Raw genomic sequence first — 113,722 nt, 5'->3', positions numbered from 1 at the left:
GGCACGTTCCAGCGCCAGCCACGACCAGACAGGCCGGGCGAACCCGGCGTAGGACATGGTGCCGTGCCAGCCTCCGCCGCGCAGCGCGGCGGAGGCGTCGAACTGGTGCTCGGCCAGCAGCAGCCTGCCTTCTCCCAGCGCCGCCCTGGTGTCCGCGGCCACCCGGTCGTTGAGTTCGACGCCGCCGTGGCGGCCCGCCGACTGGGCGACGTCGACGCGCCATCCGTCGAGCCCGAACTCGTCGGGGTAGCGGGCGATCACCCTGTCCAGGCGCCGGCGCAGCTCGGCCGACCGGTGGTCGAACTTGGGCAGCGTCTTCACCCCGGCGAACGTGGCGTAGTCGTCGCCGTCGACATAGTAGAAGTCGCGCTCGGGGCTGCCCGGGTCACCCATGGCGCTGACGAACCAGTCGTGCGCGTCGCCCGAATGGTTGAGCGTGATGTCGCCGATCACCCGCATGCCGCGGGCGTGCGCCCGCGCGGTGAGCGCCTTGAGCGCCTCGTCCCCGCCGAGCAGCGGATCCACCCGGTCGAAGGTGGTGGCGTCGTAGCGGTGGTTGGACCTGGCGGGGAAGAAGGGCGTCAGGTAGATCAGGTCGGCGCCGAGCTCGGCGATGTGGTCCAGGCGGTCGGCCACCCCCCACAGGTCGCCGCCGTAGATCTGCCGCAGCGCCTCAGGCTTGCCGTAGGGGATCGGCTCGTCCCAGTCCGCGGGCCTGGCCCACCCGGGCAGCGGGCCGTACGGCCGGCCGGAGCGGGCGAACCGGTCGGGGAAGATCTGGTAGATCACCGCGTCCGCCGCCCAGGCGGGCGGCGGCGGGTAGGCGGTGAGCGTGAAGTCGGCCGCGTCGGTGACCTCGGTACGGCGCAGCCCCGACGCGTTCAGCCAGAGCGGCCCGCGGGCCGTGCGCAGCAGGAAGCGGTAGCCGCACTCCGGGTTGACGATCTCGACCGGCACCCGCCACCACGTCTCGTCCTCGCAGGCGCGGTCGATCTTCGCCTCGGTGAACCTGGGCTCGCCGTCAGGGGCGGTGCGCACGTACACCTGCTCGGCACCCAGCGCCGCGGCGGTGCGCACGAACACCTCCACCCGCTCGCCCAGCCCCGGAGAAGGGTCGGACACGTAGAGCGGCGAACCGTCGTGGTGCGCGCTCGTGTTGCAAAGTGTTTCGGGTTGCCACATGCTGTCAGTGCTCCGCAATTCGCTCATCACCTGCGTTTCTGGCCGGGAGCCTAGGTCGCTCCCGAATACCGCCGCAACAGCTGGCAACATGTTTCAATGCTTTCTGGAGGGTCGATGTCAAGGCTGTCGGTCCGGACGATCGCCAAGCGTGTCGGGGTCAGCGCGGCCACGGTCAGCCGCGTGCTCAACGACCGCCCGGGTGTGGCCGAGGAGACCCGCGACCGCGTGCTGCGCGCCATGCGCGAGCAAGGCATGGTCGCGCCGGCGCCCGTCTCCGACCCCTTCGTGGGCATCATCGTCCCCGAGCTGGACAACCCCGTCTTCCCGCTGCTGGCCGGCGCGATCGAGACGAAGCTCGGCGCTCTCGGCGTGACGGCGATGATCGGCAGCTCCACCAAGAAGGGGCCGACGGAGCTGGACTACATCGCCTCCCTGGTACGGCAGCGCATCCAGGGTCTGGTCCTGATCTCAGGACGGCACGCCAACCCTTCGGCCGACCACGGCTTCTACTGGCAGCTGCACCAGCGGCACCTGCCGATGGTTCTGGTCGGCGGGCACGTCCCCGACCTGCCGGTCTCCACCGTGACCACCGACGAGGCGGCCGGCGCCGCGATGGCCGTCGCCCACCTGCGGTCCCTCGGCCACACCCGCATCGGCCTGGCCGGCGGCCAGGGCTACCTGCGGCCCTCGCAGAACCGGCTGAACGGCTACCGCAGGGAGATGCGCAAGTGGTTCGGCTCCGTCGACGACGCGCTCTACGCCGAGACCGACTACTCGCTGACAGGCGGGCACGCCGCCGCCCAACGGCTGCTGGCGGCCGGCGCGACCGCGATCGTCGCAGGCAGCGACCTCATGGCGCTCGGCGCGCTCGCCGCGGCCCGCCAGGCGGGTCTGTCCGTGCCGGGCGACCTCTCGGTGATCGGGTACGACGACTCCTACCTCGCCTCGCACAGCAACCCGCCCCTGTCGACCGTCCATCAGCCCATCGAGCAGATGGCCGGCGCCGCGGCCAACGCGCTGTGGGAGCGCCTGCAGGGCTACCACACGCCCCACGTCGACCACGTCTTCCCGCCCACCCTCATCGCCCGGGGCTCGACCGGCCGCGTCAGGAGTTGACCCACCCCGGCGGCGTCCGGGCTTCCGAGCCGGCCACCGCTCAGGCCTGCCGGCCGGTGTCGGTCACGCCCCGCGGAGCTCGGCGACGACGGCGACCGCCTGGTCGAGCAGCTCGGCGGGGCAGCCCCAGTAGTCGTAGATTCCGCCGCGCTCCCGGTTGCTCCCGCACACCACGAACACCCCCGTCCCCAGGCTCGCCTTGAGACGGGTGGCCAGCCAGCCGACGAAGCCGCTGTTGTCCAGCCCGGCGGGGAAGTGGAAGGAGAAGATCCCGAACCGCTCGACGTCCTCCCGGTCGCGGGTGAGCGGTATCAGGCGGCTCCAGCTGTCCTCGTCGCGGACCACGGCCAGCGTGTCGCCGGTGAGCGCGGGCGGACGGTCGGCGGGTGACTCCTCGAAGAACCAGACGCCCTCGTGCACGACGAGTTCGGCGCCGGCGATCACCCGGCGCAGGCGTTCCTCGGTCTGCTCGGGGGTCTCCGTGCTGACACTGACCATCGGCGGCCTCTTCTCCGTTGGGGTCGTCGATGAGCGGCAACACCGGGGTGCGCGCCGGTTGTTCCGGCGCGCCGCGACCTCACGGCGTGCGGCGGGCGATCCCGGCCAGCAGCTCCAGCTGCTCCAGCTGGTCGTGGAGCGTGGTGGCCGCGAAACGGCACACCAGGTGCTCGGCGCCGGCCGCCACGTAGCCGGCCAGCGTGGCGGCCACGTGCTCGGCCGGGCCCGCGACCATGGCCTGGATCGTCCGCGCCGTCTCGTACGGCACGCCGTAGGTGGCCCTGCAGAAGGCGTCGAGCTCACGCTCGCCGGCGGCCTCGCCGATCAGCACCGTGACGAACAACGCCGGGGTGACCGCCTCGACGGGCCGCCCCGCCGCGCCCGCCGCGTGCCGTACACCCTCGAGGCCCGCCCGGTAGGCGGCGGGGTCGGGCGGGTAGGGCAGCCACCCGTCGTAGAGCCGCCCGGCGCGTTCCAGCGCCGACGGTGTCGCGCCGGCCAGCCAGATCGGCGGCCCGCTCGGCCGGAACGACGGCGTCGGCTCGGGCAGCTCGTCGAAGCGCAGCACCTTGCCGTGGAAGGCGCGCTCGCCCGCCCACAGCGCCCGCCACAGGGCGACCGTCTCGTCCAGCCGCTCGAAGCGCCGCGGCCACGGCACCTCCGAGACCGCGTACTCGATCTCCGACCGGCCGGGGAAGCCGGCGCCCACGGTGACGACCAGCCGCCCGGCCGACAGGTGGTCGACGGCGGCCAGCTCCTGGGCGGCCGTGACCGGGCGGCGGAAGGCCGGCAGCAGCGCCGCGGTGCCGAGGGTGACCCGCTCGGTCGCCGGGGCCAGCGCGGCCAGCATGGCCAGCGGCTCGATGCGGGCGCCGAGCAGGGTGTCGTTGGCCCAGAGGGAGTCGAAGCCGAGCCGCTCGGCGCGGACGCCGAAGTCCACCAGCTCCCGGGCGTCGGTCCACTGGTTCTTGTTGGTGGGGAGCAGGACTCCCAGTCGCGTGTTCACGCAGGGAATCGTGCCGCCGCGAGGGAATGGCGACAATTCCCTTGAAGGAATGGGCGGCGTCCGCACAATGGGAGCGTGGACTTCTCCCAGACCCTGCGCACGACCCGCCGCCGCCACGGCCTCAGCCAGCTCGACCTCGCCCTGCGGACGGGCACGACCCAGCGCCACCTCAGCTTCATGGAGAGCGGCCGGTCCCGGCCCGGCAGGAGCATGGTCGTCCGGCTCGGCGAGTCGATGGAGCTGCCGCTCAGGGAGCGCAACGACCTCCTGCTCGCGGCCGGGTACGCGCCCGTCTACCCGCAGACCCCGCTCGACGACCCGGGCCTGGCCCACGTGCGGACCGCGCTCGGCCACATCCTGACCGGACACCTGCCCTACCCCGCGATCGTCGTCGACGCCCGTCACGAGCTGGTACTGGCCAACGACGCCTTCGGCCTGCTCACCGAGGGCGTCGCCGGCCACCTGCTGCGCCCCCCGGTCAACGTGCTGCGCCTGTCCCTGCATCCGGAGGGCCTGGCGCCGCGGATCGCCAACCTGGCCCAGTGGGCCCAGCACATCCTCGACCGCATCCCGCGCGACGAGCTGTACGACGAGCTGTCCGGCTACGTGCCGCACGAGCCGCCGGGGCCCGACCACGTCGGCTTCGCCGTGCCCGTACGGCTGCGCTCGCCGCGCGGGGAACTGCGGCTCACCACCACGATCACGACATTCGCGACCGCGCTCGACGTGACCGTGGCGGAGCTGAAGCTGGAGGCGTTCCTGCCCGCCGACGCCGAAACGGCGGCGCTGCTGGCGGCTGACCCCGGCGATCAGGACGGGAACATGTAGTCGGTGACGATGCGGCCGTCCTCGTCCAGCATGAGGACCTCGAGGCCGCCGCCCGTCACCGCGCCTCCGCCGCCGACGTTCACCGATTCCCAGTGGAAGGTGACGACGTCGCGCAGCCGTACGGCGTCGCCCTTGGCCCTGAAGACGAACTGCCCGCCGGCGACGAACCGCTCGTAGCTGCGGGTCACCCGGGTCTCGATCGCCTCGTGGCCGCGCGCTTCGAGCGTCGTGGCGTCGAAGCCCAGGTCGTAGCCGATCTGCCGGATCTCCTGCGGCGGCTGGAGCACGTGCTCGCCGTCTTCGGCCCACAGTTCCTGGACGGCCTTGCGGCGCTGCTCGGCGTCCGGCTCGAGCCAGAGCGCGATGTAGCGGTCGGCCAGCTCCTGGGCACGGATATCGGTCACTGCTTCTCCTCGTGTCGGTGTTCCCCTCGATCCTGCGGATCGCGGGGAACACCGACAATTCCTCACAGGGAATCGCGGACGTTCAGCCGCCCGGTGTGCAGGTAGCCGGCCCGCCCGCCGTCGCCGTCGCCGACGAACGCGACGGCCGCGTGCACCCCGCCCCTGGCCTCCGCGAACACGAACGTGTCGCCGCGCAGCCTGGCCAGCTCGAAGGTCTGCGGCGCGCCGTGCTCGGCCATCACGCCGAGCGGCGTGACGGTCACCCACAGCCGGCCCTCGGCGTCGCCGGTGACCTCCCACGCCGTCACGTCCGAGACGTAGCGCCCGGCGTAGCGGTCGACGTCGAAGGGGAGCGGCGGCACGGGCGGCTTCACCGGCGGCGGCGCGCTCACCCCGGCCAGGCGGCCGAGCACGGGTGTCAGTAGCTCGGCCACCAGCGGGTCGGGGTCGCCGCCGTTGGTCAGCAGCACCGCGGCCACCCCCGCCTCCGGCACGAGCTTCAGCGTGGCGGCCTGGCCGGGGGTGGAGCCGTCGTGCCCGACGACCGTGCCGCCCGCCCATTCCTGCAGTTCCCAGCCGAGCCCCCAGCTGGAGGGCCGGCCGAGGTCGGGAAGGGCGACCTGCGGCTCCCGCATCATCCTGGACAGCTTCGCGGGCAGCACCTGCGCGCCGTCGGCCAGATGCGCGCGGGCGAAGGTCAGCAGATCTCCCGCGGTCATCGCCAGGCTCGCCCCCGCCGGGTCGTTCGAGCGCATCAGCGACCAGGTCGAGACCGGCTCGCCGGCGGCGTGCCCGACCGCCGTGCCGTACAGGATGGCCTCGTCGGCGCTGGTGGCGGTGTGCGTCAGGCCCAGCGGGCCGATCAGGTGCGCGCGCAGCGCCGCGTTGAACGGCAGGCCGCGCAGGACCTCGACGACACGTCCGAGGACGACGTACCCGGCGTTGTTGTAGGACCAGATCGCGCCGGGCGGCGACAGCTGCGGCACCTCGCCGAGCAGCGCGACCAGCTTCTCGATCGCGTCGTCACCCCTGCCGGTGTCGACGAAGACGTCCCCCTCGAACCCGCCGGTGTGCGCCAGCAGCTGCCGGATCGTCACCGGCTCGGGCAACGCGAGCCCGGGCAGCACCGACTGCGCGGTCTGGTCGAGGTCGAGCCGCCCCTCGCCGACGAGCTGGAGCACCAGGGTCGCCGTCCACGCCTTGGTGACCGAGCCGATCTGGAACAGCGAGCCGGTCGTGACGGGCTGGCCCGTGCGGGTGTTGAGGACTCCCGTCGCGGCCGCGGCCACCTCCTGGCCGTCGGTGAAGGCGAGGACCGCGCCGGTGACGCCGTGCTCGCCGGCCAGCGCGTCGAGGTCGGCCTGCAGGTCGGGGAGCAGGTCAGGAAGGGCGGTGCTCATGCGGCGGCTCCGAAGGTCGGGTCGATGCGGTATCCGGCGGGCGGCTCCGCGCCGATCAGGTGGCGGGTGAGGAAGTCCCAGGTACGGCGCAGCACGTGCGCCTCGGCGTGCAGGTAGCCGTGGGCGGCGTTGGGCACCATGAGCATCTCGAAGTCGGCATCGGCCTCGACCAGCGCGTTGACCAGCCGCAGCGACAGGCCGGGGTGGCAGTTGTCGTCCATCTCGCCGAAGACGATCAGCAGCTTGCCGGCGAGCGCGCCGGCGTGCGGCAGCATCGAGCCCGCGGCGTAGTCCTGGGGCGGCGGCCCCTGGTAGGTCTCGCCCCAGATGGCGTAGTAGCCGTCGTGCTCGTAGTCGCCCGCCGAGGCGACGCCCACGCGGAAGAAACCGGGATGGGTCAGCATCGCCCTGGCCGTGGCCGCGCCGCCGCCCGAGTGCCCGGTGATCCCCACCCGCTCCAGATCGAGGTAGGGCCGCTCGGCGGCGAGCTGGGTGATCGCCGCCACGTGGTCCTCCAGCCCGGCCGTCACCGCCGGGTCGCCGTGGGAGACGTCCTGGAAGGCCTTGCCCCGGTACGGCGTGCCGCGCCCGTCGAGCACCACGACCGCCATGCCGAGCGCGGCCAGCGACGGCGCGCCGCCCGCCGGGTCGAGCAGCCACGGGTCGAGCGTGTAGCCCCGCAGGGTGGTGCGCAGCTGCCGGGTGATCTGCGGCCCGTTGTAGATCGAGTCCAGGATGGGGTACCGCTTGCCCGGGTCGAAGTCGCCCGGCAGGAACAGCAGCCCGTGGACGTCGGTGACGCCGTCGGCGGCCTTGGCGGTGAACCGTTCGGGCGCCCGCCAGCCGGCCTTCTCCAGCAGGCTCAGGTCGGCCTGCTCCAGCTCCATGACGAGCGCTCCGGCGGCGTCGCGCAGCACGGTGACGCTCGGCGTGCCGGGCGTGGCGTAGGTGTCGACCAGCCAGCGGCCGTCGGGGGAGACGTGGACCTGGTGGTCGGCGTCCTCGGGGGTGAGCACGGTGACCCCGCCCCCGTCCAGGTCCGCCCGGCACAGGCGGCGGTCGTAGGGGTTCGACCCGTGCCCGCCCGACAGGAACAGCACCTGCCTGGCCGTCCAGTCGACCTCGAGCAGCTCGCGGACGAGCCATTCGCCGGTGGTGACGGCGCTGGCGAGCTCGCCGCCCCGGTACAGGTAGAGGTGGCCCCAGCCCGACCGGTCGGAGTACCACAGCACCTCGTCGCCGCGGGTGCGCACGAGGGTCGGCACGACGATCGTCGGGGCGGTGGCCATCACCGTCTCGGCGTGCTCCTCGAGGACGACCTGCGCCCGGCCGGTCCTGGCGTCGATGCGGTGAAGCACGGCGCCCCGGTTGCCGCGGGTGCAGTGCAGCAGCCACAGCGTGTCGTCGTCCTCCCACCAGATCCGGTCGAGGTTGAGCGGGGCGTCGTGAGTGAAGGGCAGCGGCTCGAGCGCGACGTCGACCCGCTCGCCCGTCTCCGCGTCGAAGATCGCGTGCGTGACCGTCGGCAGCGGGTCGCCGGGCATCTCGTAGTGCATCGTGTGCGCCAGCGGGCGGCCGCCGCCCGGGGGGCACGACTGCGTGATCGTCAGCGTGGGCACGTGCCGCTGGTCGACGCGGTGGGTGACGAACCGGCGGCCGTCGGGCGCCCAGACCAGCAGCGGGGGAGTGGTCATGCCCTGCTGGGTGGCGACGATCGGCATCCGGTTCTGGTCGCTCGGCAGGCCGTAGGCATGGCCAGGCTCGCCGTCACCGGTGACGCGCGTACCGTTCACCAGCAGGTCGCCGGCCTCGCAGGTCACCGTGAAGCGGCCGTCGGGCGAGGTCTGGGCACCGGTGAGCTCGGGCGGGAGCACCGGCTCGCCGGCCGGGGCCGGCGCCGGGCCCTCCACCCGCTCCTTCCGCTCGGGGAAGACCCTGACCTGGCGGGGGCCTTCGGGGGTGGTCACCAGGTACCAGAAGGAGTCCTCCTCCCAGACGGGCGTCACGGCCGAGCGGTGCACGAGCTTCGCCTCCCGCGAGACGTGCAGCGCCTCGGCGCGGCGATAGGCGTCGATCATGTGGTTTCTCCGATCGCATGGTCGATGAGGGCGTCGAGATCGCCCATGAGGGTCTTGCGGATGGTCGCGATGAACCACGACCCGAGGACCGCGGGGACGAGCAGCAACAGCAGCGCGCCGCGCAGGTCGAGGAAGGCGGTCGCCAGGGCCAGCAGCCCCGCGCCCACCAGGCCGCCGGCCGCGATGATCAGGCCGAGCGCGGCCATGGCGTGCGGGCGGTCGGCGGGCCGTACGACCGAGAGGGCGCCGATGAACAGGCACGGCCCGATCACCGCGAGGAAGGCCTGGCCCAGCGCCAGCAGGGCCAGCATCACCCACAGCACGGGCACGACCGCGGACAGGGCGAACGCCGTGGCCGCCGCGGCCAGCGCCGCGCCCGACAGCGCCATGAACCGCGCAGGACCCGCCCGGTAGGCCGCCTCCGCCCTGGCCCCGAAGGCGGCCAGCGCCGCGATCGACACCGCCGCGGCGGCGCCGGTGAACAGCCCGCGCTGGCCGGGCGTGAGCGCGTACTCCTGCTCCAGCAGGGTCGAGACCACCACCCCGTACGGCGCGGCCAGCGCCCCTACCGCGGTGAAGCCGACGCACATCCGGCGGACGGTCGGGATGCGCAGAGTCCGCACGAACGCCGCCCCGAAGCCGCCGAACTCCGGCGTCGCCGCGTCCGCGGCCGGTACGGCGTTGCCCGACCTGGCCTGAAGCTCGGCCACGTCCCAGCGGCCCAGCACCGGCTCGCGCAGCCGCAGCGCGTACAGGCAGGCCGCCAGCGACAGCCCGCCGAGCGTCGCGAACACCGCCCGCCAGTCCATGCCGAGCCACGACACCAGCCCCGCCACGACCAGCGGCGCCAGGACGCCGGCCAGCGGCGACGAGGCCGAGTACAGCGACATGATCCGCATGCGGGCGGGCGGCGGGTAGGCGTCCACGAGCAGCGGCGGATGCAGCACCGCCACCGTGCCGGTGGTGGCCCCGTTGACCAGCATGAGCGCGGCCAGCGAGACAGGCCCGGCCACCGACCCGGTGAACAGCGTGGTCAGGCTCCAGGCGAACCCGGTGCCCACCGCCAGCCGTACCCGATGGGGGTAGCGACGCAGCAGCGCCGCCACCGCGAACGGGGCGAGCCCCGTCGCCACGCCCTGGGCGGCCACGATTCCCGACAGCGAGCCCGCGTCCATCCCGAGCGAGGCGGCGATCTCGGGCGCGAGCACGCCGAACACCTGGGTCTGGAAGTTGTCCACCACGGCCAGCACGGTCAGCGCGACCAGGAACGACAGGCCGACGCCGTGCTCCCTGAGCGTGCGCAGCAGGGGAGCGGTGTCGCCCTCCCTGCCGGTGACGCCCAGGATCGCGCGTGCGTCCTGCCTGGTCAGGGAGGCGTGTTCGCCTGGAAGATCGTTCACGTATCGAGGATCACGCGACACGGCAGGCCCGCACGAGCGCCGAAGGGGGGCTGCCCCGTGGGGATCGTAGGGGCCGGCATCCTACTTTCGTCGGATCCGGCCGGCCTGCGCGGATCGGTAGCGTGGCGGTATGAACGCGCGGGTCAGAAGGCTGTCGGGGGACGTCGCGCTCGCCACGGCCGTGGGCGTGGTGGGCGTAGGCAGCGATCTGGCCATCAGCGGCGCGGTACCGATGGCGCTGGTGCCCGACGTGCCCTGGCAGGGGCTGTGGGTGCAGGCCGTGGCCGCGGCGGCGCTGCTGGGCCGTCGGCACTTCCCCCTCGCCGTCGCGCTGGCGATGATCCCGCTCGGCTTCATCGAGGTGCCGGTGGCGATGCCGTTCGCGCTGTACTCGCTCGGCGCCCACCGCGGCGACCGGCGGCTGCTCGTGGCCGTGGCCGGGCTGGCACTGCTCGTCCTGACCCACCTGTGGGAGGCGCCCGACCTCGCCACGGCCCTGAACCTCGTCGCGATCTGCGGCCTGGTGGTGATCCCCGCGACGCTGCTCGGCCTCTACGCCGACACCCAGCGGCGGCTCAACACCGCGCTGGCCGAACGGGCCGAACGCGCCGAACGCGAGCAGCGGCTGCTGGTCGAGCAGGCCAGGCTGGAGGAACGCACGCGGCTGGCCCGCGAGATGCACGACGTGGTCACCCACCACGTCAGCCTCATGGTGCTGCAGGCCGGCTCCCTGCGGATGGCCGCGCCCTCGCCCGAGGTGCGCGCGGCCGCCGAGGAACTGCGCGCCACCGGCCGGCGCGCGCTCGGCGAATTGCGCGAGGTCGTCGGGGTGCTGCACGACCGGCAGCCGGCCGACCTCGCCCCGCCGCCGACCCTGCTCGACGTGTCCCGCCTGGTCGCCGAGTCGGGGCTGCCGGTGTCGCTAACCCAGGACGAGCAGATCGAGCTGTCGGCACCGCTCGGCCGTACCGCCTACCGGGTGGTGCAGGAGGCGCTGACGAACGCGCGCAAGCACGCGCCGGGCGCGCCGGTCTCCGTCCGGCTGAGCCCCCGGGACGGCGGGGTCCGCGTCGAGGTGCGCAACCACCCGGCCGACCCGGCGCGCGCCGAGCCGATGCGCCTCGGCCTGCCGTCGTCCGGCACCGGGCTGCTCGGCCTGCGGCAGCGGGTGGAACTGGTCGGCGGCGCGTTCGCCGCGGGGCCGACCGAGACAGGCGGATTCGAGGTGCTGGCGACACTGCCGGCCAAGCTGCCGGGAAATCTCCCGGGAAACCTGCCGGCAGAACTGCCGGGAAAGGGGAGGGGAAGCGCCCGATGATCAGGGTCCTGCTCGTGGACGACGAGCGGATGGTGTGCGCCCACCTGCGGGCGATCCTGTCCCGCGCCGCCGACCTCGAGGTGGTCGGCGAGGCGCACGACGGCGCCGAGGCCGTCGAGGCGATCGTCCGGCTGGCACCGGACGTCGTGCTGATGGACATCAGGATGCCCGGCGTCGACGGCCTGACCGCGACCGAGCGCGCCTGCCGGCTCCCGCGACCGCCGAAGATCATCATGCTGACCACGTTCGACCTGGACGAGTACGCGGTCCGGGCGCTGCGCGCGGGCGCGGTCGGCTTCCTGCTCAAGGACACCGACCCCGAGGACCTGACCGGCATCGTCAGGGTCGCCGCCGACGGGCACGCCGTCGTCTCGCCCGACCTGACCAGGCGGTTGGTGGCGGCCTTCGCCCCCGGCGAGCCCGCCAGACGGGCCGCCAGGCGACTGGTGGACGGCCTGACCGAGCGCGAGACCGAGGTGCTGGTCTGCCTGGCCGAAGGGCTGTCCAACTCCCAGACGGGCAGCCGGCTCTACCTCAGCGAGACGACGGTCAAGGGTTACGTGTCACGGCTGCTCGGCAAGCTCGGCTGCGCCAACCGCACCCAGGCCGCGCTGCTGGCCCACGACGCCGGGCTGGTCAGCCGAGCCTGAGCTCACCCGATCCGGCGGGCTGGCCAGCCGGGCCTGAGCTCACGCGATCGGGCGGGCTGGTCAGCCGAGGCTGAGCTCACGCGATCCGGCGGGCGGCGAAACCGCCGCTGACCAGGCGCGCCGCCCGGCCGTCCCGGACCACGAACGCCAGATCCCAGCCCCGCCCGCCGGACAGATCCTGCTCGGGCAGGAACCGGTGCTCGTCCAGCGGCAGCAGCGCCACCGGCGGGCTGACGGCGCCCGAGGCCACGTCCTCCAGCGTGACCGTCAGCACCCCCTCCACCGAGGTCACCTCGTAGCGCAGGTCGCAGGCGGCGTACCGGCCCTCGTACGGGCCCGCGTCGGCGGTGAGCCGCGTCACCGGCTCCACGTCGGCGGGACCGGCTCCCAGCAGTTCGGCGGTCACGGCGGCCGCCAGTGGGTAACCCGCATGCGGGCTGTTGCACACCACCGCGACGACCACGCCGGTGGACGGCACCCACAGCAGCGTCGAGGAACCGCCCAGATTGGTCCCGCTGTGGCCGAGCACGGTCGCCCCGCCGAAATCGCGCTGGTAGGGCCCCAGACACCAGCGGTCGGCGAACCGCCTGGTCGGCAGCGACACCTGCGGCACCTGCATGGCGGCGCACGCCTCCGCCGACAGCACGCCGGCCCCCGCCCGCACGAACAGCTCGCCGAACCTGGCCAGATCGGCGGCCGTCGAGCACAGCGTGCTCCCCGCGGGCCCCGAGGCGCGCGAGAACGTCCACGGCCGCACCACCGAACCGTCGGGCGCGTGCCCGACCGCGACCCGGTGATACGGCAGCTCCTCCCACAACGTCAGGCACTCGCGCAGCCCCAGCGGCTCGAACACCCTGCGCCGCAACGCCTCGTCCCAGCTCGACCCGGTCAGCCGGGCGACCAGCGCGCCCGAGACGACGGTGGAGGCGTTGCTGTAGGAGTAGCCGTCGCCCGGGGCGAACAGCATCCGCATCCCGGACAGCGTCGCCAGGTAGTCGGCCGGGTCGTCGTAGAACCCGTTGTCGATCCCGCTGGTCATGGACAGCAGGTGACGCGCCGTCACCGACGCGGTGGCGGCGGCGTCGGACAGCCGCAGTTCCGGCAGATGGCGCACCACCGGCGTGTCCAGGTCCAGCACGCCCTCGTCGACCAGCGTCATCACCAGCACCGCGGTGTGCAGCTTGGTCGTCGAACCGATCTGGATCAGCGTGCGGGCGTCCATCGGCGTGCCCAGCTCGGCGTTGGCGACCCCGGTGGCGGCCTCACGCAACTCGCCGTCGGCGAGCACGGCGACCTGCGCGCCGGTGACACCCAGCCGGCGGGCGGCCTCGGTCAGCATCTCTTCCATGGCGACCGAGTCTCAGCCGCCGTCCCGTGCCTGATCAAGGCGATGACGGGCGAAGCCGACCTTCGGCACGGCAGGACCGTACTTTGGTGGGGCCTTCGAGCGGCGGCCTGCTGCCGAAGGCCTGTCTCCGGAGTTCCGCCCGGGGTTCGCCCGCATGCGCGGCTGCCCCTCCCTTCAGCAGCCGGGCCGGTTTCAGAAAGCACGCCAGGTTGAAAGCCGAGCCAGTTCGAGAAGCCGAGCCTGTTCCAGCGGCCGGGCCGGTTTGAGAAAGCACGCCAGGTTGAAAAGCCGCGCCTGTTTCAGCGGCCGGGCCGGTTTCAGAGATCGCCCGGTTTTGGAGACCGAGCTGGTTTCAGAAGCCGAACTGGGCGAAAGGCCGGCCGTCGCCGATCGCCGCCAGCGCGGCCGCCGGGTAGGCCACCATGCCGTCGGGCAGCCGGTCGAGCGGATGCCACTCCAGCGCGCCGCACTTGCCCGGCTCGGCGTTGTACGGCTCGCCGTGCCACCGCTCGGCGCGGAAGAACAGCCCCACCCGATCGGGCGCACGATGCATGGCGTGGACGAAGGTCAGATCGCCGGGATCGACGATGACACCGACCTCCTCCCGCGCCTCCCTGGCCGCCGCCTCGACCGCCGACTCGCCGGCCTCGAGGTGGCCCGAGGGCAGATGCCAGCGGCCGTCGGCGTAGCCGGTGTTGGCCCTGCGCCCCAGCAGCACCTTCCCGTCACGGACGAACAGCACGTGCACGTCCACGATCGCTTTGAACCTGGCCCGCTTCACCTGGTGGGGAAGCGTCGCACCGCGGCCGCCGAGCGCCTGGGCCCACTTGACCGCCACCGCCGCGACCTGGATCAGCTCCGCGCGCAGCCGGTCGGGGTCGCTCTCGGCGAAGGCCTCCAGCACCTCCTCGTGCAGGATGTGCCGCCAGGTCACCGCACCGGCCCGCTTGGCCGTCTCCAGGTCGGCCTTCGCCCGGTCGGCGGCGGCCGTGCGTTCGGGACCCGTGCCGTCGGCGGGGTCCTGGACGCCGAACATGACGTCCTGCGCGACCCGCTCGGCGGCCACGTCGGCCAGCACCTCGGCGAGCGAGCCCGGCCGCCCGTAGTCGCCGTCCACCGCCTCGCCCCGCACCTCGGCGAGGGGACTCGGTCGGTGGTCATCGCCGTCCGCGTGCTCGCCCTGCGCCTCGGTGCGGGAAGTCCGCCGGTCGTCATGGCCCTCCGCGTGCTCGTTCCGCACCTCCACATGCACGCTCCGCACCTCGGCGGGCGAGCGCGGCGGGTCGTCATCGCCGCCGGCCGCGCCGCCCAGCGGGAACGACGCCTCCTGCCGCCACGCCGTACCGTCGTAGGCCAGGAGCACGACCTCGCTCACGCGGGAGACGAACGGCAGCCGCGCGACCAGGTCCGCCTCGATCTCAGCGCAGGCGTCGGGTGGCGGGCCGTCGGCGACCGTCAGGTGCGGGACGACGTCCGGATAGCGCCCGCCGTACGGCGGCACCTCGGGCCAGCGCCGCCACACGGCCAGGGTGAGCGCGCGCAACGGCTCGTCCGGCTCAGGGGCGAGATAGAGCACTCCCGGAAACCGGCCGGTGGCGTGAAAGGTGATCTCGAACGGGGCGAAAGCGGCGAACAGCCGCCCGAGCTCGGCCTCCACCCGCGCGTCCACGAGGTCGCGGGGCAGGAACGGGGTGAGCACGGTCACGTGCGCCGGCACGCCGTAGGCCGCGGAGGGGTCGTGGCGCTCCCGCCAGCGCCCGACGACGGGTTCGGCCGCCGGAACCGTGACCACCAATGCCGTCTCGCCTATCCGAAAGCGCTCCACACGACGATCTTCGCATGTCAGGCGACCGTGTGGCCGCCCTTGACCGCGATCCGCTCGCCGGTGACGAAGCGGGCGGCGGGGGAGTGAAGGAACGCGTCGGGGCCCCGGCGAGGAGGCCCGCGACCGCCGACTCGTCGGTGACGTCCGCCGGAAACGCCGCGGCACGCCACCCCCGCCCGGATCTCGCCGACCATGGCTCAGCCCGCTCGGCCCCCAACAGTGTTTGTCGGTGACCGCCCGGCTGTCGGTGACCGTCGAGCCGTTGCTGACCGCCCGGCCGTCGGCGACCGTCGAGCCGTTGCCGATCGCCGAGTCGCTGGCGGCCAGTTGCCGCGCGATGGCGGCGCCCAAGCCGCGGGAAGCGCCGGTGACGAGCGGGACAGGCCGAGCGGGACAGAGAGAGGGCGCGGGACGATCACCGGCGAATCATGTGCCGACGTCTCGGCTACCCTGGGGGCGCGATGAACGAGCTTCACCTGACCCGCTACCCGGACAACCCGCGCGACCAGCTGCGCGCCTGGGACGCCGCCGACGAGTACCTGCTGCGGCACCTCGGCGGCGACGTCCACGGCAGCCTGGTCGTGGTCGGCGACAGGTGGGGCGCGCTCACCACGGCGCTGGCCGCCCACCGGCCCACCCAGATCACCGACTCCTACCTCACCCAGGAAGCCACCAGGGCCAACCTGGGGCGCAACGGCGTCGACCCCGACCAGGTACGCCTGCTGTCCACCAGGGACACCCCGCCCAGCCGGATCGACGTGCTGCTGGTCCGCGTGCCCAAGAGTCTCGCGCTCCTGGAGGACCAGTTGCACCGCCTGGCCCCCTCCGTCCACGCGGACACCGTCGTCGTCGGCGCCGGCATGGTCACCGAGATCCACACCTCCACGCTGAAGACCTTCGAGCGCCTCCTCGGCCCCACCAGGACCTCGCTGGCCGAGCGGAAGGCCAGACTCATCTTCTGCACGCCAGACCCCGCGCTGCCCAGGCCCCCGAGCCCGTGGCCGCTGAGCTACGCCCTCCCCGACGACGTCGGCGATCTCTCGCGGCGCACGGTCACCAACCACGCGGGCATCTTCTGCGCCGACCGCCTCGACATCGGCACCAGGTTCTTCCTGCGCAACCTGCCGGAGAGCCGGGGGCCGGAACGGATCGTCGACCTCGGCTGCGGCAACGGCGTGGTCGGCCTGGCCATGGCGCTGCGCAACCCGGCGGCCGAGGTGCTGTTCGTCGACGAGTCGTACCAGGCGGTCGCCTCCGCGGAGGCGACCTTCGCCGCCAACGCCTCCTCGCCCGCCCGCTTCGTTGTCTCCGACGCCCTCACGGGGGCCGAGGCAGGCTCGGCCGACCTCGTGCTCACCAATCCGCCCTTCCACAGCCACCGTGCGACCACCGACGGCACCGCCTGGCGGATGTTCACCGGATCCCGTACGGCGCTGCGCCGCGGCGGCGAGCTGTGGGTGATCGGCAACCGGCACCTCGGCTACCACGTGAAGCTGCGCCGGCTGTTCGGCAACTGTGAGGTCGTGGCCAGCGATCCCAAGTTCGTCGTCCTGCGGTCGGTCAAGCGCTGAGGCGACGCCCGCCCGCGTGATCGGCCTGCCCTGCCGCTCGCCCGGCAGGCCCCCCGACCTGCGGGTCACCTGGCATGCCCTGCCGACCTGCGGGTCACCCGGCAGGCCTCGCCGATCTGCCGCTCACCCGGCAGGCCGCTGACCTGGCTGTTCGTCTGGTTGGCCCGCTGTTCTGGGCGCTCGTCCGGTCCGGCGTCTGCGGGCCCTTTGCTCGCCCCGGTGGGTCACCCGGTGAGCGAGGCGGCCAGCGTCGCGAGCTGCTCGCGCCAGAAGGCCTTCATCCGAGCCGCCGTCTCGGCGTCGGGCAGCTTCTCGTGCACCACGCCGACCATGGACTTGCCCTCTCCTTTGCCGGTGAAGCCGACCACCAGCCTGGTGGATCCGTCCTCCCAGTCGGCGCGCAGCGACTTCGGCGCGTTAGCCGTACGGATCACGAAATTTCCGGACAGCCAGCCCTGGCCGACGAACGCCTCGTACAGGCGCTCGACCGGTACCGCCACCGTCTTGCTCCTCTGCCCGGGCGTCCAGCCGGGCGAGCCGATGGCCGCCTTGACAAAAAAATTTGTCGGTGAGAGGCTGACAGCACACCGGAACAAGGGAGCAAGACATGCGCAAGATCGTCGCTTCGTTCTTCATCTCGCTCGACGGCGTCGTCGAGTCCCCCGACAAGTGGCACTTCCCCTACTTCAACGACGAGATGGGCGCCGCCATCGGCGCGCAGATGTCCGAGTCCGACGCGCTGCTCGTGGGCCGCGTCAACTACCAGGAATGGGCCGCCTACTGGCCGACCAAGGCCGGCGAGGGCGAGCCGTTCGCCGACTTCATCAACGGCGTGCGGAAGTACGTGGTCTCCACCACCCTCGACTCGGCCGACTGGAACAACTCCACGCTCATCCCCGGCGACTCCTTCGTCGAGCGGCTGACCGAGCTGAAGCGGGAGCCGGGCGGCACCATCGCGATGAGCGGCAGCCCCACCCTCGTCCGCTCCCTGCTGGAGCACGGCCTGCTCGACGAGCTCAACCTGATGGTGCACCCGATCGTCGTCGGCTCGGGCCAGCGGCTGTTCGACGGCTCCGGCCAGATCCCGCTCGCCCTGACCTCCTCCACCACCTTCACGACCGGCGTCCTGTCCCTCACCTACTCCACGGAGACGAAGTGACCACCACCAAGACCACCGCCGCGAAGCTGCTCCTCAAGCCGGGCACCTCCCTGTGGGTCTCGGACCCCGACCGTCTCGCCCTGGTCGGCCCGCTGCCCGACGGCGTGACGAGCACCCCGAGCCCGGCGGACGCGGGGGTGGCGCTGGTGTTCGGCGACGACGCGGCCACCGTCCACGACGTGCTCGGCAAGCACGCCGAGGACATCACCAAGCCGGCCACCGTCTGGATCGCCTACCCGAAGGCCAACAAGTCCGACATCAACCGCGACACCCTGTGGCCGATCGCCGGCGAGTACGGCCTGCGCCCCAACGGCCAGGTCGCCATCGACGAGACCTGGTCGGCCCTGCGCTTCCGCGCGCTGAAGCCGGGCGAGGCGCCGTTCACCGGCGGCCGCTGAGCCTCGGGTGGGCCACCACGGGTCGAGCAACGGTCACTCCGGCAGCCGGTCGCCCTCACGTGAGGCGGTCACCTCTCCGGCTGCCTGGTCAGGCTTCCGATAGACCGCCACCGCGAAAGGCCGGTGGGTCTCCGTGTCGACCCGCCTGGCGATCAGCCAGACGGCCGGGTCCTCGTCCGCGAACCTGTGCAGGCTCCTCGCCTCGGGCCACGGATGCACCAGGACCAGCACCCCGCCGTCCGCGAGCAACCCCGTCAACCGCCGCGACGCTCTGCGCAGCCGGTCGGCCCTGCCGATGTAGTAGAGCGTCTCCGCGCAGAACACCAGGTCGAACTCCTCCTCGAGACCATGGCTGAGGAGGTCGGCGTGCACGAAGCGGGCCCGCGCCGCGCGCTGCCTGGCCCTGTGCAGCGCCCGCGCCGAGATGTCGATCCCCGTCACCCGCGCCTCGGGGAAGCGCCGCACCAGCGTGTCGGTGAACACCCCTTCGGCGCACCCCACCTCCAGAATCCTCCGGTACGGCAGGCGCGGCACCTCGCCGAGCGTCGTGTCGTACTTGCGCCGCTCGTAGGCGTCGGTGCCGAGCTTCCAGGGGTCGGGCGTTCGATGCCACCAGTCGAAGTAGCGGCGCAGGAACACGCCCTGCCCTCGGGGCGAGAGCAGGGACATCGCCCGGAAGAACGCCCGGTGCAGGTGCTCAGGCAGTTCCGCCATACGGTCCCCCTTGATCGTAAGCGCTCAAGGGGAACCTAAAACGTGGCGGGCGAGGCGGCTAGTACTGGCGGCGTGTCCCGCGCGTGGCGGCCCGATGGGCGCCCGTTCCGGTCAACGACCGGACCGACAGCTCGTCGAACCGGTCGGGATCGGCCTTCTCCTTGCTGAGCAGCGCCCCGGCGACAGCGCACAGGAAGCCGAAGGGGATCGACACCAGGCCGGGGTTCTCCATGGGGAAGACGGCGAAGTCGATGCCCTTGGGCAGCAGCGACAGGCCGGCCCCCGTGACCGGGTCGATCTTGCCCGACACGACGGGGGAGAAGACCACCAGCAGCACCGACCCCGACAGCCCGCCGTACACCCCGGCCACCACGCCCGTGGAATTGAACCGCTTCCAGAACAGCGACAGCACGATCGCCGGCAGGTTGGCGGAGGCGGCCATCGCGAACGCCAGGGCCACCAGGAACGCGACGTTCTGCTGGCGGGCGATCACCGCGAGCCCGATCGCCAGCAGCCCGATCACCAGGGCCGAGAAGCGGGCCACCCCGACCTCCTGCGACTCGCGCGGCCGTCCGAACATCAGCACGTGGCCGAAGTAGTCGTGGGCCAGCGAGGTGGAGGAGGCCATCACCAGCCCGGACACCACCGCCAGGATCGTCGCGAAAGCCACGGCGCCGATGAAGGCCAGCAGCAGGTCACCACCCATGGGGCCGCCGACGAACTCGCCGAGCACCTGCGCCAGCTGCAGCGCGGCGGTGTTGCCCGACGGGTCCTGCGCCAGGATCGCCTCCTGGCCCACCAGCGCCGTCGCCCCGAAGCCCAGCGCGAGCGTCATCAGGTAGAAGACGCCGACCAGGCCGATCGCCCAGTTGACCGAGGCGCGGGCGGTGCGGGCGTCCGGCACGGTGAAGAACCGCGTGACGATGTGCGGCAGGCCCGCCGTACCGAGCACCAGTGCCAGGGCCAGGCTGATGAAGTCGAGCTTGTTCAGCAGCGTCCTGACCGGGTCGCCCTCCACCTCCTGGGCGAACTTCGCGCCCGGCCGCAGGAAGTCGGGCTCGCCGCTGGCCTTCGCGGCGGCGCCGAGCATCTCGCTGAGGTTGAACCCGAACCGGCCCAGCACCAGCACCGTCAGCACGATCGTGCCCGCCATCAGCAGCACGGCCTTGATGATCTGCACCCATGTGGTGCCCCTCATCCCGCCGAACATCACGTAGAAGATCATCATCGTGCCGACGGTCACGATCGTCGCCACCTTGGCGGCGTCGGTCGACACCCCCAGCAGCAGCGACACCAGCGCGCCCGCGCCGACCATCTGCGCCAGCAGGTAGAACACCGACACGGTGACGGTGGAGACCACCGCGGCGGTGCGCACCTTGGGCTGCCGCCGTACCCGGTAGGACAGCACGTCGGCCATCGTGAACCGGCCGGCGTTGCGCATGAGCTCCACCAGCAGCAGCGTCAGCAGCCACGCGACCAGGAAGCCGATGGAGTAGAGGAAGCCGTCATACCCCGACAGCGCGATGATGCCCGCGATGCCCAGGAACGACGCCGCCGACATGTAGTCGCCCGCCAGGGCCAGCCCGTTCTGCGCGCCGGAGAAGGCCCTGCCGCCGGCGTAGAAGTCCTCGGCCGACCTGGTGTTGCTCCTGGCCCAGAAGGTGACCACCAGGGTGACGGCGATGAACAGGACGAACAGGCCGAACGTCAACGCGGTCCCGGTCATCGGTGCCGCCTTCCGTGCCGGGGCGAGGGGGTCCAGTTCTCGATGCGCCGGCGCTCGGCGAGCAGCTGCGCGGCCCGCTCCTGCTCGGCCTGCCGCAGCTCGGCCTCGTGGCGCAGCTGCGCCGACAGCGGGTCGAGCATCTTGCGGGCGTAGCGGGTGTAGCGCCAGGCCAGGACGAAGGTCGAGACGAACTGGAGCACGCCCAGGACCAGGGCGACGTTGACGTTGCCGATGGCCGGCGAGGCCATGAAGTCGCGGGCGAACACCGACAGCGAGATGTAGAGGAAATACCAGCCGAGGAACGAGGCGACGATGCCGATGGCCAGCCGGCGAAACCGTGTCCTGAGAAGACGGAACCTCCTGTCCTGCGCCAACTCCGCATATGGCCCTGGCGGGCCGTGACGTCCTGAGGCCCCCACCATGCGGCCCTCCCCTGGCTCGCGCGATGACACTCTGTGGTGATGCGACTGCACAGCGGGATGAAACGATACGGTCGCCTCCGCACTTTTTCCGGGGAATGCGGGAACTCCTGTTTCCGGCAGCTGGAGCGCCTGTTGCCGCGGCCGCCGTCGTCGGCTGAACCGGCGGCTTGCCGCTGGTCGTGGCCCAGGCCGAAGCGGGAACGATCGGCCACCCGCTGCCCCCGGCTCCCCGGCCCGATCCGGGCGGTCGCGTCGGGGGAGACGCTGCTCGGGCCGCCATGCCCGAGACCGCGCCCGACTTGTCATCGCCGCCTACGAAGCCCGCCTGGTGACGCCGCGTCAGCGCAGGCGCTGGACGGGGCTCCACGGCGTGATGTTTACGATGGCCAGCGCGGCGCGCGGACCATCGTGGCGGAGAGATCTGGCCGTCAGAACCAGAGATCGCAGTGGTGGGCGATCCTTGCGTTGACCGGTCGGACCGCCTCCGGAGCGAGGTTGAGCGCGCCGTCGGCGGCACCGAGACGAGGCCACGTCGGGCTGCCCGCCCCGTTGGGGTCGCCGGTCCGGACGAACCGGGCCCAGTAGCCGACGAGCCGGTCCGCCAGGCGCCGTTGATCCGCGGTGAGCTTCGGGGCGTCGGGGAAGTCGAACAGGTAGGAGGTCTCGGCTCCGTGCGCGGTGGCGGGCCGGACGTGGGCGGGCAGGGGCGCTCCGCTGGGAGTGGGTGCCGACGGGTCAGCGAAGACGTAGACGTAGGTGGACGCCTTCCTCGCGTGCTCGCGACCCGACTTCCAGGAGGGGCAGATCCAGCCGCTGTCACTGAACACGCGGCTGGCCGCCGCGGCGGGAGAGGGGAAGCGTCGCGCCGGGTAGCGTCGTTCGACACGTGGCGGCCGGTCCGAACGCGGTCTCGAGCATGGCCGGGTGCTGGCGGGCGGTGATGCCTCGCGGGTAGCCGGCCAGGGTGAACTCGACGTGCTCGTCGCGGGTGTTGCCCTGCAACAGCGGTATGGCCGCCTGCTCGCCTGCGGCGAAGACCTTCGCCGGCTCCCGCGGGACGATGCCGGTGCCGTAGGCGAGCAGCGGGAACCAGGCGGTGTACGGCAGCAGCTCGCCGGCTCTCTTGTGGCGCAGGCAGGCCACGTCCGCGCAGGACAGCTGCTGGCCAGGGCCTGGCCGGTGGCCTGGATCGTGCTGATCGGGTGCCAGGAGGAGATCGCGCTGACGCCCTTGCCCATGGCTCCTGCCGGATGGCTGGTACGGCACGATCCGCTTTGCACGATCGCCCGGTGGAACAGGCCCCTGGCGGCCGGTGAGGTCATCAGGGTGCAGGCGCTCATGGCGCCGGCGGAGGATCCGGCCAGCGTGACCTTGCCGCGGTCGCCGCCGAACGCGGCGATGTTGGCGCGCACCCAGCGCAGCGCCGCCACCTGGTCCTGCAGGCCGCAGTTACTGCTGTCACCGAGCTCGGGATGGGCGAAGAAGCCGAACACGCCGAGCCGGTAGTTGACCGTCACGACCACGACGTCTCCGGCCCTGACCAGCCGTGCCGGGTCGTAGATCGAACCGGCGCCGGTGATGAAGCCGCCGCCGGGAACCCAAACCATGACCGGCCGTCCCTTGCCGGGCCGGGCGGGCGTGGTCACCTCCAGTGTCAGACAGTCCTCGCTCCGCGGGGTGCCCTTCGGCATGTCAGGTGCCTCCGGCTGTATGCACGCCGGTCCTGCCGTCGTCGCGTCGCGGGTGCCGGCCCAGGAGTCGGCCGGCTGGGGTGGCTGCCAGCGCCGCTCCCCGGTGGGCGGAGCGGCGTACGGGATGCCGCGAAAGCGGCGGACTCCGTTCTGGTCCGTGCCCTGGAGCTTGCCCGACGCCGTCACGACGACCGGGCCTGAGGTATCGCCGGCATGGGCGGGGGTGCCGCCCGCCACGAGCATCGACAGGCTCGCCAGCAGGGCGAGGACCACGGCCGTCGCCGGTGTACGGCCGGTCATGCGCCGCGCCCGCTCTGCTTGGCCTGCCTGCTGCCCCAGCCGGCCAGGAGTGCCCCGGCGACGGCGGCCATCGTGTAACACGCCAGCCATACCGCGAACCCGCCGGGCAGCCATGCGAGCAGGCCCGCGTTGTCGTGATCGGCCAGCAATCGGATGGCACCCTGTGCTCCCAGGACCAGCAGCAACATGCCGATGATCAGCACGGTGACGTGCTTCATGTGCGCTTTGTCTCCCATCGCCCCGAAGGGCCGTGACAGCGGGCGCGGCCACGCCCGGTTTTATGGTGCGATCGAACCATAACACTGTCTTGGTACGATCGCACCACAACGAGTCGCCAGGGACGGATGACATGCCTAGACAGGTGGACCACGACCAGCGCCGCCGCCAGATCGCAGAAGCCGTCTGGCGTCTGGCCACCCGCGGTGGCCTCGAGGACGTCACCTTGCGGCAGGTCGCCACGGAGGCCGGGGTCTCCGCCCGGCTGCTGCAGTACTACTTCGGCACCCGCGACCAGCTGCTGCTCGGCGCGCTGGAGATCCTCAACGACGACGCCGAGCAACGGGCCCGCGAGCGCCTCGCGATGCTCGGCGAAGCGCCCGGCACGCGCACGATCGTGCGGGGAGTACTGCTCGAACTGCTCCCGTTGGATGAGGAACGGCGCAACCGGCACCTGGTGTACGCCGCCTACTTCGTCCGCTTCCTGACCGACCCTGCTCTGGCCAAGGTCGCCCGCGACGCGCCGCGCGCGGTGGAGAACCTGGTGAGCGGACTGATCGGTCAAGGGCAGGAGGCCGGCCAGGTCCCCCGGGAGATCGACGCCGCGGCCGAGGCGGCGTTCCTGGTGGCGGGCGCCTATGGGATTCAGCCGAGCGTTCTGCTGGGACAGCAGTCTGCCGCGGACGCCGTCGCCGTGATCGACCACCAGCTCGCCCGCATCTTCACCACGACGTGATCCACATCGTCTGTGTCGCCCGCGTGCCGCCGCGGTCGCGTCAGGAGCGACCGGGCCCGGCCTCGGGGCGGCGCGGGTTGTTCGACGTCATCGCTGGTGGCGGAGAGCGGTGGTGAACCAGCTGTAAAGGGGGGGCGAGTGTCGGCGACGCGGGCCATCCGTTGATCGTCGCCAGCAGTTTTCCAGTAGCGCTCGGCGTGCGGGTGGGCGGTTGTCCGCAGGCGGGCCAGGAGCCAGCGGCGCAGATCGCCGTCGTCGGCACGCTCCAACGCGTCGGCGTAGAGGCTGCCCAGTGAGACCGTTGGGGGTGCGGTTCTGGCGGCGGCCTGGAGGATACCGGCGGAGACGGCTTCGTCGATTCGTTCACGCATCACCTGGTCGAGGCCGTCGTGCAGGCCGCTGATGTCGTGTCGGGGAGGCTCTTCGGCCTGGTCCTCGGCCGTGCGGCGCAGCGCGGTACGGAAGTCCGCGTTCTGGCAGAGTTCGGCGAGTTCCATCCAGGCCTCGACCTGATCCGGCGTCGGGTCGTCGGGGAGTTCGGGCATGGCGGATCGCATCAGGGTCACGAACTCGGGGTTGGCGTGGAGACCGCTGAAGGCGTCGTCGAGGAAATCGGCTACCAGCCGGCGTCGCTCGGACTGGGGAAGGGTGGCGAGTCGGTGCATGAGGTCCATCTCCATGGTGGTGGGGCCGCGTCTGGCGACTGCTCGAAGTACTGCACGGCGCAAGCGGAGGGTCTGGATCTTGCGGTCGGTCGGCCGGACGATGCCCTTGTCGGGGAGTAGAACCGGACGGTCTTCACCGTCAGGCCGGTCCTGCGGGATAGTTCTCCGATGGAACAGAGCGTGTCGCTGTCCATGCCCTCAGCTTGCTGTCTCCCCCCACTGGAGACTCAAACCGGGGCCGGGGCGGTCACTCTCCGGATCTTCCCGGCACGCGGATCAGCGTCTGACGGCCGGGCGCGCAGTCAGCCGACCAGCTGGTCCGCCGGCAGATCCGGATCACGGGTGGTCCGGCGGTGGTGTTCACTGCTAGCCCTTCCCGGTGCGGAATTGTCGGGGACGTGCGGTTGAATGCAAAGATGGATCGACAGTTGACAGTGATGGCCGTTCACGCGCACCCCGACGACGAGGTGATCGGCACCGGCGGCATCCTCTCCCGTTACGCCGCCGAGGGCATCAGGACCGTCCTGGTCACGTGCACCAACGGTGAGCAGGGTGACGGTCCGGGCGGGGTCAAGCCCGGCGACCCGGGTCACGACGACGCCGAGGTCGCCGAGCGCAGGCTGGCCGAGCTGAAGGAGTCCGTCGCCCACCTCGGCATCGAGCACGTCGAGCTGCTCGGATACCGCGACTCGGGCATGGACGGCTGGGCGGGCAACGCCCATCCCGACTCCTTCTGCAACGTGCCGGTGGACGAGGCGGCCGCCCGGCTGGCCGGGTTGATGGAGCGCTACCGGCCGCAGGTCGTGGTCACCTATGACGAGAAGGGCGGGTACGGTCACCCCGACCACATCCAGGCGCACAGGATCGCGGTGGCGGCGACGGAGTCGACGGGCATTCCCGACAAGCTTTACTACACGGCCGTCTCGCGGGCCCGGGTGCAGGAGATGTTCGACTGGATGCGCGCCTCCGGGATCGAGATGGAGGAGGTCGAACTGCCGGAGGACTTCGGCACGCCGGACGAGCTGATCACGACCGTGGTCGACGTCTCGCCGTACGTGGAGAACAAGGTCAAGGCGCTGCGGGCGCACGCCAGCCAAAGTGACAGCATCTTCCTGTTGCAGATGCCGGAGGAGGCCCAGCATCGGGCGTTCGCGACCGAGTCGTTCGTCAGGAAGGTCGCCAAGGTGGCCGCGCCTGACCAGGAGGACGACCTGTTCGCGGGCCTGCGCGGCTGAGGGAGGCGCGGCTCGGGGCCCCGGTGGCGGCGACAGGAAAAGCTACCAACCGATAGGTTTGTTATCCTCGATCGCATGGCCACCAGGAAGCCCTACGCCGTCGGTATCGCCCGCAGGCAGCAGATCCTCGACGCCGCCAGGGAGTTGTTCAGTGTCCGCGGCTACCGGGGCGCGTCGATGCGCGACGTCGCCTCCCAGGTCGGACTCACCCTGGCGGGCGTCCTGCACTACTTCCCGTCCAAGGAGGACCTGCTGGCCGCCGTGCTGCAGCAGCGGGACGACATCGACATCCCGTGGTTCGAGGAGAAGTGGGCGGAGGTCGGCAGCTTCCGCGTGGCGATGCGCGAGCTCATGATCCGCAACATGACCGCCCAGGGCGTCATGCGGCTGTTCGTGACGCTGTCGGCCGAAGCCACCGACCCCGAGCATCCCGCGCACGACTTCTTCCAGAAGCGCTACCGCACCAGCCGCGAGCTCTTCTCCGCCACGATCGCGCAGGCGCAGGAGCGCGGCGAGGTCGTGCCCGAGGCGAGCGGGCCGCTGCTGATCGCCGTCCTGGACGGCCTGCAGATCCAGTGGCTGCTGGAGCCGGAGTTCGACCTGCTCGCCGCGCTGGAGTCCTACCTCGACGGCATCGCGGTGAAGTGACCTCGACGCGTCGGTGACGAAGTTAGGAACCTTTCCTAACTTTATTGACACCCTCCCGAACCGCTTGCCAAGATGCGGCTGAGCGGCTTGGCGCGGCGTCGGCGACGACGTGACGCGCTCAGTTACCTTTCTGCCCCGGCCGCGCGTCGTGAGTCGTAGCCCCATGCCTTGGAGCTGTCAATGTCGCGTGCCCTGCTGTTATCCCTCACCCTGGTGGCCGGGTTGCTCGCCGTACCGGCCTCGGCCACGGCGGCCGAAACCCTGCTCTCTCAGGGCAAGCCGGCCACCGCCTCCTCGATCGAGGACGCCTCGTTAGGGGCCGCCGCCGCCTTCGACGGCGACCTCACCGCCACCCGATGGGCCTCCGCCGAGGGCCACGACCCGGAATGGATCCAGGTCGACCTCGGTGCGGTCACCCCGATCTCCCGCGTCACGCTGACGTGGGAGGCGGCCTACGCCAAGGCGTACCAGATCCAGACCTCCGCCGACGGCGTCGCCTGGACGACCGTCCACTCCACCACAAGTGGCGACGGCGGCACCGACACCCTCACCGTGACCGGCTCGGGCCGCTTCGTGCGCCTGTACGGCACCGCCAGAGGCACCTCCTACGGCTACTCGCTCTACGAGATGCAGGTCTACGGCGACGGCGGGGGCGGCAACCCGGGCGGCCCCGACTACCAGGCGGAGGACGCCACGCTCTCGCAGGCCTCCGTGGCCAGCAACCACGCCGGCTACACCGGTTCCGGCTTCGTCGACTACGTCAACGCCCCGGGCGGCTACGTCGAGTGGACGGTCCAGGCCGCGACGGCCGGCCCGGCCAACCTGACCTTCCGCTACGCCAACGGGACCACGGCCGCCCGCCCGCTGGCCATCGCGGTCAACGGCGCCACCACCACGCGTGACTTCCCCGGCACCGGCGCCTGGTCCACCTGGGCCGACGTCACGCTGCCCACCACGCTCAAGGCGGGCGCCAACACCGTCCGCGCCACCGCCACCGGCTCGACCGGCGGCCCGAACCTGGACAAGCTCACCGTCGGCAGTTCCTCCGGCGGCGAGACCTTCGTGGTGGCCGCCGCGGGTGACATCGCCGAGCAGTGCACGGCCTCTTCCAGCTCCTGCGTGCACCCGAAGACGGCCAACCTGGTCAAGCAGATGAACCCCGAGTTCGTCATCACGATGGGCGACAACCAGTACGACGACGCCCGGCTGCAGGACTTCACCGCCTACTACGACAAGACGTGGGGCGCGTTCAAGAGCAAGACCCGCCCGTCGCCCGGCAACCACGAGAGCTACGACCCCGCGGGCTTCGAGGCCGGCTACAAGTCCTACTTCGGCTCGATCGCCTTCCCCAACGGCAAGAGCTACTACAGCTTCGACCGCGGCAACTGGCACTTCGTGGCCCTCGACTCCAACCTCTTCGACCAGAGCGCCCAGATCACCTGGTTGAAGGCCGACCTGGCCGCCACGAACAAGCGGTGCGTCGCCGCCTACTGGCACCACCCGCTGTACAGCTCCGGCGAGCACGGCAACGACCCGGTCAGCAGGCCGGTGTGGCAGATCCTCTACGAGCGCGGAGCCGACCTCGTCCTCAACGGTCACGACCACCACTACGAGCGGTTCGGCCCGCAGAACCCGAACGCGCAGGCCGACCCGAACGGCATCGTCGAGATCCTCGGCGGCATGGGCGGCGCCTCGCCGTACAACATCGAGAACGTGCAGCCCAACAGCCAGAAGCGGCTGTCGGGGACGTTCGGCGTGGTGAAGCTGACGATGGGCGACAGCACCTTCTCGTCGCAGCTGATCGGCGTCGACGGCCAGGTCAAGGACACCAGCCCCACCTACACCTGCCACTGAGGCATGTACATCTCCGGATTCCGCTACCGCGGGCTGACCACGGCGGTGCCGGCCAACGTGCTGGCGCTGGGCGTGGTCAGCCTGGTCACCGACATCTCCGCCGAGATGGTGACCGCGGTCCTGCCGTACTACGCGGTGCTCGTGCTGGGGCTCAGCCCGCTGGCCTACGGCCTGCTGGACGGCCTCTACTTCGGCGTGACCGCGCTGGTACGGCTGGCCGCCGGGCACGCCGCCGACCGGTGGCAGCGGCGCAAGCTGGTGGCGGGCATCGGCTACGGGCTCTCGGCGGCGTGCAAGCTCGGCCTGCTCGCCGCCGGGAACTCGGTGGGCCTGCTCGGCGCGGTCGTCGCGGCCGACCGGACGGGCAAGGGCCTGCGGACGGCGCCCCGTGACGCGCTGATCTCGCTGAGCGCCACCCCCGAGACGCAGGGGCAGGCCTTCGGCGTGCACCGGGCGATGGACACGGTCGGCGCGTTCCTCGGACCGCTGGCCGCCTTCGCGGTGCTCGGCGCGACCGGCGCCTACGACGCGGTGTTCGTGGTCAGCTTCGCGATCGCCGTGCTCGGGGTGGTGCTGCTGGCCCTGTACGTCAGGGAGACGCCGGCCCTGCCCACGCGGCAGGGGGTGCGCCTGGGCCCCGCGCTCGCGCTGCTGCGGCTGCCGCCGTTCCGCCGGATCTGCCTGACGGCCGCCGCGCTCGGCCTGGTCACCATCAGCGATCCGTTCGTCTACCTTCTGCTGCAGAAGGGCACCGGCATCGCGCCCGAGCATTTCCCACTGCTTCCGCTCGGCACGGCCGCCGTCTATCTGCTGCTGGCCGTGCCGCTGGGCAGGCTGGCCGACAGGTGGGGCCGGGTCCCCGTCTTCCTGCTCGGCCACCTCGCGCTGGTCGGCGTCTACGCGCTGCTGGCGACCGGCGCGCCGTACTGGCTGGTGCTTGCGCTGTTCGGGCTCTTCTACGCGGCCACCGACGGCGTGCTGATGGCCGCGGCCGGCCCGCTGCTGCCCGCCCACCTGCGCACCAGCGGGCTGGCGGTGCTGCAGACCGGGCAGGCCGTCGCCCGCATGCTCTCCTCGATCCTGTTCGGCGCGGCGTGGACGCTCGCCGGACCCGTGCCAGGACTGGTCGCGATGGGCGCCGGCGTCGTGGCATGCCTGGCGCTCTGGAAGGTGGTCCGATGAGGAAGGCGCTCATCCTCGCCGCGGCGCTGCTCGTGCTCGGCGGCGGCGCGCTGTTCTACACCGTGCGTGCCGCGAGGGTGGCCGCGGAAGGCGGCCCGGCCGCCTTCGACCTCGCGCGGCCGGGCCAGATCGTGGTCAGGGACGGGCGCACCGGCCTGGTGCGCGGCAGCCGTACCCGGTGCGAGCGGTTCGCCACCGCCTCGGGGACGGGCATCTGCCTGGTCACCGACGTGGCCAAGACCTACGCCGTCGTCGTCGACCGGACGATGAGGGAGACCAGGCGGCTGCACATCGCCGGCATCCCGAGCCGTGCCAGGGTCTCCTCCAGCGGGCGGATGATCTCCTGGACGGTGTTCGTGACCGGCGACTCCTACAACACCTCGGGCTTCTCCACCTGGACCGGCATCCTCGACAACCGGACCGGCTACGCGGTCACCAACATGGAGCAGATCCCGCTGATCAAGGACGGGCGTCGCTACCACTCCGCCGACGTCAACTACTGGGGGGTCACCTTCGCGCCCGACGACAACCGCTTCTACGCCACCGTCTCCACCCGCGGGAAGACGTACCTGGTGCAGGGCGACTACGGCAAGTGGGAGGCGCGCGTGCTGCGCGCCAACGCCGAATGCCCCTCCCTGTCGCCGGACGGCGGGCGGCTGGTGTTCAAGAAGCGCATGCCAGGGGGAGCGTGGCGGCTGCACGCGCTCGACCTGGCGACGATGGCCGAGACCCCGCTCGCCGAGCAGGCCGACGTCGACGACCAGGCGGCGTGGCTGGACGGCGCCACCGTGATGTACGCCAAGGGCGGGGACGTGTGGGCGGTACCCGCCGACGGCACGGGCGCGCCCCGGCTGCTGGTCGCCGACGCCTCCTCCCCGTCGGCCGTTCGCTGACCTGGGCCGTTCGCTGACCTCGGCCGTTCGCTGATCTCGGCCGTCCGCTGATCTCGGCCGGGCGCTCCCGCGCCGGGCGGCGACGGCCGCGAGGGCTCAGGCGCGGCGGATCACGACGTCGCCGTGGTAGGTGCGGGCGCGCACCTCGAGGGTCTCGTCGGACTCCTCGGGCCCGGCCGCCGCCGTCATCAGGTTGCGCACCGTGCCGTACGGCGCGCTCACCTCGAGCCAGGCGGCCGTGCCCTGCTTGACGCCGACCTCCAGCTGGCCGTGGGCGGTCTCGAGGTCGAGCGAGCCGCGCACCGCCTCCTCGACGTGGATGCTGCCGTGGGCGGTCCTGGCGTGGACACCCGCCAGCGCGCGGTCGATGGTGATGTCTCCGTAGGCGGTCTTGAGCCGCAGATCGCCGCGCACCTCACCGAGGCTGATGTCGCCGTTGGCGGTCCTGATCAGCGCGGTGCCGTCGACGCGCCGCACGTCGATCGTGCCGTTGTCGGTGGTGACGTCGGCGTGGCCGGTGGAACCGGCCACGCTGACGTCACCGTCGCCCGAGCTCAGCCGGAGCCGTCCCGTCTCGTCGAGCGTGATGCCGCCCATGGCGGTGGTGAACGAGGACTCGCCGAGCCGCCCCCTGCCGCGGATCTCGGCCTGCGTGGACGCCTCGACGCGCGAGCCGGCCGGCAGCTCGATCAGCACGTCGACCGAACCGGGGCAGCTGAACAGCGACAGCCCCCGCTTCCTGGGCGCCTTCACCAGCAGTCGCCCGCCCACGAACTCGACGGTGGTCTGCCGGGCGGCTTGCACGTCGGCGTCGTCGAACTCGTCGCGCGGGCGGACCGTGACGACGGTGTCGGCGCGGTCGCTCGCCTCGATCCGCAGGCTGCCGGTGCCGGTGGAGATCGTCGCGGTGATCGGGTCTGGGGTCTCGAAGGTCTCTGGCACGGCACCACTATGACGCCATGATGACACCATGACAAGAGGGATATGGCCTCACGCTGGCGTCAGTGTCGCCTCTCAGGCCTTCCTGAGTGCCGCCCGGTAGCGCGCGATCCGGTCGGACTCGCTGTCCAGGCAGCAGCTCGCGCACAGCTCCTTCTCGGCCGAGGTGTAGTACAGGCAGCAGGTGTCGCGCAGGTAGAACAGCCCCTCCCGGCCGGCCTCCGCGAGTCGTACCAGCCGGCCCAGCCGGTCGAGCCTGCCGCCCGCGGCCGACAGGAAGCGGTGGTAGGCCGCCTCCAGCGCGTCCACGTCGGCGCCGCGCAGCGCCGCGGCGCCGAAGGCCGTCGCGCAGCCGTATGCGATCCCGCCCTCGAGCTGCCGCAGCCCCGCCCTGGTCCGCACGCGCAGCGCGGCGGCCAGCGGCAGCAGATGCTCCTCCAGCACCCAGGAGACCAGCCTCTCCACCGGGCCCTCGACGACGGACGGCTCCCGCAGCCCGACCGCCTCGAACCCGTGATGCTCCGACAGGCGGATGGCCACGTTCGAGGGGCGCATGTCGATCAGGACTCCCTCCAGCGCCCATGCCAGCAGCGCGGCGGGGGTGACGCGGCTCGCGTAGACGGCGATCACCGTCAGTGCCGTGGCGTGGTCGCTCACCTGGCCGCTGGCGTGCCGTTCGGCATCGAGGACGCGGGTCAGCTCCGGCGAGCCGGGATCGAGCAGCCGCGAGCAGTCGATCCAGTCCTCGCCGGGAGAAAGGCCGTGGTCGAGCCGGTACCGCTCGCCGAAAGCGTCGAGCCTGGCGAACACGTCGTGCATGCGCATCCTTCGTCGAGATCGAGCTACGACGAAGGATCGTAGTTCACAGCAGGGGAAGCGAGTGGCAGTGGTGGGCGACGAACGCGGCCAGCCCAGGAACCGCGGCCACCGCCGCGGGACCCGCCAGCAGCGACGCGACGGCGGCCAGCCCCGCCACCCGCTGGCGGCGGCCCAGCGGCGCGGCCGGCCGCAGCATGCGGCGCACCCTGGCCAGCGCGCTCTCCCCGCCCGCGCCCATCACGAACGCCGGCACCCGCCCCGTGGCCAGGCCCACCAGCGCGGCGGCGACCTGCACCCGGGGGTGGCGGCTGGCGGCCACGTCATCCGCGCGCAGCTCGACCAGGCGGGCCACCTCCGCGCGGGCCGCGGAGAACAGCGGCACGAACGGGAAGGCCCGCGCGAACGCCTCCCCGGCGGCCAGCACGAGGTGATGCCTGCCGCGCACGTGCGCCCGCTCGTGGGCGAGCACGGCGGCGACCTGCTCGCCGTTCAGCGACCTGAGGGCGGCCGTGGTGATCACGGTGGTGGCGGCCCTGCCGGGCAGGCAGTAGACCAGCGGCTCGGCGTAGTCGACGACGACGGCGCCGAGCTCGCGGTCGGGACGGCCGAGCAGGGCCAGGCTCTCCGCGTGGCGACGGCGTTCGCTCCTGGCCCTCGCCAGCACCCCGCCCAGGCATGCCCCCAGCCGGCCCGCCACCAGCGCGCCGGCGCCGAGCCCCGCCCACGCGGCCGCTCCCGGGCCCTCGGCCAGGATCATCGTGCACAGCTCGAACAGGTCGGCCAGGCCGTGCCCGATCGTGTCGGCCGGCACCGTGGCGGCCAGCAGCGCCAGCGGCGCCGAACCGGCGACCGACGCGCAGGCCGCCAGCCACATCGCGATCGCCAGCCTGGGCGCCCGCTCGGCCCACCGCGCCCTGCTCAGCCGGGCCGGCAGCAGGACAGCGACCGCGACCGCGTAGCCGGCCAGGATGACGGCGTCCGTCACGGCTGGCGGCCCTTCGGCGGGTACACCCGCAGCGCCGACTCCAGCGCGGCCGACTCCTCGGGGGTCAGCCGCTCCAGGAAGTGGACGAGCGTGGCGGCCTGGTTGCCGCTGCTGGCCAGCGTCTCCCGCATGAGGCCGGCCGTGTAGGCCTCCTTGCTGGTCACCGTCTCGTACACGTAGGCCTTGCCCACAGGCTCCCGGCGCAGCAGGCCCTTCTTGTGGAGCTTGTCCATGACCGTCATGACGGTGGTGTAGGCGATCTCGCGCTCCCGGCGCAGATCTTCGAGCACGTCTCGCACCGAGGCGGGGCGGTGGTAGGACCACATCTTGTCCATGATCGTGGCTTCGAGATCGCCCAGAGCGCGCACCATGCGCCTCATGCTACCCGCGATCGTAGGACAGGATGGGGGTGTGCTGACACTCGCGACCACACCTGTCCTCGACTGGGCCCATCCGCAGGTGGCACGGCTGGCGGCGGAGGTCCAGGAGAGCGACCCCCGGACGGCCCTGATCGCGGCACACCGGCTCATCGCCGCCCGCCTGCGCCCGGTCTACGCGCTCGACGAGTTCCAGCCGGTGTCGGTCACGCTGGCCCTGAGCAAGGGCTCCTGCAGCCAGCGGCTCGCCGTCCTGGAGGCGGTGGCCAGGGCCCGCGGGATCGCCACCAGGGTGCGCGGGCTCCAGGTGGACGGCAGGTTCTGGGCTGCGCGCTTCCCGCGGCTGCGGGCCCTGCTGCCACCTCGGCCATTTCGACACCAGGGACGAGTTGTTCGGCCGATTCTGCGGGCCTCACCCGCGCGGCGTCCTGACCTGCGCGGTTCCCCGGCGGGCGCGCGTGTGGTGGGCGGGACGGTGCCCGGCCGTCCGGCAGCCCGCCCCCTAAGCAGCCCGAACAGCCTTCGCGGCGCCCGCCGTACCACATCGAGAGCGGGAGGGGGCGGCGGCGCTGATCCCGGCGCCGCCGCCGTGCGGGACCTAGCGGTCGGAGGTGACGGGGAGTTGGTTGCTCGTGGTCAACGTCCTTCCGGTTCGGGGTGGCGACCCAGGTAGCGAAGGAGGGTGGCGGTGTCGTCGTCGCCCGGCCGGGGCGGGAGCGCGGCGGCGTAGGCGCCGAAGGCTCGCAGGGGCTCGACGATCTGGCGGGCCACAGGGAGGAGTTCGCGGGCGAGCTCCCGCGTGAGTGGGGACGGGGCGCCGCTCGCCATGGCGATGTCCCAGGCGTGCACGGCGGCGTCGAGGGCGCAGGCGCCCACGCCGAGCTTGGCGGGCATCTTGTTCGGCGGAAGGGGGACCGGGACCTCCTCGGCGTCGGGCGAGATGCCGGCCCAGGCGTCCGCGGAAAGTGTGAGCGCCTCTTCCAGCACGCTCTGGGGCGAGGCGTCGAGCCTTCCCGACGGGGCGAACGGGTTCTCCGACGGTCCCGGTCCTCCCGTGAGGAACGCGGCGAAGGCGATCTGGTCGCCCGCGGCGTGCTGCAGTACCTGGGTGGCGTTCCAGTCCGAGCAAGGAGTCGGGGCGGTCCAGTCGGAGACCCCTTGGACGGCGGTGCGGAGCGCGTCGTGCGCCTGCTCCAGGATCGGCCGGCTCATGCCTTGTCTCCCATCGTGGAAAAGGTGGAAAAGAACGCGCGGATGTCGTCGGCCAGCAGGTCGGGCGCGTCGTGGGCGGCCCAGTGGCTTCCCCGGTCGTACTCGTTCCACGACGTGATGTTCTTGTGGTCCCTCTCGGCGAAGGCGCGGACCGGCCGGAAGTCGTAGGCGAAACCGGCCAGCCCGAGAGGGAACGTGGTGGGCTCGGTGGGCTGCGGCGTGTGCGCGTTCTCGTAGTAGAAACGGGCCGAGGAGGCCGCGGTGTTGGTGAACCAGTAGATCGAGGCGATGGTGAGCACGTCGTCGGGGTCGAGGGCGTCGCCGAGCAGCTGCCCGATCCAGGCGAGCAGGCCGGCGGGCGAGTCGGCCAGCGCGTGCGCCAGGGTCTGCGGCTGCGCGCTCTGCGCCTTGTCGTGGATCGCGTGTTCGACGAACGACTGCAGGAACCCCAGATAGTCCAGGTCCGCCTGGGTGAGGCCGGCGAACTCGGCCGGATCACCGGAGGGGAAGGAGAAGATCTGGTTCACGTGCACGCCGATCACCCGGTCCTGGTCGATCCGGCCGAGCACGGGCGCGATGATCGCGCCGGCGTCGTTGCCGTGGACGCCGTAGCGTGCGTAGCCGAGTCGCCGCATCAGCTCGGCCCAGGTCGCGGCCACCCGTGTGGCGTCCCAGCCGCGCCGCCTGGTGTGCCCGGAGAAGCCGAATCCGGGGATCGAGGGGATGACCAGGTGGAACTCCCGTGACAGCGGCTCGACCAGGCCGAGGTACTCCACGAACGTGTTCGGCCAGCCGTGGGTGAGGATCAGCGGCGTGGCCTGCGGGTTGTCCGAGCGCACATGGACGAAATGGACGGTCTGCCCGTCGATCTCCGTGCTGAACTGCGGGTGTCGGTTGAGCCTGGCCTCCTGCTCGCGCCAGTCGAAGGAGTCGCGCCACCGCGTCACCAGGTCGCGCACGTAGGACAGCGGCACGCCGTACTGCCAGCCCGGCCGTACCGGTCCGGCCGCCGGAACGCCGTCGAGCTCTTCGGCGGGCAGCTCCTCGGTCCACCGGGTACGGCGCAGCCGGTCCTTCAGATCGTCGAGATCGGCTTGCGGGATCTCGATCGTGAATGGCTTGATTTCCGTCATGCCATGATTTTTGCGCCGGCCGATAGCTGTCGGTAGTGTCGTGTGCACCTGACGTCATGCGGATCGCATCGGGAAAAGTGCAAAATGCACGCCCGTCACGTGGGTGCCACACACTGCCTGGTCAGGCGGTGAAGCCGTACTCCCGGGCCAGCTCCGCCACCGGGATCGTGCGCCCCGCGTGCCGCCGCACGTCCGGATCGTCCAGGAGGGCCCGCACGGCCCGGCCGGGGAACTCCACCGGGTCGCCGCCCTGGAAGTCGTCGCCGAGCGCCGCGACGATCGCCTCGGTCCTGGTGAACCCCGGTGAGACCGCCAGCGCGGTCACCCCGTGCGGGCGCAGGTCGTGGGCGAGGGAACGGGCCAGGCGGCTGACGCTCGTCATGGCCAGGTCGTAGAACAGATGGCCGGCGATCACCTCGGCGTCGGGATCGGCGTACCCGGTCAGGACGGCCAGGCCCCGCCGTTCGATCAGCAGCGGGGCGGCGTGCCAGGCCGAGACGAGATGGCTGCGGACCCCGACGTCGATCATGTTGCGCCAGTGGTCGAGCGGCAGGGTCCAGAACGGCCCGCCGGCGAACGGCAGCGCGTTGCCGTCGCAGGCGTTGGCCACCAGCAGGTCCAGCCCGCCGTGATCGGCGGCCACCTTGGCGAACAACGCCTCGACGGCCTGGTCGTCGCGGTGGTCGACGCGCACGGGGATGCCGTGGCCGCCGCGCGCGGTCAGTTGCTCGGCGGTGTCCTCGACCGTGCCGGGCAGGTCGGAGTGGCGTTGGTCGCGGCTTTCGCGGTCGGTGACGTAGACGGTGGCGCCGGCTTCACCCAGCACGAGGGCGATGCCCCGGCCGATGCCGCGCGCGGCCCCTGTCACGACGGCGACGATGTCTTCCACGCCCGCCACTTTCACGGCGCCCGCCCGTGATGTCAACGACCGGCGCCCACGTGGCGGCGGTCCCGAGCGCGCCCGGCACGGGTCCGCGCCGGCTTCGCGCAGCCACCGAGCTCGACCGGTGCGGGTTCAACGTCGGCAGCTCACCGTGTCCACCGCCGTCGTGCACGCCTCCAGATCCGCCTCCTCGGGCAGCACGCCGAGGCCGGGCTCGTCCGGAACCGGCAGTTCGCCGCCGTCCAGCACGAACGGGCGGGTGATGTCGCGGTGGTAGTACCGCTCGGTGGCGGAGATGTCGCCCGGCAGCGTGAATCCGGGCAAGCTGGCCAGCGCCAGGTTGGCGGCCCGGCCGAGGCCGGTCTCCAGCATGCCGCCGCACCAGACCGGCACGCCGTTCGCCTCGGCCAGGTCGTGGATGCGGCGCGCCTCCAGGTAGCCGCCGACGCGGCCCGGCTTGATGTTGATGATCGAGCAGGCGCCCTGTCTGATGGCCTCGGCGGCGTCGCGCGCGCTGGTGATGCTCTCGTCCAGGCACACGGGTGTGTCCATGCGGGCGGCGAGCGCGGCGTGCGCGCGCAGGTCGTCAGGGGCGAAGGGCTGCTCGACCAGCGCCAGCCCGTATGCGTCGAGTTTCGCCAGGTGCCTGAGGTCGCCGGGATGGTAGGCGGTGTTGGCGTCGACGGTGAGCATCACTCCGGCGCCGAACGTCTCGCGCACCGCCCTGACCGGCTCGAGGTCCCAGCCGGGCTCGATCTTCAGCTTGATCCTGGCGTAGCCCGCGGTCAGATGCCGGTCGACCGTGTCCAGCAGCGCGTCGACGGTCTCGGCGATGCCCACGGAGACGCCCACGCGCACGCGCCGCCGTACCCCTCCCAGGTGGGCGGCCAGGCTCGTGCGGCGGGCCCGCAGCCAGCAGTCCAGCACCGCCGTCTCCACGGCGGCCTTGGCCATCGGGTGCCCGCGCAGGTGCCGCAGCGCGGGGCCGACCGCCGCCGGGTCCAGGTCGAGCGGGGCCAGCGCCGGGACCATGAACCGCCTGATCGCGTCGGCGGCCCCGGCGAGGTACTCAGGGCTGTACGTCGGTTCGTCCTCGGCCGCGCACTCGCCCCAGCCCTCGCCCTCGTCGCTCAGCACCCGCACGAGCAGCGCGGTGCGCACCGTCTGGGTGCCGAGCGAGGTACGGAACGGGCTCACCAGCGGCAACGCGACCTCGCGCAGTTCGACGGCCTCGAGCTTCACGCGGCACCTCCGCGGGCGAGCAGGTACCAGCCGGAGCGGGTGAAGCCGGTGACCCGGTAGCCCTGCTCGAGCGCGCCGCCGAGCCCGCTCTCCAGCGCCGCCCGCCACCGCCCGGCCGCCGCCGGGTCCGCCGCGCGCAGCGACTCGACGTCCGCAGGGGTCGCGCAGCGCAGCAGCGGCGCGCCCCCGGCGTCCCGTACGGCGCCCGTCTCGTCCACCACCACCACCCCGTCGCCCTCCGGGACCGGTGGGGGAGCGGCCTGTTCGGTCGGCCAGGTGACGAACAGCCGGTCGGACGGCCCGCCGTCGTTGATACCGTCGCTCATCGGACCGTAGAAATCGGGCAGGTAGCCACGGACCTGGGCACCCAGGCGGGTCAGGTTGAAGAAGGCGTTGCGCCTGACCAGCGGGTCGAACGTCCATGACACGGCGACGAGCCCGCGCTCGGCCGCCCAGGCCCGCTGGTGCTCCTTGAGCGCCCGGCCCACACCACGTCCACGCGCCTTGGCGGCCACCCCCGCGACGTGCGAGTGCAGGCTGTGGTCGGCCGCCAGGAAACCTGCCGCCACCCCGACGAGCTCCTCGTCGAGGAAGGCGCCGCCCACGTATCCGCCCGTGTGGGCGAACGCGCACATCAGGTCGAGGAGCATCGGCGGGTCGTCACCGCGTCTGGTGCCCCAGACCTCGCGCAACAGTCGGTCGGCACGCTGCAGTGCCCCTGTGCCGTGAAGGGGACGGATGATGAGGTGTTCGGCCATGGAACTCAGCATCGCGGCGCGCGCCGCCCGGGGCGTTGGCGTCCACGCCGAACTTCAACCGGTCCGCGTTGTGGCGCCGTTCAGCCTGAGCTGGAGGGCGAGCACCAGCCGCGTGTCCGGGTCGTCCAGCGCGATCATCTCGCCGACCTTGCGCAGCCGGTACCGCAGCGTGTTGGGATGCAGCGACAGCAGTTCGGCCGCGCGTGGCACGTCGTAGTGGGCGCCGATCCAGACGGCCAGGCTGTGCACGTACTGGGTGCCGTGCCTGGCGTCGTGCGCGGCGATCAGCGCCAGCGGCTCGCCGGACAGGGAGGGTTTGGGCCGCAGCGCGACCTCCGCGTCCATGAGGAACAGCGGCGTGGACAGGTCCTCGTGCGAACCGGCCAGCTCCTGGGCGAACGGCCCGCAGACCGCGCGCAGCGCCTCCTCCGCCTGGCGCGCGCCGGCGGGCACGGCGGCGACGGAGGCGGCGGTACGGCCGATGCCGGCCCGCCAGCCGCCGCCCAGCCGCTCGCTCACCCTGGCCAGGGTGTCCACGGTGATTCTGCGCAGCAGCGGCGCGGACGCCTCGGCCGCGGCGATGGCGTAGGCGCGGCCGTCGACCACGCCCGTCGCGGCCCTGATCCGGTAGGCCAGATACGCGGTACGCAGCAGGTCGGCGGCGTGCGCGGCGGCGAAGGCGTCGGCCGAGCCCGCGTAGGGGCCCAGAGTCACGACCGTCACCGGTTCGCTCGGCAGCAGGCCGAAGGAGGTGGCCAGCTCGTCGACCGCGCCGATGCCGCGCAGCAGCCAGCCCAGGCACTCGTCCCGTCGGCGCCGCGCCGCGTCGGCGGCGAGGTTGATGCGCGCCAGGTGCGGCGCGGCGGCCGCGGCCGCCTCCGCGAGCACCGCGGCGGCGTCGTGAGCCAGCGGCTCGTCCGCCTGCACCGCCCAGATCGTGCCGAGCGCCTCGCCGTGCGCCCGGATCGCGATGGCCAGGCGGGGATAGAACTCGCGCGGCTCGTAGCTCCAGACCACCCCGTCGGCGCGCAGGACGATCGCGTACTCCTCGGCGTTGGTCGGGTGCTCGGGCACCCGGCGGCCCAGGATGCCCTCCTTGCGCAGCTCGTCGATGCGCTGGCCCTCGACCGTGGAGTAGGCGAGCACCCGCATCGCCAGATCCTCGATCGCCACCGCGCCACCCACCCGGACGGCCACCTCGTTGGCCAGCACGAACAGGTCGGCCGCCCGGGTGGCGCCAGGATCCTCGGCCGGGGCGACCATGGCGAGCAGGGTGTCGACGAGCGTGTAGAGCTGGCCCCAGGACAGCTCGGGCGGCGCGGCGAGCAGCGCCGTGCCCGCCGCCTCGGCCGCGGTGGTCAGTGCCTGCTCGTCGCAGGTGCCCGGCTTGACCACGACGACGGCCACCCCGCTCTCGCCCGCGCGGGCCAGGATCTCCGCCGAGGGGCGGCCGGTCACCAGCAGGACCGTGCCGTCGAGCCCGGCCTGCGGCCCTTCGGGGTCGTAGATGACCGGGGTTCCCACCAGCGGTCCCCTTCCGTGCGGCAGCGCCAGCGGGCGCACCACGTCGGGGCCGAGGCTGTCGATCAGCACGCCGAGCGTGATCCGCCCGCGCGCCGTCACCGGGCGCCCCGCCTGAGCATCCGGCCGTGCCTGCCGCCGGTGAACTCGCCGCCGGCGATCACCTGATGCCCGGCCAGGAAGACGTGCTCGACGCCCGTCGGCCGTACGTCGGGCCGCTCGTAGGTGCCCGCGTGGCCGATCGTGTCCGGGTCGAAGACGCAGAGGTCGGCGACCGCGCCCGGCCCCAGCCAGCCGCGCCCGGCCAGGCCGAACTGGGCGGCGACGGCGGAACTGACCTTGCGGATCGCCTCAGGCATGTCGTCCTTCTCGACGTAGGTGCCGAGGTAGGTGGGGAAGGTGCCGAAAGTGCGCGGATGATTGGGGCCGACCGGAGGTCCGTTGTCGGAGCCGATGGAGACCAGCGGGTCGGCGAGGAACGCCGCGAGATCCTTCTCGTGCATGGTGTGGAAGACGCCGGAGGCCTGCGGGTCCAGCCTGAGCAGATCGCACAGCGCCTCCCACGGGTCGCCGCCGAGGTCGGCCAGCCGCCTGCCCTCGATGCCCGGGTCGTTGTGGACGAGGATCTGCACGTCCGAGGCGTGCAGCTCGCGCCAGAACCCGACGCCGGTGCCCGTGTCAGGGCTCTCGGCCAGCGCGCGCAGCGCCGCGCGCTGGGCCGGGTCGGCCAGCCGTTCGAGCAGCGCCTGCTCGCCGCCCTCGCACGCGATCGGCGGCAGCACCGCGACCAGCATGGTGCCGAAGGCCAGGTAGGGGTAGACGTCCGCGCGTACGTCCACGCCCGCGCGGCGGGCCTGGGCGAGCTTGTCCAGCATCATCGCGGAGGCGCCGTGCACCGCTCGCCCCGAGGCCTTGCAGTGCGAGACCTGCAGCCGGATGCCGGCCCGCCGCGCCACCGCGATCGCCTCGTCCAGCGCGTCGGCCAGGCCCTCGCTCTCGCTGCGCATGTGTGTCGCGTACGGCAGGTCCCAGCGTTTGGCCACCAGCGCGAGCGCGACCAGTTCGTCGAGGTCGGCGTAGGCGCCGGGCACGTACTCCAGGCCGCTCGACAGTCCCACCGCGCCGGCCTCGAAGGACTGCGCGGCCAGCTCGCACATGCGCGCCAGCCCATCCGGGGTGATCCTGGCGCTCATCCCCGCCGCGGCCAGGCGCAGCGTGTTGTGCCCGACGAGCACGGCCAGGTTGTTGCTCGGCCCGGCCGCCTCGGCGGCGTCCAGGTACTCGCCGAGCGTGGTGAAGGCCGCCCCGGCCAGCTCGGCGGGCATGAAGCCCATCGTCTCCGGATGGGTCGGGCCGCACGAGAAACCGCAGTTGCCCACGATCTCGGTGGTCACGCCCTGCAGCAGCTTGAACGGCTGCGGCTCCTCCAGGAAGGGCACGGTGTCGGAGTGGCTGTGCGGGTCGACGAATCCCGGGCTGACGAGCAGGCCGGAGACGTCGATCACACGGCGGGCCGGGCCGAGGTTGGGGCCGACGGCGACCACGCGCCCGTCGGCGATCGCGACGTCGGCGTGTCGCGGCGGTCCGCCGAGCCCGTCATGGACGGTCCCGTCGCGAAGCAGCAGGTCATGCATGGCGATAGGCTCCCTTGCCCGCCATCGCGGGCGCTATGTACGAATGGATGAAATATCAGGGCTTGGCGGGTACGGCGGCCAGCAGCCTGCGCGTGTAGGCGTGCGCAGGGGCGTCGAGCACCTCCGCCGTGTCGCCGCTCTCCACCACCTCGCCGCGCGAGAGCACCACCAGCCGGTCGGCCATCTGCCTGACGACCGCCAGATCGTGGGTGACGAACACCATGCTGGTGCCGACCTCCCGCAACAGCTCCAGGACGTGTGCCTGGACCGAGACGTCCAGCGAGGCCACCGGCTCGTCGCAGATCAGCAGCTCCGGCCGCACGGACAACGCCCTGGCGATGGCCACCCGCTGCCGCTCGCCGCCCGACAACCCGGCCGGCCTCCTGTCGGCGTACGCGGCGGGCAGGCCCACCAGCTCGAGCAGCTCGGCCACGGTGTGCCCGCCCTCCGCCGGGCCCTGCGCCGCCGCCTCCGCCAGCGTGGCGCCGACCGTCAAGGCAGGGTTGAGCGAGGTCGACGGGTCCTGGAAGACGCACTGCACCAGCCGATGCCGTGGCCGCACCGGGTCGGCCAGCTCGATCGTGCCCGAGTCCGGCCGCACCAGGCCCAGCACGCAGCGGGCCAGCGTGGTCTTGCCCGAGCCTGAACCGCCGACGACACCGACGGTCTCGCCACGGTCGACGTGCAGGGAGACGCCGCCCAGCGCGACGTGCGAGCCGTAGGTCTTGCGCAGGTCCGTGACGCGCAGCACCTGGTCGGCGGCGACCCGGCGGTGGTCCAGCGGACCGTCCTCGGCGCGGATCCGCGGGCGCACCTCGTGCAGGCAGGCGGTGAGCCGGTCCGGGCCCAGCTCGCGCAGCGGCGGCCGGGCGTGCGCGCACTCGGGCGCCGCCTGGTCGCAGCGGGAGACGAACGCGCACGTCTCCGTCACCTCCACCGCGGCGGGCACGCTGCCCCTGATGCCGGTCAGCCGGGGCAGCCGCCGCTCGACCGTCGGCACGGCCGCCAGCAGTCCCGCCGTGTACGGATGCGCCGGCGTGCTGCCCATCCCCGCGGCGGGTCCTTGCTCGACGATGCGTCCGGCGTACATGACCGCCACGCGGTCGCACAGCTCGAAGGCCACCCGCAGGTCGTGGGTGATCAGCAGGACACCCATGCCGCGCGCCCGCTGGATCCCCTTGACCAGCATGAGGATCTCGTGCTGCGTACTGGCGTCCAGCGCGGTGGTGGGCTCGTCGGCGATCAGCAGCTCCGGGTCCGCCGCCAGCGCGGCGGCCAGCGCCACCCGTTGCCGCATGCCGCCCGACAGCTGGAACGGGTAGCGCCCGGCCGCGGCAGGATCGTCGATGCCCACCTCGGCCAGCCGGCGCAGCACCTCCGCCCGGTCCCTGCGCCCCCGCAACGACTCCGCGACGTGGGCCCCAGCCGTCCGCAGGGGGTTCAGCACGGCGAACGGGTCCTGCATGAGCAGGCTCACCCGGGTCCCGCGCACCGAGCGCAACACCCGCTCGCGCGCTCCGAGCAGCTCCCGGCCGTCGAGCGTGATCGAGCCGGTGGCGTGCAACCCCTTGGGCAGCAGGCCCGCGGCCGCCCGCGCGGTGAGCGACTTGCCGCTGCCGGACTCGCCGACCAGGCCCACCATCTCGCCGCGGGCGACCTCCAGGTCCACCCCGTCGACGATGAGGCCGGACCCTGAGACACGCAGCTCGGAGATCCTCACCGCAGGCCTCCCTTCGACAGCGACTCGAACGCGCGGTCGCCCAGCAGGGTGGCCGCGCACGCGACCACGGTGATCAGGGCCGCGGGCGCGATCGAGGCCCACGGGTTCAGGTCCAGCAGCCCGCGGTTCTCCTCGACCATCAGGCCCCAGTCGGGCGTGCCGGCGGGCAGGCCGACACCCAGGAACGACAGGCCCGCCAGCGCCACCAGCGCCGCCACGAAGCTCAACAGCGTGTTGGCCACCACGGTGGGCGCCACGTTCGGCAGCAGATGCCTGAACATGATCCGCGACGGGCGCAGGCCCAGCGTGCGCGCCGCCTCGGCGTAGGCCAGCTCGCGCTGGGCGAGGGTGAGGCTGCGGATCACCCGGATGTCGCCCGGCGTGAACAGCACCGCCATGGCCAGCACCGCCCAGCCGTACCCGCCGCCGACCACGCCGACCACGACGATCAGCACGAGCATGCCCGGCAGCGCGATCGCCAGGTCGGCCGCGCGCATGAGCAGCGTGTCCACCCAGCCCAGCCGGTAGCCGGCCAGCAGCCCGAGCGTCGTGCTCAGCAGCGTCGTGCAGACGGCGACGAGCACCGGCCACATCAGTGCCGAACCGGCACCGGCCAGCAACCGCGACAGCACGTCGCGGCCCAGGTCGTCGGTGCCCAGCCAGTGCGCGGCGCTCGGCCCCACCGCGCCGAGCGCGAGATCCTGCGCCGCCGGATCGTACGGCGCCAGCCACGAGCCGGCCACGGCGGCCACCGCCGCCAGGCTCAGGACAGTCAACAGGATCGCCCTCATGCCGCGGCCGCCTTGTGCCTGACCCGGGGATCGACGGCCACATAGGCGAGGTCGATCAGCAGGTTCACCACGATCACGATCGCGCCGCCGAGCAGTACCAGCGCCTGCACCACCGGGATGTCCTTCTGGCCGACCGCGCCGACCAGCAGCGCGCCCAGCCCGTGCAGCCCGAAGGCCTGCTCGACGAAGACCGAGCCCGTCAGGTTGGCCGCCAGCAGCAGCCCGCCCACGGTCAGCACGGGCAGCGCCGCGTTGCGCAACGCGTAACTGACCCACACCCGCCGCCTGGGCAGCCCGCGCGCCCTGGCGAAGGTCAGGAAGTCCTGCGCGGCCAGGTCGAGCGCGGCGGCGCGCATCTGCCTGACGACGATCGCCGCCTGCCCGGTGGCCAGCGCGATCGCGGGCAGCGTGAGGTGCACGATGCGCTCCATCGGGGTGTCGCCGGCGCCGAAGACCGGGAACCAGCCCAGCGCGACCGCGAAGCCGTACAGCAGCAGGATGCTCAGCGCGAACGGCGGGATCGACAGCGCGACCAGCGACGTCAGCGTGATGCCCTGGTCCAGCCTGCCGCCGCGCCGCATCGCCGCGGCGAGTCCGGCCGGCACGCCCACCACGACCGTCAGCACCAGCGCGTAGCCGGCCAGCCCGGCCGTCACCGGCAGGCGGTCGGCGATCACCGCGGTGACCGGTTCGCGGGAGGAGATCGAGGTGCCGAAGTCGCCCCGCAGCGCGTCGCCCAGCCAGCGTGCGTAGCGGACCGGGAACGGGTCGTCCAGGTGGTACTGCTCGCGGATCGCCGCCCTGGTCTCCGGCGTGGACGGGCGCCCGCCGAGCAGCACCTGCTCGGGACCGCCAGGCGCCGCGGCGAGCAGCCCGTAGGTGAGCACGGACAGCACCCCGAGCAGGAGTACGGCGGCGCACAGGCGCTTGACGACCGCCATCTCAGCGGCCCGCCGGGCGGAGCGAGGCGATTGCGTCGGCGGACCAGGTGGTGAACGTGCCCGTGAACTTCTCGCTCAGCGCGACGGCGTAGTCGGTGGAGAACAGCGGGATGTACGGCACCTGCTCGGCGACCTCCGTCAGCAGCGCGGTGACCAGCGCCTTCCTGTCCTGACCGGTCGCCGAGGCCAGGGCGTCCAGCTGCCTGTCGGTGGCGGCGGTGCCGTAGCCGGAGAAGTTGAAGCCCTCAGGCTCGGCCGCGGCGCGGCTGACCATGTCGGGCAGGACCTCGAGCGGGTCGGGTGTGCCGTAGGCCAGGTTGACGTACTGGATCGACAGGCGGTCGTGCTGCATCATCCGCGACCGGTACTGGTCGGCGGGGCTCGGCTCCAGGGTGAGCCTGATACCGATCTTGGCCAGGTCGGCGGCGACGGCCTGCATGACCGTGCCGCTGTCGCCGGTGCTCGCGTACGGCACCGCCAGGTCGAACCCCTGCGGGTAGGCGGACCTGGCCAGCTCGGCCTTGGCCCGCTGCACGTCGTAGGGGTGGGCCGGCAGGGACGGGAGGCTGTCGCCGTACAGCGCCGCCAGCTGAGGGGCCGGCAGCACGGTCGCCGCCGGCGCGCCGTGACCGGCGGTCATCAGGTCCGACACCGCCCGGCGGTTGACCGCGTGCGCGATGGCCCGCCGTACGTGCAGATCCTTCAGCGGGCCCGACGTGACCGCCAGCGACAGGTAGCCGATGTTGTTGCCCGGGTAGAAGATCGTCCTGACACCGGGCAGGCCGGTCCACTTGCGGGCGTCACGGACAGTGAGGCCGTCGGTGGCGTCCACCTCGCCCGACCTGACGGCCAGCCGCAGCGTCTCCGGGTCGGTGATGGTCTTGAACTCGACCGTGCGCAGCGCGGGCGGCCGGCCCCAGTACGACGGGTTGCGCTCCAGGACCACGCCCGAGGTGAGCGAGAACTTCGCCACCTTGAACGGGCCGGTGCCCATCGTGCCGACCTCGGGGCTGCCCAGGTCCTGGGGATGCGCCTCGGCGAGCTTGCGCGGCGTCACCTGCCAGGCGATCGCCGCCATGGCCAGGAACGCGGGGTTCGGCCGCTTCAGCGTGACCTTGACCTGGCCGTCGCCGACCGCCTCGACCTGCTTGACCGTCGTGAAGTAGCTGGCGGCCTGCGAGGCGACCTTCGGATCCAGGTGGCGGCGCAGCGAGAACGCCGCGTCGTCGGCCGTCAGCGGAGTGCCGTCGGCGAAGCGCACGCCCTTGCGCAGCGTGAACAGGTAGGTGGCCGGGTCCGGCTGCGTCCATTCCGTCGCCAGCCGGGGTGCGGGCGCGCCCCGGGTGTCGAGGGTGAGCATCGTGTCGAGGAGGGCGGACTGGATGAGGGTCGAGGCGTTGTTGAAGCCGTGTGCGATGTCCAGGCTGTTGGGCGGGCTGGCGGTGGCCCAGACCAGGGAGTCGCGGGCCGGTGGCGCGGCTCCGCCGGAGGAGCAGGCGGTGACGAGCGCGAGTACGACGGCGGCGGTGGCAGCCTTCGCGGATGTCATGGAACCACCTCTGTCATGGAACCACCTTGGGAAGGTTCGGGCGGGGACAGTCGGACGGTAGGAGCCGGACAGCCGCTGTTCACTGACCCGGCAGCCAAAACCGCCGGCCCCCGCCTCGTCCTCCAGGCCAATCAGCCGTCGAAGCGCATCCGGCGCAGGCCGCCGCCGCTCACCAGCAGGTCGCCCTCGTGGAGACGGAGCGTGAACGGCCCGGCCTCCCACGCTCCGCCCGGCGCGGGAGTCACCGGCAGCTTCAGCTCGCGGCCGAAGCGCACCTGGCCGTCTCGCACGGTGGCGGCGATGTCGAGCTCCCGGCTGTGGAAGACGCCGTCGGGCATCGGCGCGTCCGAGGGCGGCGACGCGGCGTGGAAGACGACCGGCGGGCGCGACGGGGGGCCGACGCGCAGGAACATCCGGTCACCGTCGATCTCCAGCCAGGCGCCCTCGGCGTCACCTGTCCCGTGCCAGCGTCCGTCGGCGCCGGCGGTGAACGCCCCCACGTCCGCGATCACGAGGCGCCCGTCGGCGGGTTCGAGGGTCAGCGTGCCGTCCCCGGCCGGATCGTGCCAGTGCAGCCGCTCCGGCGGCGCCGACGCCGCGGGCGCGGGCTTCGGCGGCTCCGCCGCGCCGAGCAGCAGCCGCACCAGCCGGTGAGACAGCCGCACCGGATCGATCGCCGTCTGGTTGGACAGCACCGCGATGCCGACACCCGGATCGGGCAGATACAGCAGGTTCGACCGGTAGCCGTGCATGCCGCCCGCGTGGCCGAACCAGTCGTCGCCGTGATAGATCCCCAGCGCGTACGGCTGGACCGTCCCGTCGGCGAGCACACCCCGCTCCAGCAGCCGGTCGCGCAGGTCGGCGCCGAGCACCCGCCCGTCGGCCAGGAAGCCGAACCACGGCGCGAGCTCCGCCACGCTGGTCACCAGCCCGCCGTCGCCGACGGCGCTCTCCTGGGTGTCGGCTCGGCGCGGTTCTCCCTCCGCGTTGGCATAGCCGTACGCCAGCCGCTCCAGCGGCACCGACGCGTCGTCCCTGAACACCGAATCGGCCATCCCCAGCGGCTCGAAGAGCCGCTCCCGCGCGAACCGCGCCAGCGACGTGTTCGTGACCCGGTTGACCACGACCGCCGCGAGCACGTAGCCGGTGTTGGAGTAGGCGAAAGCGGTGCCCGGCTCGAACGTCGTCCTGCGGATGCCCGCCAGCACCTCCAGCAGCCGCTGCTCGGTCATCTCGGGCAGCGGCACACCCGTCAGCGCCTGCAGCCCGTACCACTCCGGCAGGCCGCCGGTGTGCTGCAGGCACTGCCGCAGTGTCACCGGCACCTCCAGGCTCAGCTCCGGCACGTGCTTGCGCACGTCGTCGTCGAGCCCCAGCTTCCCGTCACGCTCCAGCAGGAGCACGCACGCCGCCGTGAACTGTTTGCTCGCGCTGGCGATGTCGAACCGGGTGCGCTCGTCGACCGGTACGCCGAACTCCACGCACGCCGCCCCCTGGGCGACCGTGAGCACCGCGGCCCCGTCGGCGTACACTCCTACGGCCAGGCCTGGCGTGTGCGGGCTGACCAGCGAGAATACCTCGCGCTTGACTCGTTCGAGATCCATGCTGCCAGTATCACCAGGCGACCCGCACCGCCCTTTGGCGTACGCGACGACGGATGCCCGCCGTTCTTTGTCCTCCTGGCACAAGGCGGGCCTGTGGCAATACGTAAACTCCCCGATGCGTGATGCGGCCGGAGTCTCTACCGTCTGCGACGTCGAGAGTCCCCCAGCCAAGGTGAGCCCATGCGCGTGCTGACCGTGTTCCTCTCCGCCGTCCTGCTGACCACGACCGTCACCCCGTCCGCCGCCGCCGAGCTGAAACCGCCACCTGGCCCGGCGGACGTCGTCTACCAGCGGGCCGCGTTCGCCTCCGGCACCGCCGAGGGTGTGACGGCCGGCGACACCCTGACATTCGCCTCCCCGGCCGGGACCACCTCCTACACCGACGCGCTGGGCACCAGGAGCTGGGAGTACGCCCGATGGACCGGCCCTGAGCTGCCGATCGGCTTCGCCGCCACCGAACTGGTCGCCTCCTGGACCGCCGACACACCCCCCGGAAGCTGGCTGCAGGTCGAGATGCGCGGCCGTCACGCCGCCGGGGCGACCACGTGGTACGTGCTGGGCCGGTGGGCGTACGGCGAGGCCGACATCCGCCGCACCTCCGTGCCGGGCCAGGCCGATGCCGACGGCACCGTGTCCGTCGACACCTTCGTCGCCGCGACCGGCAAGCCGATCACCGCCTACCAGCTGCGCGTCACGCTGCACCGCGCACCAGGCTCCGCCGCGACGCCGGTGGTGAAGACGCTCGGCGCGATGGCCTCGGCCGTCCCCGAGCGCAAGACCGTGCCGGTCAGCCCCGGCGGCGGCGCGTGGGGGACCGAGCTGAACGTGCCCCGCCGTTCCCAGAGCATCCACCAGGGCCACTACCCCGAATGGGACGGCGGCGGCCAGGCCTGGTGCAGCCCGACCTCCACCACGATGGTGCTGGGCTACTGGGACAGGTGGCCCAGCGCCCAGGACACCTCCTGGGTCGACGCCGCCGACCCCAACCCCGAGGTGGACCACGCCGCCCGGTACACCTACGACCACGCCTACCAGGGGGCGGGCAACTGGCCGTTCAACACCGCCTACGCCGGCCGCTACGGCCTGGAGGGGTTCGTCACCCGGCTGCGGTCGCTGACCGAGCTGGAACGCCTGATCACCGCCGGCATCCCGGTGATCACCTCCCAGTCGTTCAAGAAGGGCGAGCTGCCCGGCGCCGGCTACGGCACCGACGGCCACATCATGGTGGTGGTCGGCTTCACCGCCACCGGCGACGTGATCGCCAACGACCCCGCCTCGCCGAGCAACGACGCCGTGCGCCGGATCTACCCGAGGGCCGATTTCGAGAACGTCTGGCTGCGCAGCTCCAGCAGCGGCGGCATCGTCTACGTCATCCACCCGCCGGGCCACGCCCTGCCTGCCGCCACCCCGGGGCTGCCCGCCAACTGGTGACCCCTCGGTCCCGACCGGGCCGGTGAAGGACGGCCGGCTGGTGCGCCACCCGCCTCGCGTACCGTCAGGTTCGAGGAGGCGGGCTAGGTGTGCGGCTGCGGCTGATACAGGCTGGACAGAGGGGCCAGGTCGGCGGCCGGGACGGCCAGCCGTACGTGTGGCTCCAGCGACTCGATCTGCTCCCACCTCACGTAGCGGCTGTGGCGGTGCAGCCGGCGGATGACGACGCGCACCAGCCAGGGACTCTGCCCGCCAGGTCCCCGCTCGTAGCCCAACAGCTGGCCCGTGTTGCGCGGCACGACGATGAGGCCGGAGACCCGCAGGGCGTGCTGCACCTGGCCGAGCATCGGCCCGTCCTGGCTCAGCTGGACGTCGGCCACCTGGCCCACCACGGCGCCGGTCGCGTCGGCGACGGGGCGGCCGATGAGCGGGCCCAGGCGCAGCTCGTCGACCGGCTGGCTCCTGCGCGATGGACGATGATCGGGCCCGCCGGAGGTGGCGCCGCTGCCGGGCAGCGGAGCGATGAGGTGCGCCCGCGCCCAGCGTTCCAGCGCCGCTTCCTGAAGGTAGCCGCCGACCCTGATCGCGCTGCCGATGTCGGAGACCAGCTCCATGGGGATCCGCTGCGGCGCCGGGTCCTCCTCGGGACGGAACAGCTCGGTCACCGACACCATCAGGCGGCCCACCACCCCGCCGATGCGCGGCCCGAGTGCCAGCGGCCCGGTCAGGACGGCGGCCACGTACGGCCGGCCCCGGTCGTCGAAGGCGAGGGCCAGGTCGTCGACCTTGCCGGCCAAGCTGTCGTCGTCCGCCCTGACCAGCTGCCTGTCGAGCAGGTGGAGCTGGGCGTGCAGGGTCCTGGCGGCCGTCATTGTCCCGCCTTGGTCGCGAGCATCAGCGGGATCGCCGCCGCGGCGACCACGAGGAGCAGGATCATGTAGGCGGTGCCCAGGGTGTTGGACAGGCGTCCGTTGACGTGCTCGCCCATGTAGTCGGGGTCGTTGGCGATCATCAGGACCGGCAGGTAGGTGAGGGGGAGTGCGGCGGCCGACAGGACCAGCGAGTACTCGGTCACCTTGATCGGATCGATCGTGGTGAGGATCAGCGCGGTGGCCACGATCACCGCGAGCAGCAGGGTCACATGGAACCTGGCCGCGTCCTTGGGCTTGACGAACTTGCCCCACTGCCAGCCGAAGTACTGGGCGACGGTGTAGCCGGACGACAGCGCGGTCTCCAGCGTGGCGCCGAACGTGGCGGCGAACACCCCCAAGATCACCGCGGCCAGCCCGGCCTGCCCGAGCGCCAGTCCGGCCGGCAGCGCCATCTGGCCGAGCGTGTCCACCTCGATGTGGAGCGGCAGGAACACCGTGGCGGCGCACGCGGCGATGGCCAGCGACAGCAACCCGCCCAGCGGGAAGCCGACGAACACGTTCGCTCTGGCCTCGCCCAGGTCTTCGCGGGTCCAGCGCTCCTCCACGCCTCCGGAGGAGAAGAAGAACACCTCGTACGGCGTCATCGCCGCGCCCAGCAGCGCGATGGCGTAGTACCAGTAGGTCGGCGCGCCCTCGTCGGGCGGCGGGTGGGTCACCTGGTGGGCCAGTTCGCCCCAGTCGGGGCCGAGCTGCCACAGGGCGCCGACGAACACGATCAGCGCCAGCCCGGCCAGGCCGAAGACCCGCTCCATGGTGGAGAACCGCACCCGCCACATCACCAGCCAGGCCACCAGCCCGACTCCGGGCACCCACAGGAGATAGTTCATTCCGGTGGCCAGCTCCAGCGCGAGCGCGGCGCCGCCGATCTCGGCGGCCAGCGTCAACAGGTTGATGCCGAAGGACGCGCCCAGGTTGACCAGCCCGGCCCGGGGTCCGAGCCGCTCCCTGACCAGGTCGAAGACCGGGCGCTGGGAGACGGCGGCGATGCGTCCTGACATCTCGGCGAACAGGCAGATGCCCACGACGCCGACCACCACCACCCAGGCCAGCGACATCCCGAACCTGGCGCCCACCAGCGAGTTGGCCACCAGGTCGCCGATGTCGACGAAACCGCCGATCGCGGTGAGGATGCCGAGCGTCACGCCGAACAGCTTCTTCACTGGTGGGCCTGCCCGAAAGCCCGCAACGCGGCGCCCAGCACGCTCAGGTTCCGTACGGCTCGCCGCGGCTCCTCGATGCCGTCGCGCCTGACCTCGATCAGCAGTTCCTGCACCTCATCGGCCGCGGCGGAGGTCAGACCCGTCACCTGGGCGCGCACCTGGTCGGCCGCCTTCGACGGCGGTTGCACCGCGCTGAACTGGTCGTTCACGCTCCCCAGGTCGCGCGCCGCCTCGGTCAGGAGGATCGTCAGACAGGGGGTGGTGAGCTTGTCGCGGCCGGCCACGGCCAGCCGTACCAGCTCCACGCTGGAGGCGGCGGCCTCGGCCGTCGCCCCCGCCTTCAGCGCGTAGTCGTGATCGCTCCACGCCGGGCTCGCACACCCGCCGGCCGCCAGGACGATCGCGGCCACGGCGAGCGCGCGCCTCACGAGTGCCTGCTGAGCAGGAAATAACCGAGCAGCGCCAGCAGCCCGATCAGTTGCCCCCAGGCGGCGAGCAACACCAGCCCTTCGTCCTTCACGCCGATCATCTACCCCTGGAAACGCGCCTAATCCTCGGCGTTCCCGAGCCTGGCGGTGCGTCCGTGCCCTGACGCGTGGTGGGCGACCTCAGCCGCGCAGCGGGAAGTGACAGGCCACCTGGTGCGCGCCGCCCGTCAACGGCGGCTCGCTCTCGCAGATCTGCTCGGCGAACGGGCACCGGGTCCTGAACCTGCACCCCGACGGCGGGTTCTGCGCGCTGGGCAACTCCCCGCTGATGGCGACGCTCGGCCGGACGGCCACGCCCGGCTCGGCGGCCGGGACGGCGTCGATCAGCGCCTGCGTGTACGGGTGCCTGGCCGCCCGCACCACGTCGTGCGCCGGGCCGACCTCGACGAGCTTGCCCAGGTACATGACGCCGATCCGGTCGGCCATGTAGTCGACGACGGACAGGTCGTGGCTGATGAACACGTAGGCCAGATCCAGCTCCCGCTGCAGATCCCGCATCAGGTTGAGCACCTGCGCCTGGATCGACACGTCCAGTGCGCTCACCGGCTCGTCGCCGACGATCAGCCGTGGCCGCAGCGCCAGCGACCTGGCCAGGCCGATGCGCTGCAACTGCCCGCCGGAGAACTCGTGCGGGTAGCGCTCCAGCACCCGCCGCGACAGCCCCACCTGGTCCAGCAGGGTGGCGACGCGGGACCGGCGCGTGCCGGGGTCACCGTCCTGCTGGATCTCCAGTGGCTCGGAGAGGATCGCGTCGATGCGCATCCGAGGGTTCATCGCCGCGTAGCTGTCCTGGAACATCAGCTGCACCTGCCGGTGCATCCGGCGGCGCGCCCGCCGGTCCAGCGTGGCGATGTCGGCGCCGTCGACGACGATCCGCCCGTCCGACGGCTGCTCCAGCCCGACGACCAACCTGCCCACCGTGGACTTGCCGCATCCCGACTCGCCGACGAGCCCGAACGTCTCGCCGGGCCGAACGTCGAACGACACCCCCGCGACCGCGCTCACCTGCCCGGTACGGCGGCGCAGCCCGCCACCGGCCGCCTCGTAGTTCTTGACCAGGCCGCGGACCGACAGGATCGGCTCCACCGCGGGAACGTCAGGCCCTTCCGCGGGCCCGGAGCCGGGTGCGGAGCCAGGCACGGAGCCGGTTGCGGTGGCGGTCACGGCGGCGGGCACGGCCGGCGTGACCGCACGAGCCGTGACAGGCGGCTCGGCGACCGGGTGCAGGCAGGCGTGCCGGTGCTCCTCACCCGTCAGGACCACCTCGGTGGTACGGCACGCCTGCGTGACATGCCGGCAGCGCGAGGCGAACCTGCAGCCGGTGAGCGGCCTGGACAGGTCGGGCGGCAGCCCGGGGATGCTGTAGAGCCTGGCGCGCGAGCCGTTCTCGCGGGCGGCGGCGCCGGGCAGCGACTCCATGAGCGCCTCGGTGTAGCGGTGCCGTGGCGAGCGGAACAGGTCCGCGGTCGCCGCCGACTCCACCACCCGGCCCGCGTACATCACCGCCACCCTGTCGGCCCTGCTGGCGATCACCCCGAGGTCGTGGGTGACCAGGATGACCGCCATCTCGTATTCCTCGCGCAGGTCGTCGATCAGGTCGAGGATCTGCCGCTGCGTGGTCACGTCGAGCGCCGTCGTCGGCTCGTCGGCGATCAGCAGCCGGGGAGAGCAGACCAGCGCCATGGCGATGACGACCCGCTGGCGCATGCCGCCCGACAGCTGGTGGGGATAGGCGTCGACGATCTTCTCGGGGCGGGGCATCCCGACCCTGCGCAGGATCTCGACGGCCCGCTCGCGGGCCTCCGCCTTGCCGACGCCCTGATGGACACGCAGCGGCTCGGACACCTGCGCGCCGATCCGCATCGTCGGGTTGAGCGAGGTGAGCGGATCCTGGAAGACCATGCCCATGCGGACGCCGCGGATCGCGCGCACCTCGGCGGGCGGCAGCGACAGCAGGTCCTGGCCTTCGAAGAGGATCTCCCCGCCGACGACCCGGCCGCCGTGGGGGAGCAGCCCCATGACCGACAGCGCGGTCATCGTCTTGCCGCTGCCCGACTCGCCCACGACGCCGAGCGTCTCGCCCTGCCGTACCTCCAGGTCGACCCGGTCGAGTGCGTGGACGACACCCCGGCGCAGCGTGATGTCGGTGCTGACGTGACGCAGCCGCAGCACGGGCGTGCTCGCGTCGATCGGTGCGCTCATGTTCCCGTTTCCTGCTAGCGCCGCCGGAGGCGGACCTCGAAGACGTCCCTCAGCCCGTCGCCCATGAAGTTGAAGGCGAGCACGATGAGGATGATGGCGATGCCGGGCGGGTACAGCAGCCACCAGTGGCCGCTGTAGGTGTCGGCCAGGCCGTCGGACAGCATCCCGCCCCAGTTGGCGGCCGGTGGCGGCACGCCGAGCCCGAGGAAGGACAGGTAGGCGACGTAGAGGATGGCGTCGGCCACCTGGAAGGTCGCGTTGACGATCACGGTGCCGATGGCGTTGGGGATGATGTGCCGGCGTACGGCCCTGCCGCCGGTGCCGCCCATGGACCGCATGGCGTGCACGTACTCGCGAGAGCGCAGGGTCAGCGCCTCGCCGCGCACCAGCCTGGCCGGGCCGAGCCAGGCGAACGCGCCGATGATCAGGATCAGCATCGGCACGCTCGGTGTGACGATCGTGGCCATCAGCATGAACAGGAACAGCGACGGGATCGACATCATGGCGTCGACCACGCGCATCATGGCCGCGTCCACCCAGCCGCCGGCGAACCCGGCGATCGCCCCCCACAGCGTCCCCACGAAGGTGGCCAGGACACCCGCGGCCAGGCCGACCACGAGGGAGGTTTGCCCGCCGAGCATGAGGCGGCCCAGCTGGTCGTAGCCGACGCCGTCGGTTCCCAGCGGGTGCCCGGCCGTACCCGGTGGCAGGTGGACCGACGCGAGGTCGGTGTGCACCTGGTCGGTCTGGTAGAACAGCGGGCCGAGGAAGCAGATCGCGCCCAGCACGACGAACAGCGCCAGCCCCACCAGGGCCAGGCGGTTCTCGGCGAAGACCGACAGGCCCTGACGCCACAGGCCGCGCACCGGCGCGTCGTCGGCGTCGAGGGGGGTCTCGGTCGTCTCGGTCGTCTCGGTCGAGGTGATCATGCGCGGCCCGCCCTGAGCCGCACCCTGGGGTCGGCCACCGCGTAGAGCAGGTCGGCCAGCAGCGCGCCGACCACGGTGGCGACCGCGATGATCAGGGTGACGCCGAACAGGATCGGGAAGTCGCGCTTCAGCGCGGCCTGCCAGAACAGCTGTCCCATGCCGGGGAAGTTGAACAACGACTCCACCACCAGCGCGCCGCTGAACAGCGCGGGCAGGTACATGCCGAGCAGCGTGATGACGGGGAACAGGCCGTTGCGCAGGGTGTGCAGGCCGACGACCCGCCCTTCGGACAGGCCCTTGCTCCGGGCGGTGCGCACGTAGTTTTCGTTGAGGTTGTCGACCATCGAGGAGCGCACGTAGCGCGAGTACACCGCGATGGTCACGACGGCCAGGGTCACGGTCGGCAGGACCAGGCCCGCGGGGTCGGCCAGCACCTCACCCAGGGTGAAGCCCTGCGGCGCCTCGGGCGGCAGGATCGGCCAGACCTGCGAGAAGACAATGATCATCATGAGGCCCAGGAAGAAGATCGGGGTGGCGTAGGCCAGCAGGGACAGGGCGGTGATGGCGTAGTCGGGCCACCTGTTGCGCCGCACCGCCTGCACGACGCCCAGCGGGACGGCCACGACGATGGCCAGCAGCGTCGACAGCAGCGACAGCACCATGGTCTTGGGCAGCCGCTGGCCGATGGCCTCGGTGACCGACTGGTTGAGCTGGAAGGAGTAGCCGAGGTCGCCGCTCAGCAGGCGTTGGACGTACATCACGTACTGCTGCGCCCACGGCTGGTCGTAGCCCATCTCGTGGTTGAAGGCCGCCAGCTGCTCCAGCGTCGCCTCCTTGCCCAGCGTGGCCCGCGCCACGCCGCCGGGCAGCAGATGCAGGATGACGAACGTGATCATCGTGACGAGCACGACGATGACCAGGGCCTGGCCCAGGCGCGTGATCAGATACCGGGCCACGGAGGCCCCTCCTTGTTCCGGGGACCCCGGCGGCCCTGTCGCGGGCCGCCGGGATCGGGGACGGTCGCTGCGTCAGCTCTTCCAGGCCCAGTCCTGGAAGAACATGCCGTTCATCGGGTCCTGCGGGTCGACCCCCTGCAGATCCGCCCGGAAGGCCGAGATCTGGTAGACGGGGTTCGGCATCCACAGCACCGGCAGGTTCTTTGCCAGGTGGTCGTTGTAGGCCTTGAGCGTGGCCTCGTCGGTGGAGAACTGCGTCGCCTCGATGAGCCGGTCGGCCTCGGGGTCGCTGTAGCTGCCCAGGTTGACCGGCGCGCCGGTGGCGAACAGCCGCTCGCCGCTGGCGAAGGCCGGGTAGTACCAGCTGCCCTGGGAACCGAAGAAGGACATGTCCCACGTGCAGCTCGCCTCGGACGGCTTGCAGATCGGGGTGACCGCGACGGAGTCCGGCACCTCCTTGATGGTCAGCTCGATGCCGACCTTGGCCATCTGCGACTTGATCTCGGCGAACATCTTCGTCGTCGCCGCGAAGCCGGTCTGGCTGGTGACCGTGAAGGCAAGCGGCGTGCCCGCCTTGACGCCCTCGCCGCACTGGCCGGCCGCGCTGCCCGGCTTCTCGCAGGTGGTCCGCCCGTCGGGGGTCACCTTCCAGCCGTTGCTCTCCAGCAGCTGCCTGGCCTTGGCGGGGTCGAAGCCGTAGACGCAGCCCTCCCCGCTCCCGTTGGTGCCCGGCTTGCTCGGGACGGGCCCGCACGTCGGCGCGGCCATGCCGGACCAGACGACCTTGCTGATGGTCGGCTGGTCGATGAGCATCTGCATGGCCTGCCGCAGGTACAGCTGCTTGAACAGCGGCCCCGAGGTGGGGTTGTTGTAGTTCAGCTGCAGGTAGGTGATGGACCAGCCGTACCAGGGCGAGATCGTGTAGCCCTTGGACTCGAGGTACTTGCGCTGCGACAGGTTGGCGGGGGGCAGGTAGCCGTAGTCGATGTCGCCGGCGCGCAGCACGTTGAACTCGGCGTCGTCACCCGTGAACGGCCGGAGCACCACCTTCTTCAGCTTCGGCTTGTCGGTGCCGGAGTAGTTGTCGCGGGCGGCGAGGACGACCTCGCCGTTCGGCACGTACTTCTCCAGCTTCCACGGGCCGCTGTTGACCTGCCACAGCTCGTTGGTCGCGTACGTCTTGGGATCCTTGGCGGCGGCCAGCAGGAAGTCGAAGACTTTTTTCGCACCTTCGGGGGTTTTGTCGAGGTCGCCCACCGTGCCCGTGGCCGAGTCCTTGTCCCAGACGTGCTGGGGCATCGGGACGATGCGGTTGAGCTGGTTCCCGACGAACCAGGCGGTGTTGTAGACCTTCGTGGTCGTCAGGGAGAAGGTCTTCTCGTCCTTGACCTTGAACTCGGTGATGTTGTCGGGGAACCCGCCGGCCCGGTAGGAGGCCCACCTGTCCTTGTTCGCGCTGACGAGGTTGTACCAGAACTGCACGTCCCGGGTGGTGACGGGCTTGCCGTCCGACCACGTGTTGTCCTTCAGCGTGATCGTCAGGGTCTTGCCGCCGTCGCTGACCTCGGGCGGCGCGGCCATCGAGCGCTCGGGGTCGATGTTGTGGACGGCCGAGCCGTCCAGCCGGTACTCGTACAGGTGACGGTACTGCGCGGCGCCGAAGATGGCGTTCTCGCCCTGGGTGAAGCCGGGCGCCGAGATGGGCAGGATCCAGTTGGGCGTGCGCAGGGCGACCGTCACGGTGTCCTTGCCCTGGCTGCCGCCCTTGCCGTTCTGGGCGCCCTTCGGCGAGCCGCCGCCGGCGCCGCCGCACGCGGTCAGGCCCAGGCCGACGGCCATCACACCCGCTAGGGCGACGGTGCCGCGGAGTCCGCGCCTGTGGAATCTGGTCCCCATGGGATCTCCTCGATTGACGGGCACCGGCCCTGCGCTTTCGGGGCTCTGGTGCGCTCAATCCGGAGAATGTATAGACGCATATGTTCGAAGTCAACGGAACTAACCACTTTGTTTCGCTCACTTATTTCGCGTTAGAGTCGAAGTGCGGCGTGGTCCATGATGGGCCTCGGTGCAATCGCGGTCCGGGAGACCGGCCGTAGGGAGGAGAGGCATGTCGGACCCAACGAGCCCCGCCAACTTGCGTGAGCAGGCGCTCAGCCTGTTGGCCAGCGGCGAGGCCACGTCCCGTGCCGACCTCGTGGAGAACCTGCAGGTCGCGCCGTCGACCGTCTCCAGCGTGGTACGGCGGCTGCTGGAGGAGGGCGCCATCCTCGAGGAGGGGGTGGGCAGGTCCACCGGCGGGCGCCGGCCCCGCATCCTGCGCCTGCGAGACGCCGGCGGCGTCTACGCCGTCTCCGAACTCGGGGCCGGGCACGCCCGCGTCGGCCTGTGCTCCCCCGACGGGCGGCTGCTGGCCACCGAGGAGATCGCCATCGACATAGCGGCAGGACCCGGCGAGGTGTTCGACACGGTCGAGACCGCCTTCGACAGGGTCCGAAATGTCGTCGCCGCGGGCCAGGCCTTCCTCGGGGTCGGCCTCGCGCTCCCCGGACCCGTCGAACACCCCAGCGGCCGGCTGATCGGCCCGGCCAGAATGCCGGGCTGGAGCGGCTTCGACGCGCAGGCCGGCCTGCGCGAGCGCCTCGGCCTGCCGGTGGTCGTCGACAACGACGCCAAGGCGGCCGCCATCGGCGAGCACATCACCCGCGGCAGGGACACCGGCGACATGATCTACGTCAAGGCCGGCACCGGCATCGGCGGCTGCCTGGTCAGCGGCGGCCAGATCTACCGCGGCGGCCGCGGCCTCAGCGGCGACGTCACCCACGTCCGCGTCGCCGACAGCGGCGAACGCGAGTGCTCATGCGGCGCGCGCGGCTGCCTGGAGACCGTCGCCAGCGGCGCCGCCCTGGCCCGCCAGCTGGGGGAACGCGGCCTGCCCGTCAGCACCACCCGCGACGTCATCGCCGCGACCGTCAACGCCGAACCGTCCGTCGTGACCATGGTCCGCCACGCCGGCGGCCTGCTCGGCGTCGCCCTGTCCGGCCTGGTCAACTTCCTCAACCCCGACGCCGTCGTCATCGGCGGCGCGCTGTCCAGCCTGGACGTCTACGTGGCAGCCGCCAGGAGCATGCTCTACGAGCGCTGCCTGCCGTCCATGACCCAGTCCCTGTCCATCGAGGCCAGCGCCGTCGGCCCGGATGCGGCCCTGCTCGGCCTCGGTCATCTGGTCCGCGCGTCGGCCGACGTCCGACCCTCCTGAGGAGCCCCCACCCGTGTCCCGCCCCCTCCGCATCGCCATCGGCGGCGTCCACATCGAGTCCAGCACCTTCTCGCCGCACCTGAGCACCACCGACGACTTCGAGGTCACCCGCGGCGCCGCCCTCCTGGCGCGGTACGGCTGGCTCGCGCCCACCGCCCCCTGGGCCGAGGACGTCGAATGGATCCCGCTCGTCCACGCCCGAGCCCTGCCCGGCGGCGCGGTCACCCCCGCCGCCTACGACGCGTGGGCCGCCGAGATCGTCGAAGGGCTGACCCAGGCCGGCCCCGTCGACGGCGTCCTGCTCGACATCCACGGGGCGATGAGCGTCGTCGGGCGCGACGACGCCGAAGGCGCGCTCGTCGCCGCCATCCGCGCCGCGATCGGGCCCGAGCCGTACCTGTCGGCCGCCATGGACCTGCACGGCAACGTCTCCCACGACTTCTTCCACGGCTGCGACCTGCTCACCTGCTACCGCACCGCCCCCCACGTCGACGTGTGGGAGACCAGGGAGCGCGCCGCGCGCAACCTCGTCGACGCGCTGCGCAGGGGCGAGCGCCCGCACAAGGCGCTCGTCCACGTGCCGATCCTGCTGCCCGGCGAGATGACCAGCACCAGGATCGAGCCCGCCGCCGGCCTGTACGCCCGCGTCCCCGAGATCGAGGCCAGGGACGGCGTCATCGACGCGGCCGTGTGGATCGGGTTCGCCTGGGCCGACGAGCCCCGCTGTCGCGGCGCGGTCGTCGCCACCGGCACCGACGCCAGCGCCACCGCCGAGGCCGCCCGCGAGCTCGGCGAGCTGTTCTGGGCGGCGCGCGACGAGTTCGCCTTCGTCGCGCCGACCGGCACCATGGACGCCTGCCTCGACGAGGCCGTGGTGGCGGTCAAGGACCCGGCCCGGCGCCCGTTCTTCATCAGCGACTCCGGCGACAACCCCGGCGCCGGCGGCGCCGACGACGTCACCTTCGCCCTCGGCCGGCTGCTGGCCCGCCCGGAGGTCGCCGACGGCTCGGTCAGGGCGGTGTTCGCCTCGCTGGTCGACCCCGACGCCGTGGCCCAGGTGGCGAGCCTGCCGATCGGCTCGCCGGTGAGCGTGCGCGTCGGCGGCCGCATCGACACCCGCGCCCCCGGACCGCTGCCGATCGACGGCGTCCTCGAAGCCGTCGCCGCCGACCCCGACGGCGGCACCTGCGTCAGCGTGCGGACCGGCGGGCTCAGCGTGTTCGTCACCTCCCGCCGCATGCAGTACCGCGAGCTGGCCTCCTACACCAGGCTCGGCGTCGACGTCGCGGAGGTGGACCTGGTCGTCGTGAAGATCGGCTACCTCGAACCCGAGCTGTACGACGCGGCCGGCGACTGGCTGCTGGCCCTCACGCCGGGCGGCGTCGACCAGGACCTGACGCGGCTGCCGTACGAGCGGCTGGCCCGCCCCGTCTTCCCGCTGGACCGCGACTTCACCGCCGACCTCACCGTCGTCACCGGCTGAGTGGTGAAGGCCTGACACCCCGACCACGCCGCCCGGCCGGCGCCTTCGCCGGCCGGGCGGCGCTGCTCGCTCGCGACCGTGGAGAGGTGACATCCCGTGGCTCCCGATTCCACGAGCCCGGCGACTCCCCGCTCGTCATCCGATCCGGACGGCCGTGGCCGCCTCGTCGTGGCAGGCGCTGAGAGCCACGGGCAGATGACCGAGGACGCGGGCGCCTTCCTGCCGGGCATCGCGCACGCCGAGCGGCTCAGCGGTGGCTTCGCCCACGACGTGTGGCGCGTGGCCATGGCCGACGGCCGCTTCTTCGCCGAGCAACGCGTGCTGCGCTACCTGGCCGAGCCGAAGGTCGCCGAGGCGCTCGAGCCCGCCGACCGGGCCGGGCTGGAGCGGATCTGCACCGGCTGCGCGAGCTGGTACCCGTGGCGAGCAGCGTTCTTACCCACGGCGACCTGTGGCACGGCAACATGGTCGCCACACGGGCGGGCGGGCCGGCCTTCATCGACCCCGCCGTCTGCTGGATGTGGGCCGAGGCCGACCTGAGCATGGCCTACAGCACCGGCGGGGTACCGCCGCGCTTCTTCGACGCCTACCAGGAGCTGAGCCCGCTGGCCGCCGGCTGGCAGGAGCGCATGCGCCTGCTCCACCTGCGCGAACTGCTCAGCGTCGTCGCCCACGTCGGTGCGACGCGCGCCGACCTGTCCGAGATCAGGAAGATCGTGCGGAGATACGCCTGGTCTAGGGCGTGTTACGAAAGTCGTTTGGTCCGCTTGTCGGACATGCCTACCCTCTGGCCATGATCCAGATGAGGAATGACGAGTTGCGTGGCTATCAAGTGGGACCAGTACATGCCGAGCTTCGCACGCTCACGGTAAGTGACGACCGTGAAGGTGTGCTCGAAGGGACGCCGCACCTGCACCGTCGCTTTCGTCTGATGGGCATCGAGAAGGCGATGGCAGCGACGCCGCATCTGTATGTGCACGATCTCGACAAGCTCCGAGCCGATACGGAGGGGCGGGTCGAGGAGTGGCTGCCGCGAGAGACGGTTCACGCTCGACTGACGTCATGGTGGAAGCCAGAGGACATTGCAGAGCCTGGACATACGGTGCTCTCGGTGATGTGGTTCCAAACGGCTGCGCAGGATCCCTTCGCCCGCCTGGCCACGATCGTGCGTCCCCTGGACTGGACTTCGCTCGCCAAGTTTGTCCCTTTTGAGGATTAGGTGTGGCGTCTCAGGAGGTTGGTTCCACGATGTCCTCGAACGTCAGTTGCTGCGGGACGGTGTCGAGCGGCTCCGGCGGCTGATCGAAGACGACGCGGTAGTCGCTGCCGATGGTTCGACTGATCGGTGGCTTCCCGTCCAGGGCGGCGTGCGGCCGCTCGTGGTTGTAGTAGTTCAGAAAATTTGCGAGGGCAACGCGGCGTTCGTGCTCGGAGGTGTAGTCGCTGACATGGGCCCACCCCCGGGCCAGGGTGCCGTTATAGCGTTCGACCTTCCCGTTCGTCCGTGGCGTGTAGGGCCTGGTGCGCTTGTGCTTCGTGCCGGCCTTCGAGAGGGCGTCGGCCCAGGTCCGGGAGCGGTGGCAGGAGCCGTTGTCGGTGAGCACGCGGCGGATCGGCGTGATGTCGTGGGCGGCGAAAAGGCGACCGCGGTCACCGCCTTCTCATCGTTCAGGGCCTCGGTGTAGGGGAGCCGGGAGTGGTCGTCGAGCGCCGAATGCAGGTACGTGTATCCGACCTTGCCGGTGCCCGGACCGGTGCGTTTGGAGGCGCGGGCGGAGTCGGTTCCGACGCCGTGCAGCCGCTGTAGGTCGGCGGCAAGCCGGGCCGGCCCGTGCTTGGTCTGCCGCCGCAATGCCTCCACCAGGTCAGCGATGTCCTCGGGGGTGCGGGCAGGGCTGCTGGTGGCGCTCCTGGACTCGGCGGCCGCGTTCACCGGGAGCCCTGGGATCTCAAGGCTCCCGCGTGAGCGGCTGTGCGTGGCGTCAGCGTGCGAACTTCTCGATGGCCGCCGGGGTGACGGGGGTGAAGAAGTTGACGAGGTTGCCGTCGGGGTCGCGGAACAGCAGCGACCGGTTGCCCCAGGGCATCGTGGTGGGCTCGCTGACGAAGTCGGTGACGAAACCGGTCAGGTTCTGGTGAACGCGGTCCACGTCGTCGACGAGGAACTCGGTGATCACGCTGTGGTTGTCCGCCGGGCGGGCAGAGCCCGGGGCGAACAGCGGGACGGTGCGGGTGCCGGCGATCGCGAGGGTGGCGCCCGCGGTCTTGAGTTCGGCGAAGTCCTCGGTGGCCCACATCGCCCGCACCTCCGTGGCTCGCTCGTAGAACTCGACGAGGCGCGCTACGTCGCTGGTGATGATGCGGATCGAGACGAAGTCCATGGGGATCTCCTTGGCTGTGATGGAGGCGTGCACGTCGCAGGCTAGGAGAAATACTGGACAGAATCGGTCCTGTATTCGCGTTAAGCTGCGAACATGCCTCGACCCACCGGCCGCGTGCTGACACTCCTGGAGCTGCTGCAGTCGGGCGGCACCCGGACGGTGGCCGAACTCGCCGACCGGCTCGGCGTCGAAGGGCGCACCGTGCGGCGGTATGTGGACCAGCTGATCGACCTGGACGTGCCCGTGGAGTCGGTGCGCGGCCGCTACGGTGGGTACCGGCTCGCCCCCGGGTACCGCTTGCCTCCGCTCATGCTCAGCGACGACGAGGCGCTGGCCGTGCTGCTCGGCCTGGTCGCCGGCCGCCGAGCAGGGTTGACGACGGCGGAGCGCACGGCGAGCGAGACGGCATCGGCGAAGATCCGGCGGGTGCTGCCCAAGCACCTCGCCCGTCGGCTGGACACGCTCCTGGAAGCTCTCGCCTTCACGGATCAGCCCGGCGAGTTCGCCACCCCGGACGCTGGAGTCCTGCTCACCATCGCCGATGCGGTGCGCCACCGCCGACCGGTCTCGATCCGCTACACCGACCGCGACGGACGGCGCAGCGAACGCACGCTGCACGCGTACGGGGTCGTCGCTCATGCGGGCCGGTGGTACGTCACGGGCAAGGACCCCGACATCGGCGAGGACCGAACCTTCCGGCTCGATCGCATCGCAGACGCGAGGACCCTGCCCGGCTCATTCGAGGCGCCCGTGGGTCCCGATCCGGCGCAGCGCGTGTTGTCAGGGTTCGCCACGGCTGAGTACCGGCATGAGGTGACCTTGCGGATCCACGGGACAGTTGAGCAGATCCGCGCCCACCTTCCCGCCAGCGTCGCGAGCCTGGAGGAGCACGCGCCCACGGCAGACAAGGACCGGGCGACCGAGCGCTGGCTGCGCGTCGAACTAAGGGCGGAGCGGCTCGACTGGTTGCCTCCGGCACTCGCCTCACTCGACCGGCCGTTCGTCATCGAACGCCCCGATGAACTGCGCGACCTCGTCATCGCGCTCGCCGATCGCCTCGCGTCCTACGCCCGCCAAGCCTGACAGCGAGGAACCGGCGGTAGCTGCCGTCACCGAGGGCGATGAAGTCCCACCGGCGGGCATGACCGTGGACCACGACGAATTCTTCCGCGAGCAACGTGAGCCGGAAGCCGCGGAATGGGCTGCTCGCCGACCCCGTATACCTTGGCCGACAGGTCTCCCACAGGCATTTCCTGCACTGGTCGTACGGCGACGCGACGACCAGTGCGGGACCGGCGGTGGCCTTCTCCGGTCCACCGCATCTGCGCCGGCACCCCCTACGACATCAGAAGGCGGCATCAGCGCTCGACCACCTCAGCCCGACGGGAGTAGGAGCAGTCAGCAGCCCTGCGGGTCGACGCAGCCGGCGGCCAGCTCGTTCGGGGCGTCAGGGAGCGTCACCGACCTGACGACCTTGCGCGTGGGAAGGTCGATGGCGTGCAGCCGCCTGGCCGCGGGCTCGCTCACGTAGGCGGTGCCGCCCCGCACGTGGATGGCCGGACGGGGCTGCTGCCACTCCAGCGGCTCCGTCCACGCGCCCATGACCTTGACCTTCTCCACGACCGTGCCCTTGACCGGGTCGATCACGTGCACGGCTCCGTCGGTGCCGAGCACCAGCGCCTCGCCCTCCGGGCCGCGGGCCAGCGACCTGAACGTGTAGCTGGTGCCGAGCGGCACCAGCTTCAGCGCGCCCTTCTCGGTGTCGATCAGCGAGACCTGCTCCGGCCGTTCCAGCTCGGCGTCGCGGTCCTTCTTGTAGTCGCCCAGCACGATCGGCGAGGTGTCGGAGCCCGCCTGGTTGCCGATCCTGCCGTACTCGTCCGGGCCGGCGATCTTGGTGATCTTGCCGTCCTTGTACAGCAGCACGCCGTCCTCGCAGCCGATCACCACGGCCTCGTTCTCGGCCGTGGCCTCGCCGTGCACGCCAGGGCAGTCCTCGCTGCGGGCGATCTCCTTGCGCCCGCGGTCGAGGACGAGAATGCCGAGCCGCTTCTCCTCCGTGCCGAGCGTGACCACGAGCTCGCCGTTCTCCAGCTCGATGGCGACGCCGTGGTGCGGGGCCGCCGCCTTGTACACGCTGCTCGGCGGCAGGCCGTCGCCGAGCCGCCGCGGGTCGAAGCTGATGACCTGCCCGGTCCCGTCGGAGAACAGCACGGTACGGCCCGCGTGCCGGACGACGTGGCCTGGCTTGGCGCCCGCGAACTCGTCCGGCGTCAGCTCCGCGGAGACCGCGTCGAGCACGCGGAACCCGGTGGCCGTCGAGACGAGCACGTGGCGACCGTCACCCGCCGGGTTCACACGGTTGAAGCCCGGCAACGGGATGGTCCTGGCGAGCTCGAGCGTCTGCCCGTCGAGCACGTGCAGGCCGCCGTCGAAGGTGACGACCAGCGGGTCGGCCACGGTCAGCGCCGGGCCGGGCGGCGTGGGGGTGGCCGATGCGGGCGCGGCCACCGGCGCGGCGGCCGGCCGCGCCGCGCAGGCCGACAGCAGGAGGCCGGCGGTGAGCAGGGCGGGGATCGTGATTCGCATGTCTTCCTTCAGTGAGTGAGAGCGTCGGCGATGGCTGTGGCGTTGGCGCGCATCATCTGCGTGTACGTGGGGGCGCCTCCTTGGGCGTCGGTGAGGGACTCGGAGACCAGCTCGACGATCCGCACCCGCAGCCCGGCCTGCTCGGCCATGACCCGGGCCAGGCGGTCGGGTTGCGAGGAGTCGGCGAAGACCGCGGGCACACCGGCCGCGCGGACCGCGTCGGACAGCGACTTCAGGTCGGAGGCGCTGGGGGAGGCGAGCGTGGTGCCGCTGGGGATCACGGCGCCGACGACGGTGAAGCCGTAGCGCTCGGCGAAATAGCCGAAGACGTGATGGTTGGTGACCAGCTTTCGCCGCTCGGACGGGATGGCCGCGAACCGGGCCGCCATCCAGGCGTCGAGTTCCTCCAGTTGCCTGCGGTAAGCGGCCGCGTTCGCGCGTACAGCGGAGGCGTCGACGCCCTCGACCTCCGCGATGACTCGCTCGGCGATCAGGTCGACGGCCCTGGCCATCCGGCGGGGGTCGGTCCAGAAGTGCGGGTCGAGCCGCCCGGACTGGCCGTCGGCCCGGTAACGGAGCGGGTCGACGCGCTCGCCCACGGCCAGCGACGGCACCCCGGCTTCACGCGCCGCCTGGACGTGGCGCAGCACGCCTTCCTCCAGGCCGAGACCGTTGTAGACGAGCAAAGCCGCCCGCTCGATCCGCGCGGCCTGCCGCGCCGAAACGCCGAAGGAGTGCGGGTCGGCGTCCGGCCTCATCAGCACGCTCACCGTGGCCTCGGCGCCGACGATCTGGCGGGTGACGTCGCCGAGGATGTTCGTGGTGACGACGACGCCCGAGCGCGCGCCGCCGTCGCAGCCCGTCAGGAGCACGGCGACCAGCGCCACGAGCGTGGCGAACAGGGGAATCCTGGTCATCGGCCGGTCTCCACCATGTGCGTCGGACGGAAGTCGAGGGTGAAGGTGCGGGCGCGGCGCAGGCGGTCGTTGTAGTCGATCTCGTGCACGGCCCGCCCGGCCGGGTCGTTGACGTAGGCGCGGGTGGTGTCCACCTGGATGGACCCGCCTCCGCCGCCGCTCAGCGGCTTGGTGCTCGCGACCCGCTTGCCGGATCCCGGATCGAAGGCGTGCAGCACGCCACCGGCGTCGAGCGTCAGCACCGGCGAGCCCGCCCCTGCCGTGTTGACCGCCACCATCGGGCCGGTCTCGAGGAGCTTCCACGCCTTCGCGGAGACGTCGAGCAGCCAGGTCCCCTTGGTGCCGGCCCGCGCGGCAAGCGTCGTACTGCCCGGCCGGTGACTGAACGCGGTGGCGCGCGGCGCCTTCGCCGGGTACCCGATCTTCTCAGCGGTGAAGCCACCCTTCCCTGTGACGTTCCCGCTGATCAGCAGGGCGCCGTCCGCGCAGCCGAACACCGCCCCGCGTCGCGTCACCGCGTGCCCTCGTGGCTCGCGGCACGGCTCGGCCAGCCTGGCGACGGGCGCGCCGTCCCGGCGGCGCACCTCGACCGCGTCGCCCCGCGCGACCAGCAGCCGCTCCGCGTACGGCACCGCCAGCACAGCACCGGCCTGGCTCGTGTGCGTCACCTCGCCCTTCTCCAGGCGGGCGCGGTCGAGAACGAGCGCGGCGCCGTCGGCGAAGGACAGCGCGGTGACGGCGGTGTCACCGGCGGCGGCCGGCTGTCCGCCTCCGGAGACGGTTCCGACCAGCCGTGGCCGCGCCCGGTAGTAGTGGACGTGGTCGCCGTGGTCCACGGTCCAGGCGCCGCTGTCCACGATGTGCGTGGCCGCCGACGTGGACAGGTAGGCGAAGCGGCCGTCCCCGGTGATCGCCTCGACGTCCTTGACGGTGCCGAGACTCTCGACCTCGCCGGTGATCAGGTCGAGGACGCGCACGCCGCCCGTGCCGCTGTCGGCCAGCACCAGCCGCGACTGCGCCTCGGCGCTCTCCTCGGCGCCTGCGACGTACCCGTGCGGCACCGCCTCGTGCGTCTCCTCGCGCACGGTGTGCCCGGCGCAACCGGCCACCGCGATCACGGCCAGCGCGACGAACACCTCCCTGCCTCCTCCACGGCCTCCTCCACGGCCTCCTCCGCGGCCTCCTGCACGGCCTCCTGCACGGCCTCCTCCACCGCCTTCTCCGCGCCCGGACGCGCGGCCGCGGCCTGCCTGGAGTGCGGGCGCGCCGGATGTCGTGGACCCGGGTGTGCGGCCGGCGGACGGCGTCGCCGCCTGCCGCCTCATGCCGACCGCCCCGGACGCGGGCGCGCGGGGAGCCCTGGACGCAGGCTCGAGGCCAGCGCCGATGCGAAGAACAGGGCCACGGCCACGGCGGCGATCGTGGCGCCCGCCGCGGTGCCCAGGTGCCACGAGAGCACGAGCCCGCACACCGTGGCCAGGGCACCGATCAGCGCCGCGCCCAGCATGATCACCGGGATGCGTCGCGCCCACAGCGCCATGGCCGCGGGCGGCGCGACGAGCAGGCCGAACACCAGCAGGGTCCCGACCACGTGGAAGGAGGCCACGATGGCCAGCGTCACCAGCCCGATCAGCAACGCCTGCGACAGGCGTGGGCGCAGACCCAGCGTGGACGCCTTGCGCGGGTCGAAGGCCAGCGCGACGAAGCAGCGGTGCCCCAGCACGGCGAGCGCGACGGCGATCGCCAACGCGGCCGCGAGCAGCCGCAGGTCCTGTGCCCTGACCGCCAGGACGTCGCCGAACAGGAACGCGGTGAGGTCGACGGCGAAGGACTCGGCGTGCGAGACGATGATCACTCCCAGGGCGAGCATGCCGGCGAACAGCAGTCCGATGCTCGTGTCCTGGGACAGGCGCGGCGACCTGCTCAACACCGTCACTCCCAGCGCCATCGCGCCCGCGCTGAGCGCGGCGCCCGCCAGCAGGTTGCCGCCGGTCAGCGAGGCGAGCGCCACGCCGGGCAGCATGCCGTGCGACATCGCGTCGCCCAGGAAGGCCATGCCGCGTAACACCACCCAGGTGCCGGCCAGCGCGCAGATCGACGAGACCAGGACTCCGGCCCACAGGGCATGACGCACGAAAGCCACCTCAAACGGAACAAGGAGGTATTCCATGGCGCCACACCCTACAATGAAAACCGTTATCGATTTCAAGGAGGTTGATGTGGCAGTCGCCCTGCGCGCACTCAGTGCCGGCTACCGGCGCCGGACGGTGCTGCACGAGATCACGGCGAACCTGCCCGGCGCCGCCGTGACAGCCGTCGTCGGGCAGAACGGCTCAGGCAAGTCGACGCTGCTTGCCGTACTGGCCGGAGTCGTCAAGCCTTCAGCGGGCTCGATCGAGCACGCCAGCCGCCGGATCGGCTTCGTCGTGCAGCGCAGCGCCGTCTCCGACACCCTGCCGATCACCGTGCGCGAGACCGTGGCGATGGGACGCTGGAGCCACCGTGGTCCCTGGCGGCGCCTGTCACGTCACGACTGGGCGGTCGTCGACGACTGCATGGCCAGGCTGGACGTGCTCGACCTGGCCAGGCGTCCGCTCGGCGAGCTGTCGGGCGGTCAGCGGCAGCGGGTGCTCGTCGCCCAGGGCTTGGCGCAGGAGCCCGACCTGCTCCTCCTCGACGAGCCCGAGTCGGGACTCGACGCCGCGGCCCAGCGGCGCATCGCCGGCGTCATCGCCGAGGTGGCCGCCTCCGGTATCACGGTCGTCCAGGCCACCCACGACCTCGCGGCCGCGTTCCGCGCCGACCACTGCCTCCACCTGGAAGACGGCAGGCTGCGTGAAGCCCCGTAGGACCGCCGGCGTGTACGCGCGGCGCCGGGACGAGCCATGCTCGCGCAGCCGGTGCCCGGCCTGGGGGGCGGGTCTGGCCTGCGGCGTCACGGTCGGCCTCGCCTCGCATCTCCTCGCCTCACCTCACCGAGCCGGCCCCGGCCGACCGGACTTGATCGAGCAAGGCGGTTACGCTTCCGGCAATGGACGCAATCTTCCCGCCCAAGCTGAACAGAGGCGACGTCATACGAGTGGTGGCACCGGCCAGGTCCCGCGCGTTGGTGACGGAGCACGACCACACCGACATCATCGAAGCCCGCTTCGCCGATCTCGGCCTGACGCTGTCCTACGGTCGCCATGTCGACGAACGGGACGCCTTCGACTCCTCCGGCATCGCCTCTCGGGTCGCCGATCTGCACGAGGCGTTCGCGGACCCCTCGGTCGCAGCGATCATGACGGTGATCGGCGGCTACAACTGCAACGAGCTCCTGCCCTTCCTGGACTGGGAACTGATCCGCGCCAACCCGAAGATCCTGTGCGGATACTCCGACATCACAGCCCTGCAGAACGCCATCCTGGCCCGGACGGGTCTGGTCACCTACTCGGGGCCGCACTGGTCGACGTTCGGGATGCGCGATCACTTCGAGCAGACCTTGCAGTGGTTCACCGACGTGGTGTTCGGCGGCGCTCCGGTCACCCTGACCCCGGCAGCCGAGTGGAGCGACGATCTGTGGTTCCTCGACCAGGACAAGCGTGACCTGATCCCCAACGAGGGGTGGTGGCCGATCCGGTCGGGCACCGCCGAGGGAAGAATCGTCGGCGGCAACCTCTGCACCCTCAACCTGCTGCAGGGCACTCCCTCCATGCCCTCGCTCGACGGCGCGATCCTGATCGTCGAGGACGACTTCGAATCGCATCCGGCGACCTTCGCCAGGGACCTGACCTCACTCCTTCAGCTTCCCGACGCCGCCGGCATCCGGGGGCTGGCGATAGGGCGCTTCCAGAAAGCCAGCAACATGACCCGCCCGCTGCTGGAACAGATCGTCGCCGGCCAGCCGTCGCTGGCGGGCGTCCCCGTGCTCGCCAACCTCGACGTGGGCCACACCTACCCCTTGGCCACGTTCCCGATCGGGGGTACGGCCCGGCTCACCGTCGACGGCGACGAGGCCGGCCTGATCTTGCGGCATCACTGACGCGGCCACGTCGGCCGGGCGCATGGTCGGCGTGGTCGCTGACGTACGGCCGGCTGGTGGAGGAATCCTGGGGGAGGGCGTGGGACGATCTCCAGGTGATCGGTCACATCGGGATCAACGTGCCGGACCTTCCGACAGCGAAGGCGTACTACGACGAGATCATGCCGCTGGTGGGCTTCGAGGAGTTCTTCAGCGCCGCCGACGAGTTCTCCTACCGCCCGGCCGACGGCAAGCGCGGCACGTACCTGTTCGTCTATCGGGCTCTCGGGGACGGCGACTACTCGCGGCACAGGACCGGACTTCAGCACATCGCCTTCATGGTGAAGACCCGGTCGGCCGTGGACGCGGTGCACGCCCGCGCGGTCGGGCTCGGCGCCACGGTGCTGCACGAGCCACGGCACTTCCCCGAGTACCCGCCGCCCTACTACGCGACCTTCTGGCTCGACCCCTTCGGGATCATGCTGGAAGCCGTGTGCCACCACGACCGGGACTGACCGTGGCAGGTGCCATGTCGGCCGCCGGCGCAGCCCTGCCGCTGTGTTCTGCCGCGTCAAGATCCGGACAGCTGCACTGGTGATCGACCGGCTGGTCACCCGACCGGGCCCCACCGCACACCCCGCCTCGGCAGCGGCCGCTCGATGTCGGCCCACAAAGGCGATTCAGCGCTGGACGAAGTCGCCTCGACTCCGCCCGATCGCCGGCACAAACTCGGATCATGGCGCCCAGAGCAGCGTACGACGAGATCGCCGACTGGTACGAATCGGAGTTCCTGGCCAGGCAGCAGGATGATCCGCTGGGACTCGGCCGCGCGCTGCGCGATCTGCTCGGGCCGGGCGGCGGGGTGTGCGTCGAGGTGGGGTGCGGCACCGGTGTGCACGCCGCCGCGGTGCGCGAGCTCGGCTGGACACCGGTGGGCCTCGACCTGTCCGCGGGGATGTTGCGGCACGCGAGGGCTCGGCTGCCGGTCGCGCTCGCCGACGCCGAGCGGCTGCCGATACGCGACGGCGCCGTGCCGGCGGTCATCGCCATGATGGTCCACACCGACATGCCGGGGTATCCGGCGGTGCTGCGCGAGGTCGCCAGGATCCTCCAACCCGGTGGCGTGTTCGTGCACGTCGGCGTGCACCCCTGCTTCTGCGGCGGGTTCGCCGATCGCGGCGACCCGGAGGCGGTGGTGATCCGTCCCGGCTACCTCGACGGGCACTGGACCAAGGCGTCGTGGACGGACCAGGGGGTGCGGGACAAGGTCGGTGCCACGCACCGTCCGCTGCCGGAGCTGCTGCACGCCTTCCTCGACGCGGGCCTGACGCTCGACCGCTTCGCGGAAGGCGGCAGCCCGGCTCCGGTCATGTTCGCGATCAAGGCCCGCAACGGCGACCGCCCCGCATGACCCGTAGGGCGCGGTCGGCGGCCGCCACGCGGTACGGCGTCGCGATCTCCGTCCTGTTCACGGCCGGCGGCGGATCAGATGCCGGACGTGGGGCGTCTCCGGCCACTCGTCATCGAGCTCCCTGCCGACGAGCCGGGCGATGGCGGCGAGAGCCGTCGCGATCATCTCCTCCGTGGGCGATCCCATGTTTCCGGGGACGTCCCAGTCGGTGGGCATCCGCAGGCCCCGCCGCGTGTTCTCGCAGCGGGATGAGGATCTCCTCCAGCGGCACGGAGAACGTGGGCCGGCCGTCGATCGCGTACTCCACCCGGTGCGGGCGCGGCCCGTGCCTGCCGGATTCCGGTGGCGCCTCTCCGCGGGCCCCGCCGGAACGCGGCGCCGATCAGGGCGCATGGCCCTCGGCGATCCAGCGGGCGAACAGGTCGACGTGCTCGGCGGGCCAGGCGCCGTCGCAGGGCATGCTGCCCTTGCGGAGCCGGGCCAGGATGGCGTCGGCGTGCCGTACGACGTCTTCGTGGGACCACAGGTCGAAGACGAAGCTCATCGATCTGCGGTCCATCTCGCGGAACAGCGGCTTGATGTGGTCGGCGAAGCCGACCGGCTCGTCCGATGCGGGAAGGTGCACCTCCGTCCTCTCGACGGGCGGGGCCAGCGCGGAGACGCGCGAACCCGGTCTGGCCTCGCACACCCACCACCATTGCGGTACCGGCATGTGCGGGGGCGGTGTCGCGCCGGGCTGCGAGTTCTCCAGCGCGATCCTGGAGCCCCATTCGATGTAGGCGGCGAACGCGGCACGGAACTCGGGATCGGTGGGCAGCCCCGCGTCGTCGGCGGCCCGGCTGATGAGCTGCGCCCAGCGGGATCGCCACTGTTCGGTCAGCGCCTTGCCCGCGTGCTCGGCGACCATGTGGTCGTAGCCGCCGTACTGCTCCGTGTAGAGCTTGGGGCCGCCGAAGGTCTCGGCGAGCCAGGCGGCGACACGCTGGGGATGGTCCGGCGACATCCGGGCGAACAGCGGCCCGAGCAGGTCGTCATGCGGCACGTACTTCTCGTAGAAGATGCGGGTCATCCGCGTCAGGGCGGGCAGCCCGCCGGCCCACTCGAACAGCGTGGGCTCCTCGGAGAGCGGCGGGTCGGCGAAACCGACGTGGTAGTGCATGCCGCTGCAGATCGGCTTGTTCCGCGAGTGGCCGCACCGGCAGAGGCTGTAGTGCTCCCTGGAGTCGTCGCCGTCGAGCGGGATGCCGCCGGTGATCCGGTACGGGCCGTCCTTGGACACCTCGATCGCGGGCTCGCGTCGTGGGACGGGAGCCGTCCCGCCGTCGATCGCCTGTCCCAGCGCGCCCGACGGGCAGGCCCGTACGGCGCGGACGATCTCGTCGGCCCTGCCGCCGCTGGGCGCCACGAACGGCTCCTCACCAACCCGGAACACGGTGGGCAGCCGGTCGGTGCAGAAGCCCGAGTGGGCGCAGATGCCGCGGTTGTCGAGCACGGTGACCTGCACGCCCTCGTAGGACTCCTGCCGGTCGGGCACCCGGGCGGGATCCTTGTCGCCCTTGAACCCGATGCGGGCGTGGCTGCCGTCGCACAGCGGCTTGACGGCGGAGGCGCCGCATCGGCACAGGGCCATCTGCGGGAACGTCTGGATGGGCTCGCCCAGCCAGTTGGTGATCTTCGTGGGATTGGTGACCAGGTACGGCCCGTCGACCGCGACGTCGATCCGTGTCTCCAGATCGCCTTGGAGGTTGGCCAGTTCCTCGATCCTGGCCGCCATGGCCGCGGCGTCCTCCGCGAACAGGCAGGCCAGGTGCTGTAACGCGGCCGTGGCCTCGATCAGGCCCTCAGGAGCTCCTGGCCGGGCGCGCAGCCGCGTGGCGTCCTTGGCCAGTTCCCACAGCCGCTCGGCGGGCGAGCCGGTCTCGGTGACCTCCGGCTCCGTCCCGACCTCGAGCCCCGCCATGGACTCCCGGTCCGGTCCCGTCGCGGCTTCCTCGACGGCGGCGGCGAGGGGCCGGATCACCGTCTCGGCCAGCGGCTCGCCGGGCGCCAGGTCGCGGTTGAGCAGGCGCGCCCGCGCCAGCAGGGCGGCCGTGCTCATCGTGCCCCGAACAGCGCGGTGTAGTGCTTCATCTCCTCGATCTGCGAGAAGAAGGGCTTGACCGCGGTGAAGAACTCCCCGAACCGGGCGCTGCGGCGAAAGCCCTGCTCGTGCCCCTCGACCGAGTCCCATTCGATGCGGACGGTGTAGTGCTCGGGCTCCTCGACGCCGCGGGCGATCTCGTAGGCCAGGCAGTGCGGGTCGGCGTCGAGGACGCTCGACGCCGTCTTGTACGCCTGCTCGAACTCCCCGGCCCGGTCGGATGGAACGGTGTATCGGATGTACTCGATGACCACGATAGAACCTCTTCAGTACTGTGGTGCGAGACGAACTTTCATTACATTACAGCATTGTAATGAAACTAGGGGCTGGATCATGACACGAAGGATCGGACGAGCGCGGGACTCCTCCATCGACGACCGGATCCTGGCCGTCGCCCGACGGCATCTGTCGGTGTACGGATACGAGCGCATGTCGCTGGCCGCCGTCGCCCAGGAGGCCGGCACCACCCGTCCAGCCCTGTACCGCCGCTGGCCGGGCAAGGCCGAGCTCGCCGCCGCGGCGGTCGCGAGCATGGCCGAGGAGGAGGAAACGAGCCCGCCGCGCGATCCCTACACCGCCCTGGTGGCCGAACTCGCCGACTTCGAGCGCGGGGTCTCCAGGCCAGGCAGGCTCTCGCTCGTCGGCAGCATGCTCCAGGACACGACGCAGCCCGAGGTCCTGGCCCGCTACAGGGCCCGCGTGGTGGCCCCGCGACGACGCCGCCTCCTGGCCATCCTCCAGGCTGCCAAGGACGGCGGCCTCATCGACGCGGACGCCGACCTGGAGGTCGCCGTCACCATGTGCACGGGAAGCTGGTACGGCCGCGCGCTGGCCGAGTCCACCCCGCCGCCGCGCTGGCCGGAACGTACCGCGGCCCTGGTCTGGCGCGCCCTCGGCGGACGGTGACGACCGGCTCTGCGAGGGCGCGGGGCGGCGGTGCCCGCGGGGCGGCCAGGCCTTCAGCGTCTACCGCTTCTTCTTGCTACTGCTATTTCGGCCGACCGAGATCACTTTCCCGGTCTCGTTGTTCTTGACAACCCAGATTCTTGCGGATCGCCCGTCACGCTGGGCTGGTGACCGCGGCCGCCGGGCGGGTGGCCGCGGTCCCCTCGGTCAGCGGAGGTTGAACGCGCGGAGGGTGGTCTGCCTGACGCGGTTGCCCGCCGCGTCCCACGCCTCCACCTTCAGGCTCACCGCGCCCTTGGTGGCGCGGTAGGCCGGGTACCTCGCGCCGGCGGTGTAGACGCCATCCCGGCTCCGCTTGAGGTCGGCGGGCTGCCAGGTGGCGCCGTCGTCGGTGCTGGTCCACAGCCGCACGCCCGAGATCGCCGGCATCTTCGCCGCCGACGGCCCGTGGTAGGCCTCCAGCTCGAACGTGTGCCTGCGCCCGGCCGCGACGGTGTTCGCGGCGGACAGGCTGTCACCGAGGTCGTAGCTGACGTAGACCGCCGGGGTGGTGCGGCACTGCTCGACCAGCCCGTCCACGAACCAGGCGTAACAGTTGGAGCCCGGCCTCAGCTGCTCCTTGGCCGGCGGCGCGGTGAACGTCCACTCGATGTCCTGCAGGTCGTTCTTGGCCGTCAGCCGGTAGACGCCCTGCTCCTTGGGCAGAGGGTAGCGCGGCAGCGTGTCGAACCCCGGCAGAGGGGCGTTCGGGATCTCCTTGCCGTCGCGGTACAGGTGCAGGTCGTACTGGGGCGCCAGGTCGCCGAACGCGACGCCGTCGTCGCGCCGTTCCCCGACCCCGCTGACCATGGACGGCGTCACCCACAGGTTGCCGTCGTGCATGCAGATCGCGCACGGCACCCCGATGACGAGCTGCTGGAGCGGGGCCGCGTCCGGGTCGCCGCCGAGCGCGTACAGCTTGTCGGAGGCCGTCGAGGCGCCCGGCGTGCTCGGGGTGGCGAACCACTGCTGGCGGGTGCTGCCCGGCCGGTCGAAGACGTCGGCGCGGTATCGGGTCTCCTGGACCTCCGCGCCGGGTTCGGACGTGACGAGAGCGGACATGCCCGCCTCGCTCACGATCTTGGGGTCGAGCGGCCAGACCCACTGCGACCTGCGCTCCGGCATGGGGTAGGCCCATTGCAGGATGTTGGTGTTGGTCACCGCGTAGGAGATGTCGTCGGTCTTCCACGTGCTGCGCCAGTTCATGTACTTCGTGTACGGCCCGGCGTGCATATCGAAATCGACCCGGTGCAACTGGCGCTCGGTCACCTCGTACCGCATCGAGTCCGGGACGCGCCCGTCGACGTACGGCTTGAACACGTAGGAGTACGGCGTGTTCGGCGTGCCCTCGACCCGGATGGTCACCGGGCCGCGACCGGCCTCCTGGCGGATCTTCGTGCCTTCGGCGTTGGAGACGTAGGCCACGGGGATGTTGACCGGCTTGAACGGCCCGCTGAACGGCTTCTGCGTGATCTGCAATGGGATCGGGCAGGCGGAGGCCCGCTCGTTGAAGGCCAGGACGCCGGCGGCGCCCGCGTCCCTGATCGGGTCCACGCGCTCGATCTGCAGGCCGCACGCCGTCCCGAAGATCCCCTCGGCGGGCTCGGCGTCGATCAGCACGAGCGCGCCGCGCAGGTCCTTGCCCGCGAGGTCCTCGGGACGGCCCTTGCCGGCGTCGACCACCCGCAGGTCCTTGGTGCCCTCGAACGGGACGTACCCGGGGTGTATCTCGCCCGCGTCGATCGTGTGGACCCGGGAGACCGGGTGCAGGGTCGTGCGCCTGGGCGTGCGCATGGTCATGGTGACCTCGGGCACGCCCAGCTCCCACTGGCCGGTGAAGCGGAAGCCGCCCTTGGTGACCTTCTTGGTCGGCAGCGCCCACACCTTCTCCCATCCGCCGAGCGGGCGGCCCGCCAGGAGCGTGCCGCCGAAGACCTTGCCGTTCGGCAGGGTGCGCTGGAAGAAGACGTCGTAGGTGTTGTTCAGCGGCTGCGCGGTCTTCGGGGCGCTGAAGCTGATCTCGGTGGCCTTGCGGGCGTCGAGGGTGATTTCGGTGTCGCCGGTGATGGTCAGCTCGGGCTCGAACAGCCAGGCCCGGTTGGCGCGGTCGTCGCCGTCCACCCAGTCGAGCACCTGCAGCAGGCTGACGGTGCCCGCCGGGACCCGGGTGACGACCAGGCCCTCGTCGTCGATGCGGCTGGGGCCGAGTTCGCCCTTGGTGCCCTCGACGTCGAGCACGCTCATGGCCGTCGGGGTGCGCGGCCTGCCGTCCCGGTCCAGGGTGCGGATGGTCAGGTCGTACGTGGGGACGTCACGTACCGCGCCGAGCGGCGTGGTGAGCCGCACGCCGTCGGCCTCGGCCGTCACGGCCCCGCTGTAGGTCCCGACGGCGAGCTCGGCCGGGTCGAGGGTGACAGTGGTGCCGGCCGTGCCGCCGGCGGGGACGGTCAGCGTCGCGTCGGCGAGGACCGGCTTCGCACCGCCGCTCATCGCGGCCTTCAGCGTGAGCGTGACGGGCTGGTCGCCCAGGTTGCGGTAGGAGATCTGGCCGGTCTTCGGCGCGCTGCCGCCCTCCAGCAGGCCGAAGTCCACGCCGCCGCTGTCGGCGAACACCTGATGCCGGGTCGCGCGGTCCAGGTCCACCCGGCCGGCGCCCTGCTCGTAGACCGTGAAGCCGTCGTCCTTGGAGGTGGACATCAGGGCGGTCTTGAGCTGCCGGCCCGTCCAGTCCGGGTGCTGCTGGGCCAGGATCGCGACGGCGCCGGCCACGTGCGGCGTGGCCATGGAGGTGCCCGAGGCGCCGGTGTAGTGCTCGTCCACCGGGGAGCCCATGGCGGTGCCGGCCGCCCGCGCGGCCACGATGTCCACGCCGGGCGCGGCGATGTCAGGCTTGAGCCCGCCGCCGGGGCGCGGCCCGCGGCTGGAGAACGCGGCGAGCTGGTCCTTCTTGTCCACCGCGGCCACGGTCAGCGCGGCGTCGGCCGCGCCGGGCATGCTGATCGTCTCCGTCTCGTACAGGTTGCCCGCGGCGACCACGAACAGCGTGCCGGTCTCGGCGGTCAGGTCGTTCACGGCCTGGCTGAGCGGGTCGGTACCGTCGCTGGGCGGGCCGCCGAGGCTCATGCTGACGGCCTTGGCGCCGCTGCGCGCAGCCCACTCCATGCCCTCGATGATCCACGACTCCTGGCCGGAGCCGGTGTTGTCGAGCACCTTGCCGACGACGAGCTGCGCGCCGGGGGCAACGCCCTTGTACCTGCCGCCCGAGGCCGCGCCGGTGCCGGCGATGGTCGAGGCGACGTGCGTGCCGTGCCCGTGCCCATCCTGGACGGGCAGGTCGGGGACGAACGACTTGCTGTCGGCGATCTTCCCGGCCAGGTCGGGGTGGCCGGTATCGGCGCCGGTGTCCAGGACGGCGATCTTGACGCCGGTCCCGTCCTGGCCGCGCTCCCACGCCTGGTGGGCGCCGATCATGGGGACGCTGACGTCCAGGTCGGCCTTGACCTTGGCGTCCAGCCAGAGCCTGGCGATGCCGCCGCGCAGCGTGCCGGGTGCCTTGGCCAGGCCCTGCCCGGCGGTCCGCGCGCCGCGTACGGCCTCCCAGAACGTGCCCGCCTGGGCCTTGGTGACGTCGAGGGCGGAGGCGTGGATGCTCTCCAACGTCCGGGTGGGGTCGCTGGCGGGGACGGCGGCGGCCGAGCGCTTGACCGCGGCCTCGGTCTGGTCGCTCGGGTATTGCACGATGACCGGCAGCCGCTTGGCGACGTCGTCGGAGTAGCCGTTCTCGGCCAGGTACTTGACGTCGAACAGCCGCCTGTCCACCAGCCCCTCCTGGACGGCGGCGACCGCGTCGTCCGGCAGCACGAAAACGCCGTCCGGGGTGAACTGGGTGAACAGGTTGATCCGGCGGCCGTCCTGGCGCGTGCCGGGGGCCGGCTCGACGCGGTACTGGCCGGCGGCGGACCGGGTGAGCTGGACCTTGTCGCCCGTGATCAGCGTGACGACGACCTTCTGGGCGCGCACCCCGGACAGGGTGACGTCCTTGGCGGCCTGCGCGGGGGCGGCGGGAGCGGCGGGGGAGGGGGCGGGGGTGCCGGGCGTCGCGGCGGTCGCCGGTCCGGTGGTCAGCACGCCGGCGAGCGCGGTGAGCGCGGTCAGCAGGACGCCTGTCCGGCGTGCCAGCGGGGGGCGGGGCAGTGCCATGGTGGCCTTTCTGGCGGGGGAAGGGGGTCAGACGGGTTCGAAGCCGTCCGGGGGGCGAGGGGGCTCCGGGGTCTCACTGTGAAGGGAGGGGCCACCGGGAACGGGGTCTTCCGGGTCTGGCGGGCCGGGGTCTTCGGTGGTTTCGGACATGCCGAAAGTGTCGCGGCAGCCGTATGGGGTGGGGTATGGGGTGCCCTATGGGGAAAAATCCCCAATTTAGGGATTCAGCGGCCGGGGAGGAGGTGGCGGGCCAGCTCTGTCCGCGACCGCGCCCCGACCTTGCGCATGGCCGCGCTCACGTGCTTGTCCACCGTCTTCGGCGACAGGAACAGCTCCCTGGCGATCTCCTGGTTGGTCAGCCCCTCGGCCGCCAGCCGGGCCACCTGCTCCTGCCGGGCCGACAGCGCGTGGTCGTTCCCCGCCTGCGCGGGCGCGCTCTGCGCCGCCGGGCGGACTCCCCACCTGCGGCCCAGCCCGGTCGCGCGGTCGAGGTCCCAGCGCGCCCCGAGGTCGGCGTACACCGCGACGGCCCGGCTGAGCCGCCCGGCGGCCTCGGGGTCGTCGAGGGCGAACAGGCAGGCGGCGGCCTGCTCGCCGGCCTGCGCGGCCTCGTACCGCGCCGGGATCAGCTCGAAGGCGTCGGCGGCGGCGGCGAACTCCGCCGCGGCCCGCGCCCACTGCCCGTCGGCGGCGGCCATCAGACCGCGGGCCTGCGCGAGCGCGGGCGTGGCCAGCGGCGCGTCGAGCCCGGCCAGCCGGGCGGCGTGCCGCGCGACGACGTCGGCGGCCTCGTCCGGACGGCCCGCCGCCAGCAGCGCCTCGGTCAGCGCGGGCAGTGCGCGTACCGCCACCGGCCACAGCTCGCTCGCCTCCCAGTGGAGGCCCGCCTCGACGGCCGCCTCGATCGCCGGCTCCGGCTCGCCCCGCGCGGCGGCCACCCTGAGCAGCATGGCCAGCGGCAGCACGAGGTCGTCGAACTGCCTCCGGGTGCGGGCCTCGGCGGCGGCGTCGAGCAGCGGCGGCAGCGCGGCCTCCTGGCGGCCCTGCACCGCGGCCAGGCAGGCGGTCACGATGTCGACGAGGATGCGCTCGTGCGGCTCGTCGCCGAAGTGGTCGCGCAGCTCCTGGAGCCTGGCCGGCAGCCCTTGCCAGGAGCCCTCGAAGTAGTCGGCCGCGGCCAGGTTGACCAGGCAGCGCAGTTCGAGCCGCTCGCGCAGGTCGGGTTCGGCGCCGTCCTCGACGGCCGCGGTCAGCAGGCGGCGGCCCTGGCGGTGGTGCCCGCTGAACAGGGCCGCGCCCCCGATGGAGCGGTAGGCGTTGACCTCGCGGCGCAGCAGCCGCCGCCCGCCGGTCTCCCGCAGCAGGTCGCCGGCGAGCGCGGCCCAGCGCGGATCGCCCATCACCACGAAGATCATCGCGATCTTGCCGAGCACCAGCATCCGCATGGCCGGATCGGCGACGGCGGGCAGGGTCGCGAGCGCCCGCTCCAGCCAGGACCTGCTCTCCTCGGGCGGCAGGTCGCTCGGCGGGCGGCCGACCCCGGCCATGGCCCACGCGGCCAGCCCCGGCTCGCCCGCGAGGTCGTCGGCGGCCCGCGCGAAGGCCTCGCCGATGCGGGCGCCGTCGGTGCGGGTGCGCTCCAGGTGCAGCGCGAGCAGCAGGCGCAGGTGGCCGCGGAGCGGGGGCGGCACGTCCTGCTCCAGCGCGCAGTTGACCAGGTCGGCGACCGGCGGTGGGCGTAGCAGCTCCAGGGCGGCCCAGCCGAGCTTCACCGTCAGCTCGGCCCGCCGGGCCGCGGGCAGGTCTGTGTCGCGCAGCACGTCCTCCAGCAGGCGCGCGGCCTCGGCGTCGTCGCCCAGCCTCGAGGCCTGCTCGGCCGCCTCGATCGCGGCCTCCACCCACTGCCCGGCCTGGCCCGCCTGGCGCAGGTGGTGGGCCAGGCGTCCCAGCGGCACCGGGCGCAGCCCGCGTACGGTGTCGGCGGCGGCGGCGTGCAGGGCCTGCCGGCGGCCGAGCGGGATGGCCTCGTAGACCGCCTGCGCCGCCAGCACGTGACGGAACCCCACGAGCCCGCCGGTGTCGGCGAACAACCCGGAGCCGAGCACCTCGTCGATCGCCCCGACGTCGGGCCCCGACAGCAGGGCGACGGGCACGGGAAGCTGCAGCACGGCGGCGCGTTCCGCCACCTCCTTGGCGCCGGGGGAGAGCCGGGCCACCCGTTCCTGCACCGAGGCGCGCACGCCGCTCGGCACGTCCAGGTCCTCCAGCGCCCGCCGCGCCCAGCCGCCCTCCCACCGGATGAGCGTGCCGCGGTCGCGCAGCAGCGCCAGCAGCTCCTGCACGGCGAGCGGCAGGCCGGAGGCCCGCAGGCACAGGTGCTCGGCGAACTCGGCCGTCACCTCCTCGGCCCCGAGGATCGCCGAGGCCATCACCCGCGTCTGGGCGGCGTCGAGCGGCGGTAGCACCAGATGCTCGGCCGTGATCGTGTCGGGGGCGCGCGCCGTGATCGCGCGTACCGCCCCTGACGCCTCCTCGCTCCGGTACGTCAGCACCACCCGCAACGTGCCCGGCAGCACGGACATCAGGTACGTCAGGAACTCGACCGTCTGCCCGTCGGCCCAGTGGAGGTCCTCCACCGCCAGGACGGCGGGGCCGAGCGCGGTCAGCACCTCGGCGAGCCCCCGGAAGACCCGGTGCCGCTCGGCCGCCCGGTCGTCGAGCGGCGGCGGCGTCTCCGGCAGCACCCCGGCCAGCTCGGGCAGCAGCTCGCGCAGCGCCCCCGCGACCGGCGACAAGGCCGCCCCGGCCAGCTCGGGCGCGCGTCCGCGTAACGCCTCGACGACGGGCCCCAGCGGGAACGGCTCCCTGATCTGCACGCAGGCTCCGCTCAGCACCCGCAGGCCCGCCACCGCGGGACCGCCGAGCAGCTCGGCTGTCAGCCTGGACTTGCCGATGCCGGCCTCGCCCTCGACGACGGCCACGGCGGGCGCCCCGGCGACCAGCGCGACGAGCCGGGCGAGCTCCCTCTCCCGCCCCACCAGAACCGGGGAGACCACTCGCCCAGCACGCACCCGCTCATTCAACTGCACCGGAAGTCTTAGATCAACGTCACGGCGGCCGCCGCTCCCGGCCTCCGGACCTGGGCGTCCTGGACGACGTCACAACCAGCCGTCCTCACGCACGCTCCCGATATTTGGTGAACTAAACCATTAATGATGGAGGGGCGTCTGCGGGCAACGGGCCGGTCTCGGGGTTGAAGAGCGTCTTGGACAGGCGCTCGATGCCGTAACAGACGGCGCCGACCGCCACGCACTCGTCGCCGAGCACCGAGGCCCGCACCTCCGGAGTGCGCAGGCACATCGTCTCCAGTTCGTCCCTCAGCGGCTCCAGGAGCACGTCGGCCGACCGGGAGAAACCCCCGCCGAGCACCACCAGGTCGGGATCGACGGTGAGGGCCATCGCGGAGGTGGCCAGCGCGAGCACCTTGACGTACCGCAGGACGGCGCCGCGCGCACCGGCGTCGCCGCGCCTGGCGGCCTCGAACACCGCCCCCGCGACCGCGTCGGGCGGCGTGCCGGGTTCCACGGCGGGGACGGCCTGCAGGAGCTCGCCCACGTGACCGAGGTTGAACAGCGGGTGCACGCCGATCTCGCCCGCCGCGCCCCCGCCGCCGCGCAGGGGGACCCCGTCGAGCACGACGGCGGCCCCGGCCCGCCTGCCGACGTGCAGGAAGATCAGATTCCGGGTGTCGCGGGCGATGCCTCTGCGGCACTCGGCGAGTGCGGCGAGCCGGCTGTCGTTCTCCACGAGGACCGCGCAGCCCAGCCGCGCGCCGACGTGATCGGCCAGCGGCACGCTCGACCAGTCCTGGATGGCCCGGGACAGGACGACGCGTCCTTGCAGGTCGACGTAGCCCGTGCTGCCCGCGACCGCGATCCAGACGTCGGAGGCGGAGGTGCCCGAGCCGGTCAGGCAGGCGTCGACGGCCCTGTCGACGGCGGCCAGCCGCTCGGCGCGCGGCTGCTCGGGGGTGACCGGCTCGCGCGTGGTGTGCAGGACGTTGCCGTCGAGGTCGGCCACGACCGCGAGCACCTTGTGCGCTCCTATGTCGAGCCCCAGCACTCGGCCCGCTTCCCCGCGGAACCGGTAGCGGCGCGCGGGCCTGCCCTTCTCGCCGCCGCTCGGATCCATCTGGGCCACCCAGCCCAGCTCCATCAGGTCGCTGACCACCACCTTGATGGTGGCTCTGGCCAGGTCGGCGCGCTCGGCGAGCCTGGTCAGCGTCATCGGGCCGCCGACGCGCAGGGCGGCGAGCGCGGAGAGCGCGTTGAGACGCCGGAGCCGTTGAAGGTCGCCGCCAGTCACGGGGTGCGTCACGGATAACCCTTCTTGACGAATCTTAATGGTGGACTTCATCATAAATTCCCATCGGGACGGTCATCCACCACGACGCAAGCCCGCCCGCCCGTACGGCGACACGACCGTCGAATCCCGCCCCCCGACCCCTCAGGGACCTGACTTGCTGCTGCCACGACCCGTTCACCTCACCCGAGACGGCACGGAGCCCTTCACCCTCACCACGGCCACAGTGATCGCCGCACCCCCCGAGCTCGCGCGGGTGGAAGGCTGGCTGCGTGGCGTGCTGTTCCCCGTGACCGGCCTGCCGCTGCCGCCCGGAGAGGCGCGGCCCGGGGCGATCGAGATCACCCTGGCGGCCGGGCTCGGCCATGAAGCGTACCGCCTGACCGTGCGCCCCGGCGGGGTGCGCATCGAAGCGGGGGACGCGGCGGGGGCGTTCTACGGCGCGCAGACCCTGCGCCAGCTGCTGCCGCCCGCGGCCTTCCGCAGCGGCGCGGTCGGCGAGCGGGACTGGCTCGTCGCCCCGGTCACCGTCGAGGACCGGCCGAGATTCCGGTGGCGCGGCTGCCTCATCGACGTGGCCAGGCACTTCCTGCCCAAGCCCGACCTGCTGCGGTACATCGACCTGCTGGCCGCGCACAAGCTCAACGTGCTGCACCTGCACCTGACCGACGATCAGGGCTGGCGGTTCGAGGTGAAGGGGTACCCGAAGCTGACCGAGGTCGGCGCCTGGCGGAGGGAGAGCCCGCTGGGGTCACGCCGGCACGGCGTTTTCGACGGCCGCCCGCACGGCGGCTTCTACACCCAGGACGACCTGCGCGAGATCGTGTCGTACGCGGCGGACCGGTTCGTCACCGTGGTGCCCGAGATCGAGCTGCCCGGGCACTCCCAGGCCGCCATCGCCGCCTATCCGGAGCTGGGCAACCTCGACGACCCGCTGGAGGTCGCCACCCAGTGGGGCGTCTCCCCGAACGTGCTCAACGTCGAGGACGCCACGCTCGCCTTCTACCGGGACGTGCTCGACCAGGTCATGGAGATCTTCCCCGGCGAGTACGTCTGCGTGGGCGGCGACGAGTGCCCCAAGACGCAGTGGCGGGAGAGCCCGTCGGCCCAGCGGCGCATCCGCGAGCTCGGCCTGCGCGACGAGGACGAGCTGCAGAGCTGGTTCATCCGCCAGTTCTCCGACCATCTGACCGCGCGCGGGCGACGCCTGCTGGGCTGGGACGAGATCATCGAGGGCGGCCTGCCGCCGGGTGCGACCGTGGCGTCCTGGCGCGGCACGTACGGCGCGGTCGTGGCGGCCAGGGCCGGGCACGACGTGATCACGTGCCCGTTCACCCAGCTCTACCTCGACTTCCGGCAGTCGGACCGGCCCGACGAGCCGGTCCCGATCGGCAGCGTGATCTCGCTGCGCGACGTCCACGCCTTCGAACCGGTGCCGCCTGAGCTCACGGAGGCCGAGGCCGTTCGCGTGCTCGGCGCACAGGCGAACCTCTGGACCGAGCACATCGACTCGCCTCGCGCGCTCGACTACATGGCCTTCCCCCGCCTGTCGGCCTTCGCCGAGGTCGTGTGGAGCCCCGCTGGCGGCGACTTCGACGACTTCCGGGCGCGGCTGCACCACCACGAGCGCCGGCTCGCCGCGCTGGGCGTGGAGTACCGCAAGGAGTCCGGCCCCGAGCCGTGGCAGACGCGGCCGGACGTCAAGGGCTGGCCGCGCGAGCGGGCGGAGACCGAGGCCGAGGTGGCGGCCTGGACCCGCGGCATCCGACGAAACCTCAGTGGAGAGAGGCACGCATGACCAGACGCCTGTCTGTCATCCTCGTCTGCTTATCCTGCCTGCTCGGCGTGATCACCCCGGCCCGTGCGGCGACTCCCGAGCTGTCGGCGTACTTCAGCAGGCCGAGCGTCGACGGCACGCTCGACGGCTCCCTGCTGACGCGGTTGCTGGGCCTGATCGACCTGGCCGCGCCGGGTTCCACCCTGCGCGTGGCGACGTACGTGCTGGAGATCAGGACCGTCAAGGACGAGCTCGTGGCGGCGCACGATCGCGGCGTCGACGTACGGGTGGTGTCCGAGGGATCCGGTCACGACCCGCTGCTCGACGAGCTGGCCGCCGCCGGCGTGCCGGTCACGCTCTGCACCATGGGCTGCAACGGCCCGGACACCGACATCAACCACCACAAGTTCTTCGTGTTCAGCCGCCTCACGGACGGCAGGACCGACGTGGTCGCGCAGAGCTCGCAGAACCTCAGCGCCGACAACGGCCTCCACCAGAACATGCTGATCAGCTCGGGCGACGCCGGCCTGGCCGAGGGCTACCGGCAGGTGTTCGACACGCTGGTCTCCCGGGTGCGGGCGACGTGGCAGGCGCCCTTCACCTCCGCCAGTGGCAAGGTCACGGTCTGGATGGAGCCCCGCGACACCGTCTACGACCAGGCTACCTACGACAGCGCCGACCTGGTCGCGGCCATGATCAAGGACGTGGGCTGCCCCGGCACGATCCGCGTGGCGCAGGCGCAGTTCGCCACGGACAGGCCGCTCGTCATCGACGCGCTCAAGGCGAAGAAGCAGCAGGGGTGCGGCGTCCAGGTGCTCGTCGCCGAGGGCAACCAGACGGTCTCGACCGCCCAGGAGCTCGCCAAGGGCGGCATCGTGGTGCACACCTTCAGGCCCGGCGGCTGCCACTACCCGGCCGGGGACACCTGCGCGCCCGACAACCTCCACTCGAAGATCATCCTGGTGAACGGGCCGTCGGCGGCAGCGGGCGGCGCGACGCGGCGCTACGTCTACACCGGCTCCCACAACCTCAATGCCGGCTCCCTGACCGCCTCGGACGACTCCTTCATCCGGATCGACGACGCGGGGATCTACGCGGCGTACGACGCGGACTTCGCCGCGATGCTGGACGAGATGATCAAGTTCGTCCCCTCCGCCTATCCGGACGCCGCGCTCCAGATGGCCGCCAATGGCCCCGACGACCAGCGGGCGCCGAGGGCGGCCGCCATGCGCGCCGGCTACACGGCCGTGGCCTGGGAGGGCGACCGTGATCGTGCCTCGGTGGACGGCACCGAGGTCTACGCGCGCATCTACCACGACGGGCAGCCGGTGACCGGCCCCGTGAAGGTCTCGATGGGCGGGGTCGGGTGCGCGACCGGCTGGAACCACGTGCAGCCGTCGGCCGGCGTCGACGACACGGGCAACGCCTACGTCGCCTGGGCCGAGGACGGCGACTGCCGGGGCGAGCACAACATCGCGGTGCGCAGGCTCTCGCCGTCGGGCACGCTGAGCTCGACGATCTGGGCGAACGACCCGCAGTGGAGCGGCGACCAGACCCGGCCGAGGATCGCGGTCCAGGGCGACGGCGGGTTCACGGTGGTCTGGGAGGACACGCCGACCAAGACCGTCCGCGCGGCCGGCTACGCCTCGCTGACCTCGCGTGCCTTCGCGCCGGTCCAGGTGGGCGCGGGGGACCGGCCGGACGTGGCCGTCGACGGCGCCGGCACCGCGACCGTGGTCTGGCAGCAGGCGCCCGACGTGTACGGCAAGCGCGTCTCGGCGACCGGTGCGACCGTCGCCGCCGCCACGAAGATCAACACCAACGCGGCCATTGAGCACCTGGCCCCCGCGGTGGCGACGACGGCGGGCGGCGACAGCGTCGTCGCCTGGAGCGACAACGTGGCGGTCACCGGAGGCGACGTGAAGACCGTCTGGCGGGTGCGGACGCGAGGTCTGACGCCCTCCCTAGGATCGAGGTTCGCTGAGAACCCCGTCGCGTTCGGCAAGTACGCGCCGAACACGGTCTCCGACGGCGGCAAGGAGTACCCGCCGCTCTGCGGGAGGGTGTCGTCGGTGGACAGGTGCGCGGTCCAGGGATCGCCGTCCGTCGCCGTCGACGACAGCGGACGGTTCGTCGTCGGCTGGACCGAGTCCGACATCTGGAACGCCGGCCGTTCCTTCGAGGTGTACGCCCGCGGCTTCAACGCCGACGGGACGACGGCCGGCCGGTTCCCCTGCGAGCGCATGAACCCGAACACGGCCGGCAGCCAGTCGGCCACCGCCGTCGCCGCCGACGCCACCGGCTTCCACCTCTTCTACGCCGAGGACTTCGACGTCAACGGATACAGCGATGTCGTGGCGCGGACCGGCTTCACCAACACCGAATTCTGAGCCGGGCGCCGCTCCCTCGCGATCGAGACCCTGACCACCACCCCCGGCGCTTCCAGAGAGAAGGAACCCCCCGTGCGTCTGCGTATGGCATTGGTCGCCGCCCTGGCCGTGACCCTGGCCGGTTGTGGCTCCGGCACCGATACAACCACCAACTCCGGAAAAATCACGATCAGCTACGCGATTTGGGAGAAGAACGACCAAGCCAGCACCCAGAAAATCATCGACGCCTTCCAGAAGCAGCACCCCGACGTCACGGTCAAGCTGGAGATCACCCCCTGGGACCAGTACTGGATCAAGCTCCAGACCGCCGCCACCGGCGGCGCGGCCCCCGACGTCTTCTGGATGAACAGCCTCAACGTCCGCCTGTACGCCAAGGGCGGCGTGCTCGCCCCCATCGAGAACGCCGACGTCAGCGCCTTCCCGCAGGCGATCGTGGACGGCTACCGCTACGACGGCAAGCTGTACGGCATGCCGCGCGACGTCGGCCTCCCCGTGCTCTGGTACAACAAGGAGCTCTTCGACAAGGCCGGCGTCAAGTACCCGACCGCCGACTGGACCTGGGACGACCTCAGGGCCGCCGCCAAGAAGCTGACCGACCCGGCCACGAAGCACTACGGCCTGCTGGCCCCCATGTGGGACCAGGGCGGCTTCTACCCCACGATCGTCCAGGCCGGCGGCCACGTCATCTCCGCCGACGGCAAGAAGTCGGGCTTCGACGAGCCCGGCTCCATCCAGGGCCTGGAGTTCTGGACCGACATGATCAACAAGGACAAGGTCGCCCCGCCCGCCCAGGCGACCACCGACACCGACCCCGTACAGCTGTTCATGACCGGCAAGTACGCCATGTACTACGGCGGCTCCTGGCTCGCCACCGCGTTCAAGGCCGACACCGAGCGCGGCGACAAGGTCGACGTGGCGCCCCTGCCCAAGGGGCCGGCGCAGGAGGCCGTCATCCTGCTCGGCCTGGCCAACGCCGTCTCGGCCAAGAGCGAGCACCCGGTCGAGAGCGCGCAGTTCGCCACGTTCCTCTCCTCCGAGGAGGCCCAGAAGATCCTCAGCGACACCGGCGGCGCCTCGGTCTCCTCGCGGGCGGGCACCCAGGACGGCTGGTTCAACGCCTTCCCGAACTACCACCTGAAGGAGGCGTTCGACGCCTCGATCCCGCACGGCGTGCCGTACCCCGTCTCCCTGAACACCGCCAAGTGGCAGGACGTGCAGAACAAGCTCCTCGCCGAGGCGTGGGCGGGCAAGCGGCCGACCGCGGACGCGGCCAGGGAGATCGCCGCGCAGATGAACGAGATCCTGGCCGAGGAGTAGCGGATGCTGCTGACCGAGGAACGGGTCGCCGTCAAGACGGCCCGGCCTGGGCGGCGGCCGCGCCGCGACTGGCTCTGGGGTTACGGGCTGATCGCGCCCATGGCCCTCGGGCTGGCCGTGTTCTACCTGTGGCCGATCGTCCAGACGCTCTACCTGAGCTTCACCGAGTCCGGCGTGTTCGGCGGGCAGACGTGGGTGGGGCTCGACAACTTCGCCGCCCTCTTCGGCGACGAGGAGATGCTCGGTGCGCTGCGCAACACGCTGCTCTACTCCGTGCTCGTGCTCATCGGGGTGCCGCTGGCGATCGTGATCGCGGTGCTGCTCAACGTGCCGGGGCTGCGCGGGCTCGGCTTCTTCCGCACGCTGTACTTCCTGCCGGTGGTCACCATGCCCGCGGCCGTCGGCCTGACCTGGCGCTACCTGTACAACGGCGACTTCGGCCTGATCAACTACCTGCTCGGCGAGATCGGGATCGACGGGCCCTACTGGGTCTCCGACCCCGAGTTCGCGATCTACGCCATCGCGGTGGTCGGGATCTGGAGCTCGCTCGGGTACAACGCCGTGCTGTTCCTGGCCGGGCTGCAGGGGATCCCGAAGCACTATTACGAGGCCGCCGCGATCGACGGCGCGGGCAGGGTGCGGCAGTTCTTCCGCATCACGCTGCCGCTGCTCACGCCCACCACGTTCTTCGTCATGGTGATCACGCTGATCAACGCTCTTCAGGTGTTCGACCTGGTCTTCCTCATGATCGACACCAAGAGCCCGGCGATGGCGGGGAGCCGTACGATCGTCTACCTCTTCTACGAGCAGGGCTTCGTGCAGAACAGCCGCGGCTACGCAGCCGCGATCGCGGTCGTGCTGCTGGCCCTGATCCTCGCGCTGACCGCCCTCCAGTTCAGGCTGCAGAGGCGGTGGGTCCACTATGAGTAGGCGCTGGATCGTGTACGCGGTCCTGCTCGTCGGTGGGCTGATCATGATCACGCCGTTCGTCTGGCAGCTCGTGGTCTCGCTGCAGACGGTCACCGAGTCGATGCGGGTGCCGCCCAGGCCGGTCCCCTCCTGGCAGTGGCACAACTTCGCCGACGTGTTCAGGACCGTGCCGCTCGGGCGGCAGTTCCTCAACACCGTGATCGTCACGGCGGCGGTGACGGCCGGGCAGCTGCTGCTCTGCTCGCTCGCGGCCTTCGCCTTCGCGCGACTGGAGTTCCCCGGGCGCGGGCCGATCTTCATGCTGTTCCTGGCCGTGCTGATGGTGCCGGGGGAGCTGTTCCTGCTGCCCCGGTACGAGATCATGCAGGGGCTCGGCTGGCTCAACAGCCTCCAGGCGCTCATCGCCCCCGGGGTCTTCGGGGCTTTCGGTACGTTCCTGCTGCGGCAGTTCTTCAAGACGCTGCCCAGGGAACTGGACGAGGCGGCGCGCCTGGACGGCGCCAACCCGCTGCAGATCTACTGGTGGATCATGCTGCCGCTGGTACGGCCCGGGCTGCTGGCGCTCGGGCTGCTGACCGTCATGTGGTCCTGGAGCAGCCTGCTCTGGCCGCTGGTGGTCAACACCGACCCGGAGATGATGACGCTCTCCGCCGGGCTGGCCTCGCTGCGCGGCCAGTACCTGACCGATTACCCGATCCTCTTCGCCGGGTCCGTCGTCGCCTCGCTGCCCGTGATCGTTCTTTTCGTGGTCATGCAGCGGCAGCTGATCGCCGGGATCGCGTTCACCGGCTCGAAGGGCTGATCCGCCAGTCTTTCCTCCCGTTGTATCCCCCTATCGAGGAGTATGTGTGCATTCCCGTCTCAAGTGGATCGTCGTCGCCTTAGGCGTCACTCTGGCCTCCTCCGCCTCACCGGCACTGGCCGACCCGAAACCCGTGGACGTGCAACTGCTGTCCCTCACCGACTTCCACGGTTACATCACCCCGCAGAACAACGCCTCCGACGGGACGATCAAGGATCCGCAGGGGAACACCCTGGTGGTGGGCGGCGCGCCGTACGTGGCGACGCATCTGGACAAGCTCCGGCAAGGCCATGAGAACACGGTCACGTTCTCGGTCGGTGACAACTTCAGCGGCTGGCCGACCGAGGTGTCCTACCACGCCGACGAGCCCACGATCGAGTTCCTGAACAAGATCAAGGTGGAGTTCACCACGGTCGGGAACCACGAGCTGGACCGGTCCCTGGAGTTCCTGCGCGACCACATGGGCGAAGGCGAGTGCTTCGGCGAGATCGGGGTCGACAGCTGCTTCACCGACTCCGACGGGCGGCAGTTCCACGGCGCCGACTTCGCCATCTCGACGGCCAACATCACGCGGAAGGGCGACACCCGTCCGGTGCTCCCGCCGTACGTGATCAAGCGCTTCCAGGGCATCCCCGTCGGGTTCATCAACCTGACCACGCCCACCACGGTGGACGGCTCCACCTCCTACCAGCCGTCACTGGACAACCTGCCGCTGGTGGAGACGGCCAACAAGTACGCCGCCATCCTCAAGCGGCGCGGCGTCAAGGCCATCGTCGCCAACGTGCACGAGGGAGGCAAGGCCGGAGACGACTACAACGGCTGCGCCGACCAGAAGAGCGGGCCGATCTGGGACTTCGCCGCCAACGCCTCGCCCGACATCGACGTCATCGTCACGGGCCACTGGCACTGGTACTTCACCTGCTCGCTACCCGACCCGGCGGGTAACCCCCGCCCTGTCGTCGAGGCCGCCAACCACGGCCGCCTCATCAACGAGATCAACTTGAAGCTCGACCACCGTACCCGCGACGTCATCAGGTCCGAGACCACCGCGGTCAACCACCCGTGACCCGCGACGTCACCCCCGACCCCGCCATGGTGAAGCTGGTCGACCACTGGAACGCCAAGCAGAAGGAGACCTACGCCAAGCCGTACGGGACCATCACCGGCGACCTCACCAGGACCCGCGACGCGACGGGGCAGAGCACGCTCGGCAACACCGTGGCCGACGTGGCCTACTTCGACTCGCAGCGAACCGAGGGCGGCCAGGCCGACCTGGCCATGGTGGCCGTCGCGCCGACCAAGGGCTCCAACTCCCTGCGCGGCGACCTGAGGTTCGCCAAGGGCACGAACCCCGCCGACAGCGACGGTCAGGTGCTCATGGGCGAGTCGTGGGCGGCGTGGGGTTACGCCAACCCGGTGCTCACGGTCTCGGTCAAGGGCTCGCAGATCGAGCAGGCCCTGGAGCAGCAGTGGCAGACGCAGGCCAACGGCACCGTGAAGTTCGCGCCGCTGGCCGTGTCCAAGAACGTCCGCTTCTCCTACTCCGCGAACCGGCCCGTCGGGGACCGGGTCGACCCCGCCGACGTGATCGTGAACGGGCAGCCGCTCGACACCGGCAGGACCTACCGGCTCGCCGCGCTGGCCTACACGCTGCTCGGCGCCGACGGCTACACCGCCTTCGCCGGGTACACCGACGCCGTGCGCGGCAACCGCGACTACGAGGCCATGCGGGCCTACCTGCGGCAGGGGCCGGTGGCCCCGCCCGCCCTGGACCGGGCGGTGCCGCTGATGTAGGACTCCGGGTGCGGGGGACCCGCGTCCCCCGCACCCGCGCGGGCCCCCCGGACGGTATCGCGATGGTCCGTGACCTGCAGCCGACCGTGCTGATCGACGATCGGCTGGAGGCCGACGGCGGCGGCCGCGGCTCCATCGTGACCGGTTCGCCGACCGACTACAGCGGCGACTTCGCCTCCCCGGAGCAACTGATACCGGTCGACGGCATCCGTGCCGAGGACGGCAGCCCCGTGCCCTGGGAAGCCTGCGTCACGATCAACGACAACTGGGGCTGCACCGCGGGCGACGACCTGTGGAAGAGCCCGGAAAAGCTGATCACCAAGCTGGTCGAGTGCGTGCCTGCTGCTCATTCGGTCGTAGAGCGGAGCGCCACCGCGGCGGCCCGTGCTCGCGGGCCAGCGCCTCGGCTACGGGGACTTCGGGCAGCAGGAGCGCGAGTCCACCGTAGAGGCCGGCGAGCACAGAGACAACGGCACCGGCCAGCATCGGAAGCCGACCCGCGGCCGGACGGGCGCGGAGCCGCGCGGCGCTCGGTTGGGGGAGCGGGCGGCGGTGCGGGGAGGATGCCGTCGTCGGTTGTCCGGACACGGTCGTTCTCTTCGCTGGTTCGTCACGGGGGTTCGGTTCACGCTATTCGGCGGCGGTGCGTCGAGGATGGGGTCAGGTGGACTGCCGGATACGTCGGCCGGTGGCCTCCACCGTGGTGACGAGGATGAAGTGGTCGCGGCTGCGTGCCCACGGCGTCAGCGGCAGGCTTTCCAGCCGGGCGATCTGCGCCGGATCGTCGGCGACACGCGCCGGCCCCACAACGGTGACCGACCAGCCGGTCCGCTCCTTGGAGTCGAAGTCGTCGACCTCGAAGGCCACGACCGCACGGCGGGTGGCGGCGGCCAGCTTGGAACCGGCCGCCGCGCGGATGACGATGTCCTCCCCGTCCAGGCAGAAGTTGACCGGCTGCACAGCAGGCAGGGCACGGTCGGTGAAGACAATCCGCCCGATCGGGCGTGAGGGCAGCAGGCGCATGCACTCCTCGTGGGAAAGCACCTGCAGGCCGGCCGAGTCGAGTTCCATACCGCCAGCCTGCCAGCGTCCCTATGCGCGAGTCAGGGACGAAAGTCCCGTGACAGCCGCCGATCGCCCTCGGTCGCGGAGACCGTGGACCGTCCCCACGCGGAATAGCAGGCGCGTGCCGAACGCCCTGAAAGATCGGGTCCAAAGTCCCGCCGCGAAGGTGACCTGTGGCGGTGACGGCGGCCCTGGCTTCGGATCTACTGTTTCGGTCATGTCCGATGAGCGCCACCTGATCCGCCGCCAGCTCGCACGCGGCCGGTGGAGCCCATGACGGGCATGCACCCTGACGGGCGGCGAGTCGCACGTGAGAAATCCCATCCTCCAGACCCGCCGCCCGTCCACCCCGCTGTCACGGGTCACCGGGTTTCGCGACCCCCATGACAGGCTTGCACGTCCGACGCGTCTTCGACGAGCGGTGTCCCGCGGCCTGATCCGCTCATATACGAGGAAGTGGCAGGGGGCACGGCGTTCGTGCTCGTCAACGACCACGATCCCAAACCGCTCTACTACCAGTTCGCCGCCGAACACCCCGGCGCGTTCACCTGGGAGAACCTCGAGGCGGGGCCAGAGGTCTGGAAGGTCCGTATCGGCCGCCCCTGACCGGCTGCTACGCCGCAGTGCCTGCTCCGGAGAGCGCGGGGCAGGCACTGCGGCGTTCGGCCACCTGAATGTTCGCCACCAGCGAGGTCACCGCCATAGACGTGCCCGTGGGGATGACGCGCATGGTCATGCCCGCCGCTCGGTGCCCGGCCACCGCGCACCAGCCGTTCACGGCCTCGCCCAGCGGCTCGAGTCTCAGCGTGGCGCTCTCGCCGGAGGCCGGCATCGGAGTGCGCTCGCCGGTCGTCAGGCACAGGTCGTGCCGCTGGGCATCGGCGTTGGTGACGTGGCGATGACGACCGCGGCGGCGGTCACCAGGCAGCCGACGACCACCCCGGCGATGGCCGGCGAGGAATGCCGCCACGTCCTGCCGCCCATCGCCGAGCCGTCCGTCCCCGTGCACTGCGCGCCGTCAGCCGCCGCGCGGCCACTGGCGAACGAGCAGTTCAGCGGGTGCCAACCTGCTCGGCCGTGCGACGGGTAGCCGCTGAGCGGACCACGATCACCGTCAGGGCCAGGGTGAGCGCGGCGGTGATCGCCAGGAGGGCCAGGCCGAGGCCGTAGGAGCCGAGCTGTCCGTAGATGAAGCCCATCACCAGCGGCGGCACGAACCCGCCGAGGCCGCCGGCGGCGCCGACCAGGCCGGTGACCGTGCCGACCTTGTCGGGGGGTGCGACTTGGGCGACGAGGGCGAAGGTGGCGCCGCTGCCCGCGCCGAGCGCCGCAGCCATGGTCAGGAACGCGATCGTGCCGATCGGCATGAGGCTGGGCGTGAGCGCCTGCACCCCCGCCATGACGGCGATGAGGACGAACACGCCGGTCAGCACAGGGATGGGGCCGACGCGGTCGGACAGCCAGCCGCCGAGGGGACGGGCCAGGACGGCCAGGACGACGAACCCGGCCATGCGGTTGGCGGCGTCGGCGAGCTCGAGGCCGTAGCCGGTTTGCAGGTAGGCGGGCAGGTAGACGGAGAAGGCGACGTAGCCGCCGAACGCGACCGCGTACAGCACTCCCGCCTGCCACGTGATCGCCAGCTTCAGGGTCGCGGCCATGCGCGTCGCGAGCGGCTGGGTGGCGACCGTGCGGCCGGGGGCGTCCCGCAGGACCAGCCACGCGACGATGGCGTAGGCGGCCAGGACGACGGCGGTGATCAGGAACGGGGTGGCGGCGCCGCCGGTCCGCACCAGGGTGACGGTGGTCAGCGCGCTGATCGCGGTGCCGCCCATCCCGGCGCCGAAGACCCCGACCGCCAGCCCGCGCCGGTGCGGCGGGAACCAGGCGTTGACGAACGGCACTCCGACAGCGAACACGGTGCCCCCGATGCCGAGGAAGAATCCACCGATCAGCAGCGCGGCCAGTGAGGTCTGCCCGAACAGCCCGATGAACAGCACGGGGACGATAGTGGCGGCGGAGATCAGCGGGAACATCACCCGCCCGCCGAAGCGGTCGGTGAGCGCGCCAACGGGGATGCGGCCCAGCGAGCCGACGATCACCGGTACGGCGACCAGCAGCGCCTGCTGCCCGGACGACAGGCCGAGCAGCTCTTTGAAACGGGGGCCTAGCGGGCTGAGCAGGGCCCAGGCCCAGAAGTTCACCGCGAAGCCCAGAGTCGCCAGGGCGAGCATCAACGCGGGCCTGCGGCCACGGGTGGCGGCCGGTGCGTTTGTCATGTCTTCCTCACGTGATCGTGGATTCATGGGTGGCCGCTGCTGCGTGCCGTAGATGTCCCGGTCTCATCACAGCTCAGAGGTCCTGTGGCGGGGTATGGACCAAGGTCACCACCTCGGGGACCTAGGACGCGTGGAGGTGCCGGGCGAGGTCGCTCTGGTAGGGGAAGCTGCCTGGCTGGTAGCCGCACCAGGGCTCCTCGGCGAGCACGTCGCCGGTGCAGGCGTACGCGCGGGACCGGGAGCCGCCGCAGATGGTCCGGAACTCGCATGCCCCGCATCGCCCGCCGAGCCGGTCGGCGTCGCGTAGGGCGGCGAACAGGGGCGCGGACCGGTAGATGTCGGTCAGCGGCCGATCGCGTACGTTGCCCGCGCCCAGCGGCAGGAATCCCGACGGGTGCACGGTGCCGGTGTGGGAGACGAACACGAAACCGCGCCCGGCGTTCACGTCGATGGGCGGGCGGCGCACCCGGCTCTGGCCGATCAGCCCGGCGCGCTGCGCCCGCCGGTGCAGGTCCTGGTAGAGCGGTCCCAACGTCTGGGCGTGGTCGGCGCCGTGCTCGGCCAGGATCAGCCGTTGCACGGCCACGCGCCGGAAGTGGTGGGCCTCGGTGGTCTTGACCGGGATGGTGGTGCCGAGGTCGTACAGGAAGTGCAGCACGTCCTCTGCCTCTTGAGGGCTCAGCGCGGACAGGGCGCGGCCCCGGCCGGTGGGCACCAGGAAGAACACACTCCACAGCAGCGCGCCCTGGTCGCGTACCAGGCGGGCGATGTCGGGCAGCCGCACGAGGTTGCGGCGCGTGACCGTCGTGTTGATCTGCACCTTGAGCCCGGCCTCGCGGGCGGCCTGCCAGGCGGCCATGGTGCGGGCGAACACGCCGTCGTAGCCGCGGAAGGCGTCGTGTCCGGCGGCCGTGGAGCCGTCGAGGCTCAGCGAGATCGCCGCGGTGCCCGCCTCGCGCAGCCGGGCGAGGTTGCCGGGGGTGAGGGCCGGGGTGGCCGAGGGCGACACGGCGGGTGAGAGGCCGAGCTCGCGGGCCCGCCGTACCAGCTGGAACAGGTCGGGTCGCTCGAACGGGTCACCACCGGTGATCACGAACAGCGGCGCGGGTCGGCCGAAGGCGGCCACCTGCCGCATCAGCTCGGTGGCCTCGTCGGTGGTCAGCTCCTCCGGATGCCGGTCGGGCACGGCCTCGGCGCGGCAGTGCAGGCACGCCAGCAGGCATGCACGCGTGGCCTCCCAGATCACGATGAACGGGCGGTCCGCGGCATCCCGCCGGACCTGCCGCAGCGGCGGGCGCAGACTCATATGCGGGCTCCCAGCAGGATGTGGGCCACGACGTCGGCGGCCGAGTGGTCGTCGGGCAGGCCGTCGAGGAAGGCGGCGTTCTGGCCGAGTGTGAGCAGAGGCGGCTCGTCGTAGCCGTCGGCGCGGTGCTGGCCGAGGCCGATGGCGGCCAGCAGGCCGTTACACAGGCAGCGCCGCCCTTCGGCCTCCTCGGCCGGGCGGCCCTTGCGCACGTAGGTGTCCACCGGCTCGGCCGGGCAGCGGTAGCCGATCGCGCCGTTCGGCTTCGCGTACGGTGTGCGCAGGTAGCCCAGGTCGCACAGCCGCGGCCGCGCCTGATACACCTCCTGCTCTGACAGCGTCTCTGCGACGTCGGCGACCTTGAACGGGAACCCGGTGGGCGAGGCGCGCGGGTCGTTGCGCACCTGGAGTGCGCCGCTCGCGGCCTGCTCGCGTAGGCGTCCGCGCAGGCCCTCGTCGAGCCCGGTCTCCCGGCACAGCGCGAACGCCGACCCCACCTGGATGCCCTGCGCGCCCGCCGCCCAGGCCCGCTCGAGCCCGCCGGGCGTGCCGTACCCGCCGGCCAGCCAGAACGGCAGGCCGAGCGCGGCCACCTTGCCCAGGTCGGCCTCGTCGCGTGGCCCATACATCGGCTCTCCGGCTGCATCGAGCGTCATCCGGCCGCGGGGTGGTGCGCTGTGCCCGCCCGCCACCGGTGTCTCGATCACGAACCCGTCCGGCCGGGTGAGCGGTGAGCGGGCCAGGTACGCGGACAGCACGTGTGACGCCACGATCGCCAGCAACCGGGACCGGACGAGCGGCGTGAGACGGTGGCCGAGCAACTGCACCGGGTCGATCCCGATCGTGTGTCCGTCACCGCCCGCCACGGCGACCGAGACCTGGGCGGGGCGGTGCTCGGACAGGTCATCGAGCAGGCGCGGGATCTCCGCAGGGATGCCGGCGCCCATCAGCACGTAGTCGGCCCCGGCCAGGACCGCACCGTAGGCGGCGGCCGGGGTGGCGAGCTGGATCTTCTCCAGGTAGTTGACCCCGACAGGACCGTCGTGGCCCTCCTTGGCCAGGAAGACCTCGGCGAAGTTGGCGACCACGGCCAACTCGTCGCGGGCGCGGCTGTGCCGCAGCCCGAGCCGGGGCACAGGCCGGTACGGCACGTCCGGCCCGGTGCCGCCGGGTACGAAGTAGCGGCCGAGCACGCGCTCGGCCACCTCGTGCACCGGGAAGCAGGCCAGCGCGCGACGCAGGTGACCGCCAGGGTCGCCGCGCTGCAGCCGTCGGGCCAGGGTGACGTCCAGCGCCGTGCCCGACACCACACCGAGCTGCCCGGTCTCGGCGACCGCCCGGGCCAGCCGCCAGCCGGACACTCCCACCCCCATCCCGCCCTGGATCAACACGGGCCTCGGCGGCTCATACACGCGGGACCTCCACCGGGTCGAGCACCTCGAACACGGAACGGCGCGGCACGCGCGGGACTGGTGCGCCATACCCGAACCTGGCCAGCATCTGCACGTGACCCATCGGCCCGGCCTGGTCGGCGCGGTGCTGCGCCGGGCGCAGGTCGAGCGGCTGGCTGAACATCGACGCCGACACGCCGTGCGCGGTCGCGGCGAGGAGCACTCGCTGCAGCGCCTGCCCGGCACGCAGCCAGTCGAGCGGCCCGTCACCCCTGGTGAAAAGGGCCGCGATCTGCGGATCCGCCTCGAAGTCGGCGCTCGGCCGCGCGCACTCCAGGCCGAAGTCCCGCATGGGCAACTCCCTGTTTCGCGGGCGAGGGCCGAAGGCATGCTCGGGCACGCCGTCGAAGCGCCGGCACGGATCCGTCCAGCAGGCCAGCTCGGCGCGATAGGACTCCTCGGCGGCCAGCGTGTCGTCGGCCGTGCCGATCATGTCGAGCACACGCCGCGCCGTCCGCCCCTTGACCAGGACCAGTGTGGCGCTCTCGGCGTGCGCGGCGTGGACCAGGTCGACGAAGACCTCCCCGGGCAGTCGGCGGCCGTCGAACGGGAAGCGGTTGGTACGCCGGTGCGGGATCATGTCGTACATCAGCCGCTCGTTCCGGTCGGGTGGGTCGCCCAGGACGGCGTGCACGGTGGCCAGCAGGTCGGGTCGGGCGGCCGGGTCGGGCAGCGCCGTGACGTGGGCGTCGTGCCCGGTCATCCGGATCGCCAGCCGCAGGTTGAACAGTGCGGCCCCACAGCTGATGCCGAGTCCGCGCCCCATCGGGTCGGTGACGGCCAGCAGCCGGTCGAGGTCGGCGTACAGCTCCATGGTGGCGTCGTCGACACGGTGGAAGCGCCACGGCTGGGTGTTGTGCACCGACGGCGCCGCGGCGGCGGCCTTCACCGTTCTGCTCACGCCGCCGGGCGTCGCGAACGGAAGCTCCCGGGCGGCGAGCGATCCGGTGTCAGGGGATACCGGGATCGCGCCGATATCGGTCATCGGGACATCCCCGGCACAGGGGTAACAGCGGACATGGGATCAACATCTCGCGCCTCGCCGTGGTCACGGCAGGGACCAAGGTCCCTTGGATCACCTCCGATGGACCGTTTCCCGACCGGAACCCCGCAGGGTCCCTTGGGGCGCCTTGATGAGCCGTCGATTGACGGGCGCCTGGTGCGAGCCGCATGGGGATCGTGTCGCCGAACCCACTGCCCCGCAGGAGACAGGTTCAGGCTGCTTGGTGACGCCCCCGTGCCAGGTGAGCGCCACGCCGGTGGCGAGCGGAACGGGCAGGGACACCGCGGTGAAGATCCCGAAGCGGCGGCCGACCGCGGTCAGCACCTATCCTTGGGAACCTCCGAGCGGCCATGCGTTCCGTGCCCGCTCGCGCGGGATACCGGCAACGCTAGCCGAACAGCGTCCAGCCGTACTTGAGCACGACGACCAAGATCATGATCAAGATCCAGATCGTGACGGCGATGGCGTCCAGGTCGGCGTCGATGGCCCTGGTCAGCGCCTTCTGCGCGCGGCGGGGCAGGAACAGGTTGCCGTCGCGGACGTTCACGTGTGTCAGCGTCGACCACACCAACGTCGTGGACACGGTCACCAGCAGGCACCACGGGCACAGCGCGCCGATCACGTACATGGACTGGGAGAACAGCCAGTACGCGAAGATCAGGCCGAGCGTGTAGATCACCTGCGCGGCGAACATGAACCAGCGCGGGAACCGCACCCGGCCCAGGCTCGCCACCGCGATCGTGATCACGACCGGCTCGGCCACCAGCCCCAGGAAGGCGTTCGGGAAGCCTAACAGGTGCGCCTGCCAGGAACTGCCGACCGCGCCGCAGCTGACGACGCTGTTGATGTTGCAGGACAGATCCGCGCCCGGGTCGGCCGCCAGGCGCACCGCGTCGATCGACAGCACGAAGGACGCAGTCAGGCTCAGGCACGCCGACAACAGCATCGTTCCGAAGATCCAAGCGTTGGAGTGCCGGAACACGTGCACGCGGTGGAGGACCGTTGCCACTACTGGCCCTTGGCCGCGGTCACGGCTGCCGTCAGCGCGCCCGCCGTGTAGAGGTCGCCCTCGAACACCTTGCCGTTGATCTTCACGGTCGGCGTGCCCGAGATCCCCGTGTTGAACACGGCCTGCGTCGAGGTTGTGATCCACGGCTCGAAGCTGCGGCCGGTGAAGGCGTCCACCACGTCCGCCGAAACCCCGGCACGACGGGCCAGCGTGGCGATCTCGTCGTCAGACAGGCCGCGGCTGCCCTCCTCGGGCTGGTTGGCGAACAGCGCCGCGTTGAACGCCAGAACCTTGTCCGGCGCCCGATCGGCGACGGTCGCGACGGCGTTGGCCGCCCGCGTGGAGTACTTCGCGCCGCTGGAAGCCTGATCCAGGAACGACAGCGGGTACAGCTCCAGCCGCACCGTCCCGTCGGCCACCATCTTGTCCAGCTCGCGGCTGTTGGCCTGCTCGAAGCGCCCGCAGTACGGGCACATGTAGTCGAGGTAGACCTCGAGCCGCACGGGCGCGGCCGTGTTGCCCAGGGCCAACGCCCCGCCCGCCGTCGCGATCGCCGGGGCCTTGCCTCCCTGCGCCGCCGGGGAGCTGTCGTTACCCGCCGCGTTGATCAAGCTGATCACGATGGCGACCAGGAGCCCCACGATGATCAGCCCGCCGCCGGCGGCGACCAGGCGGGTGCGTTTTTTCCTTCGCCGCTCGGCGGCAGCTCGGGCGTCGCGTAGCTCGCGGGACTTGATTCGTGCCTCGGTGGTCATGCTCTCGTTTTCCTCGCTGGACGAAAGATCGAGCGCCACGCGACACGTCGCCACCATTCCTGAACCACGCTCAGCCCTGGCCGGATGCCTCTCCCCGACGCCCGCCGCCCAGCTTGGAGCACACCGCCGCGCCCACACCCGGGCCGAAGGTCCCAACCCTGTGGACCTTGGTCCTGGATCGGACGTCACCGAGGCAATCGGGACGAGATCCGGTACGTGCCCAGCGGTCAAGCGCCGCACGGGTCACCACGACGCCGTTGCGTCTGTTCCGCCAGTTCTCCTTCCCAGGCGGCGTCGCCAGCCACGTTGCGCCGAGACGTCCGGCTCCATCCACGAGGCTGGCTTCGAGGGCGAGCAACGCCGCGCGCCCGCCGGAGGGGTCCGACTCCGTCACCAGGATCCGCATGCGACCACTTGTCGTCTGCCGTCACCCTCGGCAGAGACCGAAGTCCGTTGTACAGCAGGCTAGAAAACGTCGTCTCTCAGGCCCCTTCCGTCGCACAACCAACGTCCTTGCGCAGTGAGGACGAAAGTCCCTGGCAGCGATATCCGGACCGGCCAGAGGGTGGAGGCATCAGCAACGGATGCGAAGAAGGTGCTCACGCATGAGGCACAGGCCCATCGCTCTTGATCCCGCCGACGTGCAGGTCAAGATCCGTGGCGGGATACGACCTGCCGACGTCCGGCGCGCGAGGGAAACCGTGGCCCACCTGGCGCGGCTCGCCCACGAACCGGTGCTCGGCGCGAAGGTCAAGCTGGCCACCGCCCCCGGGCTCGCGGTGAAGCAACGGACGGCGGAGGCCGTCCTGGACGTCCAGGGGCGACTCATCAGAGCCCAGGCCAGCGCCGCCTCCACGCGCGCGGCCATCCACCTGCTCGGCGACCGCCTGCGGACCCGGCTGCTGGAGACCACCAGGGACTGGGAGAACCGGCGGGGGCGCCACCAGCAGCGTCCGGCCGGGCATGCCGGCGGGGAGCGGCGGGTCGTGCGGTCCCTCGCGGCGGCCCGTGCCGTGCCCGACGAGGCGGTGGTGGACATGGAGGAGCTCGACTACGACTTCCTGCTGTTCATCGAGGACGCGACGGGCCAGGACAGCGTCGTCTACCGCAACGGCGACGGCTACGGGCTCGCCCAGGTCGAGCCCCGGCCGGACCTGCCGTTGCCGATGTGCGCGGCGATCTCGGTCAGCCCGTCGCCCGCTCCTCGGCTCACTGTAGAGGAGGCCATCGAACGGCTGGAGCTGACCGGGTTCGCGTTCGTCTTCTTCGCCGACGCGGACACCGGCGCCGGCCGGCTCGTCTACCGCCGTGACGACGGGGACTACGGCCTGGTCAGCACCGCTCACGCCTGACGTCCCTCCGAAGCGGACCGCGGCCCCCCATGGCGCGAGAGGGGCCGCGGTCGCCCGGCGTGGTGGCAGCCGTAGACGGGCAAGGAGTGCATCGATTCTCTTCCCGCGCGTCTGTTTCGTCGGCCTCGTCGGGTCCGGGCTTGTCATCTCCGGCCTGCTCCTGGTCCCCACCAGACCGAGCGAGGCGTCCCGCGGGCTGGCGTCCGAGTGCGGTGCACAGGACGACGCCGAACCGGAAGAGGCCGGCCGGGACGGCGTCTGCATTGGCGTTGGCGTGCGACTTTCCGGGATCTCCGGCATGGAGCGGTCCGTAGGTCGCGGTAACGATGGCTTCGAAGCAGAGGAGGAAGCCGGCACGACGGCTCCGGCCGACTCGCGGCCGGTCGACAACGGGCCGCGTCTCTACGGCCGCCGCGACCCGTCGCCCCCGAATCCTGCGCCGCTGCTCGGCGAGAAGGGTTGGCGTCCGAACGTGTCAACAGTGCAGCGTTCCGCGTCGCCTTTCATCGCTGCATCAAGTGCGCTCTTCAAGGGCGGGCGCTACTGCAGTTGGTCGCGGCGGCGGGTGAGGTAGGCGGTCTCGCCGGTGTTGCCGGCCAGCTCGATGGCCCGGTCGTAGGCCGCGCGTGACTGCTGACTTCGGCCCAGCCGGCGCAGCAGGTCGGCGCGGGTGGCGTGGTAGGCGTGATAGCCGGCCAACGCCTCGGCGAGGCGGTCAACGATGGCCAGGGCCACCTCCGGCCCGTCGAGCTCGGCCACGGCGATGGCCCGGTTGAGAGCGATGATCGGCGAGGGGTCGAGGCGGACGAGCTGGTCGTAGAGGGCGAGGATCTGCGACCAGTCGGTGTCGCGGATGTCGCGGGCGGAGGTGTGCACGGCGTTGATCGCGGCGAGGATCTGGTAGCGACCCGGAGCCACCCCGGCGGCGGCAGCGGCCAGGCGCTCGCGCACCAGCCGGTGACCTTCGGCGATCAGTTCCGAGTCCCAGGCCCCACGGTCCTGCTCGTCGAGCGCGACCAGTTCGCCGTTCGCCGAGATCCGGGCGGTGCGGCGGGCCTCGGTGAGCAGCATCAGCGCCAGCAGCCCGGCCACTTCTCCGTCCTGCGGCAGGAGCGCGCGGATCAGGCGGGTGAGCCGGATCGCCTCGGTGGTCAGGTCATGCCGTACGGGGTCGGTGTCGGGGCCGCTGGCCAGGTAGCCCTCGTTGAAGACGAGGTACAGGACGGCGAGGACGCCGGTGACGCGTGCCGGGAGATCCTCGGCGGCCGGCACGCGATAGGGGATGCGAGCCGCCTTGATCTTGGCCTTCGCGCGGGTGATGCGCTGCTCCATGGTGGTCCCCTGCACCAGGAAGGCGCGGGCGATCTCGGGCACGGTCAGACCGCCGACCATGCGCAGCGTCAACGCCACGCGCGCTTCCACCGCCAGCGCCGGGTGACAGCAGGTGAAGATCAGCCGGAGCCGGTCGTCGTCGATGGCGCCGAGAGGCTCGGGCGGGTCGTCGTACACCATCTGAGCCTCCTTGTGCTTGTCGTCGCGCTTGTTCTCGCGCCGGATCCGGTCGATGGCCTTGCGGTTGGCGGTGGTGGTCAGCCACGCGCCGGGGTTGGGGGGTACGCCGTCGGCCGGCCACCGTTCGACGGCGGTCGCGAACGCCTCGGCGGCCGCTTCCTCGGCGATGTCGAGGTCACCGAAGCGCCTGGTCAGGGCGGCCACCACCCGCGCCCACTCGTCGTGGTGGGCCCGGGTGATCGCCTCCTCGACGTCGCTCACTGGAACGGCCGCACCTCGATCTTCCGATCGCAGACCTTCGACGCTTCAGCCGCGAGCTTGAGCGCCACATCCAGATCGGGGGCCTCCCACACCCAGATGCCGGCGAGGTACTCTTTCGACTCCACGAAAGGCCCGTCGCTGAACACCGCCTGCTCGCCCCGGTTGTCGATGACCGTGGCCGCGTCGGTGTCCGCGAGTCCGCCCGCGAAAACCCAGTAGCCCTCGGCGATCAGTCGCTCGTTGAACGCGCTGATGGCAGGCCGCCTGTCCGTGCTGCCGGGATTGCTCTTGTCATCGATCACGGAAACCAGGTACCGCATCTGAAGATCATCTCCTGTGGTGTCAAGACAGCGTGGTTCGGTGGTAGGGACTTTCACGCCGTTGCATAGTGCGGGCGCCCGGCCGGCCGGTAGCGCTGGATCGTCACGCCCTTCGCGTCGACCCGGGACTCGACCAGGTCGAGCGCAAGATCCGGACCGGACTCCGGGAACAGTCTCGCGCCCTGGCCGAGGATCACCGGGATCACGATCAGAGTCATCTCGTCGACCAGGTCGTTCTCCAGCAGCCACCGGGTCAGGATGCCACTGCCGTGCACCTGCAGCTCACCCCCGGGCTTGGCCTTCAGCTCACTGACGGTCGCCGCGAGGTCGCCGCGGAGGACGGTCGTGTCCTCCCAACGCGGCGCGGTGAGCGTGGTCGAGGCGACGTACTTGGGGGCCTCGTTCAAGGCCACGCCGATGGGATGTGCGCGCATCTGGCCGACTGATCCCCAGGAGCCGGCGAACAGCTCGTAGGTGCGCCGGCCGAACAGGAACGCCTCGGCGCGCTGGTAGGTCTGCGTGATGAACGTCCTGGTCTCGTCGTCGCCCTTCCCCCGGGCCCATCCGCCGCGCTCGAATCCGTTCCTGCGGTCATCCGACGCGGCGCCGTTTCCCTGCATCACTCCATCGATGGTGACCTGCGTCATGGTCGTCAGCTTCATGATCGCGGTTCCTTTGCCTTGGCGCCGCCCCCCTTGCGGGCGGCCTCATCCCTGCTACGAACACCACCGCCCCGATCCGACACTTCCTCCCGGACTTCTTTGAAGAATTTTCCGGGACGCCGGTCGTCAGCGATCCGACAGCACGACAGTGTCGCGGCGACCGCGCTCGGTACCCCTTGCGACACCCAACCTGTCCGATATCAAGGCGGTACGGCTACGCAGCAGGCGCGGCGATGACCGACGACGGCGAGCACCCCAGCTAGGAGTAGCCACCGGGATACGGCAGAAACGGGCCGCGAGCTTAGACAATTGCCGGCCAGTGCCCAGCGAGGGCCGCGTAGGCGGTGGAGCGGCCGATCTTGAGGGTGCGGGCGGCTTTGGTGACAGAGACGCCGTCGCCGACCAAGCGGCGCACAGTGGCGAGTTCGGCGGGGCCCAGGACGTGGGGGCGGCCTATCTTCTTCTTGCCCGGGAGCATGGCGTCCTCGCTCCGGCGCCGCTTGGCGACGACGATCTGCGTACGACAGCCGGGCGAGCCGGTCGAGGCGGCCGCTGGCGCAGAGCGCATCGGGTCGTGCGGGTGCCCGAAACTCGGCCGGCGGGCTGATCTGGGGTTTGTCGCTGTTCATGCCGTTGCGGCTGGTTTATCTGATCGTGGTTAGGCTCGCGGGGTGGGTGGTGCTGCTGGGGCGCTCGCAGAGGTCGAAGGATGCGGGCTGCCGGTCCGTCCTCGGTCGACTGGGGACGGCCTGTCTGCAATTCCCTTTGACCGGGTTCCGGCCCCACGCCGTCCGATCACTGTCCGTCCTGGTAGACCATGGGGCCTGACTCCTTGAACGCCGCACGCGAGGCGTCCTTGAGCCACTTCGTCGCGCTGGAGTCTCTGGTGAGGTTCGTGTAGACGGCCAGGGTACGGATCACATATCGGCCGGTCCGCCCGGTCCACGAGTACAACTGCACGTTCCACCAGTTCGAGGTGTAGCAGATGCCGGTCGATCCCGGCCCCGTTTGGGGGCACCGGATCCCCCAGTCCTGCACGTAGACGTTCTTGAGCCTCGAGTACGCGGTGCCGGCCCTGCCCGAGTCCTTCAGCGGAACGACCCAGACGGTCACCATGATGCGCCCGTTCGGAGCGCCCGAGCTGATATAGGCACCCACCGCCATGTCGTCGCAGCGTGCCTTGCGGAGGGCGGACTTGACTCTGGCATCGGGCCACGGGCTCGGGCAGTCCTCCACCCCAAATGCCTTGCGGCTGAAACGCACCCCCTTGGCGCTCGTGAAGGACTGCGGAAGCAGGGCGTCGGCCGTGATCGGGGTCGGGTCGGTGCTCTCCTTGTTGAGGTCCGCGGGGTTGAACGATTCCTCGGTCGGCTCCTCCGAAGCTGTCTGAGAAGGCGTCTGCGAAGGTGTGTCGGAAGGGCTCGGTCCGGGGGAGTAGGCGGAGACGGGCTGGGAGGTGGAGGACTGACCGCCCGACAGCGCTCCCCGGACCGCGTTCTTGACTACGGCCCGCACGCCCACCACGGCCAGCACCAGGGCAACTGCTCCAGCGCCGACGGCGAGGCCGATCTTCTTCGACCGGCCGCCGCCGCTGGGCGGAGGCTGGGGAGGGACACCCCATCCAGGCTGCCCAGGCTGCTGCGCCCAGCCGGCAGGCCCGTTCTCCTGTGCCGACGGGTGCGGCCGGAGAGCGAGTTGCTCGGCCTCCGGCATGCCCATCGTGGCGTGCGCCGTGGGCCACTGCGCGAGTGGGGCGGGAGCCTCGTCGCCGGTCAGGCGGCGCAGCAGGGCGGCGGCGCTCGGCCGGGCCGCGGGATCCTTGGCCAGACAGGCCGCCAGCGCCGGGCGTAGCTCCTGCGGCACGGCCGACAGGTCGGGTTCGCGGGTCAGGATGGCGTGCATGATCACCGGAAGGGTGTCTCCACTGAAGACCTGCTGCCCGGTGGCCGCGTAGATCATGGAGGTCGCCCAGCTGAACAGGTCGGCCGCCGGGGTGATCGGCGCCCCGCCGAACTGCTCCGGCGCCATGTAGACGGGGGTGCCCACCACGCTGTGCGTGGCCGTCTGGGCGGTCACCCTGGCGATCCCGAAATCGATCACCACGGGCCCCTCCGGCCCCATGATCACGTTGTGCGGTTTGAAGTCACGGTGGACTATCCCGGCCCGGTGGATGGCCGCCAGCGCGGTGAGCGTGGTCACCGCGAGCCGCTCCAGCCCGCTGCCCGAACGCGGACCCTCGGTCCTGACCAGCAGGTCGAGCGACGGGCCTGGGATGTGTTCACTGACGATGTATGGCTGGCCGCCCACCAGGCCCGTGTCCAGCACGCGCGCCGTACAGAACGGAGCAACCTGGCGAGCCGCCTCGGCTTCCCGCAGGAACCGGCGGCGCGCGTTCTCATCCGCCGCGGCTCCAGCGTGTAACACCTTGACCGCGACCTGTTCGTTGGACGGCCCCTGGCCCAGGTAAACCGTTCCCTGGCCGCCCCGCCCCAGTACACCAGCGAGCCGATAGGGGCCGATCTGACGTAAATCTTCCGGCGTGAGCGACTGCACAAGATCTCACCTTAGCGTTTGCTGGCAAGATCTCCTTGATGTCACACAATGGGTCAAGTCACTGCGAAGCCTTCGTGGCCGTTGGCAGCGATCTCGGCGCACCTGACGCGGTAAGGGCCGACGCCGTCGATGACCTGATGGGTGCTCGCCGAACGCGGCTACGACCCCGACAAGTATCGCCGCCCAGAGGAATGAGTCCAGGAGATCTGATCACGTTCAGTGATCCCCTATGTTGTGACATCTGGGACATATGGTTCAAATGACACGGAAGGGGTGAGTGTGGCTTTCAGGGTTCTGCCGTTCGCGTGGCTCTCAACGACTCGCCGCTCGCCCCTTCGTGACGGACTCGGCCTCTGTAGGGTGCGGGTGCCGAGAGTAGTGACATGAGGAGCTCCTTGTCCCTTCCTGTGCAGTAAGAGCCGAGTGGCGAGACAGCCTGTCGAGCACTCCCCGGCGCGAGCGCTCGCGCTCCCTTGCCGGCCATTGCGGCCCGGGGACGGGCCACCGTGACGGTCCGTGACGTGGTGGGAGGTCCGGAGTTGACGGTGGAGGCCGTCATGCGGCGGGGCAGTGCTCGACGGCGAAGTGGTCTGATCAGGTTGTGGAGTAGTCCAGGCCGTAGAGGTCCGAGCTGGATTGCGCCGAAGGTCTGTCTGAGAGGCCTGCGCTGGGAGATGATGTCCAGCCATGGCTGATCATTCGCACTCGACACTTCCCAGGGCGCGACGTCCGGTCCTCGAACTCTCCATTGATCTCGGCGATCACCCTCCCCTGGAGCGTGTTACGCAATCCATGGTGGCGCTGAACGAGGTATGGCGGTTCGCGCTGAGAATCTCCCAGGGATCCCCCTCCTTTCCCGTAGCCTGGCATCCCGAGTTCGCCGCAATGTTGGCGGCGTACCGGCCCGAGAATTATGGCTACATCGGCGACGAGTACGAGATCGAACTGCATGAGTTGCTGGTGCGTCGGACGATCCTGGCGAGCCCGTGGGAGACCATCCTCACCGTGGCGGCCAACCATTCAGGGGTCGTCATGTATGGCGGTGCGGCCCTCATCACGCTGGAGCGGATTCTCAAGATGCTCATGGATTGGCAGAGCCATAGATTGGCTCTTGAAGAACGCAGACATCAGCTCGAGCAAGAATCCGGGCCGACGGCGGCCCTGGAGGATGACGACGGTAGCTCTCCTGAGAGTGCGCCCGATGTCATCCGAGCGGTCGAGCGGTTCGTTTGGAAGTACGACCGTTTGGAAGCCGCACCCATGGATCACGTCGACCGGGTCGGAGACTACTTCATCACTCTTGCGCAGGGAAGAATCCTTCGTGTCGAAGTGCGTCTAGAGCACGAGGACCCTACCGTCGAGCAGTGATCTCCTTATCGCGGTATTGCGCCACATCCTAGGCAGACGAATACCCCGCCTCGAAGAGTGGCGCACTCGCATACTTCCCTCGGGCGATCAGCCAATTATCGCGTGCTGGATGTGAACCCCGCGGTGGTCCGGTCGCCACCGGTGCCAGCAGCGATGGACATGAGCAGGCCGACCACGGCGGTCATGCCTGCATCAAAGCGACGGCTGGCTGTGCCACATCCAACAGAGCACCGGAGCCATCGAGTCGGCACCCTGCCCGCTCACATGCGGCTACGCGTTCAGCGCGGCACCTGTACAGGATCGATGGTGAATGCCTTGTAGAGCTGGGTGATGTCCAGCACCCGCTGGAGCACACCCTGGACGTGGGCCAGGCGCAGTCTGCATCCAGCTTGCAGGGCGGCACCCTGTAAATGCAACAGCGCGCGTAGTCCCTCGGAGCCGCAGAACGTCAGCGCCGCAACATCTACCTCGACGAAGCGGGGCCCATTCGACAAGGCCGTTTCCATAGCGTCCAGCAGCGTCGAGGTCGTGTTCACATCAAGTTCGCCGGCCAAGCACACCACCGAAATGCCATCATGGAAGTGCACATCGGCCGTAAGGACGGTCATGGATGACCTCCTCCTTCTGTTGGAGGGGAGACGTGAGTCGCCCGCACGTCTCATGACCGACACGCGACATTCCTGGCCGCACCCGTCGCGAGACCCGAGGCGCCTTGGCCAGGGCCAGTCGGAATACCTGCAGTTCCTGCTGTTCATCCTGGCCACGGTGTGGCTGGTCCAACGCGGCTCGCCCGAATCCAAGGAACGTCATCTCGGCGCCGGCCTGGCCGCCATCGCCGGCTGGAACCGCCCGCGGTGCGCCCAGTGCCTTCTGCGCCTCCAGCAACCGGTCGAGATGTCCTTGGACGACCGGCGCACTGGATGAGGCTTTTGAGTGGTCCACTGGTGCGCCGACGGCTGCGATGGCAACGACACCTGCAAGTCGCGTGCGGTCTGCTTGAGCGGGCGTCGAGTCTGGTGTGGTCGGTGACGAGAACAGCTCCGATCGACCGGACGACGTCGGCCTCTGCCGTGTCCTGTGCGGCGGTTCCGGCGGCGATCTCGGTGAGATTGCTTGGTGTGCCTGGGCCTTTCTGCCAAGCGGGGTGGCGCTGGGAACGACGGGATGGCATCGGGTCCGTTCCGCTCCCGATGCGTGAGCCGTGGTTTGCTCGCGTGGAGAGCAGGAAGGTAGCCAACCGCCTCCGCCGAGCAGCTCACAATGTTCGCCCACGGTAATGCGGGTATGGCCTGTTATTCACTAGAGAGGGGACACCTGACATGGAACAACCCGGTGGCGGTAGCAGACACCATTCCACCCCACATGAGCCTCGATCGCCGGAGGGGATGAGCTCACAGCAGGTCGACAGCCGCAGCGAGCTGGCTAAGTGGATCAGCGGTACGCATGTGTTTCCCGCTGGCAGGGAAGAACTGCTGGAGCGGGCGCGGTCCGAGGCAGCGCCCGACACGGTGCTCTCTGCCATTCAATCGCTGCCCCCCGACCGTGTTTTCGAGAACATGGCGGATCTCAGCCGAGAGCTTGGTCTCGACGGAATCCAGCACGACTAGGCACATAACAGCGGATCTACCATTCACGGGCGCCCGTCCTGGATGGGTTCCCGCGTCAGTGGTGCGCGGAGTGGAGGCTGTCTGTTCCGTTATCAGGCTTGATCTCGGCGAGGACGACGCCATCGCGCCCGAGGCCTCGATGGAGGTGCTGGAGCCGGTGATCGCCCTCCTGCAGGACCTGTCCGAGCAGGAGCGGCGAACCCTCGCCGAGCTGATCAACCAGTTCGCGCAGGAGGAAACCGACCCCGAACGGCAAGCTGACGGCCTGGGAAACGCTCGAGATCCTGGGCCTCCTGGTCTGATCGATGACCTGCGGTGCGCCCGTTGTGTCCGCAGCGGTCACCGGTCGTGGGACAACGAATGCTTCGAGCCCAGGGTCATCTCATCTCGCGCCGATTGCGCAGGATTTCGACGCCGTCACCGTCAAGTTCATCGCAGTACACCGAGCGTCCGGTCGTGGCCATCACCAGTGCCAGGGTGGTGCCGGACACCAGCGGGCCGGAACCCGTGGTGAAAGGGCCGTCGGTGGCGGCGAGTCGCAGGCCGACGATCCGTCTCTTGGCGGCGACGACCACGTCCGAGCTCCGGTAGTACTCGGCTACCCGAGTGAGGGTCTCGATCGGGTAGCCATGGCGAATACCCAGCGGTCGCCGGATGTCCTCGGCATGCACGATCGTCTCACCCAGCATCGCGATGACCGGGAGAGGCGGTTTGGTGGTGCTCGTGATGACGTGGCGGAACCTGTCATGCGTCTCGGCCGCGGTCGCGCCCAACTGCTCGGCCAGCCGCATGGCGACCTGCTTGTCGAAGTCGAACCGGCAGCGGATCACCCCCGCCAGCCACCGCACACCGTTAAGGCTCGCCCCTGCCGTGAGGTGCGCCAGCACCTCCCGCACGCTCAGCCCGGCACACAGCGACGGTGTCGCCCATTGCTCGTCGGTCAGATCCACCAGGTCGCTCGCCAGGGCCGCTCGCTCGGCGTGCACCAGCGGCCAGATGTCGGCCACGCGACTGCCCCGTGCTTTCGGCGCCGGATTGGTCATGTCAGCCAGCCTTTTCTCGTCAGTCACACGAGTCCTCGCATCAGGTCGGTAAGGACGGTCGAAGTGAAGACTTCCGTCAGGCGGCGAAATCATCGCTCGCCTGAGGCAGGCCAGCCGCACTCGGCAACCCCGCTGGCGGAAACGACACTCCTGTGGGCAAGCAGGGCATGGGCGTCCGGGAGTCGGCAGGTGCTCGCACCCAGAGCCCGTGCCCCGGCACGCTGGCGCCACAACGTCACGGTCAGCAATAACGTAGCGCGTTAGGTGAATAGCCGAGCCTCCGGGTGCTGCTACTTCTCACCGACATCGCGGGCCCGATCCAGACCCCGGGTGCCCCTTCGTAGCGGACCTCCGGTCTCCTGGCCGGCCTCGGTGCGCTCGACACCCGCGTGGTCGCCCGCGTCACGGGTCAGCCCTCCACTCCCGTCGCGTCGTGGGAGGCGCCGACCGGTTTCGACTCCGGCGAACCGACGCTGGGCGAGCCGTTCCGCCCCTTCCTGGACGTGCTGCCGAACAACCGCGCGGTCGCCCTGCGGGTGCCTCGCGAGGAGCAGGAGCTGATCAACCCCTACACCACGGCGACCGCGATGGACGCCGGCTGGATCTGGACCATTGAGTTCCTGGTCCTGCACTACCGGGCCGGCGCCCGCGCCGACACGCCGTGCTGGCAGGAGATCAAGCGCCGCAAGATCCCCGAGAGCCTGTCGGACCTGCTGGAGTCGGCTGCCGGCCGGCTGCCGGACGAGAGCGCCGTCTACCCGTACTACCACGGCTTCGAGCTGTACTCGTGGATCACCATGCTGCTCGGGCTCGGGC

106 protein-coding genes and 1 pseudogene (1 of these 107 cut by a window edge) are annotated in these 113,722 nt (G+C 71.4%); 38 read left to right on the top strand and 69 right to left on the bottom strand.

Annotated features, from left to right (window positions below):
• Window positions 1-1,182, bottom strand: the 5' portion of a protein-coding gene (locus ACWDLG_RS34465; RefSeq protein WP_449928211.1) for a glycoside hydrolase family 13 protein. The gene continues 588 nt to the left of window position 1, outside the view; 1,182 of the gene's 1,770 nt are visible here — the first part of the coding sequence; it begins with the start codon at window positions 1,180-1,182; the stop codon falls past the left edge of the window.
• 114 nt (window positions 1,183-1,296) lie between these two features.
• Here ACWDLG_RS34465 and ACWDLG_RS34460 point away from each other — a divergent pair, with 114 nt between their 5' ends.
• On the top strand, window positions 1,297-2,298 hold the full coding sequence (locus tag ACWDLG_RS34460; RefSeq protein WP_354912781.1) for a LacI family DNA-binding transcriptional regulator: 1,002 nt from the start codon (window positions 1,297-1,299) through the stop codon (window positions 2,296-2,298).
• Window positions 2,299-2,361: 63 nt separating this feature from the next.
• Here ACWDLG_RS34460 and ACWDLG_RS34455 read toward each other — a convergent pair whose 3' ends face one another.
• Together ACWDLG_RS34455 and ACWDLG_RS34450 are read right to left on the bottom strand one after the other, a co-directional pair.
• The gene (locus ACWDLG_RS34455; RefSeq protein WP_449928209.1) at window positions 2,362-2,796 is read right to left on the bottom strand and encodes a DUF6196 family protein; all 435 of its coding nucleotides are present in this window, start codon (window positions 2,794-2,796) and stop codon (window positions 2,362-2,364) included.
• A 79-nt stretch (window positions 2,797-2,875) separates the two neighbouring features.
• Window positions 2,876-3,802, bottom strand: a complete 927-nt coding sequence (locus tag ACWDLG_RS34450) for an LLM class flavin-dependent oxidoreductase (protein WP_449928207.1) — start codon at window positions 3,800-3,802, stop codon at window positions 2,876-2,878.
• Between the two features lie 75 nt (window positions 3,803-3,877).
• Between ACWDLG_RS34450 and ACWDLG_RS34445 the strand changes: the two genes are divergently transcribed.
• Complete coding sequence (locus ACWDLG_RS34445) at window positions 3,878-4,630, top strand: helix-turn-helix domain-containing protein (RefSeq protein ID WP_449928205.1); 753 nt, start codon at window positions 3,878-3,880, stop codon at window positions 4,628-4,630.
• Here ACWDLG_RS34445 and ACWDLG_RS34440 read toward each other — a convergent pair.
• The 4 genes from ACWDLG_RS34440 to ACWDLG_RS34425 form a co-directional block, all read right to left on the bottom strand.
• Entirely contained in the window at window positions 4,612-5,034 is a 423-nt protein-coding gene (locus tag ACWDLG_RS34440) for a hypothetical protein (RefSeq protein WP_449928203.1), read from the bottom strand. The genes ACWDLG_RS34445 and ACWDLG_RS34440 overlap by 19 nt on opposite strands.
• 62 nt (window positions 5,035-5,096) lie before the next feature.
• Window positions 5,097-6,434, bottom strand: coding sequence for a serine hydrolase domain-containing protein (locus tag ACWDLG_RS34435; protein WP_449928201.1), 1,338 nt, complete (start codon window positions 6,432-6,434; stop codon window positions 5,097-5,099).
• A complete protein-coding gene (locus ACWDLG_RS34430) occupies window positions 6,431-8,512 on the bottom strand; it encodes a DPP IV N-terminal domain-containing protein (RefSeq protein ID WP_449928199.1) in 2,082 nt (693 codons plus the stop codon). Before ACWDLG_RS34430 ends, ACWDLG_RS34435 begins: the two co-directional genes overlap by 4 nt.
• On the bottom strand, window positions 8,509-9,912 hold the full coding sequence (locus ACWDLG_RS34425) for an MFS transporter (protein ID WP_449928197.1): 1,404 nt from the start codon (window positions 9,910-9,912) through the stop codon (window positions 8,509-8,511). Before ACWDLG_RS34425 ends, ACWDLG_RS34430 begins: the two co-directional genes overlap by 4 nt.
• 130 nt (window positions 9,913-10,042) lie before the next feature.
• Here ACWDLG_RS34425 and ACWDLG_RS34420 point away from each other — a divergent pair, with 130 nt between their 5' ends.
• Window positions 10,043-11,230 (top strand): sensor histidine kinase, encoded by a 1,188-nt coding sequence (locus tag ACWDLG_RS34420; RefSeq protein WP_449928195.1) that lies wholly within the window; start codon window positions 10,043-10,045, stop codon window positions 11,228-11,230.
• Entirely contained in the window at window positions 11,227-11,880 is a 654-nt protein-coding gene (locus ACWDLG_RS34415) for a response regulator (RefSeq protein WP_449928193.1), read from the top strand. The genes ACWDLG_RS34420 and ACWDLG_RS34415 overlap by 4 nt, the downstream gene beginning before the upstream one ends.
• A 76-nt stretch (window positions 11,881-11,956) precedes the next feature.
• Here ACWDLG_RS34415 and ACWDLG_RS34410 read toward each other — a convergent pair whose 3' ends face one another.
• Window positions 11,957-13,228, bottom strand: a complete 1,272-nt coding sequence (locus tag ACWDLG_RS34410) for a serine hydrolase domain-containing protein (protein WP_449928191.1) — start codon at window positions 13,226-13,228, stop codon at window positions 11,957-11,959.
• Window positions 13,229-13,580: 352 nt separating this feature from the next.
• Window positions 13,581-15,053: a 2'-5' RNA ligase family protein gene (locus ACWDLG_RS34405; RefSeq protein WP_449928189.1), complete on the bottom strand. Its 1,473-nt coding sequence runs from the start codon at window positions 15,051-15,053 to the stop codon at window positions 13,581-13,583.
• A 461-nt stretch (window positions 15,054-15,514) separates the two neighbouring features.
• Between ACWDLG_RS34405 and ACWDLG_RS34400 the strand changes: the two genes are divergently transcribed.
• Window positions 15,515-16,624 carry a methyltransferase gene (locus ACWDLG_RS34400; protein ID WP_449928187.1) on the top strand — a complete coding sequence of 370 codons (1,110 nt, stop codon included), beginning with the start codon at window positions 15,515-15,517 and terminating at the stop codon, window positions 16,622-16,624.
• 224 nt (window positions 16,625-16,848) lie between these two features.
• Here ACWDLG_RS34400 and ACWDLG_RS34395 read toward each other — a convergent pair whose 3' ends face one another.
• Entirely contained in the window at window positions 16,849-17,124 is a 276-nt protein-coding gene (locus ACWDLG_RS34395) for a hypothetical protein (protein ID WP_449928185.1), read from the bottom strand.
• Window positions 17,125-17,231: 107 nt separating this feature from the next.
• On the opposite strand from ACWDLG_RS34395, the gene ACWDLG_RS34390 reads away from it, so the two are divergent.
• Together ACWDLG_RS34390 and ACWDLG_RS34385 are read left to right on the top strand one after the other, a co-directional pair.
• Window positions 17,232-17,783, top strand: coding sequence for a dihydrofolate reductase family protein (locus ACWDLG_RS34390; RefSeq protein ID WP_449928183.1), 552 nt, complete (start codon window positions 17,232-17,234; stop codon window positions 17,781-17,783).
• A complete protein-coding gene (locus tag ACWDLG_RS34385; RefSeq protein ID WP_354912755.1) occupies window positions 17,780-18,181 on the top strand; it encodes a hypothetical protein in 402 nt (133 codons plus the stop codon). Before ACWDLG_RS34390 ends, ACWDLG_RS34385 begins: the two co-directional genes overlap by 4 nt.
• 33 nt (window positions 18,182-18,214) lie before the next feature.
• On the opposite strand, the gene ACWDLG_RS34380 is transcribed toward ACWDLG_RS34385, so the two are convergent.
• The 7 genes and pseudogenes from ACWDLG_RS34380 to ACWDLG_RS34350 form a co-directional block, all read right to left on the bottom strand.
• Window positions 18,215-18,895, bottom strand: coding sequence for a class I SAM-dependent methyltransferase (locus tag ACWDLG_RS34380; RefSeq protein ID WP_449928180.1), 681 nt, complete (start codon window positions 18,893-18,895; stop codon window positions 18,215-18,217).
• 58 nt (window positions 18,896-18,953) lie between these two features.
• Window positions 18,954-20,621: a solute symporter family protein gene (locus ACWDLG_RS34375; RefSeq protein ID WP_449928178.1), complete on the bottom strand. Its 1,668-nt coding sequence runs from the start codon at window positions 20,619-20,621 to the stop codon at window positions 18,954-18,956.
• Window positions 20,618-20,995 (bottom strand): DUF485 domain-containing protein, encoded by a 378-nt coding sequence (locus ACWDLG_RS34370; RefSeq protein WP_354912749.1) that lies wholly within the window; start codon window positions 20,993-20,995, stop codon window positions 20,618-20,620. Before ACWDLG_RS34370 ends, ACWDLG_RS34375 begins: the two co-directional genes overlap by 4 nt.
• A gap of 476 nt (window positions 20,996-21,471) precedes the next feature.
• Window positions 21,472-21,870 (bottom strand): carboxylesterase family protein, encoded by a 399-nt coding sequence (locus tag ACWDLG_RS34365; protein WP_449928294.1) that lies wholly within the window; start codon window positions 21,868-21,870, stop codon window positions 21,472-21,474.
• The gene (locus ACWDLG_RS34360) at window positions 21,860-22,186 is read right to left on the bottom strand and encodes a hypothetical protein (protein WP_449928302.1); all 327 of its coding nucleotides are present in this window, start codon (window positions 22,184-22,186) and stop codon (window positions 21,860-21,862) included. Before ACWDLG_RS34360 ends, ACWDLG_RS34365 begins: the two co-directional genes overlap by 11 nt.
• 173 nt (window positions 22,187-22,359) lie before the next feature.
• A pseudogene (locus ACWDLG_RS34355) lies at window positions 22,360-22,977 on the bottom strand (carboxylesterase family protein); the annotation flags it as partial.
• Between the two features lie 53 nt (window positions 22,978-23,030).
• The gene (locus ACWDLG_RS34350; RefSeq protein WP_449928176.1) at window positions 23,031-23,252 is read right to left on the bottom strand and encodes a hypothetical protein; all 222 of its coding nucleotides are present in this window, start codon (window positions 23,250-23,252) and stop codon (window positions 23,031-23,033) included.
• A 131-nt stretch (window positions 23,253-23,383) separates the two neighbouring features.
• Here ACWDLG_RS34350 and ACWDLG_RS34345 point away from each other — a divergent pair, with 131 nt between their 5' ends.
• Window positions 23,384-23,986: a TetR/AcrR family transcriptional regulator gene (locus ACWDLG_RS34345; protein ID WP_449928174.1), complete on the top strand. Its 603-nt coding sequence runs from the start codon at window positions 23,384-23,386 to the stop codon at window positions 23,984-23,986.
• Here ACWDLG_RS34345 and ACWDLG_RS34340 read toward each other — a convergent pair.
• A complete protein-coding gene (locus tag ACWDLG_RS34340; RefSeq protein WP_449928172.1) occupies window positions 23,896-24,660 on the bottom strand; it encodes a hypothetical protein in 765 nt (254 codons plus the stop codon). The genes ACWDLG_RS34345 and ACWDLG_RS34340 overlap by 91 nt on opposite strands.
• A gap of 407 nt (window positions 24,661-25,067) precedes the next feature.
• Between ACWDLG_RS34340 and ACWDLG_RS34335 the strand changes: the two genes are divergently transcribed.
• The 5 genes from ACWDLG_RS34335 to ACWDLG_RS34315 all read left to right on the top strand — a co-directional run bounded on the left by ACWDLG_RS34335 (window position 25,068) and on the right by ACWDLG_RS34315 (window position 30,463).
• Window positions 25,068-25,886 (top strand): PIG-L family deacetylase, encoded by an 819-nt coding sequence (locus ACWDLG_RS34335; protein WP_354912747.1) that lies wholly within the window; start codon window positions 25,068-25,070, stop codon window positions 25,884-25,886.
• A 75-nt stretch (window positions 25,887-25,961) separates the two neighbouring features.
• Window positions 25,962-26,534: a TetR/AcrR family transcriptional regulator gene (locus tag ACWDLG_RS34330; protein WP_449928170.1), complete on the top strand. Its 573-nt coding sequence runs from the start codon at window positions 25,962-25,964 to the stop codon at window positions 26,532-26,534.
• A 180-nt stretch (window positions 26,535-26,714) separates the two neighbouring features.
• On the top strand, window positions 26,715-28,388 hold the full coding sequence (locus tag ACWDLG_RS34325) for a discoidin domain-containing protein (RefSeq protein WP_354912744.1): 1,674 nt from the start codon (window positions 26,715-26,717) through the stop codon (window positions 28,386-28,388).
• 3 nt (window positions 28,389-28,391) lie between these two features.
• The gene (locus tag ACWDLG_RS34320; protein ID WP_449928167.1) at window positions 28,392-29,570 is read left to right on the top strand and encodes an MFS transporter; all 1,179 of its coding nucleotides are present in this window, start codon (window positions 28,392-28,394) and stop codon (window positions 29,568-29,570) included.
• Window positions 29,567-30,463 (top strand): TolB family protein, encoded by an 897-nt coding sequence (locus ACWDLG_RS34315; protein WP_449928165.1) that lies wholly within the window; start codon window positions 29,567-29,569, stop codon window positions 30,461-30,463. The genes ACWDLG_RS34320 and ACWDLG_RS34315 overlap by 4 nt, the downstream gene beginning before the upstream one ends.
• A gap of 96 nt (window positions 30,464-30,559) precedes the next feature.
• On the opposite strand, the gene ACWDLG_RS34310 is transcribed toward ACWDLG_RS34315, so the two are convergent.
• The 16 genes from ACWDLG_RS34310 to ACWDLG_RS34235 all read right to left on the bottom strand — a co-directional run bounded on the left by ACWDLG_RS34310 (window position 30,560) and on the right by ACWDLG_RS34235 (window position 48,571).
• Complete coding sequence (locus ACWDLG_RS34310; RefSeq protein WP_449928163.1) at window positions 30,560-31,405, bottom strand: DUF4097 family beta strand repeat-containing protein; 846 nt, start codon at window positions 31,403-31,405, stop codon at window positions 30,560-30,562.
• Window positions 31,406-31,477: 72 nt separating this feature from the next.
• Complete coding sequence (locus tag ACWDLG_RS34305; protein ID WP_449928161.1) at window positions 31,478-32,221, bottom strand: (2Fe-2S)-binding protein; 744 nt, start codon at window positions 32,219-32,221, stop codon at window positions 31,478-31,480.
• A 43-nt stretch (window positions 32,222-32,264) separates the two neighbouring features.
• Window positions 32,265-33,206: a M56 family metallopeptidase gene (locus ACWDLG_RS34300; RefSeq protein ID WP_449928159.1), complete on the bottom strand. Its 942-nt coding sequence runs from the start codon at window positions 33,204-33,206 to the stop codon at window positions 32,265-32,267.
• Window positions 33,203-33,577 (bottom strand): BlaI/MecI/CopY family transcriptional regulator, encoded by a 375-nt coding sequence (locus ACWDLG_RS34295; protein ID WP_354912735.1) that lies wholly within the window; start codon window positions 33,575-33,577, stop codon window positions 33,203-33,205. Before ACWDLG_RS34295 ends, ACWDLG_RS34300 begins: the two co-directional genes overlap by 4 nt.
• A gap of 642 nt (window positions 33,578-34,219) precedes the next feature.
• Window positions 34,220-34,795, bottom strand: a complete 576-nt coding sequence (locus ACWDLG_RS34290) for a TIGR03086 family metal-binding protein (protein WP_449928157.1) — start codon at window positions 34,793-34,795, stop codon at window positions 34,220-34,222.
• Window positions 34,792-35,928, bottom strand: a complete 1,137-nt coding sequence (locus tag ACWDLG_RS34285; RefSeq protein WP_449928155.1) for an epoxide hydrolase family protein — start codon at window positions 35,926-35,928, stop codon at window positions 34,792-34,794. The genes ACWDLG_RS34290 and ACWDLG_RS34285 overlap by 4 nt, the downstream gene beginning before the upstream one ends.
• Before the next feature lie 121 nt (window positions 35,929-36,049).
• Entirely contained in the window at window positions 36,050-36,817 is a 768-nt protein-coding gene (locus ACWDLG_RS34280; RefSeq protein WP_354912727.1) for an SDR family oxidoreductase, read from the bottom strand.
• A gap of 126 nt (window positions 36,818-36,943) precedes the next feature.
• Window positions 36,944-38,053: an o-succinylbenzoate synthase gene (gene menC, locus ACWDLG_RS34275; RefSeq protein ID WP_449928152.1), complete on the bottom strand. Its 1,110-nt coding sequence runs from the start codon at window positions 38,051-38,053 to the stop codon at window positions 36,944-36,946.
• Window positions 38,050-38,811, bottom strand: coding sequence for a GNAT family N-acetyltransferase (locus ACWDLG_RS34270; RefSeq protein ID WP_449928150.1), 762 nt, complete (start codon window positions 38,809-38,811; stop codon window positions 38,050-38,052). The genes menC and ACWDLG_RS34270 overlap by 4 nt, the downstream gene beginning before the upstream one ends.
• Window positions 38,812-38,865: 54 nt before the next feature.
• Window positions 38,866-40,404, bottom strand: a complete 1,539-nt coding sequence (locus ACWDLG_RS34265) for a PucR family transcriptional regulator (RefSeq protein ID WP_449928148.1) — start codon at window positions 40,402-40,404, stop codon at window positions 38,866-38,868.
• 26 nt (window positions 40,405-40,430) lie between these two features.
• Entirely contained in the window at window positions 40,431-41,966 is a 1,536-nt protein-coding gene (locus tag ACWDLG_RS34260; RefSeq protein WP_449928146.1) for an N-acyl-D-amino-acid deacylase family protein, read from the bottom strand.
• Window positions 41,967-42,021: 55 nt separating this feature from the next.
• Window positions 42,022-43,686, bottom strand: coding sequence for an oligopeptide/dipeptide ABC transporter ATP-binding protein (locus ACWDLG_RS34255; RefSeq protein ID WP_449928144.1), 1,665 nt, complete (start codon window positions 43,684-43,686; stop codon window positions 42,022-42,024).
• Window positions 43,683-44,477: an ABC transporter permease gene (locus ACWDLG_RS34250; RefSeq protein ID WP_354912715.1), complete on the bottom strand. Its 795-nt coding sequence runs from the start codon at window positions 44,475-44,477 to the stop codon at window positions 43,683-43,685. The genes ACWDLG_RS34255 and ACWDLG_RS34250 overlap by 4 nt, the downstream gene beginning before the upstream one ends.
• A complete protein-coding gene (locus ACWDLG_RS34245) occupies window positions 44,474-45,418 on the bottom strand; it encodes an ABC transporter permease (RefSeq protein ID WP_449928141.1) in 945 nt (314 codons plus the stop codon). The genes ACWDLG_RS34250 and ACWDLG_RS34245 overlap by 4 nt, the downstream gene beginning before the upstream one ends.
• Window position 45,419: 1 nt before the next feature.
• Window positions 45,420-46,967: an ABC transporter substrate-binding protein gene (locus ACWDLG_RS34240; protein ID WP_449928139.1), complete on the bottom strand. Its 1,548-nt coding sequence runs from the start codon at window positions 46,965-46,967 to the stop codon at window positions 45,420-45,422.
• A 131-nt stretch (window positions 46,968-47,098) separates the two neighbouring features.
• Window positions 47,099-48,571: a serine hydrolase domain-containing protein gene (locus ACWDLG_RS34235; RefSeq protein ID WP_449928137.1), complete on the bottom strand. Its 1,473-nt coding sequence runs from the start codon at window positions 48,569-48,571 to the stop codon at window positions 47,099-47,101.
• Window positions 48,572-48,751: 180 nt separating this feature from the next.
• Between ACWDLG_RS34235 and ACWDLG_RS34230 the strand changes: the two genes are divergently transcribed.
• Window positions 48,752-50,002 carry a C39 family peptidase gene (locus tag ACWDLG_RS34230; protein ID WP_449928135.1) on the top strand — a complete coding sequence of 417 codons (1,251 nt, stop codon included), beginning with the start codon at window positions 48,752-48,754 and terminating at the stop codon, window positions 50,000-50,002.
• Between the two features lie 83 nt (window positions 50,003-50,085).
• Here the strand turns inward: ACWDLG_RS34230 and ACWDLG_RS34225 are convergent, their stop codons facing one another.
• From ACWDLG_RS34225 to ACWDLG_RS34195, 7 genes are all read right to left on the bottom strand, one after another.
• Window positions 50,086-50,874, bottom strand: coding sequence for a hypothetical protein (locus tag ACWDLG_RS34225; RefSeq protein WP_449928133.1), 789 nt, complete (start codon window positions 50,872-50,874; stop codon window positions 50,086-50,088).
• Window positions 50,871-52,094, bottom strand: a complete 1,224-nt coding sequence (locus tag ACWDLG_RS34220; RefSeq protein ID WP_449928131.1) for an NRAMP family divalent metal transporter — start codon at window positions 52,092-52,094, stop codon at window positions 50,871-50,873. The genes ACWDLG_RS34225 and ACWDLG_RS34220 overlap by 4 nt, the downstream gene beginning before the upstream one ends.
• Window positions 52,091-52,522, bottom strand: a complete 432-nt coding sequence (locus ACWDLG_RS34215) for a hypothetical protein (RefSeq protein ID WP_449928129.1) — start codon at window positions 52,520-52,522, stop codon at window positions 52,091-52,093. The genes ACWDLG_RS34220 and ACWDLG_RS34215 overlap by 4 nt, the downstream gene beginning before the upstream one ends.
• 180 nt (window positions 52,523-52,702) lie before the next feature.
• Window positions 52,703-54,784, bottom strand: coding sequence for a dipeptide ABC transporter ATP-binding protein (locus ACWDLG_RS34210; RefSeq protein WP_449928127.1), 2,082 nt, complete (start codon window positions 54,782-54,784; stop codon window positions 52,703-52,705).
• 14 nt (window positions 54,785-54,798) lie between these two features.
• A complete protein-coding gene (locus ACWDLG_RS34205; protein ID WP_449928125.1) occupies window positions 54,799-55,713 on the bottom strand; it encodes an ABC transporter permease in 915 nt (304 codons plus the stop codon).
• A complete protein-coding gene (locus tag ACWDLG_RS34200) occupies window positions 55,710-56,669 on the bottom strand; it encodes an ABC transporter permease (RefSeq protein ID WP_449928123.1) in 960 nt (319 codons plus the stop codon). The genes ACWDLG_RS34205 and ACWDLG_RS34200 overlap by 4 nt, the downstream gene beginning before the upstream one ends.
• 72 nt (window positions 56,670-56,741) lie before the next feature.
• A complete protein-coding gene (locus ACWDLG_RS34195) occupies window positions 56,742-58,565 on the bottom strand; it encodes a peptide ABC transporter substrate-binding protein (protein WP_449928121.1) in 1,824 nt (607 codons plus the stop codon).
• Between the two features lie 211 nt (window positions 58,566-58,776).
• Here ACWDLG_RS34195 and ACWDLG_RS34190 point away from each other — a divergent pair, with 211 nt between their 5' ends.
• From ACWDLG_RS34190 to ACWDLG_RS34175, 4 genes are all read left to right on the top strand, one after another.
• Window positions 58,777-59,925 carry an ROK family transcriptional regulator gene (locus ACWDLG_RS34190; RefSeq protein WP_449928119.1) on the top strand — a complete coding sequence of 383 codons (1,149 nt, stop codon included), beginning with the start codon at window positions 58,777-58,779 and terminating at the stop codon, window positions 59,923-59,925.
• Between the two features lie 13 nt (window positions 59,926-59,938).
• Window positions 59,939-61,408: a M81 family metallopeptidase gene (locus ACWDLG_RS34185; protein WP_449928117.1), complete on the top strand. Its 1,470-nt coding sequence runs from the start codon at window positions 59,939-59,941 to the stop codon at window positions 61,406-61,408.
• Window positions 61,409-61,680: 272 nt separating this feature from the next.
• Window positions 61,681-62,205, top strand: a complete 525-nt coding sequence (locus tag ACWDLG_RS34180) for a fructosamine kinase family protein (protein ID WP_449928115.1) — start codon at window positions 61,681-61,683, stop codon at window positions 62,203-62,205.
• Window positions 62,202-62,627 (top strand): hypothetical protein, encoded by a 426-nt coding sequence (locus tag ACWDLG_RS34175; protein WP_449928113.1) that lies wholly within the window; start codon window positions 62,202-62,204, stop codon window positions 62,625-62,627. The genes ACWDLG_RS34180 and ACWDLG_RS34175 overlap by 4 nt, the downstream gene beginning before the upstream one ends.
• Window positions 62,628-62,637: 10 nt before the next feature.
• Here ACWDLG_RS34175 and ACWDLG_RS34170 read toward each other — a convergent pair whose 3' ends face one another.
• Complete coding sequence (locus tag ACWDLG_RS34170) at window positions 62,638-63,012, bottom strand: integrase core domain-containing protein (protein ID WP_449928111.1); 375 nt, start codon at window positions 63,010-63,012, stop codon at window positions 62,638-62,640.
• Between the two features lie 378 nt (window positions 63,013-63,390).
• On the bottom strand, window positions 63,391-63,789 hold the full coding sequence (locus ACWDLG_RS34165) for a VOC family protein (protein WP_449928109.1): 399 nt from the start codon (window positions 63,787-63,789) through the stop codon (window positions 63,391-63,393).
• Window positions 63,790-63,882: 93 nt separating this feature from the next.
• Here ACWDLG_RS34165 and ACWDLG_RS34160 point away from each other — a divergent pair, with 93 nt between their 5' ends.
• The gene (locus tag ACWDLG_RS34160) at window positions 63,883-64,872 is read left to right on the top strand and encodes a helix-turn-helix transcriptional regulator (RefSeq protein ID WP_449928107.1); all 990 of its coding nucleotides are present in this window, start codon (window positions 63,883-63,885) and stop codon (window positions 64,870-64,872) included.
• Between the two features lie 315 nt (window positions 64,873-65,187).
• On the opposite strand, the gene aztD is transcribed toward ACWDLG_RS34160, so the two are convergent.
• From aztD to aztB, 4 genes are all read right to left on the bottom strand, one after another.
• Complete coding sequence (gene aztD, locus ACWDLG_RS34155) at window positions 65,188-66,378, bottom strand: zinc metallochaperone AztD (protein WP_449928105.1); 1,191 nt, start codon at window positions 66,376-66,378, stop codon at window positions 65,188-65,190.
• Between the two features lie 8 nt (window positions 66,379-66,386).
• Window positions 66,387-67,295 (bottom strand): zinc ABC transporter substrate-binding protein AztC, encoded by a 909-nt coding sequence (gene aztC / locus ACWDLG_RS34150; protein WP_449928103.1) that lies wholly within the window; start codon window positions 67,293-67,295, stop codon window positions 66,387-66,389.
• Window positions 67,292-68,431: a hypothetical protein gene (locus ACWDLG_RS34145; protein ID WP_449928101.1), complete on the bottom strand. Its 1,140-nt coding sequence runs from the start codon at window positions 68,429-68,431 to the stop codon at window positions 67,292-67,294. The genes aztC and ACWDLG_RS34145 overlap by 4 nt, the downstream gene beginning before the upstream one ends.
• A 185-nt stretch (window positions 68,432-68,616) precedes the next feature.
• Window positions 68,617-69,465: a zinc ABC transporter permease AztB gene (aztB, locus tag ACWDLG_RS34140; protein WP_449928099.1), complete on the bottom strand. Its 849-nt coding sequence runs from the start codon at window positions 69,463-69,465 to the stop codon at window positions 68,617-68,619.
• A gap of 49 nt (window positions 69,466-69,514) precedes the next feature.
• Here aztB and aztA point away from each other — a divergent pair, with 49 nt between their 5' ends.
• The 4 genes from aztA to ACWDLG_RS34120 all read left to right on the top strand — a co-directional run bounded on the left by aztA (window position 69,515) and on the right by ACWDLG_RS34120 (window position 72,706).
• Window positions 69,515-70,144: a zinc ABC transporter ATP-binding protein AztA gene (gene aztA, locus ACWDLG_RS34135; protein WP_449928097.1), complete on the top strand. Its 630-nt coding sequence runs from the start codon at window positions 69,515-69,517 to the stop codon at window positions 70,142-70,144.
• A 182-nt stretch (window positions 70,145-70,326) separates the two neighbouring features.
• Window positions 70,327-71,316, top strand: coding sequence for a S66 peptidase family protein (locus ACWDLG_RS34130; protein WP_449928095.1), 990 nt, complete (start codon window positions 70,327-70,329; stop codon window positions 71,314-71,316).
• 95 nt (window positions 71,317-71,411) lie between these two features.
• A complete protein-coding gene (locus ACWDLG_RS34125) occupies window positions 71,412-71,810 on the top strand; it encodes a VOC family protein (RefSeq protein WP_449928093.1) in 399 nt (132 codons plus the stop codon).
• A 221-nt stretch (window positions 71,811-72,031) separates the two neighbouring features.
• A complete protein-coding gene (locus ACWDLG_RS34120) occupies window positions 72,032-72,706 on the top strand; it encodes a class I SAM-dependent methyltransferase (protein ID WP_449928091.1) in 675 nt (224 codons plus the stop codon).
• A 57-nt stretch (window positions 72,707-72,763) separates the two neighbouring features.
• On the opposite strand, the gene ACWDLG_RS34115 is transcribed toward ACWDLG_RS34120, so the two are convergent.
• The 3 genes from ACWDLG_RS34115 to ACWDLG_RS34105 form a co-directional block, all read right to left on the bottom strand.
• Window positions 72,764-72,922, bottom strand: a complete 159-nt coding sequence (locus ACWDLG_RS34115; protein WP_449928089.1) for a hypothetical protein — start codon at window positions 72,920-72,922, stop codon at window positions 72,764-72,766.
• 166 nt (window positions 72,923-73,088) lie between these two features.
• Entirely contained in the window at window positions 73,089-74,804 is a 1,716-nt protein-coding gene (locus ACWDLG_RS34110) for a CDGSH iron-sulfur domain-containing protein (protein ID WP_449928087.1), read from the bottom strand.
• On the bottom strand, window positions 74,801-75,100 hold the full coding sequence (locus ACWDLG_RS34105; protein WP_354912669.1) for an antibiotic biosynthesis monooxygenase family protein: 300 nt from the start codon (window positions 75,098-75,100) through the stop codon (window positions 74,801-74,803). Before ACWDLG_RS34105 ends, ACWDLG_RS34110 begins: the two co-directional genes overlap by 4 nt.
• A gap of 79 nt (window positions 75,101-75,179) precedes the next feature.
• On the opposite strand from ACWDLG_RS34105, the gene ACWDLG_RS34100 reads away from it, so the two are divergent.
• Window positions 75,180-75,752: a TetR/AcrR family transcriptional regulator gene (locus ACWDLG_RS34100; protein ID WP_449928085.1), complete on the top strand. Its 573-nt coding sequence runs from the start codon at window positions 75,180-75,182 to the stop codon at window positions 75,750-75,752.
• A 207-nt stretch (window positions 75,753-75,959) separates the two neighbouring features.
• On the opposite strand, the gene ACWDLG_RS34095 is transcribed toward ACWDLG_RS34100, so the two are convergent.
• From ACWDLG_RS34095 to ACWDLG_RS34085, 3 genes are all read right to left on the bottom strand, one after another.
• Window positions 75,960-79,991: a S8 family serine peptidase gene (locus ACWDLG_RS34095; protein WP_449928083.1), complete on the bottom strand. Its 4,032-nt coding sequence runs from the start codon at window positions 79,989-79,991 to the stop codon at window positions 75,960-75,962.
• Window positions 79,992-80,215: 224 nt separating this feature from the next.
• Window positions 80,216-83,062 (bottom strand): ATP-binding protein, encoded by a 2,847-nt coding sequence (locus ACWDLG_RS34090; RefSeq protein ID WP_449928081.1) that lies wholly within the window; start codon window positions 83,060-83,062, stop codon window positions 80,216-80,218.
• 130 nt (window positions 83,063-83,192) lie between these two features.
• On the bottom strand, window positions 83,193-84,368 hold the full coding sequence (locus tag ACWDLG_RS34085; protein WP_449928079.1) for an ROK family protein: 1,176 nt from the start codon (window positions 84,366-84,368) through the stop codon (window positions 83,193-83,195).
• Window positions 84,369-84,510: 142 nt separating this feature from the next.
• Here ACWDLG_RS34085 and ACWDLG_RS34080 point away from each other — a divergent pair, with 142 nt between their 5' ends.
• The 8 genes from ACWDLG_RS34080 to ACWDLG_RS34045 all read left to right on the top strand — a co-directional run bounded on the left by ACWDLG_RS34080 (window position 84,511) and on the right by ACWDLG_RS34045 (window position 94,070).
• Complete coding sequence (locus tag ACWDLG_RS34080) at window positions 84,511-86,151, top strand: beta-N-acetylhexosaminidase (RefSeq protein ID WP_449928077.1); 1,641 nt, start codon at window positions 84,511-84,513, stop codon at window positions 86,149-86,151.
• On the top strand, window positions 86,148-88,520 hold the full coding sequence (locus tag ACWDLG_RS34075; protein WP_449928075.1) for a phospholipase D-like domain-containing protein: 2,373 nt from the start codon (window positions 86,148-86,150) through the stop codon (window positions 88,518-88,520). Before ACWDLG_RS34080 ends, ACWDLG_RS34075 begins: the two co-directional genes overlap by 4 nt.
• A gap of 72 nt (window positions 88,521-88,592) precedes the next feature.
• Complete coding sequence (locus ACWDLG_RS34070; RefSeq protein WP_449928073.1) at window positions 88,593-89,837, top strand: ABC transporter substrate-binding protein; 1,245 nt, start codon at window positions 88,593-88,595, stop codon at window positions 89,835-89,837.
• A gap of 3 nt (window positions 89,838-89,840) precedes the next feature.
• Window positions 89,841-90,767, top strand: coding sequence for a carbohydrate ABC transporter permease (locus ACWDLG_RS34065; protein WP_449928071.1), 927 nt, complete (start codon window positions 89,841-89,843; stop codon window positions 90,765-90,767).
• Complete coding sequence (locus ACWDLG_RS34060; RefSeq protein WP_449928069.1) at window positions 90,760-91,569, top strand: carbohydrate ABC transporter permease; 810 nt, start codon at window positions 90,760-90,762, stop codon at window positions 91,567-91,569. Before ACWDLG_RS34065 ends, ACWDLG_RS34060 begins: the two co-directional genes overlap by 8 nt.
• Before the next feature lie 46 nt (window positions 91,570-91,615).
• Window positions 91,616-92,635 carry a metallophosphoesterase gene (locus ACWDLG_RS34055; protein WP_449928067.1) on the top strand — a complete coding sequence of 340 codons (1,020 nt, stop codon included), beginning with the start codon at window positions 91,616-91,618 and terminating at the stop codon, window positions 92,633-92,635.
• Entirely contained in the window at window positions 92,632-93,363 is a 732-nt protein-coding gene (locus tag ACWDLG_RS34050; RefSeq protein ID WP_449928065.1) for a 5'-nucleotidase C-terminal domain-containing protein, read from the top strand. Before ACWDLG_RS34055 ends, ACWDLG_RS34050 begins: the two co-directional genes overlap by 4 nt.
• Before the next feature lie 62 nt (window positions 93,364-93,425).
• A complete protein-coding gene (locus ACWDLG_RS34045) occupies window positions 93,426-94,070 on the top strand; it encodes an alpha-L-fucosidase (RefSeq protein WP_449928063.1) in 645 nt (214 codons plus the stop codon).
• Here ACWDLG_RS34045 and ACWDLG_RS34040 read toward each other — a convergent pair.
• Window positions 94,024-94,434 carry a pyridoxamine 5'-phosphate oxidase family protein gene (locus ACWDLG_RS34040; RefSeq protein WP_354912653.1) on the bottom strand — a complete coding sequence of 137 codons (411 nt, stop codon included), beginning with the start codon at window positions 94,432-94,434 and terminating at the stop codon, window positions 94,024-94,026. The two genes, ACWDLG_RS34045 and ACWDLG_RS34040, sit on opposite strands and share 47 nt — an antisense overlap.
• A gap of 450 nt (window positions 94,435-94,884) precedes the next feature.
• On the opposite strand from ACWDLG_RS34040, the gene ACWDLG_RS34035 reads away from it, so the two are divergent.
• The gene (locus tag ACWDLG_RS34035) at window positions 94,885-95,034 is read left to right on the top strand and encodes a DUF2249 domain-containing protein (RefSeq protein WP_449928061.1); all 150 of its coding nucleotides are present in this window, start codon (window positions 94,885-94,887) and stop codon (window positions 95,032-95,034) included.
• Between the two features lie 7 nt (window positions 95,035-95,041).
• On the opposite strand, the gene ACWDLG_RS34030 is transcribed toward ACWDLG_RS34035, so the two are convergent.
• The 7 genes from ACWDLG_RS34030 to ACWDLG_RS34000 form a co-directional block, all read right to left on the bottom strand.
• A complete protein-coding gene (locus tag ACWDLG_RS34030) occupies window positions 95,042-95,398 on the bottom strand; it encodes a hypothetical protein (RefSeq protein ID WP_449928059.1) in 357 nt (118 codons plus the stop codon).
• An 82-nt stretch (window positions 95,399-95,480) separates the two neighbouring features.
• Window positions 95,481-96,704 (bottom strand): MFS transporter, encoded by a 1,224-nt coding sequence (locus ACWDLG_RS34025; RefSeq protein ID WP_449928057.1) that lies wholly within the window; start codon window positions 96,702-96,704, stop codon window positions 95,481-95,483.
• Window positions 96,705-96,825: 121 nt separating this feature from the next.
• A complete protein-coding gene (locus tag ACWDLG_RS34020; protein WP_449928055.1) occupies window positions 96,826-98,010 on the bottom strand; it encodes a TIGR04053 family radical SAM/SPASM domain-containing protein in 1,185 nt (394 codons plus the stop codon).
• On the bottom strand, window positions 98,007-99,422 hold the full coding sequence (locus ACWDLG_RS34015; protein ID WP_449928053.1) for a nitronate monooxygenase: 1,416 nt from the start codon (window positions 99,420-99,422) through the stop codon (window positions 98,007-98,009). Before ACWDLG_RS34015 ends, ACWDLG_RS34020 begins: the two co-directional genes overlap by 4 nt.
• Window positions 99,415-100,446 (bottom strand): Acg family FMN-binding oxidoreductase, encoded by a 1,032-nt coding sequence (locus tag ACWDLG_RS34010; RefSeq protein ID WP_449928052.1) that lies wholly within the window; start codon window positions 100,444-100,446, stop codon window positions 99,415-99,417. The genes ACWDLG_RS34015 and ACWDLG_RS34010 overlap by 8 nt, the downstream gene beginning before the upstream one ends.
• A gap of 406 nt (window positions 100,447-100,852) precedes the next feature.
• Window positions 100,853-101,473 carry a vitamin K epoxide reductase family protein gene (locus ACWDLG_RS34005; RefSeq protein ID WP_449928050.1) on the bottom strand — a complete coding sequence of 207 codons (621 nt, stop codon included), beginning with the start codon at window positions 101,471-101,473 and terminating at the stop codon, window positions 100,853-100,855.
• The gene (locus ACWDLG_RS34000; protein ID WP_449928049.1) at window positions 101,473-102,267 is read right to left on the bottom strand and encodes a DsbA family protein; all 795 of its coding nucleotides are present in this window, start codon (window positions 102,265-102,267) and stop codon (window positions 101,473-101,475) included. Before ACWDLG_RS34000 ends, ACWDLG_RS34005 begins: the two co-directional genes overlap by 1 nt.
• Before the next feature lie 566 nt (window positions 102,268-102,833).
• Between ACWDLG_RS34000 and ACWDLG_RS33995 the strand changes: the two genes are divergently transcribed.
• Entirely contained in the window at window positions 102,834-103,580 is a 747-nt protein-coding gene (locus tag ACWDLG_RS33995) for a sigma 54 modulation/S30EA ribosomal C-terminal domain-containing protein (RefSeq protein ID WP_449928047.1), read from the top strand.
• A 540-nt stretch (window positions 103,581-104,120) separates the two neighbouring features.
• Here the strand turns inward: ACWDLG_RS33995 and ACWDLG_RS33990 are convergent.
• The 5 genes from ACWDLG_RS33990 to ACWDLG_RS33970 form a co-directional block, all read right to left on the bottom strand.
• On the bottom strand, window positions 104,121-105,353 hold the full coding sequence (locus ACWDLG_RS33990; protein WP_449928045.1) for an RNA polymerase sigma factor: 1,233 nt from the start codon (window positions 105,351-105,353) through the stop codon (window positions 104,121-104,123).
• Window positions 105,350-105,673, bottom strand: coding sequence for a YciI family protein (locus ACWDLG_RS33985; RefSeq protein WP_360702003.1), 324 nt, complete (start codon window positions 105,671-105,673; stop codon window positions 105,350-105,352). The genes ACWDLG_RS33990 and ACWDLG_RS33985 overlap by 4 nt, the downstream gene beginning before the upstream one ends.
• A gap of 53 nt (window positions 105,674-105,726) precedes the next feature.
• Window positions 105,727-106,335, bottom strand: coding sequence for a dihydrofolate reductase family protein (locus ACWDLG_RS33980; protein ID WP_449928042.1), 609 nt, complete (start codon window positions 106,333-106,335; stop codon window positions 105,727-105,729).
• A 301-nt stretch (window positions 106,336-106,636) separates the two neighbouring features.
• A complete protein-coding gene (locus ACWDLG_RS33975; RefSeq protein ID WP_449928040.1) occupies window positions 106,637-106,903 on the bottom strand; it encodes a helix-turn-helix domain-containing protein in 267 nt (88 codons plus the stop codon).
• 227 nt (window positions 106,904-107,130) lie between these two features.
• Window positions 107,131-108,888 carry a serine/threonine-protein kinase gene (locus tag ACWDLG_RS33970; protein ID WP_449928038.1) on the bottom strand — a complete coding sequence of 586 codons (1,758 nt, stop codon included), beginning with the start codon at window positions 108,886-108,888 and terminating at the stop codon, window positions 107,131-107,133.
• A 687-nt stretch (window positions 108,889-109,575) separates the two neighbouring features.
• On the opposite strand from ACWDLG_RS33970, the gene ACWDLG_RS33965 reads away from it, so the two are divergent.
• A complete protein-coding gene (locus tag ACWDLG_RS33965) occupies window positions 109,576-110,256 on the top strand; it encodes a hypothetical protein (protein WP_449928036.1) in 681 nt (226 codons plus the stop codon).
• Between the two features lie 278 nt (window positions 110,257-110,534).
• Here ACWDLG_RS33965 and ACWDLG_RS33960 read toward each other — a convergent pair whose 3' ends face one another.
• Window positions 110,535-110,864, bottom strand: coding sequence for an STAS domain-containing protein (locus ACWDLG_RS33960; RefSeq protein WP_449928034.1), 330 nt, complete (start codon window positions 110,862-110,864; stop codon window positions 110,535-110,537).
• On the opposite strand from ACWDLG_RS33960, the gene ACWDLG_RS33955 reads away from it, so the two are divergent.
• Both ACWDLG_RS33955 and ACWDLG_RS33950 read left to right on the top strand, forming a co-directional pair.
• Window positions 110,863-111,180: a DUF6766 family protein gene (locus tag ACWDLG_RS33955; protein ID WP_449928032.1), complete on the top strand. Its 318-nt coding sequence runs from the start codon at window positions 110,863-110,865 to the stop codon at window positions 111,178-111,180. The two genes, ACWDLG_RS33960 and ACWDLG_RS33955, sit on opposite strands and share 2 nt — an antisense overlap.
• Before the next feature lie 461 nt (window positions 111,181-111,641).
• Window positions 111,642-111,863, top strand: coding sequence for a DUF2795 domain-containing protein (locus ACWDLG_RS33950; RefSeq protein ID WP_354912621.1), 222 nt, complete (start codon window positions 111,642-111,644; stop codon window positions 111,861-111,863).
• A 55-nt stretch (window positions 111,864-111,918) separates the two neighbouring features.
• Here the strand turns inward: ACWDLG_RS33950 and ACWDLG_RS33945 are convergent, their stop codons facing one another.
• Window positions 111,919-112,206: a hypothetical protein gene (locus ACWDLG_RS33945; protein ID WP_449928030.1), complete on the bottom strand. Its 288-nt coding sequence runs from the start codon at window positions 112,204-112,206 to the stop codon at window positions 111,919-111,921.
• 34 nt (window positions 112,207-112,240) lie between these two features.
• A complete protein-coding gene (locus ACWDLG_RS33940; protein ID WP_449928028.1) occupies window positions 112,241-112,906 on the bottom strand; it encodes a maleylpyruvate isomerase family mycothiol-dependent enzyme in 666 nt (221 codons plus the stop codon).
• A 389-nt stretch (window positions 112,907-113,295) separates the two neighbouring features.
• Between ACWDLG_RS33940 and ACWDLG_RS33935 the strand changes: the two genes are divergently transcribed.
• The coding region (locus ACWDLG_RS33935; RefSeq protein WP_449928026.1) for a tryptophan 7-halogenase at window positions 113,296-113,722 on the top strand (427 nt) is incomplete at its 3' end.

The sequence above is a fragment of the Nonomuraea sp. NPDC003727 genome (assembly GCF_053586935.1).
The sequence above is the reverse complement of the archived record's forward strand: the minus strand, read 5'-3'. Positions and strand labels throughout refer to the sequence as shown.

Bases quoted from the DNA above. Each gene is read 5' to 3' on its own strand.
- ACWDLG_RS34175 (WP_449928113.1), top strand. From the start codon at position 62,202: ATGATCCAGATGAGGAATGACGAGTTGCGTGGCTATCAAGTGGGACCA.
- ACWDLG_RS34290 (WP_449928157.1), bottom strand. From the start codon at position 34,795: ATGAGCCGGCCGATCCTGGAGCAGGCGCACGACGCGCTCCGCACCGCC.
- ACWDLG_RS34380 (WP_449928180.1), bottom strand. From the start codon at position 18,895: ATGGCGGAACTGCCTGAGCACCTGCACCGGGCGTTCTTCCGGGCGATG.
- ACWDLG_RS34060 (WP_449928069.1), top strand. From the start codon at position 90,760: ATGAGTAGGCGCTGGATCGTGTACGCGGTCCTGCTCGTCGGTGGGCTG.
- aztD (WP_449928105.1), bottom strand. From the start codon at position 66,378: ATGCGAATCACGATCCCCGCCCTGCTCACCGCCGGCCTCCTGCTGTCG.
- ACWDLG_RS34235 (WP_449928137.1), bottom strand. From the start codon at position 48,571: ATGGATCTCGAACGAGTCAAGCGCGAGGTATTCTCGCTGGTCAGCCCG.
- ACWDLG_RS34245 (WP_449928141.1), bottom strand. From the start codon at position 45,418: ATGGCGGTCGTCAAGCGCCTGTGCGCCGCCGTACTCCTGCTCGGGGTG.
- ACWDLG_RS34010 (WP_449928052.1), bottom strand. From the start codon at position 100,446: ATGACCGATATCGGCGCGATCCCGGTATCCCCTGACACCGGATCGCTC.
- ACWDLG_RS34305 (WP_449928161.1), bottom strand. From the start codon at position 32,221: ATGCACGACGTGTTCGCCAGGCTCGACGCTTTCGGCGAGCGGTACCGG.
- ACWDLG_RS33940 (WP_449928028.1), bottom strand. From the start codon at position 112,906: ATGACCAATCCGGCGCCGAAAGCACGGGGCAGTCGCGTGGCCGACATC.
- ACWDLG_RS34325 (WP_354912744.1), top strand. From the start codon at position 26,715: ATGTCGCGTGCCCTGCTGTTATCCCTCACCCTGGTGGCCGGGTTGCTC.
- ACWDLG_RS34330 (WP_449928170.1), top strand. From the start codon at position 25,962: ATGGCCACCAGGAAGCCCTACGCCGTCGGTATCGCCCGCAGGCAGCAG.
- ACWDLG_RS34115 (WP_449928089.1), bottom strand. From the start codon at position 72,922: ATGCCCACCGACTGGGACGTCCCCGGAAACATGGGATCGCCCACGGAG.
- ACWDLG_RS34455 (WP_449928209.1), bottom strand. From the start codon at position 2,796: ATGGTCAGTGTCAGCACGGAGACCCCCGAGCAGACCGAGGAACGCCTG.
- aztB (WP_449928099.1), bottom strand. From the start codon at position 69,465: ATGGAATACCTCCTTGTTCCGTTTGAGGTGGCTTTCGTGCGTCATGCC.
- ACWDLG_RS34045 (WP_449928063.1), top strand. From the start codon at position 93,426: ATGGTCCGTGACCTGCAGCCGACCGTGCTGATCGACGATCGGCTGGAG.
- ACWDLG_RS33965 (WP_449928036.1), top strand. From the start codon at position 109,576: ATGGCTGATCATTCGCACTCGACACTTCCCAGGGCGCGACGTCCGGTC.
- ACWDLG_RS34390 (WP_449928183.1), top strand. From the start codon at position 17,232: ATGCGCAAGATCGTCGCTTCGTTCTTCATCTCGCTCGACGGCGTCGTC.
- ACWDLG_RS34160 (WP_449928107.1), top strand. From the start codon at position 63,883: ATGCCTCGACCCACCGGCCGCGTGCTGACACTCCTGGAGCTGCTGCAG.
- ACWDLG_RS34340 (WP_449928172.1), bottom strand. From the start codon at position 24,660: ATGGACCTCATGCACCGACTCGCCACCCTTCCCCAGTCCGAGCGACGC.
- ACWDLG_RS34130 (WP_449928095.1), top strand. From the start codon at position 70,327: ATGGACGCAATCTTCCCGCCCAAGCTGAACAGAGGCGACGTCATACGA.
- ACWDLG_RS34345 (WP_449928174.1), top strand. From the start codon at position 23,384: ATGCCTAGACAGGTGGACCACGACCAGCGCCGCCGCCAGATCGCAGAA.
- ACWDLG_RS34095 (WP_449928083.1), bottom strand. From the start codon at position 79,991: ATGGCACTGCCCCGCCCCCCGCTGGCACGCCGGACAGGCGTCCTGCTG.
- ACWDLG_RS34270 (WP_449928150.1), bottom strand. From the start codon at position 38,811: ATGGCCGAACACCTCATCATCCGTCCCCTTCACGGCACAGGGGCACTG.
- ACWDLG_RS34190 (WP_449928119.1), top strand. From the start codon at position 58,777: ATGTCGGACCCAACGAGCCCCGCCAACTTGCGTGAGCAGGCGCTCAGC.
- ACWDLG_RS34025 (WP_449928057.1), bottom strand. From the start codon at position 96,704: ATGACAAACGCACCGGCCGCCACCCGTGGCCGCAGGCCCGCGTTGATG.
- ACWDLG_RS33975 (WP_449928040.1), bottom strand. From the start codon at position 106,903: ATGCGCTCTGCGCCAGCGGCCGCCTCGACCGGCTCGCCCGGCTGTCGT.
- ACWDLG_RS34110 (WP_449928087.1), bottom strand. From the start codon at position 74,804: ATGAGCACGGCCGCCCTGCTGGCGCGGGCGCGCCTGCTCAACCGCGAC.
- ACWDLG_RS34415 (WP_449928193.1), top strand. From the start codon at position 11,227: ATGATCAGGGTCCTGCTCGTGGACGACGAGCGGATGGTGTGCGCCCAC.
- ACWDLG_RS34065 (WP_449928071.1), top strand. From the start codon at position 89,841: ATGCTGCTGACCGAGGAACGGGTCGCCGTCAAGACGGCCCGGCCTGGG.
- ACWDLG_RS33960 (WP_449928034.1), bottom strand. From the start codon at position 110,864: ATGACCGTCCTTACGGCCGATGTGCACTTCCATGATGGCATTTCGGTG.
- ACWDLG_RS34375 (WP_449928178.1), bottom strand. From the start codon at position 20,621: ATGACCGGGACCGCGTTGACGTTCGGCCTGTTCGTCCTGTTCATCGCC.
- ACWDLG_RS33980 (WP_449928042.1), bottom strand. From the start codon at position 106,335: ATGAAGCTGACGACCATGACGCAGGTCACCATCGATGGAGTGATGCAG.
- ACWDLG_RS34100 (WP_449928085.1), top strand. From the start codon at position 75,180: ATGACACGAAGGATCGGACGAGCGCGGGACTCCTCCATCGACGACCGG.
- ACWDLG_RS34335 (WP_354912747.1), top strand. From the start codon at position 25,068: ATGGATCGACAGTTGACAGTGATGGCCGTTCACGCGCACCCCGACGAC.
- aztC (WP_449928103.1), bottom strand. From the start codon at position 67,295: ATGACCAGGATTCCCCTGTTCGCCACGCTCGTGGCGCTGGTCGCCGTG.
- ACWDLG_RS33950 (WP_354912621.1), top strand. From the start codon at position 111,642: ATGAGCTCACAGCAGGTCGACAGCCGCAGCGAGCTGGCTAAGTGGATC.
- ACWDLG_RS34250 (WP_354912715.1), bottom strand. From the start codon at position 44,477: ATGAGGGCGATCCTGTTGACTGTCCTGAGCCTGGCGGCGGTGGCCGCC.
- ACWDLG_RS34210 (WP_449928127.1), bottom strand. From the start codon at position 54,784: ATGAGCGCACCGATCGACGCGAGCACGCCCGTGCTGCGGCTGCGTCAC.
- ACWDLG_RS34225 (WP_449928133.1), bottom strand. From the start codon at position 50,874: ATGACGGCCGCCAGGACCCTGCACGCCCAGCTCCACCTGCTCGACAGG.
- ACWDLG_RS34295 (WP_354912735.1), bottom strand. From the start codon at position 33,577: ATGGTGCGCGCTCTGGGCGATCTCGAAGCCACGATCATGGACAAGATG.
- ACWDLG_RS34205 (WP_449928125.1), bottom strand. From the start codon at position 55,713: ATGATCACCTCGACCGAGACGACCGAGACGACCGAGACCCCCCTCGAC.
- ACWDLG_RS34195 (WP_449928121.1), bottom strand. From the start codon at position 58,565: ATGGGGACCAGATTCCACAGGCGCGGACTCCGCGGCACCGTCGCCCTA.
- ACWDLG_RS34320 (WP_449928167.1), top strand. From the start codon at position 28,392: ATGTACATCTCCGGATTCCGCTACCGCGGGCTGACCACGGCGGTGCCG.
- ACWDLG_RS34260 (WP_449928146.1), bottom strand. From the start codon at position 41,966: ATGCATGACCTGCTGCTTCGCGACGGGACCGTCCATGACGGGCTCGGC.
- ACWDLG_RS34430 (WP_449928199.1), bottom strand. From the start codon at position 8,512: ATGATCGACGCCTATCGCCGCGCCGAGGCGCTGCACGTCTCGCGGGAG.
- ACWDLG_RS34230 (WP_449928135.1), top strand. From the start codon at position 48,752: ATGCGCGTGCTGACCGTGTTCCTCTCCGCCGTCCTGCTGACCACGACC.
- ACWDLG_RS33955 (WP_449928032.1), top strand. From the start codon at position 110,863: ATGGATGACCTCCTCCTTCTGTTGGAGGGGAGACGTGAGTCGCCCGCA.
- ACWDLG_RS34410 (WP_449928191.1), bottom strand. From the start codon at position 13,228: ATGGAAGAGATGCTGACCGAGGCCGCCCGCCGGCTGGGTGTCACCGGC.
- ACWDLG_RS34420 (WP_449928195.1), top strand. From the start codon at position 10,043: ATGAACGCGCGGGTCAGAAGGCTGTCGGGGGACGTCGCGCTCGCCACG.
- ACWDLG_RS33995 (WP_449928047.1), top strand. From the start codon at position 102,834: ATGAGGCACAGGCCCATCGCTCTTGATCCCGCCGACGTGCAGGTCAAG.
- ACWDLG_RS34460 (WP_354912781.1), top strand. From the start codon at position 1,297: ATGTCAAGGCTGTCGGTCCGGACGATCGCCAAGCGTGTCGGGGTCAGC.
- ACWDLG_RS34165 (WP_449928109.1), bottom strand. From the start codon at position 63,789: ATGGACTTCGTCTCGATCCGCATCATCACCAGCGACGTAGCGCGCCTC.
- ACWDLG_RS34285 (WP_449928155.1), bottom strand. From the start codon at position 35,928: ATGACGGAAATCAAGCCATTCACGATCGAGATCCCGCAAGCCGATCTC.
- ACWDLG_RS34120 (WP_449928091.1), top strand. From the start codon at position 72,032: ATGGCGCCCAGAGCAGCGTACGACGAGATCGCCGACTGGTACGAATCG.
- ACWDLG_RS33985 (WP_360702003.1), bottom strand. From the start codon at position 105,673: ATGCGGTACCTGGTTTCCGTGATCGATGACAAGAGCAATCCCGGCAGC.
- ACWDLG_RS34020 (WP_449928055.1), bottom strand. From the start codon at position 98,010: ATGAGTCTGCGCCCGCCGCTGCGGCAGGTCCGGCGGGATGCCGCGGAC.
- ACWDLG_RS34240 (WP_449928139.1), bottom strand. From the start codon at position 46,967: ATGACATCCGCGAAGGCTGCCACCGCCGCCGTCGTACTCGCGCTCGTC.
- ACWDLG_RS34400 (WP_449928187.1), top strand. From the start codon at position 15,515: ATGAACGAGCTTCACCTGACCCGCTACCCGGACAACCCGCGCGACCAG.
- ACWDLG_RS34435 (WP_449928201.1), bottom strand. From the start codon at position 6,434: ATGAGCACCGCCCTTCCTGACCTGCTCCCCGACCTGCAGGCCGACCTC.
- ACWDLG_RS34040 (WP_354912653.1), bottom strand. From the start codon at position 94,434: ATGGAACTCGACTCGGCCGGCCTGCAGGTGCTTTCCCACGAGGAGTGC.
- ACWDLG_RS34350 (WP_449928176.1), bottom strand. From the start codon at position 23,252: ATGAAGCACGTCACCGTGCTGATCATCGGCATGTTGCTGCTGGTCCTG.
- ACWDLG_RS34075 (WP_449928075.1), top strand. From the start codon at position 86,148: ATGACCAGACGCCTGTCTGTCATCCTCGTCTGCTTATCCTGCCTGCTC.
- ACWDLG_RS34315 (WP_449928165.1), top strand. From the start codon at position 29,567: ATGAGGAAGGCGCTCATCCTCGCCGCGGCGCTGCTCGTGCTCGGCGGC.